The sequence below is a fragment of the Pseudaeromonas paramecii genome (assembly GCF_039540575.1).
Taxonomy (GTDB): domain Bacteria; phylum Pseudomonadota; class Gammaproteobacteria; order Enterobacterales; family Aeromonadaceae; genus Pseudaeromonas; species Pseudaeromonas paramecii.
The window spans coordinates 1-112,042 of the sequence record NZ_BAABFC010000013.1 but is presented as its reverse complement, the minus strand read 5'-3'; the positions used below and the strand labels follow the sequence as shown (position 1 = coordinate 112,042).

The 112,042-nt window shown below is 61.7% G+C and carries 112 protein-coding genes, 1 tRNA gene and 1 riboswitch (1 of these 114 cut by a window edge); of the genes, 66 read left to right on the top strand and 47 right to left on the bottom strand.

All coding sequences use genetic code 11. The annotated features are described in order from the left end of the window. The 5 genes from pdhR to ABD847_RS10935 form a co-directional block, all read left to right on the top strand. On the top strand, positions 1-477 hold the 3' portion of the coding sequence (gene pdhR, locus ABD847_RS10955; protein WP_345012911.1) for a pyruvate dehydrogenase complex transcriptional repressor PdhR. 279 nt of this gene lie to the left of the window's left edge; 477 of the gene's 756 nt are visible here — the last part of the coding sequence; its start codon lies off the left edge, out of view; the stop codon is at positions 475-477. Positions 478-531: 54 nt separating this feature from the next. Continuing rightward, complete coding sequence (gene aceE / locus ABD847_RS10950) at positions 532-3,201, top strand: pyruvate dehydrogenase (acetyl-transferring), homodimeric type (RefSeq protein ID WP_345012909.1); 2,670 nt, start codon at positions 532-534, stop codon at positions 3,199-3,201. 12 nt (positions 3,202-3,213) lie between these two features. Next, positions 3,214-5,091, top strand: a complete 1,878-nt coding sequence (gene aceF / locus ABD847_RS10945; RefSeq protein WP_345012907.1) for a pyruvate dehydrogenase complex dihydrolipoyllysine-residue acetyltransferase — start codon at positions 3,214-3,216, stop codon at positions 5,089-5,091. Positions 5,092-5,210: 119 nt separating this feature from the next. After that, complete coding sequence (lpdA, locus tag ABD847_RS10940) at positions 5,211-6,638, top strand: dihydrolipoyl dehydrogenase (protein WP_345012905.1); 1,428 nt, start codon at positions 5,211-5,213, stop codon at positions 6,636-6,638. Positions 6,639-6,735: 97 nt separating this feature from the next. After that, positions 6,736-6,924 (top strand): hypothetical protein, encoded by a 189-nt coding sequence (locus ABD847_RS10935; RefSeq protein WP_345012903.1) that lies wholly within the window; start codon positions 6,736-6,738, stop codon positions 6,922-6,924. A gap of 73 nt (positions 6,925-6,997) precedes the next feature. On the opposite strand, the gene ABD847_RS10930 is transcribed toward ABD847_RS10935, so the two are convergent. After that, complete coding sequence (locus ABD847_RS10930; protein WP_345012901.1) at positions 6,998-8,908, bottom strand: methyl-accepting chemotaxis protein; 1,911 nt, start codon at positions 8,906-8,908, stop codon at positions 6,998-7,000. A gap of 53 nt (positions 8,909-8,961) precedes the next feature. Between ABD847_RS10930 and ABD847_RS10925 the strand changes: the two genes are divergently transcribed. The 7 genes from ABD847_RS10925 to ABD847_RS10895 all read left to right on the top strand — a co-directional run bounded on the left by ABD847_RS10925 (position 8,962) and on the right by ABD847_RS10895 (position 17,901). Beyond that, on the top strand, positions 8,962-11,241 hold the full coding sequence (locus ABD847_RS10925; protein ID WP_345012899.1) for a patatin-like phospholipase family protein: 2,280 nt from the start codon (positions 8,962-8,964) through the stop codon (positions 11,239-11,241). 118 nt (positions 11,242-11,359) lie between these two features. Then, complete coding sequence (gene acnB, locus ABD847_RS10920) at positions 11,360-13,957, top strand: bifunctional aconitate hydratase 2/2-methylisocitrate dehydratase (protein ID WP_345012897.1); 2,598 nt, start codon at positions 11,360-11,362, stop codon at positions 13,955-13,957. A 300-nt stretch (positions 13,958-14,257) separates the two neighbouring features. Further along, positions 14,258-14,596 (top strand): P-II family nitrogen regulator, encoded by a 339-nt coding sequence (glnK, locus tag ABD847_RS10915; RefSeq protein ID WP_345012895.1) that lies wholly within the window; start codon positions 14,258-14,260, stop codon positions 14,594-14,596. A 21-nt stretch (positions 14,597-14,617) separates the two neighbouring features. Continuing rightward, the gene (locus tag ABD847_RS10910) at positions 14,618-15,859 is read left to right on the top strand and encodes an ammonium transporter (protein ID WP_345012893.1); all 1,242 of its coding nucleotides are present in this window, start codon (positions 14,618-14,620) and stop codon (positions 15,857-15,859) included. Between the two features lie 103 nt (positions 15,860-15,962). After that, positions 15,963-16,331: a YacL family protein gene (locus ABD847_RS10905; RefSeq protein WP_345012891.1), complete on the top strand. Its 369-nt coding sequence runs from the start codon at positions 15,963-15,965 to the stop codon at positions 16,329-16,331. Between the two features lie 177 nt (positions 16,332-16,508). Continuing rightward, complete coding sequence (gene glnK / locus ABD847_RS10900; protein WP_345012889.1) at positions 16,509-16,847, top strand: P-II family nitrogen regulator; 339 nt, start codon at positions 16,509-16,511, stop codon at positions 16,845-16,847. Between the two features lie 142 nt (positions 16,848-16,989). After that, positions 16,990-17,901 carry a Dyp-type peroxidase gene (locus ABD847_RS10895; RefSeq protein ID WP_345012887.1) on the top strand — a complete coding sequence of 304 codons (912 nt, stop codon included), beginning with the start codon at positions 16,990-16,992 and terminating at the stop codon, positions 17,899-17,901. A 58-nt stretch (positions 17,902-17,959) separates the two neighbouring features. Here ABD847_RS10895 and argR read toward each other — a convergent pair whose 3' ends face one another. After that, complete coding sequence (gene argR, locus ABD847_RS10890; protein WP_345012885.1) at positions 17,960-18,430, bottom strand: transcriptional regulator ArgR; 471 nt, start codon at positions 18,428-18,430, stop codon at positions 17,960-17,962. Positions 18,431-18,593: 163 nt separating this feature from the next. Between argR and ABD847_RS10885 the strand changes: the two genes are divergently transcribed. The 6 genes from ABD847_RS10885 (at position 18,594) to ABD847_RS10860 (ending at position 23,467) form a co-directional block, all read left to right on the top strand. Next, positions 18,594-19,334, top strand: coding sequence for an ATP-binding cassette domain-containing protein (locus ABD847_RS10885; RefSeq protein WP_345012883.1), 741 nt, complete (start codon positions 18,594-18,596; stop codon positions 19,332-19,334). An 18-nt stretch (positions 19,335-19,352) separates the two neighbouring features. Beyond that, positions 19,353-20,090 carry a lysine/arginine/ornithine ABC transporter substrate-binding protein gene (locus tag ABD847_RS10880; protein ID WP_345012881.1) on the top strand — a complete coding sequence of 246 codons (738 nt, stop codon included), beginning with the start codon at positions 19,353-19,355 and terminating at the stop codon, positions 20,088-20,090. Positions 20,091-20,093: 3 nt separating this feature from the next. Beyond that, entirely contained in the window at positions 20,094-20,744 is a 651-nt protein-coding gene (gene artQ, locus ABD847_RS10875) for an arginine ABC transporter permease ArtQ (RefSeq protein WP_345012879.1), read from the top strand. Between the two features lie 3 nt (positions 20,745-20,747). Beyond that, positions 20,748-21,413 carry an arginine ABC transporter permease ArtM gene (gene artM, locus ABD847_RS10870; protein WP_345012877.1) on the top strand — a complete coding sequence of 222 codons (666 nt, stop codon included), beginning with the start codon at positions 20,748-20,750 and terminating at the stop codon, positions 21,411-21,413. 181 nt (positions 21,414-21,594) lie between these two features. After that, the gene (gene mdh / locus ABD847_RS10865) at positions 21,595-22,536 is read left to right on the top strand and encodes a malate dehydrogenase (RefSeq protein WP_345012875.1); all 942 of its coding nucleotides are present in this window, start codon (positions 21,595-21,597) and stop codon (positions 22,534-22,536) included. A gap of 382 nt (positions 22,537-22,918) precedes the next feature. Further along, on the top strand, positions 22,919-23,467 hold the full coding sequence (locus ABD847_RS10860; RefSeq protein WP_345013024.1) for a tetratricopeptide repeat protein: 549 nt from the start codon (positions 22,919-22,921) through the stop codon (positions 23,465-23,467). Here the strand turns inward: ABD847_RS10860 and ABD847_RS10855 are convergent. Together ABD847_RS10855 and ABD847_RS10850 are read right to left on the bottom strand one after the other, a co-directional pair. Then, positions 23,464-24,738, bottom strand: a complete 1,275-nt coding sequence (locus ABD847_RS10855; protein WP_345012874.1) for an HlyC/CorC family transporter — start codon at positions 24,736-24,738, stop codon at positions 23,464-23,466. The genes ABD847_RS10860 and ABD847_RS10855 overlap by 4 nt on opposite strands. A gap of 52 nt (positions 24,739-24,790) precedes the next feature. Beyond that, positions 24,791-25,582 (bottom strand): cytochrome C assembly family protein, encoded by a 792-nt coding sequence (locus ABD847_RS10850; protein ID WP_345012872.1) that lies wholly within the window; start codon positions 25,580-25,582, stop codon positions 24,791-24,793. A 145-nt stretch (positions 25,583-25,727) separates the two neighbouring features. Here ABD847_RS10850 and ffh point away from each other — a divergent pair, with 145 nt between their 5' ends. The 5 genes from ffh (at position 25,728) to rplS (ending at position 29,189) form a co-directional block, all read left to right on the top strand. Further along, on the top strand, positions 25,728-27,101 hold the full coding sequence (gene ffh, locus ABD847_RS10845) for a signal recognition particle protein (RefSeq protein WP_345012870.1): 1,374 nt from the start codon (positions 25,728-25,730) through the stop codon (positions 27,099-27,101). A 129-nt stretch (positions 27,102-27,230) separates the two neighbouring features. Next, entirely contained in the window at positions 27,231-27,479 is a 249-nt protein-coding gene (gene rpsP / locus ABD847_RS10840; protein WP_345012868.1) for a 30S ribosomal protein S16, read from the top strand. Positions 27,480-27,505: 26 nt separating this feature from the next. Next, entirely contained in the window at positions 27,506-28,027 is a 522-nt protein-coding gene (rimM, locus tag ABD847_RS10835; RefSeq protein WP_345012866.1) for a ribosome maturation factor RimM, read from the top strand. A 31-nt stretch (positions 28,028-28,058) separates the two neighbouring features. Continuing rightward, entirely contained in the window at positions 28,059-28,796 is a 738-nt protein-coding gene (trmD, locus tag ABD847_RS10830) for a tRNA (guanosine(37)-N1)-methyltransferase TrmD (RefSeq protein WP_345012864.1), read from the top strand. 45 nt (positions 28,797-28,841) lie between these two features. Further along, positions 28,842-29,189 carry a 50S ribosomal protein L19 gene (gene rplS / locus ABD847_RS10825; protein WP_345012862.1) on the top strand — a complete coding sequence of 116 codons (348 nt, stop codon included), beginning with the start codon at positions 28,842-28,844 and terminating at the stop codon, positions 29,187-29,189. A 63-nt stretch (positions 29,190-29,252) separates the two neighbouring features. On the opposite strand, the gene ABD847_RS10820 is transcribed toward rplS, so the two are convergent. Together ABD847_RS10820 and mutH are read right to left on the bottom strand one after the other, a co-directional pair. Next, positions 29,253-29,576 (bottom strand): isoamylase early set domain-containing protein, encoded by a 324-nt coding sequence (locus ABD847_RS10820; RefSeq protein WP_345012860.1) that lies wholly within the window; start codon positions 29,574-29,576, stop codon positions 29,253-29,255. 136 nt (positions 29,577-29,712) lie between these two features. After that, positions 29,713-30,387, bottom strand: a complete 675-nt coding sequence (gene mutH, locus ABD847_RS10815) for a DNA mismatch repair endonuclease MutH (protein WP_345013023.1) — start codon at positions 30,385-30,387, stop codon at positions 29,713-29,715. 669 nt (positions 30,388-31,056) lie between these two features. Between mutH and rppH the strand changes: the two genes are divergently transcribed. The 7 genes from rppH (at position 31,057) to ABD847_RS10780 (ending at position 38,249) form a co-directional block, all read left to right on the top strand. Further along, positions 31,057-31,572, top strand: a complete 516-nt coding sequence (gene rppH, locus ABD847_RS10810; protein ID WP_345012858.1) for an RNA pyrophosphohydrolase — start codon at positions 31,057-31,059, stop codon at positions 31,570-31,572. Positions 31,573-31,598: 26 nt separating this feature from the next. Then, the gene (ptsP, locus tag ABD847_RS10805; protein WP_345012856.1) at positions 31,599-33,863 is read left to right on the top strand and encodes a phosphoenolpyruvate--protein phosphotransferase; all 2,265 of its coding nucleotides are present in this window, start codon (positions 31,599-31,601) and stop codon (positions 33,861-33,863) included. Between the two features lie 70 nt (positions 33,864-33,933). Continuing rightward, positions 33,934-34,758 (top strand): prolipoprotein diacylglyceryl transferase, encoded by an 825-nt coding sequence (gene lgt / locus ABD847_RS10800; protein WP_345012854.1) that lies wholly within the window; start codon positions 33,934-33,936, stop codon positions 34,756-34,758. Beyond that, positions 34,755-35,549: a thymidylate synthase gene (gene thyA / locus ABD847_RS10795; protein WP_345012852.1), complete on the top strand. Its 795-nt coding sequence runs from the start codon at positions 34,755-34,757 to the stop codon at positions 35,547-35,549. Before lgt ends, thyA begins: the two co-directional genes overlap by 4 nt. A 153-nt stretch (positions 35,550-35,702) precedes the next feature. Continuing rightward, on the top strand, positions 35,703-36,896 hold the full coding sequence (nhaA, locus tag ABD847_RS10790) for a Na+/H+ antiporter NhaA (RefSeq protein ID WP_345012851.1): 1,194 nt from the start codon (positions 35,703-35,705) through the stop codon (positions 36,894-36,896). 71 nt (positions 36,897-36,967) lie between these two features. Then, positions 36,968-37,870: a transcriptional activator NhaR gene (gene nhaR / locus ABD847_RS10785; protein ID WP_345012849.1), complete on the top strand. Its 903-nt coding sequence runs from the start codon at positions 36,968-36,970 to the stop codon at positions 37,868-37,870. 82 nt (positions 37,871-37,952) lie between these two features. Next, positions 37,953-38,249, top strand: coding sequence for an ArsR/SmtB family transcription factor (locus ABD847_RS10780; protein WP_345012848.1), 297 nt, complete (start codon positions 37,953-37,955; stop codon positions 38,247-38,249). A gap of 75 nt (positions 38,250-38,324) precedes the next feature. Here ABD847_RS10780 and rpsT read toward each other — a convergent pair whose 3' ends face one another. After that, positions 38,325-38,585, bottom strand: a complete 261-nt coding sequence (rpsT, locus tag ABD847_RS10775; protein WP_345012846.1) for a 30S ribosomal protein S20 — start codon at positions 38,583-38,585, stop codon at positions 38,325-38,327. A gap of 190 nt (positions 38,586-38,775) precedes the next feature. On the opposite strand from rpsT, the gene murJ reads away from it, so the two are divergent. The 5 genes from murJ (at position 38,776) to ispH (ending at position 45,638) form a co-directional block, all read left to right on the top strand. Continuing rightward, positions 38,776-40,344 (top strand): murein biosynthesis integral membrane protein MurJ, encoded by a 1,569-nt coding sequence (gene murJ, locus ABD847_RS10770; protein ID WP_345012844.1) that lies wholly within the window; start codon positions 38,776-38,778, stop codon positions 40,342-40,344. A 64-nt stretch (positions 40,345-40,408) separates the two neighbouring features. Further along, positions 40,409-41,350, top strand: coding sequence for a bifunctional riboflavin kinase/FAD synthetase (ribF, locus tag ABD847_RS10765; RefSeq protein WP_345012842.1), 942 nt, complete (start codon positions 40,409-40,411; stop codon positions 41,348-41,350). A 15-nt stretch (positions 41,351-41,365) separates the two neighbouring features. Further along, on the top strand, positions 41,366-44,191 hold the full coding sequence (gene ileS / locus ABD847_RS10760) for an isoleucine--tRNA ligase (protein ID WP_345012840.1): 2,826 nt from the start codon (positions 41,366-41,368) through the stop codon (positions 44,189-44,191). After that, positions 44,191-44,703, top strand: a complete 513-nt coding sequence (lspA, locus tag ABD847_RS10755; RefSeq protein ID WP_345012838.1) for a signal peptidase II — start codon at positions 44,191-44,193, stop codon at positions 44,701-44,703. Before ileS ends, lspA begins: the two co-directional genes overlap by 1 nt. Beyond that, the gene (gene ispH, locus ABD847_RS10750) at positions 44,700-45,638 is read left to right on the top strand and encodes a 4-hydroxy-3-methylbut-2-enyl diphosphate reductase (protein ID WP_345012836.1); all 939 of its coding nucleotides are present in this window, start codon (positions 44,700-44,702) and stop codon (positions 45,636-45,638) included. Before lspA ends, ispH begins: the two co-directional genes overlap by 4 nt. A gap of 69 nt (positions 45,639-45,707) precedes the next feature. On the opposite strand, the gene ABD847_RS10745 is transcribed toward ispH, so the two are convergent. Beyond that, positions 45,708-46,088, bottom strand: coding sequence for a type IV pilin protein (locus ABD847_RS10745; RefSeq protein WP_345012834.1), 381 nt, complete (start codon positions 46,086-46,088; stop codon positions 45,708-45,710). 91 nt (positions 46,089-46,179) lie between these two features. Between ABD847_RS10745 and ABD847_RS10740 the strand changes: the two genes are divergently transcribed. The 8 genes from ABD847_RS10740 (at position 46,180) to rraB (ending at position 52,728) form a co-directional block, all read left to right on the top strand. Further along, entirely contained in the window at positions 46,180-46,713 is a 534-nt protein-coding gene (locus ABD847_RS10740) for a GspH/FimT family pseudopilin (protein ID WP_345012832.1), read from the top strand. Beyond that, complete coding sequence (locus ABD847_RS10735) at positions 46,704-47,429, top strand: prepilin-type N-terminal cleavage/methylation domain-containing protein (RefSeq protein WP_345012830.1); 726 nt, start codon at positions 46,704-46,706, stop codon at positions 47,427-47,429. Before ABD847_RS10740 ends, ABD847_RS10735 begins: the two co-directional genes overlap by 10 nt. Then, positions 47,416-48,540, top strand: a complete 1,125-nt coding sequence (locus ABD847_RS10730) for a pilus assembly PilX N-terminal domain-containing protein (protein ID WP_345012828.1) — start codon at positions 47,416-47,418, stop codon at positions 48,538-48,540. Before ABD847_RS10735 ends, ABD847_RS10730 begins: the two co-directional genes overlap by 14 nt. Positions 48,541-48,552: 12 nt before the next feature. After that, positions 48,553-50,652, top strand: a complete 2,100-nt coding sequence (locus ABD847_RS10725) for a type IV pilus modification PilV family protein (protein ID WP_345012826.1) — start codon at positions 48,553-48,555, stop codon at positions 50,650-50,652. Between the two features lie 182 nt (positions 50,653-50,834). After that, positions 50,835-51,173: a P-II family nitrogen regulator gene (locus tag ABD847_RS10720; RefSeq protein ID WP_345012824.1), complete on the top strand. Its 339-nt coding sequence runs from the start codon at positions 50,835-50,837 to the stop codon at positions 51,171-51,173. Positions 51,174-51,237: 64 nt separating this feature from the next. After that, positions 51,238-51,813 (top strand): transglycosylase SLT domain-containing protein, encoded by a 576-nt coding sequence (locus ABD847_RS10715; protein ID WP_345012822.1) that lies wholly within the window; start codon positions 51,238-51,240, stop codon positions 51,811-51,813. A 42-nt stretch (positions 51,814-51,855) separates the two neighbouring features. Beyond that, a complete protein-coding gene (gene luxS / locus ABD847_RS10710) occupies positions 51,856-52,365 on the top strand; it encodes an S-ribosylhomocysteine lyase (protein WP_345012820.1) in 510 nt (169 codons plus the stop codon). A gap of 15 nt (positions 52,366-52,380) precedes the next feature. Next, positions 52,381-52,728 (top strand): ribonuclease E inhibitor RraB, encoded by a 348-nt coding sequence (gene rraB / locus ABD847_RS10705; RefSeq protein WP_345012818.1) that lies wholly within the window; start codon positions 52,381-52,383, stop codon positions 52,726-52,728. Between the two features lie 79 nt (positions 52,729-52,807). Here the strand turns inward: rraB and ABD847_RS10700 are convergent, their stop codons facing one another. Beyond that, positions 52,808-53,008: a hypothetical protein gene (locus ABD847_RS10700; RefSeq protein WP_345012816.1), complete on the bottom strand. Its 201-nt coding sequence runs from the start codon at positions 53,006-53,008 to the stop codon at positions 52,808-52,810. 124 nt (positions 53,009-53,132) lie between these two features. Beyond that, complete coding sequence (locus tag ABD847_RS10695; RefSeq protein WP_345012814.1) at positions 53,133-55,262, bottom strand: alpha-amylase; 2,130 nt, start codon at positions 55,260-55,262, stop codon at positions 53,133-53,135. Positions 55,263-55,685: 423 nt separating this feature from the next. Here ABD847_RS10695 and ABD847_RS10690 point away from each other — a divergent pair, with 423 nt between their 5' ends. Continuing rightward, positions 55,686-55,895, top strand: coding sequence for a hypothetical protein (locus tag ABD847_RS10690; protein WP_345012812.1), 210 nt, complete (start codon positions 55,686-55,688; stop codon positions 55,893-55,895). 161 nt (positions 55,896-56,056) lie between these two features. Here the strand turns inward: ABD847_RS10690 and ABD847_RS10685 are convergent, their stop codons facing one another. Next, positions 56,057-56,629 carry a TMEM165/GDT1 family protein gene (locus ABD847_RS10685; RefSeq protein ID WP_345012810.1) on the bottom strand — a complete coding sequence of 191 codons (573 nt, stop codon included), beginning with the start codon at positions 56,627-56,629 and terminating at the stop codon, positions 56,057-56,059. An 8-nt stretch (positions 56,630-56,637) separates the two neighbouring features. Further along, a riboswitch (yybP-ykoY riboswitch) is annotated at positions 56,638-56,815 on the bottom strand. A gap of 41 nt (positions 56,816-56,856) precedes the next feature. Next, the gene (locus ABD847_RS10680) at positions 56,857-57,147 is read right to left on the bottom strand and encodes a hypothetical protein (protein ID WP_345012808.1); all 291 of its coding nucleotides are present in this window, start codon (positions 57,145-57,147) and stop codon (positions 56,857-56,859) included. Positions 57,148-57,334: 187 nt separating this feature from the next. On the opposite strand from ABD847_RS10680, the gene ABD847_RS10675 reads away from it, so the two are divergent. Continuing rightward, the gene (locus tag ABD847_RS10675) at positions 57,335-58,522 is read left to right on the top strand and encodes a serine hydrolase domain-containing protein (protein ID WP_345012806.1); all 1,188 of its coding nucleotides are present in this window, start codon (positions 57,335-57,337) and stop codon (positions 58,520-58,522) included. On the opposite strand, the gene ABD847_RS10670 is transcribed toward ABD847_RS10675, so the two are convergent. The 7 genes from ABD847_RS10670 to pepA all read right to left on the bottom strand — a co-directional run bounded on the left by ABD847_RS10670 (position 58,516) and on the right by pepA (position 67,766). After that, positions 58,516-58,707 carry a hypothetical protein gene (locus tag ABD847_RS10670; protein WP_345012804.1) on the bottom strand — a complete coding sequence of 64 codons (192 nt, stop codon included), beginning with the start codon at positions 58,705-58,707 and terminating at the stop codon, positions 58,516-58,518. The genes ABD847_RS10675 and ABD847_RS10670 overlap by 7 nt on opposite strands. A 31-nt stretch (positions 58,708-58,738) precedes the next feature. Continuing rightward, positions 58,739-59,635, bottom strand: a complete 897-nt coding sequence (locus ABD847_RS10665; RefSeq protein ID WP_345012803.1) for a DUF2167 domain-containing protein — start codon at positions 59,633-59,635, stop codon at positions 58,739-58,741. Between the two features lie 109 nt (positions 59,636-59,744). Then, positions 59,745-61,058, bottom strand: coding sequence for an SLC13 family permease (locus ABD847_RS10660; protein WP_345013021.1), 1,314 nt, complete (start codon positions 61,056-61,058; stop codon positions 59,745-59,747). Positions 61,059-61,160: 102 nt separating this feature from the next. Further along, entirely contained in the window at positions 61,161-62,792 is a 1,632-nt protein-coding gene (locus ABD847_RS10655; RefSeq protein WP_345012801.1) for a methyl-accepting chemotaxis protein, read from the bottom strand. Between the two features lie 124 nt (positions 62,793-62,916). Beyond that, positions 62,917-65,775, bottom strand: coding sequence for a valine--tRNA ligase (locus tag ABD847_RS10650; protein ID WP_345012799.1), 2,859 nt, complete (start codon positions 65,773-65,775; stop codon positions 62,917-62,919). Positions 65,776-65,802: 27 nt separating this feature from the next. Further along, complete coding sequence (locus ABD847_RS10645; protein ID WP_345012797.1) at positions 65,803-66,228, bottom strand: DNA polymerase III subunit chi; 426 nt, start codon at positions 66,226-66,228, stop codon at positions 65,803-65,805. Positions 66,229-66,263: 35 nt separating this feature from the next. Continuing rightward, positions 66,264-67,766 carry a leucyl aminopeptidase gene (gene pepA, locus ABD847_RS10640; protein ID WP_345012795.1) on the bottom strand — a complete coding sequence of 501 codons (1,503 nt, stop codon included), beginning with the start codon at positions 67,764-67,766 and terminating at the stop codon, positions 66,264-66,266. A gap of 176 nt (positions 67,767-67,942) precedes the next feature. Between pepA and lptF the strand changes: the two genes are divergently transcribed. Next, positions 67,943-69,052 carry an LPS export ABC transporter permease LptF gene (lptF, locus tag ABD847_RS10635; RefSeq protein WP_345012793.1) on the top strand — a complete coding sequence of 370 codons (1,110 nt, stop codon included), beginning with the start codon at positions 67,943-67,945 and terminating at the stop codon, positions 69,050-69,052. Further along, the gene (gene lptG, locus ABD847_RS10630) at positions 69,052-70,122 is read left to right on the top strand and encodes an LPS export ABC transporter permease LptG (protein ID WP_345013019.1); all 1,071 of its coding nucleotides are present in this window, start codon (positions 69,052-69,054) and stop codon (positions 70,120-70,122) included. The genes lptF and lptG overlap by 1 nt, the downstream gene beginning before the upstream one ends. On the opposite strand, the gene ABD847_RS10625 is transcribed toward lptG, so the two are convergent. Continuing rightward, on the bottom strand, positions 70,106-70,621 hold the full coding sequence (locus tag ABD847_RS10625) for an RDD family protein (RefSeq protein WP_345012791.1): 516 nt from the start codon (positions 70,619-70,621) through the stop codon (positions 70,106-70,108). The two genes, lptG and ABD847_RS10625, sit on opposite strands and share 17 nt — an antisense overlap. Before the next feature lie 178 nt (positions 70,622-70,799). On the opposite strand from ABD847_RS10625, the gene ABD847_RS10620 reads away from it, so the two are divergent. The 4 genes from ABD847_RS10620 (at position 70,800) to ABD847_RS10605 (ending at position 73,944) form a co-directional block, all read left to right on the top strand. Beyond that, a tRNA-Leu gene (locus ABD847_RS10620) sits at positions 70,800-70,884 on the top strand. 494 nt (positions 70,885-71,378) lie between these two features. Continuing rightward, on the top strand, positions 71,379-71,837 hold the full coding sequence (locus ABD847_RS10615; protein ID WP_345012790.1) for a hypothetical protein: 459 nt from the start codon (positions 71,379-71,381) through the stop codon (positions 71,835-71,837). A gap of 472 nt (positions 71,838-72,309) precedes the next feature. Then, positions 72,310-72,543, top strand: a complete 234-nt coding sequence (locus ABD847_RS10610; protein ID WP_345012788.1) for a DUF2789 domain-containing protein — start codon at positions 72,310-72,312, stop codon at positions 72,541-72,543. Positions 72,544-72,546: 3 nt separating this feature from the next. Continuing rightward, positions 72,547-73,944: a class II fumarate hydratase gene (locus ABD847_RS10605; RefSeq protein ID WP_345012786.1), complete on the top strand. Its 1,398-nt coding sequence runs from the start codon at positions 72,547-72,549 to the stop codon at positions 73,942-73,944. Here ABD847_RS10605 and ABD847_RS10600 read toward each other — a convergent pair. Further along, complete coding sequence (locus ABD847_RS10600) at positions 73,930-76,620, bottom strand: DUF2339 domain-containing protein (protein WP_345012784.1); 2,691 nt, start codon at positions 76,618-76,620, stop codon at positions 73,930-73,932. The two genes, ABD847_RS10605 and ABD847_RS10600, sit on opposite strands and share 15 nt — an antisense overlap. 104 nt (positions 76,621-76,724) lie before the next feature. Here ABD847_RS10600 and ABD847_RS10595 point away from each other — a divergent pair, with 104 nt between their 5' ends. Next, positions 76,725-77,549 carry an HD-GYP domain-containing protein gene (locus ABD847_RS10595; RefSeq protein ID WP_345012782.1) on the top strand — a complete coding sequence of 275 codons (825 nt, stop codon included), beginning with the start codon at positions 76,725-76,727 and terminating at the stop codon, positions 77,547-77,549. On the opposite strand, the gene ABD847_RS10590 is transcribed toward ABD847_RS10595, so the two are convergent. Next, on the bottom strand, positions 77,550-78,485 hold the full coding sequence (locus ABD847_RS10590; protein WP_345012780.1) for a LysR family transcriptional regulator: 936 nt from the start codon (positions 78,483-78,485) through the stop codon (positions 77,550-77,552). It lies immediately after the preceding gene. A gap of 156 nt (positions 78,486-78,641) precedes the next feature. Here ABD847_RS10590 and ABD847_RS10585 point away from each other — a divergent pair, with 156 nt between their 5' ends. Continuing rightward, a complete protein-coding gene (locus ABD847_RS10585) occupies positions 78,642-78,839 on the top strand; it encodes a hypothetical protein (RefSeq protein WP_345012778.1) in 198 nt (65 codons plus the stop codon). A gap of 159 nt (positions 78,840-78,998) precedes the next feature. Here ABD847_RS10585 and hfq read toward each other — a convergent pair whose 3' ends face one another. Then, positions 78,999-79,352, bottom strand: coding sequence for an RNA chaperone Hfq (gene hfq / locus ABD847_RS10580; RefSeq protein WP_345012776.1), 354 nt, complete (start codon positions 79,350-79,352; stop codon positions 78,999-79,001). A gap of 222 nt (positions 79,353-79,574) precedes the next feature. Between hfq and ABD847_RS10575 the strand changes: the two genes are divergently transcribed. Both ABD847_RS10575 and ABD847_RS10570 read left to right on the top strand, forming a co-directional pair. Further along, positions 79,575-79,946 (top strand): DUF3302 domain-containing protein, encoded by a 372-nt coding sequence (locus tag ABD847_RS10575; protein WP_345012774.1) that lies wholly within the window; start codon positions 79,575-79,577, stop codon positions 79,944-79,946. Between the two features lie 3 nt (positions 79,947-79,949). Continuing rightward, entirely contained in the window at positions 79,950-81,083 is a 1,134-nt protein-coding gene (locus ABD847_RS10570) for an HlyD family secretion protein (protein ID WP_345012772.1), read from the top strand. A gap of 53 nt (positions 81,084-81,136) precedes the next feature. Here ABD847_RS10570 and ABD847_RS10565 read toward each other — a convergent pair whose 3' ends face one another. From ABD847_RS10565 to ABD847_RS10535, 7 genes are all read right to left on the bottom strand, one after another. Continuing rightward, positions 81,137-82,012, bottom strand: coding sequence for an MBL fold metallo-hydrolase (locus tag ABD847_RS10565; protein ID WP_345012771.1), 876 nt, complete (start codon positions 82,010-82,012; stop codon positions 81,137-81,139). Then, positions 82,002-82,433 (bottom strand): PaaI family thioesterase, encoded by a 432-nt coding sequence (locus ABD847_RS10560; protein WP_345012770.1) that lies wholly within the window; start codon positions 82,431-82,433, stop codon positions 82,002-82,004. The genes ABD847_RS10565 and ABD847_RS10560 overlap by 11 nt, the downstream gene beginning before the upstream one ends. After that, the gene (locus ABD847_RS10555; RefSeq protein WP_345012768.1) at positions 82,430-82,774 is read right to left on the bottom strand and encodes a carboxymuconolactone decarboxylase family protein; all 345 of its coding nucleotides are present in this window, start codon (positions 82,772-82,774) and stop codon (positions 82,430-82,432) included. The genes ABD847_RS10560 and ABD847_RS10555 overlap by 4 nt, the downstream gene beginning before the upstream one ends. Then, the gene (locus tag ABD847_RS10550) at positions 82,771-83,001 is read right to left on the bottom strand and encodes a hypothetical protein (protein WP_345012766.1); all 231 of its coding nucleotides are present in this window, start codon (positions 82,999-83,001) and stop codon (positions 82,771-82,773) included. Before ABD847_RS10550 ends, ABD847_RS10555 begins: the two co-directional genes overlap by 4 nt. Then, entirely contained in the window at positions 82,986-83,450 is a 465-nt protein-coding gene (locus ABD847_RS10545; RefSeq protein WP_345012764.1) for a NifB/NifX family molybdenum-iron cluster-binding protein, read from the bottom strand. The genes ABD847_RS10550 and ABD847_RS10545 overlap by 16 nt, the downstream gene beginning before the upstream one ends. A 79-nt stretch (positions 83,451-83,529) precedes the next feature. Continuing rightward, complete coding sequence (locus ABD847_RS10540; protein WP_345012762.1) at positions 83,530-84,831, bottom strand: MFS transporter; 1,302 nt, start codon at positions 84,829-84,831, stop codon at positions 83,530-83,532. A 96-nt stretch (positions 84,832-84,927) separates the two neighbouring features. After that, a complete protein-coding gene (locus ABD847_RS10535; protein ID WP_345012760.1) occupies positions 84,928-85,584 on the bottom strand; it encodes a sugar phosphatase in 657 nt (218 codons plus the stop codon). Between the two features lie 232 nt (positions 85,585-85,816). Here ABD847_RS10535 and ABD847_RS10530 point away from each other — a divergent pair, with 232 nt between their 5' ends. Together ABD847_RS10530 and ABD847_RS10525 are read left to right on the top strand one after the other, a co-directional pair. Further along, the gene (locus tag ABD847_RS10530; protein WP_345012758.1) at positions 85,817-86,299 is read left to right on the top strand and encodes a GNAT family N-acetyltransferase; all 483 of its coding nucleotides are present in this window, start codon (positions 85,817-85,819) and stop codon (positions 86,297-86,299) included. Positions 86,300-86,337: 38 nt separating this feature from the next. Continuing rightward, entirely contained in the window at positions 86,338-86,898 is a 561-nt protein-coding gene (locus ABD847_RS10525) for an NUDIX domain-containing protein (protein WP_345012756.1), read from the top strand. Between the two features lie 111 nt (positions 86,899-87,009). On the opposite strand, the gene ABD847_RS10520 is transcribed toward ABD847_RS10525, so the two are convergent. The 3 genes from ABD847_RS10520 to ABD847_RS10510 are packed head-to-tail and all read right to left on the bottom strand — an operon-like array spanning position 87,010 to position 91,223. Continuing rightward, the gene (locus ABD847_RS10520) at positions 87,010-88,542 is read right to left on the bottom strand and encodes a DHA2 family efflux MFS transporter permease subunit (RefSeq protein ID WP_345012754.1); all 1,533 of its coding nucleotides are present in this window, start codon (positions 88,540-88,542) and stop codon (positions 87,010-87,012) included. Between the two features lie 11 nt (positions 88,543-88,553). After that, complete coding sequence (locus ABD847_RS10515; protein ID WP_345012752.1) at positions 88,554-89,762, bottom strand: HlyD family secretion protein; 1,209 nt, start codon at positions 89,760-89,762, stop codon at positions 88,554-88,556. Positions 89,763-89,780: 18 nt separating this feature from the next. Beyond that, positions 89,781-91,223, bottom strand: a complete 1,443-nt coding sequence (locus ABD847_RS10510; RefSeq protein ID WP_345012750.1) for an efflux transporter outer membrane subunit — start codon at positions 91,221-91,223, stop codon at positions 89,781-89,783. A gap of 120 nt (positions 91,224-91,343) precedes the next feature. Here ABD847_RS10510 and ABD847_RS10505 point away from each other — a divergent pair, with 120 nt between their 5' ends. After that, entirely contained in the window at positions 91,344-91,946 is a 603-nt protein-coding gene (locus ABD847_RS10505) for a TetR/AcrR family transcriptional regulator (RefSeq protein WP_345012748.1), read from the top strand. 83 nt (positions 91,947-92,029) lie between these two features. On the opposite strand, the gene ABD847_RS10500 is transcribed toward ABD847_RS10505, so the two are convergent. The 4 genes from ABD847_RS10500 to ABD847_RS10485 form a co-directional block, all read right to left on the bottom strand. Next, entirely contained in the window at positions 92,030-92,344 is a 315-nt protein-coding gene (locus ABD847_RS10500) for a phage protein NinX family protein (RefSeq protein WP_345012746.1), read from the bottom strand. 170 nt (positions 92,345-92,514) lie between these two features. Further along, the gene (locus ABD847_RS10495; RefSeq protein WP_345012744.1) at positions 92,515-93,324 is read right to left on the bottom strand and encodes a MipA/OmpV family protein; all 810 of its coding nucleotides are present in this window, start codon (positions 93,322-93,324) and stop codon (positions 92,515-92,517) included. A 24-nt stretch (positions 93,325-93,348) separates the two neighbouring features. After that, the gene (locus tag ABD847_RS10490) at positions 93,349-94,278 is read right to left on the bottom strand and encodes an autotransporter domain-containing protein (protein ID WP_345012743.1); all 930 of its coding nucleotides are present in this window, start codon (positions 94,276-94,278) and stop codon (positions 93,349-93,351) included. A gap of 15 nt (positions 94,279-94,293) precedes the next feature. Further along, complete coding sequence (locus tag ABD847_RS10485; RefSeq protein ID WP_425568456.1) at positions 94,294-94,887, bottom strand: outer membrane beta-barrel protein; 594 nt, start codon at positions 94,885-94,887, stop codon at positions 94,294-94,296. Positions 94,888-95,102: 215 nt separating this feature from the next. On the opposite strand from ABD847_RS10485, the gene ABD847_RS10480 reads away from it, so the two are divergent. The 3 genes from ABD847_RS10480 to ABD847_RS10470 all read left to right on the top strand — a co-directional run bounded on the left by ABD847_RS10480 (position 95,103) and on the right by ABD847_RS10470 (position 97,811). Next, positions 95,103-96,116, top strand: coding sequence for a helix-turn-helix transcriptional regulator (locus ABD847_RS10480; RefSeq protein WP_345012739.1), 1,014 nt, complete (start codon positions 95,103-95,105; stop codon positions 96,114-96,116). A gap of 92 nt (positions 96,117-96,208) precedes the next feature. Next, positions 96,209-97,606, top strand: a complete 1,398-nt coding sequence (locus tag ABD847_RS10475) for a metallophosphoesterase family protein (protein WP_345012737.1) — start codon at positions 96,209-96,211, stop codon at positions 97,604-97,606. Between the two features lie 28 nt (positions 97,607-97,634). Then, the gene (locus ABD847_RS10470) at positions 97,635-97,811 is read left to right on the top strand and encodes a twin-arginine translocase TatA/TatE family subunit (protein ID WP_345012735.1); all 177 of its coding nucleotides are present in this window, start codon (positions 97,635-97,637) and stop codon (positions 97,809-97,811) included. A 9-nt stretch (positions 97,812-97,820) separates the two neighbouring features. On the opposite strand, the gene ABD847_RS10465 is transcribed toward ABD847_RS10470, so the two are convergent. The 3 genes from ABD847_RS10465 to cadR form a co-directional block, all read right to left on the bottom strand. Beyond that, on the bottom strand, positions 97,821-98,414 hold the full coding sequence (locus ABD847_RS10465; protein ID WP_345012733.1) for a sugar O-acetyltransferase: 594 nt from the start codon (positions 98,412-98,414) through the stop codon (positions 97,821-97,823). After that, positions 98,411-99,358, bottom strand: coding sequence for a DMT family transporter (locus tag ABD847_RS10460; RefSeq protein WP_345012731.1), 948 nt, complete (start codon positions 99,356-99,358; stop codon positions 98,411-98,413). Before ABD847_RS10460 ends, ABD847_RS10465 begins: the two co-directional genes overlap by 4 nt. 73 nt (positions 99,359-99,431) lie before the next feature. After that, entirely contained in the window at positions 99,432-99,836 is a 405-nt protein-coding gene (gene cadR / locus ABD847_RS10455) for a Cd(II)/Pb(II)-responsive transcriptional regulator (RefSeq protein ID WP_345012729.1), read from the bottom strand. 76 nt (positions 99,837-99,912) lie between these two features. Between cadR and ABD847_RS10450 the strand changes: the two genes are divergently transcribed. After that, positions 99,913-102,252, top strand: coding sequence for a heavy metal translocating P-type ATPase (locus tag ABD847_RS10450; RefSeq protein WP_345012727.1), 2,340 nt, complete (start codon positions 99,913-99,915; stop codon positions 102,250-102,252). 99 nt (positions 102,253-102,351) lie between these two features. After that, complete coding sequence (locus tag ABD847_RS10445; RefSeq protein ID WP_345012725.1) at positions 102,352-102,810, top strand: universal stress protein; 459 nt, start codon at positions 102,352-102,354, stop codon at positions 102,808-102,810. Positions 102,811-102,861: 51 nt separating this feature from the next. Here ABD847_RS10445 and ABD847_RS10440 read toward each other — a convergent pair whose 3' ends face one another. Together ABD847_RS10440 and chrA are read right to left on the bottom strand one after the other, a co-directional pair. After that, entirely contained in the window at positions 102,862-103,920 is a 1,059-nt protein-coding gene (locus ABD847_RS10440; RefSeq protein WP_345012723.1) for a threonine aldolase family protein, read from the bottom strand. A 313-nt stretch (positions 103,921-104,233) separates the two neighbouring features. Beyond that, positions 104,234-105,427, bottom strand: a complete 1,194-nt coding sequence (gene chrA / locus ABD847_RS10435) for a chromate efflux transporter (protein WP_345012721.1) — start codon at positions 105,425-105,427, stop codon at positions 104,234-104,236. 363 nt (positions 105,428-105,790) lie between these two features. On the opposite strand from chrA, the gene cspE reads away from it, so the two are divergent. Continuing rightward, positions 105,791-106,000, top strand: coding sequence for a transcription antiterminator/RNA stability regulator CspE (cspE, locus tag ABD847_RS10430; protein WP_345012720.1), 210 nt, complete (start codon positions 105,791-105,793; stop codon positions 105,998-106,000). 434 nt (positions 106,001-106,434) lie between these two features. Here the strand turns inward: cspE and ABD847_RS10425 are convergent, their stop codons facing one another. Then, entirely contained in the window at positions 106,435-106,836 is a 402-nt protein-coding gene (locus tag ABD847_RS10425) for a winged helix-turn-helix transcriptional regulator (protein ID WP_345012719.1), read from the bottom strand. Positions 106,837-106,923: 87 nt separating this feature from the next. Between ABD847_RS10425 and ABD847_RS10420 the strand changes: the two genes are divergently transcribed. After that, positions 106,924-107,778 (top strand): SDR family oxidoreductase, encoded by an 855-nt coding sequence (locus tag ABD847_RS10420; protein WP_345012717.1) that lies wholly within the window; start codon positions 106,924-106,926, stop codon positions 107,776-107,778. 148 nt (positions 107,779-107,926) lie between these two features. Here the strand turns inward: ABD847_RS10420 and ABD847_RS10415 are convergent, their stop codons facing one another. The 4 genes from ABD847_RS10415 to ABD847_RS10400 form a co-directional block, all read right to left on the bottom strand. Next, positions 107,927-108,376, bottom strand: a complete 450-nt coding sequence (locus tag ABD847_RS10415; protein WP_345012715.1) for a hypothetical protein — start codon at positions 108,374-108,376, stop codon at positions 107,927-107,929. A gap of 478 nt (positions 108,377-108,854) precedes the next feature. Next, positions 108,855-109,076 (bottom strand): YgdI/YgdR family lipoprotein, encoded by a 222-nt coding sequence (locus ABD847_RS10410; RefSeq protein WP_345012714.1) that lies wholly within the window; start codon positions 109,074-109,076, stop codon positions 108,855-108,857. A 702-nt stretch (positions 109,077-109,778) separates the two neighbouring features. Beyond that, complete coding sequence (locus tag ABD847_RS10405; RefSeq protein ID WP_345012713.1) at positions 109,779-110,474, bottom strand: metallophosphoesterase family protein; 696 nt, start codon at positions 110,472-110,474, stop codon at positions 109,779-109,781. A gap of 144 nt (positions 110,475-110,618) precedes the next feature. Then, complete coding sequence (locus tag ABD847_RS10400; protein ID WP_345012712.1) at positions 110,619-111,071, bottom strand: hypothetical protein; 453 nt, start codon at positions 111,069-111,071, stop codon at positions 110,619-110,621. A 356-nt stretch (positions 111,072-111,427) separates the two neighbouring features. On the opposite strand from ABD847_RS10400, the gene ABD847_RS10395 reads away from it, so the two are divergent. After that, positions 111,428-112,042 (top strand): amidohydrolase family protein (locus ABD847_RS10395; protein WP_345013017.1); only part of this gene is annotated, 615 nt, incomplete at its 3' end.

Genomic DNA, 112,042 nt, shown 5'->3' with positions numbered 1-112,042 from the left:
CCCGACTCGCAACTGGATCTGCTGGAATTCCGCCATGCCCTCGAAGGCGTGGCTGCGTACTACGCCAGCCTGCGGGCCAACGAGGCGGATCTGCTGGCCATGCGTCAGGCCGTCACCGGCGTTGAACTGGCGCAGGAGGCCGGGGACTCTGCCAGCGAGGCCGTGGCGGTGGCCGACTTTTATCTCGCCATGACCGCCGCCTCACACAATGCGGTCTTGCTACATTTGGTACGGGCGATACGCCCACTGTTGGAGCGCAACATCCAACGCAATATCGACGCCGTGGCTTCCCGCCCCGGTGCAGTGATTCGGATCCGTCGCCATCGCGCCGAGCTGATGGCGGCGATCCTGGCCGGGCAACCGGAAAGGGCCAGAGATGCCTGCCATGAGCACCTGGCTTTTATCGAGGACACCTTGCTGGATATTCAGCGGGAAGAGCAGCGCCTGTCTCGTCCCCCGCGGCGGATCCATCAATAGTGCCCATGTGATCAAGCAAGCGAACTTTTGCTGTCAACGAGATAGGAAACAGCCATGTCAGAACGCCTGATAAACGATGTGGATCCCGTGGAAACCCGTGAGTGGATCGATGCCCTGGAATCTTTGCTGCGTGAGGAAGGGCCGGAACGTGCCGGTTACATCCTGGAGCAGTTGGCCGCCGAGGCCCGCAAGGCCGGTCTGGCCGTGGCCGCCGGTGGTGAGGGGGTTCTGACCGACTACCTGAACACCATTGCGGTAGACGACCAGCCGGCTTACCCGGGCAACCTGGAGCTGGAGCGCCGCATTCGCGCCATCATCCGCTGGAACGCCATCATGATAGTGCTGCGCGCGTCCAAGAAGGGGCTGGATCTGGGGGGCCACATGTCTTCCTTCTCCTCCTCCGCCACCCTGTATGAAGTCTGCTTCAACCACTTCTTCCGGGCTCGCAACGACAAGGACGGTGGCGATCTCGTTTACTTCCAGGGTCACATCTCCCCCGGCGTCTATGCCCGCGCCTTCGTGGAAGGACGTCTGACTGCCGACCAGCTGGACAACTTCCGTCAGGAAGTGGATGGTCAGGGTCTGCCCTCCTATCCGCACCCCAAGCTGCTGCCCGAGTTCTGGCAGTTCCCCACCGTCTCCATGGGTCTGGGCCCCATCGGTGCCATCTATCAGGCCCGCTTCCTCAAGTACCTCACCGATCGCGGTCTGAAGGACTGCTCCGAGCAGAAGGTCTACGCCTTCCTGGGTGACGGTGAGATGGACGAGCCTGAGTCCAAGGGTGCCATCACCATCGCCGTGCGCGAGAAGCTGGACAACCTGGTGTTCGTCATCAACTGCAACCTGCAGCGTCTGGACGGCCCTGTGGTGGGTAACGGCAAGGTGGTCAACGAGCTGGAAGGCCTGTTCAAGGGCGCCGGCTGGGATGTGGTCAAGGTACTGTGGGGCAGCAAGTGGGACGAGCTGCTGGCCAAGGACAGCTCCGGCAAGCTGATCCAGCTGATGAACGAAACCCTGGACGGCGACTACCAGACCTTCAAGTCCAAGGATGGCGCCTACGTGCGCAAGCACTTCTTCGGCAAGTATCCGGAGACCGCTGCCCTGGTGGCCGATTGGACTGACGAGCAGATCTGGGCCCTGAACCGCGGTGGTCACGATCCGCGCAAGGTGTTCGCCGCCTTCGATCGTGCCCGTCACGCCAAGGGCAAGCCCACCGTGATCCTGGCCAAGACCATCAAGGGTTATGGCATGGGCGATGCCGCCGAAGGCAAGAACATCGCTCACCAGGTCAAGAAGATGGAGCTGGACTCAGTGCGCCACTTCCGTGACCGTTTCAAGGTGCCGGTGACCGACGAACAACTCGAGAACTTGCCTTACCTGAGCCTGGAGCCCGGCAGCCCGGAACACAGCTACCTGCACGAGCGCCGCGCGGCCCTCAAGGGTTACCTGCCGAGCCGCCTGCCGCAAACCAGCGTCAAGCTGGAGATCCCGGCCCTGGGCGACTTCTCTGCCCTGCTGGAAGAGCAGAAGCGGGAAATCTCCACCACCATGGCCTTCGTCCGCGCCCTGAACGTGCTGATCAAGGACAAGTCCGTGGGTCAACGGATCGTGCCCATCATCGCCGACGAGGCCCGTACCTTCGGCATGGAAGGCATGTTCCGTCAGATCGGTATCTACAGCCCCCACGGTCAGCAGTACACCCCGCAAGACCGTGACATCGTCTCCTACTACAAGGAAGACAAGCAGGGTCAGGTGCTGCAGGAAGGGATCAACGAGCTGGGCGCCATGTCCTCTTGGCTGGCGGCGGCGACCTCTTACAGCACCAACGACTGCCCCATGATCCCCTTCTATATCTACTACTCCATGTTTGGTTTCCAACGGGTAGGGGACATGTGCTGGGCGGCCGGCGACCAACAGGCCCGCGGCTTCCTGGTGGGCGGTACCTCAGGGCGTACCACCCTGAACGGCGAAGGTCTGCAGCACGAAGATGGTCACAGCCACATCCTGGCCGGCACCATCCCCAACTGCATCAGCTACGATCCCACCTATGCCTATGAAGTGGCGGTGATAGTGCAGGACGGTATCAACCGCATGTACGGCGACAAGCCGGAAAACGTCTACTACTACCTGACCACCCTGAACGAAAACTATGCCCACCCGGCCATGCCGGAAGGCGCCGAAGAAGGTATTCGCAAGGGGATCTACAAGCTGGAAACCGTCAGCGGCGACAAGGCTCGGGTACAGCTGATGGGCTCTGGTTCCATCCTGAACTACGTGCGTCGCGCCGCCGTCATCCTGTCCGAGGAGTACGGCATCGGCTCCGACGTGTTCAGCGTCACCAGCTTCAACGAACTGGCCCGTGACGGTCAGGACGCCGACCGCTGGAACCTGCTGCATCCTACCGCCGAGCCCCGTGTGCCTTACATCGCTCAGGTGATGGGCACGGCGCCGGCCATCGCCGCCACCGACTACATGAAGTCCTACGCCGACCAGGTGCGTGCCTTCATGCCGTCCAGCAGCTACCGCGTGCTGGGTACCGATGGTTTCGGCCGCTCCGACAGCCGTGAGAACCTGCGTCGTCACTTCGAAGTGAACGAAGGTTACATCGTACTGGCTGCCCTGACCGAACTGGCTCAGGCCGGTCAGGTGGACAAACAACTGGTGGTGGATGCCATCGCCAAGTTCGGCATCGCTGCCGACAAGATCAACCCGCTGTACGCATAAGAGGATCTGAGGATGTCTATTGAGATTCATGTACCGGATATCGGTGGCGATGAGGTGGAAGTCACCGAAATCCTGGTGAAGGTCGGTGACAAGGTTGAGCTGGACCAGTCCCTGCTGACCGTGGAAGGCGACAAGGCCTCCATGGAAGTGCCAGCCCCTCAGGCCGGCGTGGTCAAGGCCATCAAGGTGGCCCTGGGTGACAAGGTATCTACCGGCTCCCTGATCATGGAATTTGAAGCAGAAGGTGCGGCGGCGGCCGCACCGGCTCCTGCTGCGGCCGCGCCTGCCCCGGTGGCGGCGCCGGTTGCCGCTGCCGCCATTCAGGCGGTGCAGGTGCCGGATATCGGCGGTGACGAGGTGGAAGTCACCGAGCTGCTGGTGAAGGTGGGCGATACCGTGTCCGCTGACGACTCCCTGCTGACCGTGGAAGGCGACAAGGCCTCCATGGAAGTGCCGGCGCCGTTTGGTGGCGTGGTGAAGTCCATCAAGGTGGCGGTGGGTGACAAGGTCTCTACCGGCTCCCTGATCATGGAGTTCGAAGTGGCGGGGGCCGCCCCTGCTGCCGCCTCGCCTGTGGCCGCACCGGCACCGGTGGCGGCTGCCCCGGCCGTGGCGGCCGCCAAGGACATCGCCGTACCGGATATCGGTGGCGATGAGGTGACCGTCACCGAGATACTGGTGAAGGTGGGGGATACCGTCAGCGAAGATCAGTCCCTGGTCACCGTGGAAGGCGACAAGGCCTCCATGGAAGTCCCCTCACCGGTTGCCGGTGTGGTGAAGTCCATCAAGGTGGCGGTGGGTGACAAGGTGGTGACGGGTTCCCCCCTGATGCAATTCGAAGTGGCCGGTGCCGCACCGGTGGCGGTTACTGCTGCCGCTCCTGCGCCGGCTGCCCCCGCACCGGCTGCCGCGCCGGCGCCTGCGGCTGCCAAGGCAGAGGACAAGGGCGAGTTCGTCGCCAACGACGCCTACGTGCATGCCTCGCCGGCGGTGCGTCGGCTGGCGCGGGAATTTGGCGTCAACCTGGCCAAGGTCAAGGGTTCCGGTCGTAAGGGGCGGATCCAGAAGGAAGACGTACAGGCTTACGTCAAGGCTGCCATTAAGCGTGCCGAGTCTGCTCCAGCAGGTGCCGCCGGTGGTGCCGGGCTGGGTGTGCTGCCCTGGCCCAAGGTGGACTATGCCAAGTTCGGTCCGGTGGAAGAGGTGGAACTCACCCGCATCCAGAAGATCTCCGGTCCCAACCTGCACCGCAACTGGGTGATGATCCCCCATGTGACCCAGTTCGACGAGGCCGATACCACAGAGCTGGAAGCCTTCCGCAAGGAGCAGAACCTGCTGGCCGAGAAGCAGAAGCTGGATGTGAAGATCACCCCGCTGGTGTTCATCCTGAAGGCCGCCGCCAAGGCGCTGGAAGCCCATCCGCGCTTCTGCAGCTCCCTGTCCGAAGACGGCAGCAAGCTCATCATGAAGCAGTACATCCACATCGGTGTGGCGGTGGATACCCCCAACGGTCTGGTGGTGCCTGTGGTGCGCGATGTGAACAAGAAGGGCATCTACGAGCTGTCCCGGGATCTGGCCGAGATCTCCAAGAAGGCCCGTGCCGGCAAGCTGACCGGTGCCGACATGCAGGGTGGCTGCTTCACCATCTCCAGCCTGGGCGGTATCGGTGGCACCAGCTTCACCCCCATCGTCAACGCACCGGAAGTGGCCATCCTGGGCGTCTCCAAGTCCGAGATGAAGCCCAAGTGGAATGGCAAGGAGTTCGAACCGCGCCTCATGTTGCCGCTGGCCCTGTCCTATGACCACCGCGTCATCGATGGCGCCGACGGGGCACGCTTCATCACCACCCTGAGTGGCGTGCTGTCCGACATCCGTCGCTTGGTACTGTAATTGTGACCGGGCAGGCATAAGCCTGCCCGAGTCCCTTACCAACAGTGTTAACGAATTGTATGCTGACCGGCATGGAAACTGGACGCCTAGGCCAGCAACAACAGGTTCAAGAGGTCATGATGAGCAATCAAATTAAGACTCAGGTGGTGGTGATTGGGGCCGGTCCGGCCGGTTACTCCGCAGCCTTCCGGGCTGCCGACCTGGGCCTCGATACCGTATTGATCGAGCGTTACTCCACCCTGGGGGGGGTCTGCCTGAACGTGGGTTGTATCCCGTCCAAGGCCCTGCTGCACGTCGCCAAGGTCATCGAAGAGGCCAAGGCCCTGGCCGAGCACGGTATCGTGTTTGGTGAACCCAAGACCGACATCGACAAGATCCGGCTGTGGAAGGAAAAGGTGGTGGGCAAGCTGACCGGCGGTCTGGCCGGCATGGCCAAGCAGCGCAAGGTCCAGGTGGTGGAAGGCGTCGCCGCCTTCACCGGCAGCCACAGCATAGAGGTGACCGGTGTGGATGGCAGCAAGACCCAGCTGACCTTCGACAACGCCATCATCGCCGCCGGTTCCCGTCCGGTGAAGCTGCCCTTCATCCCCCATGACGACCCGCGGGTTTGGGACTCTACCGATGCCCTTGAGCTGAAGACAGTGCCCGGCAAGCTGCTGGTGCTGGGCGGCGGCATCATAGGTTTGGAGATGGGCACAGTCTATTCTGCCCTGGGCGCCGAGATCGACGTGGTGGAATTTGCCGATCAACTGGTACCGGCCGCCGACAAGGACGTGGTCAAGGTTTACACCAAGCGGGTGGAGAAGCAGTTCAACCTGATGCTGGAAACCAAGGTCACCGCGGTGGAAGCCCGGGACGACGGTCTGTACGTCTCCTTTGAAGGCAAGCATGCGCCGGCTGAGCCGGTGCGCTACGACGCCGTGCTGGTGGCGGTGGGCCGGGTGCCCAACGGCAAGCTGCTGGCGGCCGAAGCCGCCGGTGTGGCGGTGAGCGAGCGCGGCTTCATCGAGGTGGATAAGCAGATGCGCACCAACGTGCCCCACATCTTCGCCATCGGCGATATCGTCGGTCAGCCCATGCTGGCTCACAAGGGGGTGCATGAAGGCCACGTGGCGGCGGAAGTCATCGCTGGCAAGAAGCACTACTTCGATCCCAAGGTGATCCCGTCCATCGCCTATACCGAGCCGGAAATCGCCTGGGTGGGTCTGACCGAGAAGGAAGCCAAGCAGAAGGGCATCGTCTTCGAGACCGCGGTGTTCCCCTGGGCCGCCTCCGGCCGCGCCATTGCCTCTGACTGTGCCGACGGTATGACCAAGCTGATCTTCGAGAAGGAGAGTGGCCGGGTCATCGGCGGTGCCATCGTCGGCACCAACGGCGGCGAGTTGCTGGGTGAAATCGGCCTGGCCATCGAGATGGGCGCGGATGCCGAAGACATCGCTCTGACCATCCACGCCCACCCGACCCTGCACGAGTCCGTGGGTCTGGCGGCCGAGGTGTTCGAAGGCTCCATCACGGATCTGCCCAACGCCAAGGCGAAGAAGCGCTGAGGGTCACCTGGCGCCAGGTTCAGCCTGGGGCCGGGTTTGTGAGATATACTTGCAAGGTCACCGTCAGGGTGACCTTGTGTTTTTGGGGAGTACAGCAATGAGACGAGGCCTCTGTTTGTGCCTGTGTTGGCTGGGCCTGGTGGCCTGTGCTTCGAACGATCCGGTGCGGATCCATCGCGCCGATGTGAAGGTGGGCGACACCCGCATATCGGTCAGCGACGGTGGCAGTGGTGGTCATCCCGGCAGCTTCTGCCCGCCAGGCCAGGCCAAGAAGGGCAATTGCTAAGGCTCGGCGCCGACCGGCAGGAATAAAAAACGCCATCCTTTGGATGGCGTTTTTGTTGCGCGCGCCGATGGCGTTAGAGACGGAATTCGCCCAGCAGGGCATCCAGCTGGCGGGCCAGCTGACGCAGATCCTGACTGGTGCGGGTCTGCTCCTCGGCGATGCCGGCACTGGCCAGGGTCAGGTTGTTGATCTCATCCACGTTACGGTTGATCTCCGCCACCACGCTGGATTGCTCCTCGGTGGCGGTGGCGACCTGGATGTTCATGTCGTTGATCTGGCTGATGTGGCCGGCGATGCGCCCCAGGGCCTGTTCCGCCCGCTGGGCCTCGCCTACCACCTGCTGGGCGCGGGCCTGGCCGCTTTGCATCACACTCACCGCCTTGCCGGACTCGCCCTGCAGGCGGTTGATCATGCCCTGTATCTCCTCGGTGGCCTCGGCGGAGCGACGGGCCAGATGCCGCACCTCGTCGGCCACCACGGCAAAGCCGCGGCCCTGCTCACCGGCCCGGGCGGCTTCGATGGCCGCGTTGAGCGCCAGCAGGTTGGTCTGCTCCGAGATGCTGCGGATCACCTCCAGTATGCTGCCGATATTCTGGGTCTGCTCCGCCAGGGTGCCGATGACCTGGGCCGCCTCGGCGATTTCGTCGGCCAGGTTGGCCATGGCCTCCCGGGTCTGCACTACCACCTGCTGCCCCTGATTGGACTCCCGGTTGGCCTCGTTGGCGGTGTCGGCCGCCAGGGCCGCATTGTTGGCGATCTCCGCGACCGTGGCGCCCATCTCGTTGATGGCGGTGGCCACCTGCAGTGTGCTGTCCTTCTGGGTCTGGCTGTTGTGATGGCTCTGCTCGGCGCGGCCGGCCACCTGCTCGGCGGCCCCGGCCAGCTCGGCAGAGGTGCCCGCCACCTGAGTCAGGGAGCCATGGATCTTGGCGATGAAGTTATTGAACCCCAGGGTGAGGCGACCCAGCTCATCCTGCCGGCTCACCGGCAGCCGCTGAGTGAGATCACCGTGGCCGGAACCCAGCTCCTCGAAGGTGCTCGCCAGGCGGGCGATGGGGCGACTGATCCCGGCCGCCAGCCAGAGGGCGAACAGGCCCATCACCACCAGGGTGACGGCCACCAGCAACAGGGTGTAGAGCTTGGCCTGGTTGAGACCGGCTAAGATCTCCGCCTCCGGTACCTGCAGCACCAGATACCAGTCCAACGCCGGCAGATAGTGGCTGGCCACCAGCATGGGCTGGCCGTCCAGCACCACCCGTTGCAAGGCAAACGGCTGACGGGCCAGCAGGGCTTGCGCCGCCTCACCATACAGGCCGCTCAGGGTGTCATGATCGATGCGGGCGGTGTCCGGGTGTAATTTCAGCAGCCCCTGGCCGTCGGTCATGAAGACGAAGCCGCTTTGCTCCAGGCGGAACTGGCTCAGGGTCTGGATCATGCTGTCCAGCGACTTGGACAGGCCGGAGGCGACCCGGCCATCCAGCTGCTTGTAGTTGACGAACAGCTTGACCTCACCCGTGCTCTCGCGAAATACGCTGAGCATCAGCGGCTCCGGACTCTGGTTGTAGGCGTAGAACCAGCCGTCCTGTTCCGGGGTCAGCAGGCGCAGGAAGCCGTTCTGGTTGTAGTAGGCGGCGGACTGCCGATCCACCACGGAGGCATCCATCAGGCCGTACTGGCTGCGCACCGCCTTGAGCTTGTCGATGATCAGGGGTTCCAGGGCCGGATCCCGCCCCTCGGCAAACCAGCGACTGATCTGGGGATCGCCGGCCAACTGCTGGGCCGCCTGGGCCAGGGTGTCGAGTTCTTTTTCCACCGCCTTGCCGATGCTTTGCAACTGGGTGGGCAGCTCCTGCTGGATCAGGCGTTGCTCCATGGCGCCGCCGATCAGGCCGATGTTCAGGCTGCCTACCGCCAGGGCTGTGATCAACACTGCCAGGCCAATGCCGGCAAGGATCTTCTGTTTGATGGTTAATCTGGTTAGCATGGCTACCTCAATGATCAGCTTACGCAGGCCCGAGTGTAGCCACTGGGGAATTCATGAAGCAAAGACTCTTTCGGTTACCTAGATACGCATACGTTTTCCTGCTGTTTTTTTTCGCGCTTTCCCTGAGCAGTCAGGCCGCCGACCTCCAGCCCCACAGGCCGAAGATCGCCCTGGTACTCAGTGGTGGCGGGGCCAAGGGGGCGGCCCACATCGGCGTGCTCAAGGTGCTGGAGAAGGAACACATTCCGGTGGACATCATCATAGGTACCAGCATGGGCTCCTATGTGGCGGGCATGTACGCCCTGGGTCTGTCGGCGGACGAGGTACAGCGGCTGACCCTGAGCCTGAACTGGAACCAGGGCTACAACGACGGGGTCGAGCGGGATCAGCTGCCCCTGCGGCGCAAGCAGCAGCAGGACAACTTCCAGCTGCAGACCGATCTGGGGGTGAGTGATGGCCAGGTGAAGCTGCCGGAAGGGCTGTTTCAGGGGCAGGGGATGGCTGTGCTGTTGCGGGAAGCCACCGGCAACCTGCCCTCCCTCAAGAGCTTTGATGAGCTGCCCATTCCCTATCGTGCCATGGCCACGGATCTGGAGACCATCACCCCTGTGGTGCTGGATCACGGCAACCTGGCGGCGGCCATGCAGGCGTCCATGTCCATTCCGGCGGCGCTCAAACCGGTGGAGATAGACGGTCGCCTGCTGGGGGATGGCGGTATCGTCAACAACATGCCGGTGGACCTGGCATTGGCCATGGGCGCGGATCACATCATAGCGGTGGATATCTCGGATCCCTTACGCAAGCGGGATCAACTGAATAGTGCGCTGGACATGGTCAGTCAGCTGGTCTCCCACCTCACCGGGCTGGGTACCCAGCAGCAGATTGCCTTGCTGCGCCCTCAGGATCTGCTGATCCGCCCCAAGGTGCTGGCCTTCAATGTGGCGGACTTCGACAAGATGGCGGACATAGTACCCCTGGGGGAGATAGCGGCCTTGTCCCAGTTGAACAAACTCAATGAGCTACGACTGTCGGATGCCGACTGGCGCGCCTATCAGCAGGAGAAGCTCAGCCGCCGTGCTCAGTACAGCCGCCAGCCCGGGGTCTATGTGGACCGGATCCAGCTCATCAATCACTCCCGGCTCAGTGACGTCGTACTCACCAACCTGTTGCAGGTGACCCCGGGCCAACTGCAGACCAATGCCGCCCTGGAGGCCGGGGTGGATCGCATCAATGCCCTGGGTACCTTCGAGCGGGTGACCTATCGCTTGGAGCAGCAGCAGGACGAGAATGTGCTGGTGGTGGAGGCCCAGGAGAAACGCTGGGGCCCCGGTTACATCGACTTCTCCTTGGGTGTGGAGGAGGACTACAGCTCCCGCTCCCAGTACAGCCTGGGGCTCTCCTACACCCTCACCAACCTTAATGATCTGGGAGCCGAGTGGCGTAACGAGCTGCAGGGGGGCAACGACAAGCGGGTGCAGACCGAGTTGTATGCGCCGCTGGATACCCATCAGCGTTTCTTTACCCGGCTGGTGGGCAGCTACCAGAACGAGACCCGGGCCTACTACCTGAGCAACCTGCCGGATTATCAGATGCTGGGGTTGAACTACATGAACCTGGAAGACACCAGCTGGCAAAGCCAACTGGAGTTGGGCTGGAATCCCGCGCCCTGGGCGCAGCTGGCCTTCGGCGGCCGGGCGACCCGTTCCCATCTGGCGTTTGAGGGCACGGATGATACCGGCCGGGTCACCAGCTGGGGTTACTATGGCCGTTGGGATCACGACACCCTGGACAATGCGTACTTTCCGCGACGTGGCTGGCAGTGGCAGGGGGAGGTCGCCTACTACCGACCCGATGGCGATGCCCCCCTGGTGGGGGATGCTGACTGGGGGCTTAGTTCCAAGCTGGACCTGACTCACCCCTGGGCCTGGGGCCGTCACAGCCTGATTGGCCGCTTTGCCTGGGGCGGCACCACGGTAGACAGCCTGAACCCCTACTTCATGCAGGATCTGGGGGGCCTGTTCAACCTCTCCGGTCTGCAGCGTTATGAACTCAATGGCCGCTACAAGTTGTTTGGCGGGCTCATCTATCATTACCGTCTGCTGGACAATGATCTGGGGGCCATGAAGCTGCCCATCTACCTGGGGGGCTCGCTGGAGCGGGGGGGCATTTGGCGGGATCGGCACGATGTGAGCTGGGGCAGTGGCCTGCTGGGTGGCAGCCTGTTTATGGCCGCCGATACCTTCCTGGGGCCCGTCTACCTGGCCTATGGCCGGGCCGAAGGGGGCGAGGACAGTGTCTATCTGTTCATCGGCAATGCCTTGAGCCACAACTGAGGCGCAATTTTAAATTTAGGGGTAAACCCGATATAGTGACGCCAGCCTGACGGGCTTTGGCCCCTATCATGGATGACGGTCTTGCGTGACCCAAGAACAAGAAGATGAGGAATCGAACGTGCTAGAGAACTACCGTAAACATGTGGCCGAACGGGCTGCCGAAGGCGTGGTCCCCTTGCCCCTGAATGCCGAACAGATGGCGGGTCTGGTTGAGCTGCTCAAGGCGCCGCCAGCCGGTGAAGAGGCCGTCTTGCTGGAGCTGCTCAGCGAACGGGTTCCCCCTGGCGTGGACGAAGCCGCCTACGTCAAGGCGGGCTTTTTGGCCGCGGTGGCCAAGGGCGAAACCCAGTCACCCATCTTGGGGGCGGAGCGCGCCACCGAGCTGCTGGGCACCATGCAGGGTGGCTACAACATCACCCCCCTCATCGATCTGCTGGATGACGCCAGCCTGGCGCCCCTGGCGGCCAAGGCCTTGTCCCATACCCTGCTGCTGTTTGATGCCTTCCACGACGTGGAGGCCAAGATGCAGGCCGGCAATGCCTATGCCCGTCAGGTGATGACCTCCTGGGCCGAGGCCGAATGGTTCCTCTCCCGTCCCAAGCTGGCGGACAAGCTGACCCTCACCGTCTTCAAGGTGCCTGGTGAAACCAACACCGACGATCTGTCGCCGGCCCAGGATGCCTGGTCTCGCCCGGACATCCCCCTGCATGCCAAGGCCATGTTGAAGAACGCCCGTCCCGGTATCGAGCCGGACCAAGAGGGCGCCGTCGGTCCCATCAAGACCATAGACGCCCTGAAGGCCAAGGGCTTCCCCCTGGTGTACGTGGGGGACGTGGTGGGCACCGGCTCCTCCCGTAAGTCCGCCACCAACTCGGTACTCTGGTTCATGGGCGACGACATTCCCCACGTGCCCAACAAGCGGGCCGGCGGTGTCTGCCTGGGCGGCAAGATAGCCCCCATCTTCTTCAACACCATGGAAGATGCCGGCGCCCTGCCCATCGAGCTGGATGTCTCCGCCCTCAACATGGGGGATGTCATCGACCTCTATCCCTATGCCGGCAAGGTGACCCGTCACGATAGCGATGAGGTGATTTCCACCTTCGCCCTGAAGACCGATGTGCTGCTGGACGAGGTGCGGGCCGGTGGCCGTATCCCCCTCATCATCGGCCGTGGTCTGACCGACAAGGCCCGGGAGGCCCTGGGCCTGGGTCACTCCGAGGTGTTTGTGCGGCCCAAGCCGGTGGCCGACAGCGGCAAGGGCTTCAGCCTGGCCCAGAAGCTGGTGGGCAAGGCCTGCGGCGTGGCGGGCGTGCGGCCCGGTACCTACTGCGAGCCCAAGATGACCACCGTCGGCTCCCAGGACACCACGGGCCCCATGACCCGGGACGAGCTCAAGGATCTGGCCTGTCTGGGCTTCTCCGCCGATCTGGTGATGCAGTCATTCTGCCACACCGCCGCCTATCCCAAGCCGGTGGATGTGACCACCCACCATACCCTGCCGGACTTCATCATGAACCGCGGCGGTGTCTCACTGCGTCCGGGTGACGGCGTGATCCACAGCTGGCTGAACCGCATGCTGCTGCCGGATACCGTCGGCACCGGCGGTGACTCCCACACCCGTTTCCCCATCGGTATCTCCTTCCCGGCCGGTTCCGGTCTGGTGGCCTTCGCTGCCGCCACCGGCGTCATGCCGCTGGACATGCCCGAATCCGTGCTGGTGCGTTTCAAGGGCCAGCTGCAACCGGGGATCACCCTGCGGGATCTGGTGCACGCCATTCCCTATCAGGCCATTCAGATGGGCCTGCTGACCGTGGAGAAGGCCGGCAAGAAGAACATCTTCTCCGGTCGTATCCTGGAGATTGAAGGCTTGCCGCAGCTGAAGGTGGAACAGGCGTTCGAGCTGGCCGATGCCAGCGCCGAACGTTCCGCCGCCGGTTGCACCATCAAGCTGGATAAGGAACCCATCATCGAATACCTCCACTCCAACATCGTCATGTTGAAGTGGATGCTGGCCGAAGGCTACGGGGATGTGCGCACCATAGAGCGCCGGATCCGCGGCATGGAGGCCTGGCTGGCCAAGCCGGAGCTGATGGAAGCCGATGCCGACGCCGAATACGCCGCCGTCATCGAGATCGATCTGGACAGCATCAAGGAGCCCATCCTGTGTGCGCCGAACGATCCCGACGATGCCCGCCTGCTGTCCAGCGTGGCCGGCGATACCATCGACGAGGTGTTCATCGGTTCCTGTATGACCAACATTGGCCACTTCCGGGCCGCCGGTAAGCTGCTCAACCAGTTCAGCGGCCAGCTGGAGACCCGGCTGTGGATCGCCCCGCCCACCAAGATGGACCGGGATCAGCTGACCGAAGAGGGCTACTACGGCATCTTCGGCCGGGTAGGGGCCCGCATCGAGATCCCCGGCTGCTCCCTGTGCATGGGCAACCAGGCGCGGGTGGCCGACGGGGCCAACGTGGTCTCCACCTCCACCCGTAACTTCCCCAACCGCTTGGGCAAGGGGGCTAACGTCTACCTGGCGTCGGCGGAGCTGGCGGCGGTGGCGGCCATCCTGGGCAAGATCCCCAGCGTGCCCGAGTACCTGCAGTATGCGGCCAAGCTGGATGCCACGGCGGCAGATACCTATCGCTATCTCAACTTCAACGAAATCGCCAGCTATGTGCAGAAGGCCGATCAGGTGATCTTCAGCCAGCCGGCCTGATCAATACGGGGCTCGACATTGAGCCTTTTCCGCCAATGAAAAAGCCTCTTCATGAGGCTTTTTTTTTTGCCTGCCGGCCAGCCCCAGCATCATTTGCACCGAGATGAGCAGCAACTGTGCGACACGCCTCAACTTGGTGCCTGTTTTTGGTGTGTTTGGACTGTGATGGCGCAGGACAAGGCGCGCCTTGTTCCTGATCAGGCGGCGATGGGGTGATCGGCATGGTACTGACGGATTGGCATGACTCTTGATTAAAACCAAACGGTGTAACTATATGACCGTCTAGCAGGAGAGTTCAGGATGAAATTGATCACCGCCATTATCAAACCGTTCAAGTTGGACGATGTGCGTCAAGCCATCTCCAGCCTGGGGGTCGAAGGATTGACCGTCTCAGAAGTGAAGGGTTTTGGCCGCCAGAAGGGTCACACCGAGCTGTATCGGGGTGCCGAATACCAGGTGGATTTTCTGCCCAAGGTGAAGCTGGAAATCGCCACCGCCGCCGAGAACGTCGAGAACGTCATCGAGGCCATCTGCAAGGCTGCCTATACCGGTAAGATCGGTGACGGCAAGATCTTCGTTTATGACCTGTCCCATGCCGTGCGGATCCGCACCGGTGAGCTGGATGCGGAAGCGCTGTAAGTTAATCAGGGAGATAGCAACATGGAAGAATTGACCACCACAGTTGGCGAGCTGCGTTTCGCCCTCGATACCTTCTACTTCCTCATCACGGGTGCGCTGGTGATGTGGATGGCTGCCGGTTTCGCCATGCTGGAAGCCGGTCTGGTGCGTGCCAAGAACACCACCGAAATTTTGACCAAGAACATTCTGCTGTATGCCATCGCTTGTACTCTGTATCTGTTCATCGGCTACAACATCATGTACGTAGACAACCCCGAAGGGGGCTGGTTGCCGACCCTGGGCACCCTGATCGGTACCCAGGCCGCCGATGCCAGCCACTCTTTGGAATCTGACTTCTTCTTCCAGGTGGTGTTTGTCGCCACTGCCATGTCCATCGTGTCCGGTGCCGTGGCCGAACGGATGAAGCTGTGGGTCTTCCTGCTGTTCTCCGTGGTGATGACAGGTGTCATCTACCCGGTGGAAGGCTTCTGGACCTGGGGTGGCGGTTTCCTGAGTGCTGCTGGCTTCTCTGACTTCGCCGGCTCCGGCATCGTCCACATGGCCGGCGCTGCTGCGGCCCTGGCCGGTGTCCTGCTGCTGGGGGCTCGTCGTGGCAAGTACGGTAAGAACGGCGAGATCTACCCGATCCCCGGTTCCAACATGCCGCTGGCAACCCTGGGGACCTTCATCCTGTGGATGGGCTGGTTCGGTTTCAACGGTGGCTCCCAGCTGATGGTATCCGATGCCGAGAACGCCATCGCCGTGGGTCAGGTGTTCCTGAACACCAACGCCGCCGCCTGTGCCGGCTGTCTGGCCGCGCTGATCGTCACCAAGCTGACCTGGGGCAAGGCCGATCTGACCATGGTACTGAACGGCGCCCTGGCCGGTCTGGTGGCCATCACCGCCGACCCGCTGCACCCGAGCCCCATGCTGTCTGTGCTGATCGGCGCCCTGGCCGGCGTGCTGGTGGTCTATGCCATCGTCGCCATCGACAAGCTGAAGGTGGATGATCCTGTGGGTGCCATCTCGGTGCACGGTGTCTGCGGCTTCTTCGGTGTCATGGCGGTGCCGTTCAGCAATGGTGATGCCTCCTTCGGCAGCCAGCTGCTGGGGGCGGCCGTGATCTTCGGCTGGGTGTTTGCTGCTTCCTTGCTGGTATGGGGTGTACTCAAAGTTACCCTGGGTCTGCGCGTATCCGAGGAAGAGGAAATCACCGGTATGGATATTCACGACTGCGGTGTGGATGCCTACCCCGAGTTCGTCAGCGTCAAGTCCTCTATCTAAGACCCAGCCTTCCGGCTGAACCAGGCCCCGCCTCTTGGCGGGGCTTTTTTGTTGGGGCGCCGGCTGGCTCGGGGTAGACTCGAGGTTTGTCAGGAGGTGTGCCATGGAATACGAATTTATCCGGGATACCCAGGGACGGCTGAAGGCCAAGGTGGCCATGGGGCAGGAGGTGTTTGGCCGCTGGTTAAGCGAGGAGCTGGGAACCGATCTGACGCGTTTGGAGGCCCTGCTGGCCGATATTGCGGCCCTGGAGTCGGGCGATAAGGAACAGGTGAGCCACTACGGCCCGGGCTTCAGCCTGCACCTGGAGAGCGAGGAGGTGGAGCTGGTGGATAACGCTCTGCGCTTCGAGTTCGACGAGGGGCTGGAGCCGGATCTGAGTTACTACGATGACGAGTCCTTAGGGGGCTGTGGTCTGGTGGACTTTGCCCAGCTGTTGCGGGCTTGGCAACAATTCGTCTTGCAGGCCTGAGCCACCGCTTTGGTGCGTCAGTTAATGCCGCTTGCTCATTATTGGTGCGATGTGACTTGGCCTGATGACGGAATGGCGGCAAACGACGCCGTTTGCCGGCCTCTGCATAGCTGGCACAGACATTGAATCTGCCAGGGGAAACACCACTCCATCTTCAAGACTTCAAGAGGCACGCCCATGAAACTGATCAGCGCTATCATCAAACCCTTCAAGCTGGACGACGTTCGTGAGGCCGTGTCGGCCCTGGGCATCGACGGCATGACTGTCTCCGAGGTCAAGGGCTTTGGCCGGCAAAAGGGGCACACCGAGCTCTACCGTGGTGCCGAATATCAGGTGGACTTCCTGCCCAAGGTGAAGCTGGAGATCGCCACTCAGGATGACAACGTGGAACCGGTTATCGAAGCCATCAGCAAGGCGGCCTACACCGGCAAGATTGGTGACGGCAAAATTTTCGTGTTCGATCTGGCCCATGTCATCCGCATCCGTACCGGTGAGGTGGACGACGAGGCGCTCTAAGCCGCCGCTATGGCATTCGCATCCTGTTATCCCGGCTTAGGCCGGGATTTTTTATCTGGGGTCAAGGCAAGCCCGCTTTGGGCTTGCATGCCCGCTGTCCCCATGGAATAACCTAGGACAACTCATTGAAAGGAGAGCCTCTATGACACCGCAAGCCGGTATTTGTGCCGAACCCAACCTGCATGGTTACTATCTGATGTTCAATGTGGCCGCCGGTCACGAGGATGAGGTGCGCCATCAGCTGGCTGGCTTCCCGGCCCTGTGTCATCAGGTGACCGCAGAGTTTACCGAGGCAGACTTCAGTGGCCTGGTGGCCATTGGCGAGGGGGCCTGGGATCGCCTGTATCCCGGCGCGCGACCGGCCGAGCTGGCGCCTTTCCCCACCCCGGGGGGCGGGGAGCGTCAGGCGGTGGCCACCCCCTTCGATCTGTTTGTCCAGCTCAGAGGCAATCGGCTGGATGTGTTGCATCTGGCGGCGCAGCGGCTGATGGCCCGGCTGGGCGGACATGTGATGCTGGCCGAGGAGGTGATGGGCTTTCGTAACCAGGATTGTCGCGATCTCACCGGCTTTGTGGACGGCACCGAGAACCCCCAGGGGGAGCACAGGGCCGAGGTGGCGCTGGTGGCGGAGGGCTCCTTCGCCGGCGGCAGCTACCTGCATGTGCAACGCTTCGTGCATAACCTGGCGGTCTGGGAGCGTGTCTCCCTCAAGGAGCAGGAAGACACCATAGGCCGTACCAAGCGGGACAACATTGAATACGCCTCGGCGGATAAGCCCCTCACTGCGCATGTCAAACGCACCAACCTCAAGGATCCTCAGGGCAAGACCAAGGAGATACTGCGGCAGTCCATGCCCTGGGCCACCCTGGAGCGCCAGGGGCTCTACTTCATCGCCTGCTGTGCGACCCCCAGCCACTTCACCGACATGTTGTGCAGCATGTACGAGGGAGACGGCCAAGGGCATTTCGACCACCTGCTGCGCTTCACCCGTGCCGAAACCGGTGCGGCCTTCTTCGCGCCGTCGGAAACCTTCCTCAGCCGTGAAGGGCTGTGAGTTCGCCAAAAGCAAAAGCCCCCGCAAGACGGGGGCTTTTTGTTGGCTGGTTGACGGACTAACCCGTCTGCTCGAACAGCTCCAGCACCGAGTCGTACAACTCGTCGATGTCGGTCTCGGCGGTGGGGGTGATGAAGATGGTGTCATCCCCGGCGATGGTGCCCAGGATCCCCTCGGCCTTGCCAAGTGAGTCCAGCATGCGGGCAATCAGCTGGGCGGCTCCCGGGCTGGTGTGGATCACCAGCAGGATACCGTTGTGATCCACATCCAGTACCAGATTCTTCAGCGGTGTGGCTATGGTGGGCACACCCAGCTCCACCGGCAGACAGTAGACCATCTCCATCTTGGCATTGCGGGTACGCACGGCGCCGAACCGGCTGAGCATGCGGGAGACCTTGGACTGGTTGATGTTCTCGTAGCCCATGTCGTGCAGGGCCGAGACGATTTCGGCCTGGGAGCCGAATCGTTCCTCGCGGAGCAGTGCCTTGAAGGCTTTGATGAGTTGTTCTTGTCGTTCGCCTGGCTTCATAACCAATTAATCTGTTGTTTTTCCAGGATCTAATTTTGCAACTCTATGCTGTTTTTTGCAAGGAGTAGCGGAATCTTCTGCATATCCATGCAAAAAAACTTGCATTGACTCAGGCCGTCACTAGAATCGGCGCAAATAACGCCAGCGGAGTGAAAAAGGGCAGATGAGCATAGAGTTGAAAGGGGTCTCCAAGTCTTGGCTCAAGCAGACCATTCTCAGTGAGATCAGCTTTCGCTGTGAGGCGGGGGAGACTCTGGTGCTGTTGGGCCCCAGCGGTGCCGGCAAGAGCTCCTTGCTGCGTCTGATGAATCTGCTGGATGTACCGGATAGCGGCGCGCTGACCATCGCGGACCAGTCGTTCCAGTTTCCCTGTGATACCCAATCCCGTGAATTCGAGCGGCGCACCCGCGCCCTGCGCACTCAGGTGGGCATGGTGTTCCAGCAATATCACCTCTGGCCACACCTGAGCGTGCTGCAAAACCTGCTGGAGGCCCCCCTGAAGGTGCTGGGCCAGAACCGTACCGAAGCCAGTGACAAGGCGCTCTATCTGTTGACTCAGCTCAAGCTGGCGGACAAGGCGCACGCCTGGCCGGCCAGCCTCTCCGGTGGTCAGCAACAGCGGGTGGCCATCGCCCGTGCCCTCATGATGGATCCGAGCGTCTTGCTGTTTGATGAGCCCACGGCGGCGCTGGATCCCGAGATCACCAAGGAAGTGGCGGATATCATCTGCAAGCTGGCCGCCACCGGTATCACTCAGGTGGTGGTGACCCACGAAGTGGAGTTTGCCCGCCGCATCGCCAGCCAGCTCATCTATCTGGAACGTGGCCAGATAGTGGAGCAGGGGCCGGCCAGTCACTTTGCCCAGCCGCAAACCCAGCGGTTTGCCGATTACCTCAACCATTGATAACCAGGAAGGTGTGACATGAAAAAATCCATTCTTGCCCTTGCAGCCCTGACCCTGCTGGCCGGCCAGGCCATGGCTCAGGAGGTGAAGTTTGCCACCGAGGCGACCTACCCCCCGTTCGAGTACATGGACAGCAACAACGAGTTCCAGGGCTTTGACATGGATCTGGCTCGTGCCGTCTGTGCCGAAGCCAAGCTGACCTGCAGCTTCCACAATCAGGCCTTCGACAGTCTGATCCCCAGTCTGAAGTTCCGTCGTTTCGATGCTGCCATCGCCGCCATGGATGTGACGCCGGAACGGGCCAAGCAGGTGGATTTCTCTGACATCTACTACGAAAACTCCGCCGTATTCGTGGTGGCCGACGGCAAGTTTGCCAAGGCAGAAGAGCTGGCCGGCAAGAATGTCGGTGTGCAAAACGGCACTTCTCACCAGACCTACCTGCAGGAGCAGCTCAAGGATCAAGGCGTGGTGGCCGTGCCCTATGCCAGCTATCAGAACGCCTTGCTGGATCTGACCAGCGGCCGGGTGGAGGCCGTGTTTGCCGACACCGCCGTGGCGGCCGAGTGGCTCAAGGAGCACCCGGGCTACCAGATGCTGGGTAAGCCGGTGACCGATGCCAAATACTTTGGTGCCGGCTTTGCCATCGCGGTGAACAAGGGCAATCAGGCGCTGCTGGACAGCCTGAACAAGGGGCTGGCTGCCATCAAGGCTAACGGCACCTATCAGCAGATCTTCGATCGTTACTTCGCCAAGTAAGCCATGATGGGACTGTTACTCGATGCGGCCCTGATGACCCTGGGGCTAGCGCTGGTCTCCCTGGTGGTGGGGCTGTTGCTGGCCCTGTTGCTGAGCGCCGCAGAACTTAGCCGTTATCGGCTGCTGCGCTGGCCCGTGGTGGGCCTGACCACCCTGATCCGGGGATTGCCGGAGATACTGGTGGTGCTGTTTGTCTATTTCGGCTCCAGCCAGCTGTTGTTCTACCTGACCGGCGACTATGTCGAGTTCAGTCCTTTTTGGTGTGGTGTGGTGGCCCTGGCCCTGCTGTTTGCCTCCTACGGTACCCAGACCCTGCGGGCCGCCCTCAATGCCGTGCCCCTGGGGCAGTGGCAGGCGGCCCGGGCCCTGGGGCTGCCGGTGCGCCATACCTTCCTGCGCATCGTGCTGCCCCAGGCTTGGCGTCATGCCATCCCGGGCCTGGGCAACCAGTGGCTGGTGCTGCTCAAAGACACCGCCCTGGTCTCCCTCATCGGGGTCAATGATTTGATGCGTCAGGCACAGATGAATTCGGCCTCCAGCTATGCCCCCTTCACTTGGTATGCCCTGGCGGCCGCCATCTATCTGTTGATCACCCTGGTGAGCGGCTGGTGGCTCAAGCGAGCTCGGCTGCATGCTCATCGCTACGGAGGTTGAGCCATGCCCTATCTGGCTGAATTATTGACCGGGCTGGCCACCACCCTGGAGCTGACGGTGGTGAGCCTGTTGCTGGGCGGTGTGCTGGCCCTGCTGCTGACCTGGGTGCTGGAGCAGAAGATCCCGGTGCTGCGCCAGCTGACGGAATGCTATCTGCTGTTGTTTACCGGCACGCCGCTGCTGGTGCAGATCTTTCTCATCTACTACGGACCGGCCCAGTTTGACTGGCTCAAGCACAGCTGGGCCTGGGAATGGCTCAAACAGCCCTGGTTCTGTGCCGTGCTGGCCCTGGGCTTCAACACCGCCGCCTACTCCACCCGCCTGTTCAAGGGCGCACTGGATGCGGTGCCCAGTGGCGAGGTGCTGGCCTGCAAGGCCCTGGGCATGACGGCCTGGCAGACGCTGTCGGTGAAGCTGCGTCAGGCCCTGCGCCGGGCCGTGCCGGGCTATTCCAACGAGGTGATCCTGGTGCTCAAGGGCAGCTCCTTGGCCAGCACCATCACCATCATGGATGTCATGGGCATCGCCCAGCGGTTGCAGGGCCAGACCTACGACACCCTGGGGGTGTTCGGCACGGCCGGCCTCATCTACCTGGTGTTCAATGGCGCCTTGACCCTGTTATTCCGCCTGCTGGAGCGGCGGGTGTTGGCCTTCCAACTGAGTAGATAGTTTTCATGCGGCACCCATTTCAAGGGGGGGGCCGCCCTGCCATTCTGTTAATAAGCCGTTAATGAAATCAGTGTCTTGTTGCTCACAAAAACGGCCCCCCTTCCTGTCTGACCCCGGCAATTTCATCTAAGGTGGACTCAGGACAACGACCCTACCAGCTAGAAAAGATATGGAGTCCACTATGAAAGTTGCCGTTCTCGGTGCTGCCGGTGGTATAGGCCAGTCACTCTCCTTGTTGTTCAAAGCCCAGTTACCCGCCCACTTCGAGATATCGTTGTACGATCTATCACCGGTCACCCCGGGGATCGCGGTGGATCTGAGCCATATCCCGACCCAGCCGAAGATCGCCGGTTTTTGTGGTGACGACCCTTCCGCCGCGCTGGAGGGGGCGGACATCGTCATGATCCCCGCCGGGGTGGCGCGCAAACCCGGCATGGATCGTTCCGATCTGTTCAACTTCAACGCCACCGTGATCCACAAGCTCATCGGCTACTGCGCCCGGGTCTGCCCGAACGCCTGCATTGGCATCATCACCAACCCGGTGAACACCACTGTGCCCATCGCCGCCGAGGTGCTGGCCAAGGCCGGGGTGTATGACAAGCGCAAGCTGTTTGGCATCACCACCCTGGATGTGATCCGCGCTGAAACCTTCGTGGCCCAGGCCCGGGGGCTGGATCCTTCCCGAGTACGGGTGCCGGTCATCGGTGGCCACAGTGGCACCACCATACTGCCCCTGCTCTCCCAGGTGGCGGGTTGCCAGTTCGACGATGAGGAGGCCAGCGTCATCACGGATCACGTGCAAAACGCCGGTACCGAGGTGGTGCATGCCAAGGCCGGGGGAGGCTCTGCCACCCTGTCCATGGCCATGGCGGGATTTCGCTTCACCCAGGCGCTGGCCCGCGCCCTGTCCGGCGAGCCGGGGGTGGTGGAGTATGCCTATGTGGAGGGCAACACCGACTATGCCCGTTTCTTCGCCCAGGGGGTTCGCTTGGGGCGTCATGGTATCGAGGAGTGGCTCGACATCGGCCCGTTGAGCCCCCTGGAGCGCCAGGAGCTGGACAGCATGCTGGCCTCGTTGCGGGGCGACATTGCCCTGGGCGAGCAGTTCGCCCGCGAGCATTGAATGGTCGCGACGGTCAGTGCTAGGAGCTGGGGGGCGTGAGCCCCCTTTCTTTATCCTGTGTCAGGGCTCAAGATAGCGGCCGGGACGCCGATAGACAGGCATACAGGAGGAGTCCATGAAGCGAACTAGCCTATGGCTGAGTGGCCTGTTGGCGTGTGGCGCCATACAGGCGGACGAGCTGGCGCCCACCCAGGATATCTTTGCCGGCCTGGATGTGCCGACCCAGGAAGCGGTGCAGCCGGTGGCGGCCAGTGGTGCCATTCCGGCCGTCAAGCCCATCCAGCCAATTGAACCAGGTGAGTCTGACGGTGCCTTGCCACTCCCTCCTGCGCCGCCGGCCTCTGCGGCGCCGGCGACCGGTGAGGATGACAGCGATGGCAATATGCAAGCGGTGCAGCTGTATGATCCCGAGCAGTTGATCGACTGGATCAACCACAATACCCATTTGCAACGGGTCAAGGCCGATGATTGCCAGCTGGTGCAGGATATCGAGGCCCGCGCCAAGGTGATGATGCTGCCGGCCTACCAGTACCTGTGGGGGGACATGTTGGCCTGGGGGGTCTGTGTGCCCAAAAACGCCGAGCAGGGGGTGGATTATATGTGGCAGGCGGCCCGTCAGGGCCTGCCGGCTGCCCTGGAGCAGCTGGGGCGTTACTATGCCCAGGGCACCTTTGTGCAGAAGGATCCGCGTCAGGCGGCACTTCTGATGCGGGAAGCGGCCAGCTTGGGCTTGGTCAAGGCGCAGATCGCCTGGGTGCGGATGCTGGTGAATGGCCTGGGTAGCCCGCTGGATTACGAGGAGGCCTACCGCTGGTTGCATCATGCGGTGATCGGCGATGCCAAACAGCATGCCGAAGCCTCACGTCTGCTGGCACAACTGGCCAAGCGGATGCCCGCCAACGTGGTGCGGCGGGCCAAGGAATATCGCTAGGCGTCGTTCTCCTGGGTGGGCAGGTCGCTGATGCGGGCCTGCTTCACCATGTTGTTCTCCACCGCCAAGATCTCGATCAGCCGTTGATCCAGCTCTATCTTGTCACCGGGCTTGGGTAGTTCTTGCAGATACTCCAAGATCAGGCCGTTGAGGGTGACAGCCCCTTCCATGTTCAGCTCCCAGCCGAGCTCCTTGGCCAACTCCCGCAGATGGATGCCGCCTTCCACCAGATAACCGCCTTCGGGGAGGGGTTGGATCTCCTCGCTGGGGCTGGGGGCCAGACTGGTGGTGAAGTCCCCCACTATCTCCTCCAGAATATCGTCCAGCGTGGTCAGGCCACGGATATCACCATACTCGTCCACCACCAGGCCGATGCGCTCCTTGTTGCGCTGGAACTTGACCAGCTGCACGCTCAGCGCCGTGCCCTCGGGGATGTAGTACACCTCCCGCACGGTGCGCAGCAGGGCGGCCTTGTTGAACTGATCCTTGGCCAGCAGACGCAAGGCCTCCCGGGCATGGACGAACCCCACGGCATCGTCCAGGCTGTCGCGGTAGAGCAGCACCTTGGTATGGGGCGTGTTGGTGAGCTGGCGCAATATGGTCTTCCACTCATCATTGATGTTGATGGCGTAGATCTCGTTGCGCGGTACCATGATCTCTTCCACCGTCACCTTGCTCAGATCCAGAATGCCCAGCAGCATCTCCTGATTGCGACGGGGGATCAGGGCGCCAGCCTCGTTCACCACGGTGCGCAGCTCCTCGGTGCTCAGGGTATCGTCCTTGTTCTTCACCTGGATGCCCAGCATGGCCAGCACCGCATTGGTCAGCCCGTTCAGCGACCAGACCAGGGGATAGAGCAGGAACATGAGTCCCTTGAGGATGATGGAGGCGGGATAAGCCACCTTCTCAGGGTACATGGCCGCCAGGGTCTTGGGGGTGACCTCGGAGAAGATCAGGATGACGATGGTGAGGCCGGCGGTAGCCAGGGCGATACCCAGGTCGCCAAACAGCCGGATGGCCAGCACGGTGGCGATGGAGGAGGCGAGGATGTTCACCAGGTTGTTGCCGATGAGGATCAGGCCGATGAGACGATCCGGCCGGGACAATAACGCCTCCACCCGCATGGCGCCCTTGTGCTTGCTCTTGACCAAGTGCCGCAGCTTGTAACGGTTGAGGGACATCATGCCGGTTTCGGAACCGGAGAAGAAGGCGGAAATTACCAGCAACACCACCAGGCTGATCAGCAGGGCATTGGTCGATATCGAGTCCACTTAGGGATCCTTTCATGGCTAACAACGAGGGAATGGCACCGTCGCGGGGTCATCAGGCTAACAGCACCTCAATGATGACGCGACTGCCGAAATAGGCCAGGGTCAGCAGGGCGCTGCCCAGCAGGCTAAACAGGATCAGGGTCTTGCCCCGCCAGCCCTGGTAGTGATGGCCCCACAACAGGGTCACGTACAGGCACCAGGCCACCAGGCTCAGGCCGGCTTTCATGCTGGACAGGGGCGAGAAGGGGTCGGTGAGGAACAGCCAGCCACTGCCGATGGACAGGGTCAGCAGCGCTATCCCCAAGCCGATGAGCTGCATCACCCTGTGCTCCAGGGTCAGCAGTGGCGGCAGCCCTGGGATGGCCACCCGCTTGCGCTGCTTGAGGTGATGATCCAGGTAGGCCAACAGCAGGGTAAACAGGCTGGCGATGAGTAGCACCGCATAGCTGGAGAGGGCCAGGGCGATGTGCAGCAGCACCAGCGGGTGGTGCTCCAGATGGATGACATATTGTCCCGGGATCAGGTAATTCACCAGCAGCAGCAAGATGGCGAAGCCATAGGCCACCGGCAGCAGGATCCCGCCGTTGAGGCGGCGGCACAAGAGGGTCAGCAACAGGCTCACCAGCCAGGAGACGGCCGAGGCCACCTTGATGAGGCTCAGATCCTGGCCCGTCTCCAGGGCCGTGATTTCGTTGAATAACAGCAACAAATGCAACCCCAGGGCACTGCCGACCAGGGTCCATAGTGGCCAGCGGCCGCCTGTTCGCTCGGTCAGCAGCTGCTGCAAGGCCGCCAGGCTGGCCAGCAGATAGAGGGCGATGACGAGTATCGACAGGGTAGTCATTGTAATTACTTGAATTTTAGGAGTTTAAATTCAACGAGGGACTAGTATATCCGGCTCGGCAGCCCCTCGCCAGCGACGCCTTAAGATCTTGGGATGGTTTGCGTTATAATCACCGGCCATTACGCCATCAGTTTAGGAATGCGGCATGTTTGAGAATCTCACCGAGCGTCTTTCCCAGACGCTACGCAACGTGACCGGTCGGGGCCGCCTGACCGAGGAGAATATCAAGGATACCCTGCGGGAAGTGCGCATGGCCCTGCTGGAGGCGGACGTGGCCCTGCCGGTGGTCAAGGAGTTCGTCGCTCGGGTCAAGGAGCGGGCGGTGGGCCAGGAGGTCAGCAAGAGCCTGAGCCCGGGCCAGGCCTTCATCAAGATAGTGCAGTCCGAGCTGGTAAGCGTGATGGGCGAGGCCAACGAGAGCCTCAACCTAGCCACCCAGCCGCCGGCCATCATCCTGATGGCGGGCCTGCAGGGGGCGGGTAAGACCACCTCGGTGGGCAAGCTGGCCCGTTTCCTCAAGGAGCGGCACAAGAAGAAGGTGCTGGTGGTCAGTGCCGACGTCTACCGGCCGGCGGCCATCAAGCAGCTGGAACGGCTGGCCGAGGAGATTGGTGTCAGCTTCTTCCCCAGTCAGAGTGACCAGGCTCCCATCGCCATCGCCCAGGGCGCCATCGAGCATGCCCGCAAGCAGTTCTATGATGTGCTGCTCATCGATACCGCCGGCCGTCTGCACGTGGACGGCGAGATGATGGATGAGATCAAGGCACTGCATCAGGCGGTCAAGCCCATCGAAACCCTGTTCGTGGTGGATGCCATGACAGGGCAGGATGCCGCCAACACCGCCCGCGCCTTCAACGAGGCCTTGCCGCTGACCGGGGTGATCCTCACCAAGACCGACGGTGATGCCCGGGGTGGTGCCGCCCTGTCGGTGCGTCATCTCACCGGCAAGCCCATCAAGTTCCTGGGGATGGGGGAGAAGACCGAGGCCCTGGAGCCCTTCCATCCGGATCGGGTGGCGTCCCGCATCCTGGGCATGGGGGATGTGCTGTCCCTCATCGAGGAGATGGAGCGCAAGGTCGATAAGGAGAAGGCCACCGCTCTGGCGCAGAAGGTGCAAAAGGGCAAGGGCTTCGACCTGGAGGACTTCCGGGATCAGCTGGCCCAGATGCGCAACATGGGCGGCATGATGGGGCTGCTGGATAAGCTGCCGGGGGTCTCCGGCCTGCCGGACAACGTCAAGGATCAGATCGATGACAAGCTCACGGTGCGCATGGAAGCCATCATCAGCTCCATGACCCCGGCCGAACGCCGTCACCCGGACATCATCAAGGGTTCCCGCAAGCGCCGCATCGCCCTGGGTTCCGGCGTGCAGGTGCAGGATGTGAATCGCCTGCTCAAGCAGTTCGATCAGATGCAGAAGATGATGAAGAAGATGTCCGGCAAGGGCGGCGTGCGCAAGATGATGAGTAACATGAAGAACATGCTGCCGCCGGGCGGCTTCGGCCGTGGTCCCTTCTGAGCTTTGCCGCGGAAAGGCAGCCAGTTTGGTTGCATTCCGCGCGGTTCTGAGTAAAATGTCGCGGCTTATTTTAAGCTAGGGTTTGTGTTTTCTGCAGACCCGATTTCATTCAAGTTAAAGAGGACGGTTATGGTAACCATTCGTTTGCAACGTGGTGGCGCAAAGAAGCGTCCCTTCTACCAAGTCGTTGTGGCTGATGGCCGTTTCGCTCGTGATGGTCGTTTCATCGAGCGTGTTGGCTTCTTCAACCCCATGGCTTCTGGTCAAGCCGAGAAGATGAACCTGGATATGGCTCGTATCGAGCACTGGGTTGGTCAAGGCGCCAGCGTGTCTGATCGCGTTGCCAAGCTGATCAAGGACGCCAAGAAGGCTGCCTAATTTCGAATTTTGTTTGAGGCGTTAAGGTGAGTAACCCGATAGTTGTTGGTCGTCTCGGTGCCGTGTACGGCATCAAAGGTTGGCTGAAAGTCAATTCCTTTACCGACAATGCCGAGAGCATTTTCGAGTACGCCCCCTGGCTGTTGCAGCAAGGTGGGCAGTGGCGTGAAGTCCGGTTAGCCGGCTGGAAGCGTCACAACAATGGGCTGCTCTGCAAGCTGGACGGTATCGACCTGCGAGAAGAGGCCCAGGCCCTGGTGGGCGCCGATATCGGCGTGTCGCCGGAACAGCTGCCGTCCCTGCCGGAGGGTGAATACTACTGGCGCGACCTGATTGGTTGCCGAGTGGTCACCACCAAGGGGTACGAGCTGGGCGAAGTGAGCGAGCTCATGGAGACCGGCTCCAACGATGTTCTGGTGGTCCAGGCCAAAGCAAATGATGCGTTTGGTATGAAGGAACGTTTGATCCCGTTCCTGGAAGAGCAGGTCATCAAACAGATTGACCTGGCTGGCCATACCATTGAAGTAGATTGGGATCCGGGCTTTTAAGCCCCGCAAGTAGCAGTTGGCTGGAGGTTCTATGTGGATTGGGGTGGTTAGCCTCTTCCCGGAAATGTTCCGAGCCATCACCGACTTCGGGGTAACCGGGCGCGCCGTCAAACGGGGTCTGTTGCAGATCCACAGCTGGAATCCGCGGGATTTCGCTCAGGACAAACACCGCACGGTCGATGATAGACCCTACGGTGGTGGCCCAGGCATGCTGATGATGGTGCAGCCATTGCAGGAAGCCATTCGGGCGGCCAAGGCCGCCGCAGGTGGCGAGGCAAGGGTCATCTATCTCTCCCCGCAGGGGCGGCCTCTAACCCAGGCCGGTGTGCGGGAACTGGTGCAGCACCCCAAGCTGATTCTGGTGGCGGGGCGCTACGAAGGTATCGACGAGCGGATCATCCAGACCGAGATCGATGAAGAATGGTCTGTTGGTGATTACGTGTTGAGTGGCGGCGAGTTGCCTGCCATGACCCTGATTGACGCGGTATCGCGTCTGGTACCCGGGGTCTTGGGCGATCAGGCCAGTGCCGAGCAGGACTCCTTTACCGAAGGCCTGCTGGATCATCCTCACTATACCCGACCGGAAGAGATGGCTGGGCTGGCGGTGCCGGAGGTGTTGCTGAGTGGGAACCATGAAGGGATCCGACAGTGGCGTCTGAAACAGGCATTGGGGCGTACCTGGTTGAGAAGGCCGGAACTACTAAACAACCTAGCTCTGACTGACGAGCAAGAGAAGCTTCTTGCCCAGTTTGTTCGCGAGCATAAGTGACGAACAGCAGTAGAGTTTTCAGTTAATCCTAGGTAGGAAGAGACTATGAGCAAAATCATCAAGCAACTCGAGCAAGAACAAATGCGTTCCGACATCCCGGCTTTCGGCCCGGGTGACACCGTACGTGTACAAGTACGCGTAAAGGAAGGTAACAAGGAGCGTCTGCAGGCGTTCGAAGGCGTGGTTATCGCCAAGCGCAACCGCGGCCTGCACTCTGCATTCACCGTGCGTAAGATCTCCAACGGTGAAGGTGTTGAGCGTGTATTCCAGACCCACAGCCCGCTGATCGCCAGCGTTGAGCTGAAGCGTCGCGGTGATGTGCGTCGTGCCAAGCTGTACTACCTGCGCAACCTGTCTGGTAAGAAGGCACGTATCAAAGAGAAGCTCAACTAATCGACTGCTCTTTGCCAAACAAAAGGCTCGCCACTGGCGAGCCTTTTTTGTTACCGGAGCGGCTTATTCGCTGACGCAGAGCACCGAGTTTTCGCCGCCAAAGGGATTGGCGCAGTAGGCCTCGGCCTCCCAGTCATTGTCGAACCATTCTTGGCCGGCGGCATCCACCAGGCGGAAACGGTACTGGTATTGGGGCTGTTGATCGACCGGCAACTTGAGGCTGGCCTTGAACACCCCGCTCTTGAGCGGCTTGAGCTCAATGGGTTCCCAGCCGGCAAATTCGCCCAGCAAAAACACCGACACAGCCTCTTTGGCCGCCGCTTTGCTGACTTCGAACGTCACCTGGACTTCCGGCTTGCTCTTAAGAAACTTCTTCGTGACAGCCATATCATCTCCTTGATATTCAAACCCTAGTCTGGGATGGAATGCGTTGCTTCCGCCAAGGATGATAAAACAAAACGGCCACCTATGGTCATATTTTGGCCGTCAATTGGCAAAGATCCGTCCAGTGGCTGAGTTGTGATCATGGCAGCTGAAAATGGTGGCGCAGCAGGGCGTGGGTGAAAGTGGCTTTCAGGTAGAAACCGCGGGGACGGGTCTGGATGCGCTGGCCTTGCAGGCCGATGGCGCTGGTAAGGGCCCGGCCATTGGCCGCCTTGGGGCGAAGTTGCAGCACTTGGCCCTGACGGGCACTGATCTGCTCGATGCGCCCCAGGGCTATCTGCTCCATCAGTTCCTCCCAGTCCTGCCGCAACAAGGCTTCCTCCTCCGGGCTGGGGCTCCACAGAAACGGACTGGCCACCCGACGTTCACCCAACGGCAAGCTGCGGCTGGCTTCTACCGGGATCCACAGCACCCGACTGAGTTTGTTGCGGACGCTGCTCTCCTCCCAGCGTTGGCCGGCGATGCCCAGCAGGGGCGCCACGCAGACGAAGGTGGTTTCCAGCGGGCGACCGGACTCATCGATCGGCAAGGTCTTGAGCTCTATCCCTAAGTCGGGAAAATCCTGTTCCGGCTTGCTGCCCGCCGTGGCGCCCAAGTGCCACTCCAGCAGCTGACCGACCCAGCCTTTTTCTCGCTTAAGGTTATCGGGCAGGCTGACGCCGGCCTGAGCGGCCAGCTCAGCCAGGCTATGGCCGGCCAGGTTAAGACTGCGTTGGAACAGTTCCTGTTCACTGCGCGGTGATGTTGGGGTCATGGTGGCCATGAGTGATGAATTAATCGTCAGATCATACAGGCTGCCACTGAGGGTGCCCAGCGGTGAATTTTATAATAAAAAAGTTTATTTTTCATGATGTTAAATATCATGGTGCCGCGACTTGGTCGGCATGGCTGCTTATTTGCGTCTTATCCCGCCACTACTCGCCTAAGATGCACAGAGTTATCCACAAAATAACTGGATAACTATCAGATCCTGCAATCCCTTGCCCTGATCGGCCGTATGCCATCCAGGCTTGCAGCGATATTTGTTGAATAATTAGTCTGGATTGGGCTTTTGCTCGAAATTCAATCAGTGCAAGATACTCACAAAGCGCAAGCCAGGGAGGCTCGCCACAAAATCAAAAACAAGGGTAACAAGGCTGTAACTTATTAATTATTAATGATTAAATGTTTAAATCATTGCTTGACAGTCCGGAGTGGCCTTGTAGTCCATTGAATAAGCCAAGCTCTATACCGACTTTTTCAGATCCTTATCCACAGATGTGGTGGCTAAATGGATTGGATCCTGGATCCTTCCGCAGGATCTGTGAGCAGGATGGTCTAAACAGCCATCTTGCTCACAGGCTGAACTTGTCCGTTTGCTGCTGGGGGCTGAATGTGAAAAAATCGTCACCAAGAAACAGAGTCTTATCGACAAGGTGATTGCGTGATTGATGGCGATGGTTTTCGCCCCAACGTTGGTGTCGTGATCTGCAATCGCAATGGACAGGTGTTATGGGCTCGGCGATTCGGTCAGCATTCTTGGCAGTTCCCCCAAGGGGGAGTCGATGAGGGGGAAACCCCCGAAGAAGCCATGTATCGCGAGCTGTATGAAGAGATCGGCCTCAGACCCGGAGACGTTACGATTTTGGCGACCAGCCGCAACTGGCTGAAGTACCGTCTGCCAAAGCGATTGATACGTTGGGATAGCTCCCCGGTGTGCATCGGCCAGAAACAGAAATGGTTTCTGCTGCGCCTGGAGGAGAGCAAAGAATCTTGCATCCAGTTTGGCTGTCATGGCCAACCGGAGTTTGATGACTGGCGCTGGGTCAGCTACTGGTATCCTGTGCGCCAGGTGGTCTCCTTCAAACGCGAGGTGTACCGGCGGGTGATGAAGGAATTCGCGCCCATCGCCATGCCTGTAATCAACAAGAAAGAGCCGCGGCGTCCACGGGGACGCTAGCGCCAGCCGGTACGGGAGGAGACAGGGTGTTAACGGCATTGCGACAAATCGTCGAAGGGGTGACCTTGGCCCCATCGCTGCAAGAAGCCATGCACACCCTGGCGGCCCAGACCCGCAAGGCGATGGAGGTGGACTGCTGTTCCATCTATCTCTCAGAGGCCCAGCGGCGCCGCTATCGCCTGGCGGCCACCGATGGTCTCACCCCCGAGGCGGCCGGTAAGACGGTACTGCCGTTTGACGAGGGGCTGGTGGGGCTGGTGGGGCGCCGAGAGGAGCTGATCAACCTGGCCGATGCGCCGGCGCATCCCAGCTTCAAATACCTGCCGGAAGTCGGTGAGGAGGAGTTTCACTCCTTTCTGGGTGTGCCCATCATGCACCAGCGCCGGGTCCTGGGGGTGCTGGTGGTGCAGCAGCGGGAGTCCCGGCAGTTCGACGAGACCGATGAGTCCTTCCTGGTGACCCTGGCGGCGCAGCTGGCCGGCCGCATCGCCCACGCCGAGGTGAAGGGCATACTGCTCAATCAGCATCATTGGCGGCGCACCCTCAAGGGGGTGGCGGCCTCGCCCGGCTTGGCCATCGCCAAGGCCTGGATCTGGCAACCCAAGCTGGAACTGGCCCAGATCAACCTCAAGCACAGTGACGACCCCGAGCTGCAGTGTGAACTGTTGCAGCAGGCGGTGCTGCAGGTGCAGATGGATCTGGATGGTCTGGCATTGCGCTTTCGTGAGTCGGTTGCCAAGGACTCCGGCGCCATCTTCGAGATCTACCAGCATCTGCTCACGGATCCGGCCTACATGCGCCAGATCGAACAAGCCATTCGTCAGGAGAGTTGGAGCGCCGCCTCGGCGGTCCGGCAGGTGACCGAGCGGTTCATCGCCCAGTTCGAGGCCATGAGTGATCCCTACCTACGGGAGCGGGCGCTGGATCTGCGGGACGTGGCCCAACGGCTGCTGAGCCGCCTGGCTCACAGCCATCATGAAGAGTACGAGTTTGACGAGCCGGTGGTGCTGATGGCCGAAGAGGTTACCGCCACCCTGCTGGCCGAAATACCGCGGGATCGTCTGGTGGGCATGGTCTCCATGCGCGGGGCGGTGAATTCCCACGCTGCCATCCTGGCCCGGGCCTTGGGGATACCGGCGGTGATGGGACTGGATCTGCCGCTGGCCGAACTGGATCAGCGCCTGCTGGTGGTGGATGGCAACATAGGCGAGCTCATCATAGAGCCCAACCCCTCGGTGCTGGAGGAGTATCAGCAGCTCATTCGCCAGGCCAAGGCCTTTGATGCCCTGGTGGGCGGCGAGAGTCATCTGCCCTCGGTGACCCGGGACGGGGTGCGCATCTCAGTGCTGCTCAATGCCGGTTTGTCGGTGGACAGCGAAAACGCCATGCTGGATGTGGCGGACGGCATCGGTCTGTACCGCACCGAGATCCCCTTCATGCTGCACGACAGTTTTCCATCGGAGCAGGAACAGACTACGCGCTACCGCGCCATCCTGGCCAACTATCCTAATAGACCCGTCTGCATGCGGACGCTGGATGTGGGGGGCGATAAGCCGCTGCCCTACCTGCCCATCGTGGAGGATAACCCCTTCCTCGGCTGGCGTGGCATTCGCCTGACCCTGGATCACCCCGAGCTGTTCCTCTCTCAACTCAAGGCCATGTTGCGGGCCAGTGAGCAGCAGGACAACCTGTCCATCATGCTGCCCATGGTGACCTCGCTCTCCGAGGTGCAGGCCGGTCGACGTTTGCTGGATCAGGCCTGGCTGGAGGTGTCCGAAGAGCTGGGACGGCGGGGCAGCAGCATTCGCTACCCCAGTCTGGGGGCCATGATAGAGGTGCCGGCGGCGCTGTACATACTGCCGGAGATGGCCGCCTACGTGGATTTCTGGTCGGTGGGCAGCAATGACCTCACCCAGTACCTGTTGGCGGTGGATCGCAACAACAGCCGGGTGGCCGATATCTATGACGCCTTTCATCCGGCCGTCATCCGCGCCCTGTATCAGGTGGCCAACGAGGCGCATCAGCACGCCAAGCCGGTGTCGGTGTGCGGTGAGCTGGCGGGGGATCCCCTGGGGGTGCTGGTGCTGATGGCCATGGGCTATCGGCGTTTCAGCATGAACCTCAGCAGCATCCCCAAGATCAAGTACGTGATCCGGCGGGCCAGCCTGGAAGAGCTGCAGCCCTTGCTGGAGCTGGGGCTCAAGCAGGATAATTCTGCCGCCCTAAAGAGTCTGTTCAGCGGTTATCTGGAGCAAATCGGTCTGGCCAGCTTGCTTCCCAGCAAACATTGATTTCACCGCCCGCCGGGTCGCCAGGGGCGACCCGGTTTTTTATCGCTAATCCACGAGGGTTTTTGCCGTCATGAGTGCCTCGCACCTGAATTTTCCCAAGATAGATCCTGTCCTCCTGAGCGTCGGCCCCCTGCAGATCCATTGGTATGGGGTCATGTATCTGGTGGGCTTCCTGTTCGCCATGTGGCTGGCCAATCGGCGGGCCGACCGCTCTGCCGGCGCCTGGCGTCGTCAGGAGGTCTCGGATCTGATGTTTTACGGCTTCCTGGGGGTAATCCTCGGCGGCCGTCTTGGTTATGTGCTGTTCTACAACCTGCCGCTGTTTTTGGCCGATCCCCTCTATCTGCTGCGCATCTGGCAGGGGGGCATGTCCTTCCACGGCGGTCTGGTGGGGGTGATACTGGCCATGGTCTGGTTTGCTCATCGTACTCACAGGCACTTCTTCACGGTGGCGGACTTTGTTGCGCCCCTGGTGCCCTTTGGCCTGGGGGCGGGACGGCTGGGCAACTTTATCAACGGCGAGCTGTGGGGGCGGGTGACGGATCTGCCCTGGGCCATGGTGTTCCCCACCGGCGGGCCTGAGCCACGCCATCCCTCCCAGCTGTACCAGTTTGCTCTGGAAGGGGTCTTGCTGTTTATCATTCTGAACCTGGCCTGGCGCCGGCAGCCGCCGCGGGGGGTGATCTCCGGCCTGTTCCTGGTCTGCTATGGTCTGTTCCGCATTCTGGTGGAGTTTGTCCGTCAGCCAGACGCCCAGCTGGGCCTCTATTTCAATCTGATCAGCATGGGGCAGATCCTTTCCCTGCCCATGGTGTTGGCTGGCCTGCTGATGATCTGGATTGGCTATCGCAAGCCCGCCTGGTTTGGCGTCCGGCAACAAGGAGACAAGGCATGAAGAATTACCTGGAACTGATGGCCACCCTGCTGGCCCAGGGTACGCCCAAGGAAGACAGAACCGGTACCGGTACTCTGTCGCAATTTGGTTATCAGATGCGCTTTGACCTGAGCCAGGGCTTCCCCTTGGTCACCACCAAGAAGTGCCACCTGAAGTCCATCATTCATGAGCTGTTGTGGTTCCTGCAGGGGGACACCAACATTGCTTATCTCAAGGAGCATGGCGTCAGCATCTGGGACGAGTGGGCAGATGAGCAGGGCAACCTAGGGCCTGTGTACGGCCATCAATGGCGTGCCTGGCCGGCGCCAGACGGTCGGCACATCGATCAGATGCAACGGGTGTTGGATGACATTCGCAACAACCCCGATTCCCGCCGCATCATTGTTTCGGCTTGGAACGTGGCGGATCTGGACAAGATGGCCCTGGCGCCCTGCCATGCCTTCTTCCAGTTCTATGTGGCGGACGGCAAGCTCTCCTGTCAGCTGTATCAGCGCAGTTGCGATGTGTTCCTGGGCTTGCCGTTCAACATCGCCAGTTATGCCCTGCTCACCCACATGGTGGCCCAGCAGTGCGACCTGGCCGTGGGAGACTTTGTCTGGACCGGCGGGGATGTGCACCTCTACCGCAATCACCTGGAGCAGGCCAAGCTGCAGCTGAGCCGGGAGCCTCGCCCGCTGCCGACCCTGAAGATTGTGCGTCGCCCTGCCTCCTTGTTTGATTACCGCTTCGAGGACTTTGTCATCGAAGGGTACGATCCTCACCCCGCCATCAAGGCGCCCGTTGCCGTATGAAACCGGTTGTCGGCCATTTCTTTCGGGATGTGGCCGATAATTCCTGCCAATTCTTCTGAATAATCGAGCTATAGTGCTTTCATAAACGATTAATGGCGTGCTTGCCGTCCGTTTATACTTGTCCACCGCTCAATATTTGTGAGGCCTGTCACCATGCGTCAGACCATTCAGAAGTTTTTGCAGCTGGAGTCCGCCAGCGGCATCATTCTTATTTTCTCGGCTCTGTTGGCCATTGTGCTGGCCAATTCACCGTTGGCCGGTGTGTATACAGGGTTTCTCGACACCGAGGTCCAGATCCGTATCGCCTCCCTGGATCTGCACAAGCCCCTGCTGCTGTGGATCAACGATGGCTTGATGGCCATCTTCTTCCTGCTGGTGGGCCTGGAGGTGAAACGGGAGATGCTGGAGGGAGCCCTCTCCAGCCGTGAGCAGGCCATCTTCCCGGCGGTAGCGGCCATCGGCGGCATGCTGATGCCCGCCATCATCTATCTGTTGTTCAATCTGGACGACCCCATTACCCGCAATGGCTGGGCCATTCCGGCGGCCACCGACATCGCCTTTGCCCTGGGGGTGATGGCGCTGCTGGGCAATCGCGTGCCCACCAGTTTGAAGGTGTTCCTGCTGGCCCTGGCCATCATCGATGATCTGGGGGTGATCCTCATCATCGCCCTCTTCTATACCCAGCAGCTGACGCTGTCCGCGCTCCTGATTGCCGCCGTGGCTGTGGCCGTATTGATCTGGATGAACCGGCGCGGCGAGGACAGGATCAGCCTGTACCTGCTGGTGGGACTGGTACTCTGGGTGGCGGTGCTCAAATCGGGAGTGCATGCCACCCTGGCGGGCGTGGTGGTGGGCTTCCTCATCCCCAACAAGGGAAGCCGGCATGAGTCGCCGCTGCAGCATCTGGAACATCAGCTGCACCCCTGGAGTGCCTACCTGATACTGCCCTTGTTCGCCTTTGCCAATGCCGGTGTTTCCTTATCTGGAGTCGGCCTGGCCGATCTGGCTTCCCCTCTGCCACTGGGCATCATGTTGGGGCTGTTTGTGGGTAAACCCCTGGGGATCTTCCTCATCAGCCTGTTGGCGGTACGCATCGGTCTGGCCAAGCTGCCGCCGGGGGTCAACTTCAAACAGATCTTCGCGGTGAGCGTGCTGTGTGGTATCGGTTTTACCATGTCGATGTTTATCGCCTCCCTGGCCTTCGAGTTGGCCGGGATGGAGTACGGTGTCTTCTCGCGCCTGGGGATCCTGGGCGGCTCTACCCTGGCGGCTGTGGTGGGCTATGCGCTGTTGCGAAGCGTCCTGCCAGACAGTCAGGGTTCAGGTGGGCGTGTTAGCCTGAATTAAGTCACCAGCCCGGTCACCGAGATCGGGCTTTTTATTGAATACCAGGATTGGTGTAACGAGGAAGAGATCCCATGTCCCACCTTAATTACAACCATCTCTACTATTTCTGGATGACCCAGAAACGCGGCTCGGTGACCCGAGCGGCGGAGGCGTTGTTTCTGACCCCCCAGACGGTCACCGGCCAGATCCGCCTGCTGGAGCAGCGGCTGGGGGGGCGTCTGTTCAAACGTAAGGGGCGTCAACTCGAGGCGACCGAACTGGGCCAGCTGATTTTTCAGTATGCCGACAAGATGTTCAGCCTCTCCTACGAGATGCTCGATATCATCAACTACCGCAAGGACAACCACATCATGTTCGATGTGGGGATCGCCGATGCCCTGTCCAAACGGCTGGCCAGTCGGGTGTTGCTGTCCGTGCTGCCGGCGGATGGCAATATTCATCTGCGCTGTTTCGAGTCCACCCATGAGATGCTGTTGGGTCAGCTGAGCGAGCACAAGTTGGACATGATACTGTCCGACTGCCCGGTGGACTCCAGCCAGCATGCCGGCCTGCTCTCCAAGAAGCTGGGGGAGTGTGGCGTGAGCTTCTTCTGCAAGAGTCCCCTGCCCAAGGCACCGTTTCCCGCCTGTCTGGAGGAGCGCAAGCTGCTGATCCCAGGCCGCCGCACCGCCATGGGCCGTCAACTGACCCGCTGGTTCGAAGAGAAAGGCCTGCACCCCAAGGTGCTGGGAGAATTTGACGACGCCGCCTTGATGAAGGCCTTCGGCTTCTTCAATCAGGGTATCTTCGTGGCACCCTCCCTCTATCAGGAGGAGCTGCTGGAAGGGGAGGCGGTGGAGCTGCTCGGCGAAACCCATGAGCTGAAGGAAGAGTACTACGTGATCTTTGCCGAACGGATGATCCAGCACCCGGCGGTGAAGAAGATCTGCGAGAGTGATTTTTCCGAGCTATTTGGCGGTAAGCAGCCGTTTTAGGCGGCAAAAATGTAATCGCTTCCTTCCTAATCGAGGCGTTGCTGGTATCATGCCAGCATTTCCTTGATACGAGATGCGACCCATGCAGATTGAAGACATGCAGACTCAGGCCGGTAAGGCCGTCTCGCTGCTCAAGGCGTTGGCCAATGAGCATCGGCTGCTGATCCTGTGCCACTTGCAGGCCCAGGAGTTGTCGGTGGGGGAGCTTAACGAGCGGCTGGGTCTCAGCCAGTCGGCCCTGTCACAACATTTGGCGGTGCTGCGGCGGGATGAGCTGGTGGCTACCCGCAAATGTGCCCAGACCGTCTATTACTCCCTCAAGAGTGACGAGGTGCGCAGCATCATAGGGGTGTTGCACCAGCTCTACTGCCAGGCCTAGTGCCTGGTTTTTTTGCGGTCGCGCAGACAAAAAAAAACCGGCGAATGCCGGTTTTTTTGTGCCATCAAAGCCGGATTACAGGGCCTTGATTTGGGCAGCCAGGCGAGCCTTGTGACGGGCGGCCTTGTTCTTGTGGATCAGGCCCTTGGTGGCCATGCGATCCAGGATCGGCTGAGCGGCGGTGAAGGCGGCTTGGGCGGCAGCCTTATCGCCAGAGGCGATGGCGGCAACAACCTTCTTCACATAGGTACGGGTCATGGAACGGCGGCTGGCGTTGTGCTGGCGAGCCTTCTCTGCCTGAATCGCGCGCTTCTTAGCAGATTTGATGTTAGCCAAGGTATAACTCCTAAAACTGTCTTAGCGAGTGTGCTGAAAAGGCCGAGAATATGCCTTCTCAGCCCGTTAAAGTCAAATGATTTGAGCAAATAACCACCGCGAGCCAGTAGCCTGAGCCTTGGCGGATAGTTACACTGTCGGCCGATTTTAGCAGTCTTTGTACGGTTGTCACCGTTTTTAAGGATCCAACGTGAGCAAGAAACTCCTCAAATCCGGCATGCTGGTGTCCGGCATGACCCTGGCCTCCCGGGTGTTGGGTCTGGTGCGAGACGTGGTGATCGCCCATCTGCTGGGGGCGGGGTTGGCCGCCGACGTCTTCTTCTTTGCCAATCGCATCCCCAATTTTCTACGGCGGCTGTTTGCCGAGGGAGCCTTCAACCAGGCTTTCATCCCCGTGATGACCGAATACAAAAAGGCGGATGAAGACAAGACGGCAGTGCGGGAGCTGCTGGCGGTGGTGGCGGGCACCCTGGGCGGCATCATCACGCTGGTGACCCTGCTGGGTATGCTGGGGTCGGCCGTGATCACGGCGCTATTTGGCTGGGGCTGGTTCATGGACTGGTTGCAGGACGGGCCGGGGGCGGCCAAGTTTGAGATGGCCAGCCTGCTGCTGAAGATCACCTTCCCCTACCTGTGGTTCATTACCTTTACCGCCATGTCCGGGGCCGTGCTCAACACCTATGGCCGCTTCGGGGTCTCTTCCTTCACCCCGGTGTTTCTCAACGTGGCCATGATAGGGGCGGCCTGGTGGATTTCACCCAAGCTGGTGCACCCTGAAATCGGGTTGGCCATCGGCGTCTTTCTCGGCGGCCTGCTGCAGTTTGTCTTTCAGTATCCCTTCCTCAAGCGGATGGGGCTGCTGGTGTGGCCGCGCTGGGGCTGGCATCACCCCGGGGTGGTGAAGATCCGCACCCTGATGCTACCGGCCCTGTTCGGCGTGTCGGTCAGCCAGATCAATCTGTTGCTCAACACCATGCTGGCCTCCTTCCTGGCCACCGGGGCTATCAGTTACCTCTATTACTCGGATCGCCTGCTGGAGTTTCCCTTGGGCTTGTTCGCCGTGGCCATCAGTACCGTGATACTGCCGGCCCTGTCTCGTCGCCATGTGGATGCAGACCCCAAGCTGTTTGCCCAGACCATGGACTGGGGGGTGCGGATGGTGATGCTGTTGGGCCTGCCGGCCATGTTCGGCATCATGTTGCTGCGAGAGCCGATCCTGCGGGTGCTGTTCATGCGGGGGGAGTTTGGTCCTCACGAGGTACAGATGGCCGCGGCCAGTCTGCTGGCCTCCACCACAGGGCTGCTCTCCTTGATGCTGATCAAGGTGCTGGCGCCGGGCTTCTATGCCCGTCAGGATACCCGCACCCCGGTGCGCATCGGCATTCTGGCCATGGTGGCCAACATGGTCTGCAACCTGATCTTCATCTATCCCCTGGGCTATGTGGGACTGGCATTGGCCACCGCCTGCTCCGGCACCCTCAACGCCGTCTTGCTGTTCTCTGGCCTTTATCGGGCCGGCGTCTACCGCCCAGGCCGGGAGACGAGCCGCTTCGTGCTGCAGCTGCTGCTGGCCACCGCTGCCATGGGGGCCCTGCTGTGGCGGCTCTCGCCGGCGCTGGAGGTGTGGAGTCACTGGTCCATGGCGCGCGCCAGCCTGGAGCTGATAAAGCTGATCCTGCTGGGGGGCGGCGTCTATGGCTTGGTGCTGCTGGTGGCCGGGGTGCGGCCACGGCACCTCAAAACTGCCGCCGAGGGCTGAACCCGTGGGGGCTTTACGCTATAATCCGCCGATTTCGCCAGCCAGTTAAGGAATTGCCAGCGTCATGGAGTTGATCCGCGGTCTGCATAATCTGCGTCCTGAACATGCCGGTTGTGTACTGACCATTGGGAATTTTGACGGTGTGCACCTGGGTCACCAGGCGGTGCTACAGCAGCTTAAGCAGCAGGCCCATGCCCTCGGGGTGCCGGCCTGCGTCATGTTGTTTGAGCCCCAGCCGCTGGAGCTGTTTATCCAGCACCAGGCGCCGGCACGACTGACCCGGCTGCGGGAGAAATACCTGGCGCTGGCGCGTCTGGGCATCGACCGCCTGCTGTGCGTCCGCTTTCATCACGCCTTTGCCCAATTGCAGCCCGAGCTGTTTATCGAACAGATACTGGTGCAGCAGCTGGGGGTGCGCTTCTTGATCGTCGGTGATGATTTTCGCTTCGGGCGGGAGCGGCGCGGGGATTTTGCCCTGCTGCAGCAAGCCGGGCGCCGGCACGGTTTTGCCGTGGTCAGCACCCAGAGCTTCTGTGTCGATACCCAGCGGGTCAGCAGCACGCTGGTGCGCGAGGCCTTGGGGGAGGGGAACCTGACTCAGGTGCAGCGCATGCTGGGTGAGCCTTATACCCTGTCGGGGCGGGTGGCCCACGGTGACAAGCTGGGGCGCACCATCGGCTTCCCCACCGCCAACGTCCACCTCAAGCGCCGTCGGGTGCCGGTCAGTGGCGTGTATGCGGTAGAAGTGTTATTTTCTGGCCAACTCCACCATGGGGTGGCCAATGTGGGCGTGCGCCCGACTGTGCATGGCACCCGCCCCCAACTGGAGGTGCACCTGTTTGACTTTGCCGGCGACTTGTACGGTCGGCAGATCCAGGTTCGCCTCTGTCACAAGCTAAGAGACGAGCAGAAATTTGAGTCATTTGCTGCGCTCCAGCAGCAGATAGAACGGGATGCCCAGGCGGCACGTGCCTTTTTTGGCCTGGGCTCATCCACGCAACAGTAACGGAACCAAGGACCGATGAGCGACTACAAACACACCCTGAACCTGCCGGAAACCTCCTTTCCGATGCGCGGCGACCTGGCCAAACGTGAGCCGGGCATGCTGAAGGCCTGGTACGACCAAGATCTGTACGGTGCCATTCGCCAGGCCAAGCGGGGCAAGAAGTCTTTTATCCTGCATGATGGCCCCCCCTACGCCAACGGCAGCATTCACATCGGTCACGCGGTCAACAAGATCCTCAAGGACATCATCGTCAAGTCCAAGGGCATGGCGGGTTACGATGCCCCCTATGTACCCGGTTGGGATTGCCATGGTCTGCCCATCGAGCTGAAGGTGGAAGGCATGGTGGGCAAGCCGGGGGAGAAGGTCTCCGCGGCCCAGTTCCGCGAGGAGTGTCGCAAGTACGCCAAGACCCAGATTGAATCCCAGAAGGCCGACTTCGTGCGCCTGGGGGTACTGGGTGACTGCGAACGGCCCTACCTGACCATGGATTTTAATACCGAGGCCAACATCATCCGGGCCCTGGGCAAGATCATCGACAAGGGGCACCTGCATAAGGGCTCCAAGCCGGTTCATTGGTGTACCGACTGTGGTTCCGCCCTGGCGGAGGCTGAAGTTGAATATCAGGACAAGACCTCGCCGGCCATCGACGTGCGCTTCAAGGCGGTGGATGAGGAGACGGTCGTCGGTCGTTTCGACTGTGCCGACGGACATCTGGGTCATGGCCCTGTCTCCGTGGTGATCTGGACTACCACCCCCTGGACCCTGCCGGCCAACCGCGCCGTGGCCCTGCATGCCGAGCTGGATTATGCCCTGGTGCAGGTGGACGGCGACCAGCCCGAGCGGCTGATCCTGGCCGAGGCCCTGGTGAAGGATGTGATGGACCGAGCCGGCATCAACCAGTATCACAACCTGGGCTACTGCAAGGGTGTCGATCTGGAGCTGCTGCGCTTCGCTCATCCCTTCTATGATTTCGATGTGCCCGTGGTGCTGGGGGAGCATGTCACCACGGATTCCGGTACCGGCGCCGTGCATACCGCCCCAGGCCACGGTCAGGAAGACTTTGTGGTAGGCCAAAAATACGGCCTGGAAGTGGCCAATCCGGTGGGCGGCAATGGTGTCTATCTGTCAGATACCCCGCGATTTGCCGGCCAGCACGTGTTCAAGGCCAACGCCGCCGTGGTGGAGGTGCTGCAAGAGACCGGCGCCCTGCTGCATCACGAGGCCATCCGTCACTCCTACCCGCACTGCTGGCGTCACAAGACACCGATCATCTTCCGTGCCACGCCGCAGTGGTTCATCAGCATGGAGCAGGCCGGTCTGCGCCAGAAGGCGCTGGGCGAGATCAAGGGCGTGCAGTGGATCCCGGACTGGGGCCAGAACCGCATCGAGGCCATGGTGGCGAACCGGCCCGACTGGTGTATCTCCCGGCAACGCACCTGGGGCGTGCCCATCGCCCTGTTCGTGCACAAGGAGACCCAGCAGCTGCACCCGCGCTCGGCCGAGCTGATGGAAGCCGTGGCCCAGCGGGTGGAAGCCAAGGGCATCCAGGCCTGGTGGGATCTGGATCCGGCGGAGCTGCTGGGTGAGGACGCGGCTCAGTACGACAAGGTGCCGGACACCCTGGATGTCTGGTTCGACTCCGGCTCCACCCACGCCTCCGTGGTGGATGTGCGTCCCGAGTTCAACGGTCAACCGGCGGACATGTATCTGGAAGGTTCCGACCAGCACCGCGGCTGGTTCATGTCCTCCCTGATGATCGGCGTTGCCATGAAGGATCACGCCCCCTACCGCCAGGTGTTGACCCACGGCTTCACCGTGGATGGCCAGGGCCGCAAGATGTCCAAGTCCATCGGCAACGTGGTGAGCCCGCAAGAGGTGATGAACAAGCTGGGCGCCGACATTCTGCGCCTGTGGGTGGCCTCCACCGACTACAGCGGCGAGATGACGGTTTCCGACGAGATCCTGAAGCGCGCCGCCGATGCCTACCGTCGCATCCGTAACACCGCCCGCTTCCTGCTGGCCAACCTCAACGGCTTCAATCCGGCCACCGACATGGTGCAGCCGGAGCAGATGGTGGTGCTGGATCGCTGGGCCGTGGGCCGCGCCAAGGCGGTACAGGACGAGATCGCCCAGGCCTATGATGAGTACAACTTTCACCAGGTGACCCAGAAGCTGATGCAGTTCTGCTCGGTGGAGATGGGCTCCTTCTACCTGGATATCATCAAGGATCGTCAGTACACCGCCAAGGCGGACAGCCTGGCCCGTCGTTCCTGCCAGACCGCCCTGTTCCACATAGTCGAGGCCATGGTGCGCTGGATGGCGCCCATCATGAGCTTCACCGCCGATGAGATCTGGGCCCTGCTGCCTGGCGAGCGGGACAAGTTCGTCTTCACCCAGGAGTGGTATGACGGCCTGTTCGGCCTGGCTGCCGGCGAGTCCATGGATGATGCCTTCTGGGCCCAGCTGCTGGAGGTACGAGCCGAGGTGAACAAAGCCCTGGAGGCCGCGCGCAACGACAAGCGCATCGGTGGTTCGCTGCAGGCGGAAGTCACCCTGTTTGCCTCTGCCGAGCTGGCCGACAAGCTGGCCGCCCTGGACGAGGAGCTGCGCTTCGTGCTCTTGACCTCCCAGGCACAGGTCAGTCGCGAGGCCGCGCCGGCCGAGGCCATGGCCACCGAGCTGGCCGGCTTGTCCGTGCTGGTGGAGGCCTCCTCTGCCGCCAAATGCGAGCGCTGCTGGCAGCATGTGGCCGATGTGGGCAGCCATGCTGGCCATGAGGGGATCTGCGGCCGTTGCGTCAGCAACGTGGCCGGTGAGGGTGAGGTGCGCAAGTACGCCTGATGATGAGCCTATTCAAACAAACCGGGCTGCGCTGGCTGTGGCTGGCCGCCCTGGTCATACTGCTGGATCAGTTGAGCAAGCTGGCGGTGCTGCAGTGGTTGCCCTTTGGCTATCCAGGGCAGCCGCTGGTGCCCTACATCAACCTGGTGCACGTCTACAACAAGGGCGCCGCCTTTAGCTTCCTGGCGGATCAGGCGGGCTGGCAGCGTTGGTTCTTCACCCTGTTTGCCCTGGGGGTGAGTGGTGCCCTGCTGGTCTGGTTGCGCAAACTGCCGGCGGCCGCCCGCTGGTCGCCCATCGCCTATTGCCTCATCATCGGCGGGGCCCTGGGCAACCTGATCGACCGGCTGGCCTATGGCCACGTGGTGGACTTCATCGACTTTCATGTGGGGCAGTGGCACTACCCGGCCTTCAATCTGGCGGACAGTGCCATCTGTGTCGGTGCCGTCATGATAGTGCTGGAGGGGCTGCTGTTTCGTCGCCCGCAACAGGCGGGAGACAAGCCATCATGAGAGTGATACTGGCCAACCCCAGAGGCTTCTGTGCCGGCGTGGATCGCGCTATCAGCATAGTGGAAAACGCCCTGGCCAAGTTTGGAGCCCCCATCTACGTGCGCCATGAGGTGGTGCACAACAAGTACGTGGTTGAGACCCTGAAGCAAGCAGGCGCCGTGTTTGTCGAAGAGTTGGACGAGGTGCCGGACGACCAGATCGTCATCTTCTCAGCCCATGGTGTGTCCAAGGCGGTGCGGGATGAAGCCAAGCGACGCGGTCTCAAGGTATTTGATGCCACCTGTCCCTTGGTGACCAAGGTGCACATGGAGGTGCACCGTGCCAGCCGTAAGGGCGATGAGGTGATCATGATTGGCCACCAGGGACACCCGGAAGTTGAGGGCACCCTGGGCCAGTATGAGAATACCGCGGCCGGCATGTACCTGGTGGAGGATGCTCAGCAGGTGGGCGATCTGGCGATCCAGGATCCTGCGCGGGTGCAGTTTGTCACCCAGACCACCCTGAGCGTGGATGAAACCCGAGAGGTGATCGACGCCCTGCAGCAGAAGTTCCCCAAGATCCAGGGGCCGCGCAAGGACGACATCTGCTATGCCACCCAGAACCGTCAGGATGCGGTGCGGGCCCTGGCCACCGAGGCTGAGCTGGTGCTGGTGGTGGGGTCACGCAACTCCTCCAACTCCAACCGCCTGCGGGAGCTGGCCGAGCGGATGGGGGCCAAGGCCTACCTGATCGATGATGCGGCCCAGGTTGAGGCAAATTGGCTGGCGGGGGTAAAGATTGTGGGGGTTACCGCCGGGGCGTCGGCGCCCGAGGTGCTGGTGCAGGCCGTGGTGTCCCGCTTGCAGGAATTGGGTGCCGAGACGGTGAGTGAATACCAGGGGCCGGCAGAGGACATGGTCTTCGAGGTACCGCTGGAGCTGCGTCTCGAAGCCTAAGTTCGAGCAAACGCCATAAACAATCAGGCCCCGCATCGCGGGGCCTGATTGTTTGGTGAGGATGCCGAGTCATTCCCAGCAAGTGGCTGGTAGCCGCTGATCCTGTTGATTGAGGGTGATGGAGCTACATGTAGAATCGTTGGCCTGGGGGGTGCCGCTCTTGGGCACGGCCTTGAGCAGATAGGTGCTGCCGGAAGCCGACACACTGAAGGTGTAGTAGTCACTGGTCGGATTGCCCAAATCGGTGATGCTGTTACTGTAGCTGGCGTGACTGACCCGCCACTCCTCCTGCTTGAGTTGGGCACTCAGCAGACCGCGAACCGCCTCGGCGCGACGAGACTTGGTCAGGTAGTTGATGTAACTGGGATAGGCAATGGCTGCCAGGATGGCGACGACGACGATGACGATCATCACTTCTAACAACGTGACGCCTTTCGAGTAAATCTGCATAACCGAATCCTAATTTACTGGTGCTCATGTTATAAGGCTAAACTAAACAGAATGGATCTGTTTTGTAATATTTTTTTGCCAAGGAGCGTTCATGTTTTACATGCGGTGGCGGGGGTTTAGCTTGCTGGAGTTGATGGTGGCCATCATGGTGTTGGCCATTTTGCTGACCGTCGGCATCCCCAGCTATATCCAGTTCCGTGAGGACAATACCCTCTCATCCGCTGGTCGCGCCCTCTATGGCGACATTCTGCTCGCCCGCTCCGAATCCACCAAGCGCAACAATGAAAACGTCAAGTTGCTGTTCTTTGGTGGCAGCAACTGGTGTTATCGCATCACAGATCTGGATGCCAGTACCTGTGATAGTTGCACGGCCACCTGCGACATCGATGGCGATGGCCAGACCCGAGGGGGCGATGCGGCCAGCTATCCCAAGGTGCAGATAAAAAACATTGGCTACCCCAGTGATGAGCTGCGCATGGGCTCGCTGCGCGGTTCCATGCTGGATGGGTCTATTCTCCTATCGCTGGGCAGTAAGGAGATCAAGGTCACCACAAACAAACTGGGGCGGGCCTATCTCTGCGCCCCGACAGGTACCCATTTGACGGGGGTGGATACATGTTCGTAAGCAACAAGGGCTTCTCCTTGGTGGAGATGCTGGTGGCTCTGGTGGCCGGGCTCTTGGTGGCGGCGGCCGTCACCGCCCTGTATGCCGCCGTGATCCGGGCCAACTCCACCTCGGTACAGCTCTCCATGCTCAACCAGGATCTGCAGGCCACTCTCAACATAGTGGCGCGGGATATCCAGCGGGCCGGCTTTAAGGCGGATGCGGCTCAAATCTTGGCCCGTAACACCAGTGGCCAGCCCATTGATGCCAGTGGCAATGTGGTGACCAGCCTGGATCGCAGTGCCATGTTTAGCGCCTTTACCTTGGATGCCAGCGCGGCCATGACCACCACGCCGCGGGATCTGCAGCGCTTGTCGGTCGCCGCTCCCCTGTTCGATTGTGTGCTGCTCTCCTACGATGCCAATGAGAATGGTGCCATTGCCGGTACCGACGAGATCATGGGTTACCGTTTTAACCAGAGCCAGCAGGAGGTGGAGTTCCATAACTGGGATAATGCGGCGCAGCAGAGCTGTACCGCGACCGGTTGGAGTGCCCTGGCCGGCGGTGAGAGTTCCACCCAGATCACCGGCCTGACGTTCTTGCTGGATCCGGCCAGTGGTGCCACCGATACCGGGCAGCGCACGTTAGTGCTGACCATCACGGGGCAACATAAGCAGAACAGTCAGTTACAGCTGGAACTTCAGCGTCGAGTGAGGTTGCGCAATGATCAGTTCTAAACCGGCCGCTGGCTTTACCACCCTGACCATTACCCTGATCGTGGTGATACTTGTCACCTCATTGAGTCTGATGACTGGCAAGATCCTGATGGGTGAGCAGCGAGTGGCCGCCAACGAGATGCGCTATCGTGCCGCCATGGCCTCCGCCCAGGCCGGCCTGGATGAGGCCATGGCGCGAGTCGGGGCGGATCTGACCTTTCGCGGCCCGCTAACCCGCAACAGTGGCACCTTCTATTCCGTTACCTTTGGCGCCGATCAGCAGATCCCGGTGGGCACAGGTCAGCTGCCCTTGTTGAGCCTCCGCTCTGTGGGCACCAGTGAGGATGGGGAAGGCCAGGTCATCCTGCATCAGCAGGTGGTGATCAGCGATGTGGTGGCTGGCACCCCAGATGCGCCATTGACGGTGGCGGCGGGCATGGCGGTGGGGGGCAACTTCAACGTGGGCGCCAACCCCAATGGCGGTGGCAGCGGGGTACCGCTGTCCATCTGGACCAATGGCAATGTGGATCTCACCACCGGCTCAGGCAATACCTGTGGACTGCAGGAGTACTATGATGGCAACTGCAGCAGCGCCTCCTATAGCTCAGCTGGTAACAAGCAAGCAGACATTCTGGATAACGATACGGTGAATTTCCCCTCTGACCTGCTCAAATACGTGTTTGGCGTGCCTGACACGGATGAGGGCATGGCGCAGTTGGAGGAGCGGCTGGCCAAGTTGGGTCGCGTGCCATTGACCGGTTGTTCCTCTCTCAACACCAGCTCATCCGGTTTTTACATAGTGGATGGCAATTGCTCCGGCGGCAGCATGGGCAGCCGGGAAAATCCTGTGGTGGTCCTGGTGCGTAACGGCGATCTGACCATCAATGCCAACAGTGAAATCTACGGCATGGTCTTCACCTACGACAAGGTACCCGGAGATGTCACCACCTACGACGTTAAGCTCAATGGTGGCGCCACTGTGTACGGTGCCCTCATCTCCAACCATAAACTGGGTACGGCCAACGGGACCTACAATGCGGTCTATGACGCAGAAACGCTGCAAAACATCCAAGATGGCAAAGAGTTTTCCTACGTGGCCAGGGTGCCCGGCAGCTGGCGTGACTGGGATTAAGAGGAAGCAATGATGAACAGGGCGAACCGGCAAACAGGATTTGGCCTCATTGAGGTCATGGTGGCCTTTGTGGTCATCGCGGTCAGTGCGGCGGCGTTGATCAAGCTGCAGAGCCTGTATCTGAAAACGGAAGGGGAGGCTGGCAGTCGCGAGAGTGCCATCCTGCTAGCCCAGAGCAAGCTGGAGGACCTGCGGGTCTTCGATACCCTATCCACCACGACTGGGCAGCTGGCCTATCAGGATATCGGCGACAATACCGGAGGCCAGTTAAGTGCAGGTAGCCATACCTTGGGCTTGACCACCTTCACCCTGTCGTGGGATGTGACAGACAGGTTTTTGACGACGCCAGCCAGTGCCTTGCCGGAGTTCAAAGATGTGATTGTCTCGGTGGCCTGGACGGATCGAGAGGGACAAAGCCGCAGCCTGGCCCTGGCAGGGGTGATTTCTCCCCAGCAAACCACCGACAAGGAGCTGATGACGGGTTCTGGCGGCTCGGGCGAATCCCCACAGGTCACCTACACCCCAGGGGTGGCGCCGGACGTGGTGGCCATCACCATAGACGTGGCCCAAGGGGTCAAGCAGGAAACCACCAAGCCGTTGCCGAAGGTATCCAACAGCGGCGGCAGCATCCAGGTGCAGTTCGAGACGGTGACTTACGACCAACAGAGCAGCAAGCAGGTGCTGGCGGACTCCTTGACCCTGTCTTGTGAATGCTCCATCGACGGTACTGCCAAACGGCAGCTGCCGGCCAAGCCGGTGGCGGTGAGCAATGGCCTGCTCTACTGGCAGGAGGGCGACTACAAGGACAAAACCACCGGCACCTCCAACAGCAATCAACAGTCTGATCTGTGTGACATCTGTTGTGAGGATCACTTCGATGGCGGCACCAGCTCCGGCACCGACTTCGCCGACTACTTTAATCCCATCAACCGTTCGCCAGCCAAGTACAAGTATGCTGGGAGTAGCTTGACGGCGGTGACCAGTGGACCCTACCTGGATGCCTGTCGCTTGCTGCGCATCAATGGCTACTATAAGCCGATGCCAGATTGGAATCTGCTGCAGCTGGTGGTGGTGAGCTCTGAGTTTCTGAGCGACAGCAACAACCAGCAGAGCTATCAGAACTACGTCAAGTACGTGGTGAAGAGCTATGTGGACTGGCAGAAGGACACCCTGAACTGGCCGTCTGGCATAGGTTCGACCTTCAGCGTGTCGAACTTCCCCACCTGGCTGGCCACCAATGCCGTCAGTGGCGGGGATACCAGCACCGCCTTGGTGCGATCCGCCGGTAGTACGCCCTTACAGCTGATTGCCCGGGGTATCTTTGTGGATTTTATGTCGGCGGACTGGCTGGCGACCGTGGATACCTCGGCAGAGAACTTTCTCACCAAGGTGCCATTTTACGACATCAACATGACCATGCTGGCGCGTTGGAGTGTTAGCAGCACTGTGACCATGCCCAAGTCGTTGGACAGTTATCTCACCGTCTCCAGCGAGCTGATCAAGACACTGGACAGTGACGTGGCCGACTATTATGGCGTCTATCGCCGCGGCTATACCACGCCCCTGCTGGAAACCAAGAACACCAGTGGCAATGAGCAGGCGTTGCAGGTGAATGCGGTGGCCTACCAGGCCAACTCCGGCATCTCGCCCTTCCAGGACAATAAGGCCGAGTGGCCGGTGGCAGTGTACGACAGCGCCCACCAGGTGACCGGCTCGCTGAACTTCACCATCAAGGACAAGACCATAGAAGATGATGAGGTGTCGGTGTCCGCCAAGCTGTTCTGCTACAAACGCAAGAACGGTGCCGTGGATGTGTGTGACAGTAATGGTAACAACAAGGCGTTCGATCTTATCACGGCGAGTTTTACCAATGGCTCCAACTGTAGCCTGGGTGGCGCCATCGCCAGCTCCTATCGACCGATCACCTGTAACGTCACCAAGGGTAAGACCTTGAGTGTGACCACCAGTAATACTCCCACTGGCTATACAGTCTCACCGAATCCTCTGACTAAGGCCGTGCCTGCAGATCAGAGTGGTCCGCTGTTCGCCGGTTGCATCTATGTTTATGACCCTGGTATCACATCAACCCAGCTGCCGGCCTGTACGCAATAGCAGCGGTAGTGGATCTGCCTCGCAATCGGGCCCGCATCTCTGGTGCGGGCCCTTGTCTTTCATTATGATAACCCCCTGATCCATTCGCCGTGGCCCCAACTATGAGGGCTGGGCAAGCGGCACCCGGGCAGCATGGATGGCCTGGCAACCGCCTGAGACAAATCGCTGGCAAGGAGAAAATCATGAAGAAAATTGAAGCCATCATTAAGCCCTTCAAGCTGGATGATGTTCGTGAAGCGTTGGGTGAGATTGGCATCAGCGGCATGACGGTGTCCGAGGTCAAGGGCTTTGGTCGCCAAAAGGGGCATACCGAACTGTACCGTGGTGCCGAATATGTGGTCGACTTCCTGCCCAAGGTGAAGCTGGAGCTGGTGGTGAACGACGATGATGTGGAGCGCAGCATTGAGGCCATCACCAAGAGTGCCCATACCGGCAAGATTGGTGACGGCAAGATTTTCGTTACCGCCGTGGAGCGCATAGTGCGCATCCGTACCGGCGAAGAGAATGAAGAAGCCATCTAGGCCTTTATGATGGTTAGCAAGGGGCCGATTGTCGGCCCCTTGCTGTTTTGTGCAGGAGAGCAAGGTGAGACAGCTGTTGTTGGTGGTCGGTTCTTTGTGGCTGGTGGCTTGTAGCAATACCTCGCCGCCCAGCAACCAGGAGGATCTGTGTGCCATCTTCCGGCAGAAGAGTGGTTGGCTGGAGGCGGCACAAGACATGACTGATCGCTGGGGCACACCTTTGCAGGTGCCCATGGCCATGATGTACCAGGAGTCCAGTTTCCGGCATGATGCCAAGCCGCCCATGCGCTATTTTCTGTTTATCCCTATCGGTCGGCCCAGTACCGCCTTTGGTTATGCTCAGGTCAAAGACGAAACCTGGGATGACTACACCAAGGAGGCGGGACGTTGGTTTGCCTCCCGGGATAATTTTGCCGATGCCATCGACTTCATGGGCTGGTATACCGCCAAAACCCAGAAGGTCAATGGTATCTCCAAGTGGGATGCCTATAACCAGTATCTCAACTACCACGAAGGCTGGGGCGGTTTTCAACGCGGGACTTACAGGAGTAAGGCCTGGCTGATGAAGACGGCTCGTAAGGTGGATGAGCGGGCGCGACGTTATGGTGCCCAGTATCGCCAATGCAAGGATGACCTGTAAAATGGCGCCGTCCCCCCGACTGTCACTCCAAGGAGACATCCAATGCCGTTGCTAGATAGTTTTACCGTTGACCACACTCGCATGCAGGCGCCGGCGGTGCGGGTCGCCAAGACCATGACCACCCCACACGGGGATCCCATCACCGTTTTTGATCTGCGTTTTTGTCGACCGAACCAGGAGCTGCTCAGCGAAAAGGGCATCCATACCCTGGAGCATCTGTTTGCTGGCTTCATGCGGGACCACCTGAATGGGGATGGGGTGGAGATCATCGACATCTCTCCCATGGGATGTCGCACCGGCTTTTACATGAGCCTCATCGGTCAGCCGGAAGAGGGCCGAGTGGCTGCCGCCTGGACTCAGGCCATGGAAGATGTCCTTCAGGTCACCGATCAGGCGGCGATCCCGGAGCTGAACGAATATCAGTGTGGCACCTTCGTCATGCACTCACTGACTGAGGCTCAGGATATCGCTCGCCTGGTGTTGAGTCGGGGGATTGCGGTCAATCGCAATGCCGAATTGGCGCTGCCGGCCGAGAAGCTGGCCACCCTTTAAGACAAGGAACAGGCAATGAGTGAGAATTTGCAGGATTGGCGCGAAGAGACGGATGCCATCATTGATGAGCTGTTATCCGACGGCAGCAACCCCGAGGCGGTTTACACCATAGAGCACCATTTTGCCTGTCGGGATTTTAACCGACTGGAGAAGTTGGCGGTGGAGCTGTTCAAGCTGGGGTTTGAGCTGACCGATGCCGAGGAGATGGAACTGGACGACGGGTCGCCCATCTTTTGTTGTGATGCCGTGTCGGAAGGGGCGCTGGAGGCGGAGCGGATCATGGATGAGATCGGTCAACTGCTGCCGGTATGCACCCGCTTTGGTGTGGATTACGACGGCTGGGGTACCTTCTTCGAAGAGTAAACCGCTCGTTTTTTTTCGCAGATTGGCAAGGTGCAAATGGTAACATTTGCACCTTGCTTCGTTTGGGCCCAGCCTGTTGTCAACTTGTTCGGTGCCGCAACAGGCCCAGTTGTTGTTGCCAGCTCGCTTCGTCCGCATGTTGCGGCATGATCAGGTTCCACCAACGGGAGCCGCAGACCACGGTGGCACGGTATTCTCCTTCTGCCTCATCCAGCACGAAGCTGGCGCCTAGCGCGCCGCAGGTGGCCTGCAGCTGGCGGTTAGCCAGTTCGAAGTCCATCATTGCCTCCTCGCCTTGTGGCTGACAGTTGCTTGGCGTTCCCATTTCAATAAGCATAACCCTTGCCAATTTGAATAAAAAAAGACCGCTGCCAGGCAGCGGTCTTGTCAGCAGGCTGATGGACTTAACCTTGACGGCCAGCAAACACCACCAGTACCTTGTCCTTGCCCTTCTGGCGGACGAAGGCATAAGGCTTGTCACTCACCTTCTTATGGCTGCCGGCGGCCACGGCGGGGTGCGCTTGGCGGAACTGCCCCAGCTTCTGCCAGTGGGCAACCAGTTCGGCCTTTTCACCGCTGGCCAGCTCGCTCCAGTTCATATCTGAACGGATCGCCTGGTCAAACACGCCGCCATCCTTCATCAAGCCACGGCCGGATTCGTCACCGTAGTAGATCTGAACACCACCTGGCAGCAGCATGAAGCTGTTGGCGGCCCGTCGCTGCAGCGCCACATCCTGATAGTCGCCGAAGAACAGCTTGGTATCGTGGGAGGAGATGTAGCTCAGCACGTTGAAGTTCGGATCCTTGTTGATGGTGCCAGCGTACTTCACGTAGGTCGGCTCAACGTTGCTCATGCATTGGGCAAATTCCAGCGCATCCCGCTGGTAGTCGAAGTTGATGATGGAGTCCATGCCATTATCGAACCAGAAGTCCTTGGCCATGCCGTGATCCCATACTTCTCCGACCATGAAGAACGGCAGATCGTCAATTTTCTTGCCTGGATTCGCAGCTTTCCACTCTTTGAGGGCCGTTGTGCCGGCAGCCTTCAACTTGGCCCACGCCTTGGGTTCCACGTGTTTGACGGTGTCGCCACGGAAGCCGTCAATGCCGAACTTGCGCACCCAGTCGGTATGCCACTTCACCAGATAGTCCACCACGGTAGCATTAGGCAGAGACTTGGCATTGGTATCGGCCTTGTGCTTGAGGAAATAGGGGAGATCCACATATTGGGTGGATTCGGTCTTGAAGTCAGGCAGGCCGCCGACAGAGCCAGTGATGTCACCGGTGCCCGGTGCTGGATAACCAGGCAGCTCAGCGCGAACCCAATCAGGCCCCCACCATTTTACCCAGTCAGGGGACTGATAGTTGTAGAACTGGGATACGCTGCCCCAACCTTCATACTTGCCTTTGGGGCGCCAGTCTGCCCAGCGCGCCGGCAGACTTTGTGTGTTTTGTGCCAGCGATTCCAGTCCCAGATCCTGAAGATCCGGTAGGGTGGCATAACCGGTATGGTTCATGACCACATCCAGCAGGACACGGATACCTCGCTTGTGGGCTTCATCCACCATGGTTTTGAGGGCCGCTTCGTCGCCATAGTTGGGATCTATCTTGGTGAAGTCCAGCGCCCAGTAGCCGTGATAGGCATAGAAGGGGAAGCTGCTGTCCGCGCCGCCGCCGATATAGCCATGCGTTTGTTCCACCATGGGGGTGATCCAGATGGCATTGATTCCCAGATCCTTCAGATAGTCCAGCTTCTGGGTGATCCCCTTGAAGTCGCCGCCATGCCAGGTGCCGATCTCGTCTTTGCCATCTTTTTGCCGGCCGAATGAGTTGTCGTTGCTGGGGTCGCCGTTGTTGAATCGGTCGGTCAGCATGAAGTAGACGATGGCGTTGTCCCAGGTGAAGGCCGCCTTGGCGGTCGGCTTGGCCTCTTCCAGCAACAGCACACCTTCACTATGAGGGGCTGGGGTCATGGTGATCTTGCCACCAACGACTTTGGCGGTCTGACCTGAGTAGGCGTCACGCAGCAGAGTGCCGTTCGGCCAAGTCTTGGCGACGCTGACGGTGACGGGTTTGCCATCCCAACTAGCACAGTCCACTGCCGGAGGTTGACGCTTGAATGCGCCCTTCTTGGTGGCGCGCAGCACCTTGAGGGTAGGGGCCTGCGGATTACCATTGTCCAGGGTGAAGTCATAATCCCCTGCCAGCAGTACACGCAGTTTGAAATGACCGTCTTTGGCGCAGGCACTCATGGTGTTAGGCGTGCCAAAAGGCAGCGGCTTGCTGGCCTCAGGACCGAAGGTCGTGCCACAGCTACGGGCCTTATCGGCAATTTGGATCTGATAGGTACCCTTTTCCAGGCGGGTGGTAACCTTGAACTGGGCCGAGCCAGAGGGTTGCAAACGCAAGGCATCGTTGACCGCTTGTTGATCAATATTCAAGTACAACGGGGTATCGGCCACGGAGGCTGCCTGGGCTGGCAACGTCAACATGGCGCCAAGAGTCATAGCTGACAAGGTCTTAAGCTTAAACATGAGGAGATCCTGGTTGCGGCGAAAGACCCATTCTAGAAGGCTCTTGGACTCCCTTCATGGTAAATCCATCAAAATGTGACATTCATTCAGATGGTTACGTTTTCAGAAGGGCTCTCCGTGGGCGGCAACTCTCACGATTAAAATGCGGGATTAAGCGCGCAATTTGGCGGGAACCTGCTAGACCCAAGATAGGGATGAAAAACGGGAGTGGGCATCATGGTATGGGGCCGGATTGGCAGCCTCCTCTGCCTGTTTTGCTTGGTGTCAAATGGCTGCTTGGCTCAGCAGCAGGGACAGCCTGTACCCCCCTGGACCGAATTACCTCTCGGCCCGGTTCCCTTAACCTCGCAAGTCTGGTTGACCTTACCCACCCGGGTATCTGTGGTGCCGGCGAGTGGCGGATTATCTTCTCCGGTCGGGAGCGTGACGTGGCAGCCCGCTGCTGCGCCAGAGGGCTGGTCCTGGCGGCGGGCCAGACCGGAACTCAACATCCGTAGTGGCTTTGGGTTCACCTCATTACGGCTACAGGGAAACAAGATAAGGCTGCGCTTCGAGAGTCTGGATAATAGCCAGCAATGGCAGTTGCAGTTGTCGACAGAGCAGATCCGCATGGAATACCGCTGGCGGTTCTAAAAAAAGGCGACCATGAGGTCGCCTAAATTGGGGTCTTTACGGTGTTGTCATGACAAGCCGGCACATTGCCGAGGCTACGTCACGGTTCATCATACGCTTTTTATTGCCGCTGAAACCATTTTCATATGGTGAAATACGAAATACTCGGGCCGAGTCACGGGTTAAAGCAGGCGGTCGACTCGGAACAGGATCATCAGACCCAATAGGGCAAACAGCAGTGCCGCCAGACCGTGTACCAGTTTGAGGGGAATGGCCTTGGCGGCTTTTTCCCCCAGATACACCACAGGGACATTCGCCAACAGCATGCCGACCGTGGTGCCGGCCACCACCGCCAAGAAGTTGGCATATTGGGCGGCCAGGGCCACGGTGGCGAGCTGGGTCTTGTCACCCATTTCGGCGATAAAGAAGGCAATTAGGGTGGCGGTGAAAACGCCCCAGCGTCCCTTGAGCTGAGTCTCTTCCTCATCCAGCTTGTCCGGGATCAGGGTCCAGCCAGCCATCAACAAAAAGGAGATACCCAAGCACCAGCGTAATGCTTCCGGTCCTATCAAGGTGGTCAGGGCCTGCCCTACGGCACCGGCCAGGGCATGATTGAGTAAGGTGGCAACGAGAATGCCCATGACGATGGGCAGAGGTCGACGAAAGCGGGCCGCCAGCACGAGGGCGAGCAACTGGGTCTTGTCGCCCACCTCGGCCAAGGCAACGATCCCGGTGGGAACGAGAAAAGCATCCATAGTGTTTTATCCTGGCCGGAAAAACCAAAGACCAAGCCACCACCCCGGCCTTAATCGGTGGTGTCATGGTCAAAGGTCTTGCCAAACCAGTGTCGCGCATACCATGGCCTGTGGGCCAAGTCTGTTGATATGCGCCCCGCGGGGGCCTTAGCCCTGCGCGGGAGGCTACTCCCCAGTGACGGGCGCTAATCTACCCACAGCTTGGCTTGCTGTCCAGTGCTACTGCTTCAGTGCTTCTTATTGCCTTTGTCGTGGCCCTTGCCAGGATTGTTGCCACTGTTCACGCTGCGGTTGTAATGATCACGGTACTTCTTATCGTAGGCGTCGCAGTTGTTGAGGCTGATGCGGGCATCGCCAATGCTCAGATCCAGACAGTTATGTTGCCACCAGTCGTATTCCCTATCATCCCAGTTAGCAGAAGGCTTGCCATCCGGTTTCCAAGTGTCTTTTTGCGGGGCAGCGGACAAGGACAGCGATCCGAGCAGCAGCACGCTAGTCATGAGGGCGATGATTTTCATGGGCGGACTCCTAATGTAAAGCCTAGAGATTCAAACCAAGAATAAAGGAGATTAGCCACTCTGAGTTGGCTTGTCGCCCCTGGGTTAACTATTTTTATCACTGCCGCGGTGGCGTGGCTTGGCGATGTCAATGCCCTCTGCCACAATGCGCCCCGTGCTCGCCGTGACATGGTGTTGGGGTTATTCCATGCAGTTACTTTGGTTGCGTTTGCGTCTTATCGTCTTGCTGTTTTTGACTACAAGTTGCGTCTTGGTTCAGGCTCAACCGGTGCAGGCTTACCTGCCCTGGTTTGACCGAGAGGTGGTGCGGATATTCGATCAGTTCGACATCCCGGGGGCGGCCTTGGCCGTGGTGGCGGATGGCAAGGTAGTCTATGTCAAGACCCTGGGCGTCGGCCGGGTGGATAAACGCAATCCGGTGGATCGCCATACCCTGTTTCGCGTTGCCTCCGTGTCTAAAACCTTTACCGCCGTGCTGGCTGGGTTGGCTGCCCAACAGGGGCAGATCCGGTGGCAGGACCCGTTGAATCGTTATCTGACCGGCTTTCGGCTACGCTATGACGGCAACAATCGCCTGACCCTGCGTAACGTGCTTTCCCATACCAGCGGGCTGCCGCATAACGCCAATGACAGCCTGTTAGAAGCGGGGCAACCCTACACCACCGTGTTTAACAAGCTGCAACAGCTCAAACCCAGCTGCGCCATCGGCAGTTGTTTTGGTTATCAGAACATCCTTTATTCTTCCATGGGGGATGTGTTGAGCAAGGCCACCGGCCGGCCCTATACCAGTTTGCTGATCCATCAGATTTTCCGTCCGCTGGGGATGCAGGATGCGGGCAGTAGCCGCTGGCATCTGCTGAACAATCCGAACCATGCCATGGCCCATGTGCTGGGGAAGGGGGGCTGGCGGGTGCGCCCGGTTACCCAGCCCTACTACGAGGTGATGCCTGCGGCCGGGATCAACGCGTCCATTGATGACATGAGCAAGTACCTGCTGGCGGTGATGGGGCATAGGCCGGATGTGATTCCGCCTCAGGTCATGGCTCAGCTGACCCGGCCCATAGTGGCCTCGCCCAAGGAGGGGTGGACCTCCAAGTGGCGGCAGACCCGGGTCAAGCGGCCCATGTATGGCCTGGGGTGGCGTATCTTCCAGTATGACGGCAAGTATCCCATGATTTTTCACGCCGGCGGTCTGTCGGGGGTGCGGGCTCGCTTGGGCTTTCTACCCCAACAGGATGTGGGTCTGGTGATGCTGTGGAACGCTAATGACTCCCGTCCTGAGGTGTTGATGCCCATGTTGTTTGACAAGGTGCTGGGGCTGCCCACGGTGCAGTACCTAGACAAGAACAGCCGCTCTTTGGTGGCACGTCACTGAGACGGTGGCATCTGGGGCGCTGATTCGCGGCAATGTTGCAGTAAAAACTCCTCATCACAGGGAGAGAGGTCAAAGCGCAGTGCGGCCTCCTCAATGGCCAACAGGTCATGGCGATGCTGATCACTTAGCCAACGAATGGCATTGATCAGGTCTTGTCCTCGGGGTTGGAGCCAGCAGCCGCTCATACGCCGCCTCCACGTTGTCTGTCTTCTTTGGTTATAGCGGGTCTGGCGGCAGGTTGCCTGAGCTTAATGAGCCGGATAGGCGGAAGCGGCTGCGTCTGTGGGTCAGCAAGGCGATGGGAATGACTGCCAGCAGCAGCAGGAGTAGCAAGCGCCAAACACCAAGCTGGCTGATCTGCTTGATGATGTCGCCCTGGGGCTGAGCCGGGCCGGCGACCAGGGTGGCCAGATCGGTGTTACTACGAGGATCCGTCGGCGAGGCATCCTCATACCGCTTTCCTTCGTTAAACTGCAGCTGGTTGAGTAGCTCCTGCAGCAGGGGAAGACGTTCATCTAGCCGGTTGTGGTCTGTAATCAGGCGAAAATGCAGGCGTCCCTCCCGTCCCAGCAGCAGGGCAGACACATGGGCCGCCAAGGCCACCTTATCCTCTTCCCGTTGTTGAAACATGTCGGCGGCCCAGATCAGCTGATGGCGCTCGGTATTGTAGCGAGGGGGGGTGAGCCAGCCCGCTATCTCAAGACGGGTGTCGCCCTCGCCGAGTTTGGCATTACGTTGTTGCGTGTTGTGCTGCAGTCGTATCAAGAGGCCATCAGCATTCAGTTTGGCGTCATCACCGGAAATATACCCATCGCGATACAAGCGGACCCGGATCATCCAGTCCTGCTCTTGCTTATCGGACAGTATCAGCCCGAGCAAGCGGCTGTCTCCTTGCTGGCCGATGGCCTGAAGCCAGCGGGTGGCTTCCGGTTGGGGTATGTATTCGTAGCCGGACGGCAGACGCAAGGTGGCCTGATCTTCGAGTTTGAGGATGACAGGGCCATGGAGGGCGGCCTCTTGGGTCTGTTGCCACAGATTGTCCAGCGAGGGAAATTCGGCAGCTGACAAGGCACCGACGGTCAGCAGCATCAGGGCAATCACTCGGGCAAACATGGGCTCTCCGGGCAAAATAAAACGGAGCATACCCAAAGCCTTAGGGGCGCTACGACCCTGGCGGCGCTTTTTTGCCCAGAAGCATGATCCGGTTCACCCTGAGCCGGTGTCAGGCCAGTACATCGCCGACAAAATAGGCCAGACAGGCCAGCAGCACGGAGAACACCAGATTTAACCTCAGTCCCACCTGCATCATCTCTCGTTGACGGATGAAGCCACTGGCAAACACGATGGCGTTGGGGGGCGTGGCCACCGGCAGCATGAAGGCACAACTGGCGCCGACGGCGATCAGGACAGCCATCACCACGGGGGAGACCTGCAGGGGGACGGCGACCGAGATGAACAGCGGGATCAGCAGGGCGGCGGTGGCGGTATTGGAGGTCAGCTCGGTGAGGAACACCACGAAGCCTGCCAGCAGCAGCAAGATGGCGAAGGGATGGGCGCCCTGCAGCGCCAGGGCAATCTGATCGGCCAGGAAGGCACTGGTACCGGTTTGGCTCAGCACGGCCGACAGGGTCAGGCCACCGCCGAACAGCAACAGCACCCCCCAGTCGGTGGCCTGGTTGATGTCCTGCCAACGGGCCACGCCACTGACGGCGATGGCGACCACCGCCAGCAGGGCAATGAGTGAGTCAAACTGGGCGATGCCGCCAAACCAGGCGGCCAGCGGGGCGGAAAAGATCCAGCCCAGCACCGTCAAGGCGAAGATAAGCAGGGTGAGGCGACGTCCCAGGGTCCAGACCATGGGCATGGGTTCCAGCTCAAAACGAACCCTGAGTCTAGGCTTGAGCCCCCACCAAAGCAGCGCTATGGCCACCGGCCACAGCAGCAGCACCACCGGCAGACCGAACAGCAGCCAATCGGTGAAGCTCATCCCGAGCTGAGCGGCCGCGATGGCATTGGGCGGGCTGCCCACCAGGGTGCCTATGCCGCCTATGCTGGCGCTGTAGGCCACCCCCAGCAATAAAAACACCAGCGTGGGTCTGTCCTGCTCGGGGTCCAGTCGATGGCCTAAGCCTAGGGCCAGTGGCATCATCATGGCGGTGGTGGCTGTGTTGCTGATCCACATGGACAAACCTGCCGTAATGAGAAACAGCAGCAGGGCGCCCGCATCCAGGCGTCCGCCAGCGAGTTGGAGTACCCGCTGGGCCAGCAGGGTATCCAGTCCCTGGTGGGCGAGGGCGGCTGCCAGGGTGAAGCCTCCTAGGAACAAATACAGTATGGGATTGGCAAACTCACTCAAGGCTTCCTTGAGGGGGAATACCCCCAGCAGCACCGCCAGCACTGGCACCAACAGGGCGGTAATGGTGAGGGGGATGGCCTCGGTCAGCCAAAGCAGGCCTATGGTCACCAAGATGGCCAGGCCGCTGTTGATGTCCTTATCGAAAGGGAGTGCCAACTTAAGCCCTATCAACAGCAACATGGCCAAGCCAAACAGCGGCAGATGCAAGGGGCTGCTCGGCGAGGCCGAGCCGGTGGGACTCTGTTCCTCCTTGACAGGCGGTAGGGCCATGCTGGGGTGTCCTTATTGTCTGAAGCGCTCTACGACTGTAGTTAACCGTTGAGAGTTTTGGTGCAGCTGGCCGCTGGCCTGCTGGGTGCGCAGAGCTTGTTGCTGGATCTCGGTGGCTACCGTCTTGATGTCCACCAGGTTATGGCTGATGTCTTCCACCGCCGCCGTCTGTTGTTCGGCCGCCGTGGCGATCTGCTGGTTCATGCCGTGAATGTCGCTGATGGCCTCGCCGATGCGGCGCAACATCTGACCGGCCTGCGTGACCCGCTCCACCCCTTGGCTGCCCAGCTGTTGGCTGCTGCTGATGGCCTGTACCGCATCCTGGGTGCTGCCGAGGATCTGCTCGATGATCTTGTTGATCTCGGCGGTGGAGTCGGCGGTGCGGCGGGCCAGGGTGCGCACCTCATCTGCCACCACGGCAAAACCGCGGCCCTGCTCGCCGGCCCGGGCGGCTTCGATGGCGGCATTGAGCGCCAACAGGTTGGTCTGCTCGGCGATGGTCTGGATCACCTCCAGCACGGTAATGATGCGGCGACTCTCCTCACTCAGCCGCCGGATGACGTCGGCGCTTTGATCGATCTCCTGGCTCATCTGGCTGATGGTGGCGATAGTCTGCTGCATCATGCCGTCGCCCTCGCGGGAGGCTTGATCGGCGCGATCCGCGGCATCGGCGGCTTGCGCCGCATTGTCCGCCACGTTCTGGGCGGTCGCCGTCATCTCGTGCATGGCGGTGGCCACCATGTCGGTGCGGCTCAGCTGATCCTGAGTCCCTCCGGTCAGCTGACTGGAGATGCTGCCCAGGGTCAGGCTGCTTTGCTCCAGCTCGTCGTGGCTCTGCTGCAAGTGATCCAGCGTCTCCTGCAAGAAGCCTCGCAGGCGATTGGCGGCACTGGTCAGTTGTCCCAACTCATCCTGACGGTGCAGTTGTAAGGGCGAGAGTATCTCCCCTTGGCTTAACCGGGTCAGGTAGTGGGTCAACCGTTGCAAGGGGGCCACCACCTGGCGGCTGAGCAGCCAGAGGCTGACGAGGACGATGGCGACGGCCGCCAGCAGCAGCAGGCTTAGCCCTACGCGCACCATGGTATCGGCACTTTGCTGGCTTTGCTGACTAAGGTGCATCGCTTGCTGGTGCAACTTGTCCACCAACTGGCTCATCTGCTCGCTGGCCGCCCTGTCTATGCCCTTGACCGCCTTGTCGCCGGCATAAGGATCGGCACCAGCGGCTTCAAATGCGGCCTTGCCATGGCGGTAGGCCTGGCCCAGGGTCTGGTGCTCCTGGCGCAAGCTGGCGATGGCTTGACTTAAGGCCGTATCCTGCAGCTCAGCGGCCAGTGTTGCCAAGGCTTGCAGCTTGTCGTCCACCTTGGCCTCCTGCTCCTCAAACTGTGACCAGTACTTCTGCAGGTTGGCGGGATCCTTGCCCCGCAGCAGGACGTTCTTCCATTCCTGCACCTGGATCTTGAACTGCAGGTTGGCCTCATCCACCAGGGCTGCGGCCGCCATGGGGCCCTGCAGCAGGCGCTGATAGGCGGTCAACTCCCGGCTGAGGAAGTGTTGCCCAAGCAGGGCCACCAACAGCAGCAGCAACAGGCTCACGCCTAGCAGGGTCAGCAGTTGGGTGCGCAGGGAACGAAAGGTGGGCATGGGGTATCTCCTTGCAACTTGGGCCGGCTGCACCGATCTTCTGCCAGTGTAGTGCATGGGGCGTGGTGGGGGGCAATAAGCGACACCCCCGCATGGGCGGGGGTGTCGTGGTTCACAGATAGCGTTACAGGCTGGCGATGGTGGCCTGTTGCTCCTTGAGTTTGTCCAGCTGCAGGCGATAGTCCGCCAGCTTCTCGCGCTCCTTGGCGATCACCGCCTCGGGGGCCTTGGCCACGAAGGCCTCGTTGCCCAGCTTGCCTTCGATGCGACCGCACTCCAGGGTCAGCTTGGCCAGCTCCTTGTCCAGCCGTGCCAGCTCGGCATCCTTGTCGATGAGGCCAGCCATGGGAATGAGCAGCTCGGTGGCACCGATGAGCTTGGTGACCGACACGGGAGCGGCATCCCCTTCGCCCAGCACAGTGATGGACTCCAGCTTGGCCAGGGCCTTGAGGCTGGCTTCGTTGGTGGCGGCGCGCTGGGCGTCCTGGGCATCAGCCTTGAGCAGCACGGTGAGGGGCACGCTGGGGGCCACGTTCATCTCGGCGCGGATGTTGCGGATGCTGATGATGAACTGCTTGACCCACTCCTGATCCGCCAGGGCAACCTCGTCGAGCTTGCTGTCATCCACCTGGGGATAGGCTTGCAGCATCAGGCTGTCGCCTTCCTTGAAGCCGACACCGGCCAGGGGCGCGACGTTTTGCCAGATCTCCTCGGTGATGAAGGGCATCAGCGGGTGGGCCAGGCGCAGCAGGGTTTCCAGTACCGTCACCAGGGTATGGCGGGTGGCCTGCTGCTGGGCTGGGGTGCCGTGCCACAGCACCGGCTTGGTCAGCTCCAGGTACCAGTCGCAGAACTGGTTCCAGATAAATTCGTACAGGCTGGCGGCCACCTGGTCGAAGCGGTAGCTCTCCATGGCCTGGGTCAGCTCGCGGATGGTCAGCTGCAGCTGGGCCTGGATCCAGCGATCCGCCAGGCTGTAGTCGGCGGCCGCTGCCGGGCTGCAGTCGTGCTCCTGGGTGTTCATCAGCACGTAGCGGCTGGCGTTCCACAGCTTGTTGCAGAAGTTGCGGTAGCCATCCAGGCGCTTCATGTCCCAGTTGATGTCCCGGCCTGTGCTGGCCAGGGCCGCCAGGGTGAAGCGCAGGGCGTCGGTGCCGTGGGCCTCGATCCCCTCGGGGAACTGCTTTTCGGTGCGCTTGGCAATCTTCTCTGCCAGCTGCGGCTGCATCATGTTGCCGGTGCGCTTGTCCAGCAGGCTGTCCAGGCTGATGCCGTCGATCATGTCCAGCGGATCCAAGACGTTGCCCTTGGACTTGGACATCTTCTGCCCTTCTTCATCCCGGATCAGGCCGGTGACGTAGACGGTCTTGAAGGGCACCTGAGGCGAGCCATCTTCGTGCTTCATGAAGTGCATGGTCATCATGATCATGCGCGCCACCCAGAAGAAGATGATGTCAAAGCCGGTGACCAGCACATCGGTGGGGTGGAAGGTGGTCAGATCCGGGGTCTGTTCCGGCCAGCCCAGGGTGGAGAAGGTCCACAGGGCGGAGCTGAACCAGGTATCCAGCACGTCGTCGTCCTGACGCAGGGGCAGATCGGCGGGCAGCTGATACTTGGCGCGCACCTCGGCCTCGTTGCGGGCCACGTAGACCTTGCCGGTCTCGTCATACCAGGCGGGGATGCGGTGACCCCACCACAGCTGACGGGAGACACACCAGTCCTGAATGTCGCGCATCCAGGAGAAGTACATGTTCTCGTACTGCTTGGGCACGAACTGGATGCGACCGTCTTCCACCGCCTCGATGGCGGGCTTGGCCAGCACGCCGGCCCGCACGTACCACTGGTCGGTGAGCATGGGTTCGATGGGCACGCCGCCGCGATCGCCGTAAGGCTGCTGCAGCACGTGATCCTTGGTCTCCTCCAGCAGACCCAGCTGTTCCAGATCCGCCAGCACGGCCTTGCGGGCGGCATAGCGCTCCAGACCGGCATACTGGGCCGGCAGGGCGGCGTCGTAGGCGGTGCTGGGGTGGCCGCTGGAGTCAAACACCTCGGCCTGGGCGCGGATGTGGGCGTCCAGGGTGAAGATGTTGATCATGGGCAGGGCGTGGCGCTTGCCCACCTCATGGTCGTTGAAGTCGTGGGCCGGGGTGATCTTCACGCAGCCGGTGCCCTTCTCCATGTCGGCGTGTTCGTCACCGACGATGGGGATGCGGCGGCCCGTGAGGGGCAGCTCGATAAATTGGCCGATCAGCGCCTTGTAGCGGGGATCTTCCGGGTTCACCGCCACCGCGGTGTCGCCCAGCATGGTTTCCGGACGGGTGGTGGCCACCACCAGGTAATGCTTGCCTTCATTGGTCTGGGCGCCGTCGGCCAGGGGATAGCGCAGGTGCCACATGTGCCCCTTCACTTCCTTGTTCTCCACTTCCAGATCGGAGATGGCGGTGTGCAGCTTGGGATCCCAGTTCACCAGGCGCTTGCCGCGGTACATCAGATCCTCGTCATACAGGCGGACAAACACCTCCTGCACGGCGCGGGAGAGGCCCGGATCCATGGTGAAGCGCTCGCGATCCCAGTCCACCGAGGTGCCCAGGCGACGCATCTGCCGGGTGATGGTGCCGCCAGACTCTTCCTTCCATTGCCAGATCTTGTCGATGAAGGCATCCCGGCCGTAGTCGTGGCGGGTCTTGCCTTCTTCGGCGGCAATCTTGCGCTCTACCACCATCTGGGTGGCGATACCGGCGTGGTCGGTGCCAGCTTGCCACAGGGTGTTCTTGCCCAGCATGCGCTGATAGCGGATCAGGGCGTCCATGATGGTCTGCTGGAAGGCGTGGCCCATGTGCAGGCTGCCGGTGACGTTGGGCGGCGGAATCATGATGCAGTAGTTGCCCTGACGGCTGTCGCCACTGGGCTTGAAGTAGCCCTGGGACTCCCAATGTTGATAGAGCGCCTGTTCGACGGCGCTGGGGTTGAAGGTCTTTTCCATTCTAATCCTGTCTCTTGGGGCGGGAGGTCAGCCGGGCTGAACCATCTCCAGCGTAAAGCCGGCGGCGCGATACTGCTTGTAGCGCTCTCGGGCCAGCTGTTTAAGGGATTCTTCTGCGGGAACGAAATCTATCACCTGAGGGAAGCGTCCTGCAAATGCCGGTGCCTCCGGCTGCAGGTTGATGAGCAGGTTGCGCGGGCGGCGGGGCGGCTGATGGCCTATCTCCACCGGTGCCTGCTGGGCGCCGGCTTCCTCCTGCAGGGCATGGGGCACGAAGCTGTCCGGGTCCTGCTGCCAGAGGGTTTCATCCAGCCAGTGGGCCTGGGATTCGTCCCGGGCGAGGATGAACACCGTCTGGCCGGCCCGATACGCCTGGGTAGCCAGCAGACAAGCCAGCCTGGCATCGGCCAGGCTGGTGGTATCGGCAAGAATGTGGAACTGTGCCTGTTGCATGAGACTCCTTGGGCTTAGGCGGCCGGTTGCCGCCGTTACTCCTCGGTACCGTCCTCTGCCCGGCCCAGCAGGAACTGGGTCAGCAGGGGCACGGGGCGGCCGGTGGCGCCCTTGTCCTTGCCGGACTTCCAGGCGGTGCCGGCGATATCCAGGTGGGCCCAGTTGTACTTCTTGGCAAAGCGTGACAAGAAGGCGGCGGCTGTGATGGCGCCACCGGGGCGACCACCCACGTTGGTCATGTCGGCAAACGGGCTTTCCAGTTGCTCCTGGTATTCGTCCCACAGGGGCAGGCGCCAGGCCTTGTCACCGGCCAGATCCCCGGCCCCCAGCAGCTCGTGAGCCAGGGGGTTGTGGTTGGCCAAGAGCCCGGTGGTGTGATGACCCAGGGCGATGACGCAGGCGCCCGTGAGGGTGGCGATATCCACCACGCACTCGGGCTCGAAGCGATCGGCATAGGTCAGCACATCGCACAGCACCAGCCGGCCTTCGGCATCGGTATTGAGCACTTCGATGGTCTGGCCGGACATGGAGGTGAGGATGTCACCCGGGCGATAGGCCTTGCCATCGGGCATGTTTTCGGCCCCGGCCAGGATCCCCACCACGTTGATGGGCAGCTTGAGGGCGGAGAGGGCATGGAAGGTGCCCAGCACGGAGGCGGCGCCGCCCATGTCGTACTTCATCTCGTCCATGCCATCGGCAGGCTTCAAGGAGATGCCGCCGGCATCGAAGGTCAAGCCCTTGCCGATCAGCACGATCGGCTTGGCGGTGGGATGGCCCTTGTATTCCATCACCGACATCATGGCCTCGTTGTCCGAGCCGCGGGCCACCGCCAGGTAGGAGTGCATGCCCAGCTCGGCCATCTGCTGCTCGCCGATCACCTTGGTGGTGATGTTGGGGCAGGCGTCCGCCAGGCGACGGGCCTGGGAAGCCAGGTAGGCCGGGGTGCAGATGTTGGGCGGCATGTTGCCCACGTCACGGCAGACCTTGACCCCCTGGGCCACGGCCAAACCGTGCTGGATGGCCTTCTCACCCAACGGCAGCTCGCGGCGGGACGGCACGTTGAATACCAGCTTGCGCAGGGGGCGACGCAGCTCGGCCTTGTTGGTCTTAAACTGATCGAAGCTGTACAGGCCGGCCTGGGTGGTCTCGATGGCTTGCCGCACCTTCCAGTAGGTGTCGCGGCCCTTGACGTGCAGTTCGGTGAGGAAACAGACCGCTTCCATGGAGCCGGTTTCGTTCAGGGTGCTGATGGTCTTCTGGACGATCTGCTTGAACTGGCGCTCATCCAGTTCCCGCTCCTTGCCACAGCCCACCAGCAGCACCCGTTCGGACAGCACACCCGGTACCTGATGCAGCAGCAGCATCTGGCCCGGTTTGCCCTCCAGATCGCCGCGGCGCAGCAGGGAGCTGAGGTAACCGTCGCTGATCCTATCCAGCTGTTCCGCCACCGGCGAGAGGCGACGGGGCTCAAAAACGCCCACCACGATACAGGCGCTGCGCTGTTTCTCCGGGCTGCCGCTCTTTACGCTGAACTCCATGAATACTCCTCGGTCTTGCAGACAACGGAGGCGCTTTGGCTGATAATGTGGCCACCGCCAGATGCGCATCCCTTGATGCAGTGGATGGGTAAAATTTGCTAAATAGGCAAAAATCTATTTTTCGCCCGTATTTTTTAGCGTTTTCACTAAAGTTACAAGTTTTCCCAGAGGCCAGCGTGATCGTCTTCCGGTATCTGTTCAAAGAAACCTTCAAAACCCAGCTGTCGGTGTTGTTTATTCTGCTCATGATCTTCATGAGTCAGAATTTCATCCGGGTACTCTCCAAGGCCGTCAAGGGCTCCATTCCCACCCAGCTGGTGACGGAACTGATGATGCTGAACGTGCCGAACATGGCGCTGCTTATGCTGCCCATCAGCCTGTTTGTCGGGATCTTGTTCGCCCATGGCCGCCTGTACGCCGAAAGCGAGATGACGGTGCTCAAGGCTCTGGGGCTGGGGCCGCGTTACATCATGAGCACGGCACTGCTGCTGGCCCTGCTGACCGGCGTGCTGGCTATCGGCAACACCTTCTGGCTGGCGCCCTGGGCGCAACGGCAGCAGATCGACCTGCTGGAGCGGGCCAAGCGCGATCCCAGCTTCACCGCCATTGAGGAGGGGCGCTTCTTGTCCCTCAACAGCGGCAAGCTGGTGGTGTACGTCGACGAGCTCAAGGACAAGGGCAAGGATCTGGAGCGGATCTTCGTGCTGCAGCAGGCCACCGACAAACAGGGGCCGGCCATCATAGTGGCGAATAACGGTCGCCTGAGCAGTGACGACAATGGCCTGCGCTGGGTCACCCTGCAAGATGGCCATCGCTATGCCGCGCCGCTCAAGGGGGATGGCTTTAACATTTCCTCGTTCGAGCAGTATCGCGCCTGGATCCCGCTGGGCCAGGAAGAGCAGGATGCCCGTCAGGAGGTTTCGAGCCTGGATTGGCAAAAACTCGCCGAAAGTGAGGATCCCAAGGCCAAGAGCGAGATGCAGTGGCGTATCTCTCTGCCTATCTCCATCCTGGTGCTGACCCTTATCGTGGTGCCGTTGGCCCAGGTGAATCCACGGCAAGGGCGCTATGCCAAGCTGCTGCCGGCCATTTTGCTCTACCTGAGTTATTACCTGCTGCTTTCCGCCGGCCGTTCCGCCATGGAGCGCGGCACCCTGCCGGCCATGCCGGGGCTGTTCATCGTGCCGCTGGTCTATCTGCTGTTGTTTGCCATTCCACTTAATCTGGGGGGCACTCGCTGGTGGCAGGCACTGCGTCTGCGGGTCAAGGGAGGGGTCGGCGCATGATCTACGGCATTCTGGATCGCTATGTGGGGCGCAGTGTGGTGCTGGCCATACTGCTGTGTACCCTGACCCTCTCCGGTCTTTCGGTATTGATCAAATTCGTCGAGCAGCTGCGCCAGGTGGGGGAGGGTAACTTTGATGCCCTGCATGCGCTGCTCTATGTGCTGATGGGCCTGCCCCAGCACCTGGTGACGTTTTTCCCCATGGGTGCCTTGCTGGGGGGCGTCATCGGCCTGGGCCAGCTGGCCCAGAGCAGTGAGCTGGTGGTGCTGCAGGCAGCGGGACGCTCGCGGCTGAATATCGTCACCGCCGTGCTCAAGACGGTGCTGCCGGTGATGGTGCTGTTCATCCTGCTGGGGGAGTACGGTGTGCCCTACTCCGAGCTCAAGGCCAAGGACTTCAAGGCCAATGCGGTCTCCGGCGGCCAGATCACCGCCTCGTCCTACGGCGTCTGGGCCCGGGAAGGCAATGACTTTGTGCATGTGGGGGTAGTGTATCGGGATGGCAGCCTGGCCAAGGTGACACGATACCAGTTCGATGACGGGCAGGAGCTCAAGACGGTCACCCGGGCGGCCTCGGCACATTATGAACAGGGGCATTGGCGGCTGGATCAGGTGGAGGAGACCCGCTTCTCATTGCCGGAGGCCATTCATACGGTGCATCTGGATACGGCCCGCTGGGACAGTCAGCTGACGCCGAAGAAGCTGGGGGTGGTGGCCATCTCGCCGGATGAACTGTCTGCCAAGGGGCTGCTGGACTATGTGCGCTATCTCAAGAGCAATGGCCAGAACGCCGATCGCTATGAGCTGGCGCTGTGGCGCAAGGCGGCCGCTCCACTGGCCGTCATCGCCATGATGTTGCTGGCCGCCAGTACCGTGTTCGGTCCGCTGCGCTCCGTCTCCATGGGGGCCCGCATCATGATGGGGGTGATACTGGGCTTTCTGTTCTATGTGGTGAACGAGGTGCTGGGGCCCTTCAGCCTGGTCTACGATGTGCCCCCGGTGGCCGGGGCCTTCGTCCCCAGCCTATTGTTCCTGGCCATCGCGGTGAAGATGCTCAGGCGGCGGGCTTAGCCTCGCTGCCATCATCCACCACCATCTCGCTCTCCGCCCAGATGTCCTGAAAGGCGCGGCTCTGATGATCGAAGGGCGCCAGCAGATTGCCCAGGCCGAAGGCGGCGGTGAACAGCCGGATCAGCCCCTGGGACAGGCCAAGGGGTCGGCCATCCGGCCGCTGCAGCCGCAGGTGCCAGGCCTTCATGCCGGGGGTCTGGCCGGTGCGACACCAAAACCACAGGTAATAGCCGCACAGCGCCAGCCCAAGGTAAACACTGTAGAGCGTCTGGTGTGACAGCCAGTCACCCAGGCTGCTGTCGCCTGTCTTCACCACACCGAGTAGCTGCAGCAGCCAGGCCAGGCCATAGCCCAGCAAGCCGGCCAGCAGCAGGACGGCACCGGCCAGCAGGGCGTCATACAGCCAGGCCCCCAGGCGACGAAACAGACCAGTGACGGGATAGCGACGGGGTTGGACGGGGGCGGTTGGGGTCGGGCGGGTGGCAGTACGTCTGGCCATGGAAACTCTCCTGCTAAATCGGGAGCGCCATTCTACCCAAGCCGGTGGCATCGCCCAGCCCAGTTTCGCTGAATAATTCAGCAGTTGCGACATGGAACATGAAAAAACCGTTGCGACCGCAAGGGGGCTTTGTATAATCGCCACCCATCAAGCCAGAGGGAATCTACCGCTGTGCTTGGCCCGGGTGGCGAAATCGGTAGACGCAGCGGATTCAAAATCCGCCGGGTAAAACCGTGTCGGTTCGAGTCCGACCCCGGGCACCACTTCAAATTCAATGACATAAGGCCACTCAGCGAGTGGCCTTATGTTTTTCTAAGCCGCCAAGTGGCGGCATAAAAAACCAGTCTTTCATCCAAACGCTTCCTCAACCCTGCCAGCCTGAAGCTTGGTTCTGGCTACCCACTTGACCCTGAACTTGCTATCTCTGGTTTATGACTGCGATTTATCGTGACAGCCGGCGTTGTCTGGCGGTCGATGATGGGTCCTTGAGCCTTGCCAGAACACTTACCCAGAAAAACCTACATATACAAAAACATACCTGTAATCCACCGCATTTTTACTTGAAATCAGCCGGGGCGCTTGCTCCGAGTATAAGCATGGTGTCTCCGCGCAGGAGGGGAGCTGTTGAAAACATGAGCCGTTTGTTTTCTGAGCTAACGCACACAACTCAGCGATGTTTATCTCTAATCTGATCCATATGGATCCCTTGTCGCTGTTGATCTGGAGGGACTCATAAAACCCAATAAAGGAGATAACCATGAGCACGACAGCTAATCCATTGAGTGACAACATGGCGCTGCATGCAGGCGCAGCCCAGACGAAACTCCAGCACCTCCAGGAAATTGTCAACGCGAACCAAAATATCCAAGCGATAGGGCCCACGTCGCCAAGCCAGGTCGCATTTGCAGAAGCCTTTATCTACGTCAAGGTGTACAGCAATGATCAGGGTTTCAAACTGCCATCAGGTGCTTTTGCCAAATTTGAAGGCACGGCATGGGGGGCCGCATTAGGCGGTGGGGTGACCTGGATGACCGCCGTGTTTGCCGTGGATGAATCGAGCATCTTTGGTGATGTCTCGTTTAACTTCAACTCTGCTGGGGGGCAGACCAACCTCAATTTTTGGCGGGGAAGTACCTTCATTGGCAGTGCCGTGGGGGCTGGGCTGGGGGTCAGCCTGGGTGCATCTGGCGGCAGTGGAACTTTTACCCGGGGTTGATGTACAAAGATGGGCTCTGGTGGCTAGCAATGAACATCAGCTGGGTTGCTGGCCGTCAATGAGAGTCGCAGCGAGGGACGCCAATTGGCGTCCCTTTGACATTGCCGTTCGCGATCGATTTTCCGGTTTGGTTGAGGCGGCCGGCTCCCGTGGCTGTTAGTGCGGATCCAGCCCTACCAGGCTCAACTCAGCCTATCCATGCCCCCTCTCTTGCATGCCAAGCATAATCAGCAAGGAGTCCTTCCTCTTGCCGTTATGATTGTGCTTGCCAGTTGGACTGATATGCCGGCCATCGCCAACTTGTATCTGCCTCTGCGCTGCTTCCTCGTTCAGCTCTGCGAACTGCCCGATTTATGTCTACCCGTTTCTTACACGGGCATGACAGGGCGGATGGGGGTCACCATACTTGGGCTGTGGTGTCAGTTGTCCGAGTGGGTAGGCAGGCTCGGGCATTCCTATGTGAGGTGAGGCGATGGAGAGTCAACTGCATGGTTTGCCGGCCCTGTTTCGTCAGCTGGGCCTGGCGGATGATCCCGAGGCCATTCGCGGCTTCGTCGCCGCGCATGCTCCCCTGGAGGACGGGCTGGCGCTGCACGATGCCGGTTTCTGGAGCCCGGCCCAGGCCCAGTTCCTCCGTCAGTCCAAGGCGGATGATGCCGACTGGGCCGAGGTGGTGGATCAGCTGGATGTGATGCTCAGGCGGTGAGGCATGACCCAGCCCAAGATGCGTCTCGAGCATGATGCCCTGGGAACCATAGAGGTTCCGGCCGACCGTTGCTGGGGAGCTCAGACCCAGCGGGCCCTGCTGCACTTTGCCATCGGCCAGGAGCGGTTTCCGCGCGCCCTGCTGCGCGCCTTGGGGCTGGCCAAGCGTGCGGCGGCCCTGAGCAACGTGGCGCTGGGTCGCCTGGACGCGCCGCGGGGGGAGGCCATAGCGGCGGCGGCCATGCGTCTGCAGGCGGGGGAGCTGGACGATCAGTTTCCCCTCACCATCTGGCAAAGCGGCTCCGGTACCCAGACCAACATGAATGCCAATGAGGTGCTGGCATACCTGGCCAACCGGCAACTGGGCTGCTCGGCGGACAGCCCGGCAGCGGTTCATCCCAACGACCACTGCAACCTGGGCCAGTCCACCAACGATCTGTTTCCCACCCTGATGCACATTGCCACCGTGGAGCAGCTGCATCACCAGCTGCTACCGGCGCTGACCACGCTGCACGCCTGCCTGGCCCACCAGGCCCAGGCCTGGGCGGACATGATCAAGCTGGGCCGAACCCATCTGCAGGATGCGGTGCCCCTGACCCTGGGGCAGGCCTTCTCGGCCTACGTCAGTCAAATTGCTGGGGGACGGCGACATATCGAGTCTGTGTTGCCCCAGCTCTATCCGCTGGCCCAGGGGGGCACGGCGGTGGGCACAGGGCTCAATACCGCGCCTGGGTTTGCCGAGCGGTTTGCCGACTACATAGCCCAGTGGACCGGCTTGCCCTTTTGCTCGGCGGACAACAAGTTTGCCGCCCTCGCGGGCCATGAGCCCCTGGTGGCCTTATCCGGCATGCTCAGCGTGCTGGCGGTGAGTCTGAACAAGCTGGCCAACGACATCCGCCTGCTGGGCTCGGGTCCCCGTGGCGGCCTGGGCGAGCTGCATTTGCCGGCCAACGAACCGGGCTCCTCCATCATGCCGGGCAAGGTCAATCCCACCCAGTGCGAGGTGCTGACCATGGTCTGTGCCCAGGTGATGGGCAACCACAACACCATCACCTTCGCCGCGGCGCAGGGCCAGCTGGAGCTTAATGTGTTCAAGCCCGTGATCCTCTACAACCTGTTGCAGAGCCTGCAGCTGCTGGCCGAGGCCATGGTCAGCTTCACCGCCTATTGCCTGACCGACCTGCAGCCCCAGCCGGCGCAGATGCGCCACTGGCTGGATCGCTCCTTGATGCTGGTGACGGCGCTGAGCCCGCGGATTGGCTATGAACAGGCCGCCCGGCTGGCCCAGGCGGCCCTGGCCAAGGGAACCACCTTGGCCGAGGAGGTCGTCGCCAGCGGTTGCCTGCCGGCGGACGAGGTGGAACGCCTGTTGCGGCCCGACAGCATGCTAGGGCCGCGCTGAGCCGCCCGACGTGTTGCGGCCCAGCACCTTGTGCTGATAGAACCAGCCCAGCCCCACCAGGCTCAGACCTAGCCCCAGGAAGGAGGCGGCGCGGTAGAGCCCCTGCAGGCTGCTCATGTCCCACAGGAAGATCTTGCACACCGTCAGCAGCAACATCAGCAGGGCGGCCCGGCGGATCTGTGGCCATTGGCGCCAGCCCCCCAGCAGCATCAGGGCGATGGCACTGAGCAGCCAGGCGGCGGAATGGCTGTACAGTTCGCCCTGGCTCATGGTCAGCCCAGATATGTCGCCTCCACGCCAGATCTGCCGCACCGCCAGGGTGAGAAACAGCAAGCTACTGACAAAGCCAAAGCCTGCCACCAAGCGGGCCGGCCAGCGGTGTTTGCCTTCCAGATTACGCCAGGCCAGCAAGGCCAGCGCGGCCGGTATCCCCCAGGCCAGCAGGCTGAGGTTGAGCAGGGGCCATTCGCCCAGCCAGCTGCGGTGCCACAAGGGGTTCAGCCACAGGCTGCTGCCCAGGCTTGTCATCAGCAGCATCATGCCCAGCAACAGGGGGGCCGCCAGGGCATAGACGTGGGCCAGCTGGCCGCCCAGCCGGGCCTTGCGCCAGTAGATCAGCGCCAGGGCGCCCCACAGGCAGCTGTGCACGGCGGCATCCTTGAGCTCATAGGCGGCCTGCCAGGGCTGACCGTCACTGAGCCAATAGCGGGCCTCCAGGCTGAGCCAGAGAGTCAGCAGCTGCAGGGCGCCGGCTTCCAGCCAGGCCTGGGTCTGTTGGCCGGGGCGACTGGGCAGCCAGCGGGCGGCCAGGAAGAAGCAGGCGACGGGGATGCCGTAGCCGTACAGGCTCCAGTGGATGCCAAAGACACCGCTCACCGGGTAGCTCAGCAGCCAGGGATTAAGGGAGAGGCGGGTCACCACGGCGGCGGCCAGCAGCTTGATGAGCCAATGGGGGATGAGATCCCCCTCCTTGCGCGCCAGGGCACAGAGGCCCGTCAGCTGCACCGCCAAGGCCAGGGTCAGGCTCTGTTCGTTGAAATAGAGGATGAGGGCCAGGGTCAGGCCAGCCTGGGAGCCGGCCATCAGCGCCAAACGGCTGGCCGTGGGCCAGTTCTGACGTCGGCTCAGCAAGCCAAACAGCAGACACAGTCCCAGGGCCTGCAGGGGCCAGATGATGCTGGCATCATCCCACAGGCTGGCAGTCTGGGGGGCGGCCCTGTGATAGAGCAGGGCCAGCATTAACAGGGGCAGACTGACCAGTAGGCTGCCCCAGACCCCAGGTCGCCAGCGGCTGCGGAGCCGCGGCAGCAGCGTCAGGCTGGTGAGCAGGGCCAGGCCCATCCCCCAACGCCAGAGTGGCCAGAGTTGCTCCGGCGCCAGGTTGACCTGGCGAGGCCAGTGGGGGTGGGCGGCCACCGCCAGCAGCAGTCCCAGACTCGCCAGCCAGGGCAACAGATCCAGCGCCGGTGTCCGCCGGCTGCAGTAGAGGCTCAGGGCCAGCCAGCCCAGCAGGCTGAGCCACAGGGCGGTGGGGTAATGGAACCAGATCAGCTGAGCGCAGCTCAGCAGGCTGAGGATGACCGCCAGCCAGTGCAGGTGATTGATCAGCGGGCGGGCGCCGTGGCGGTGCAACGGCCAGCGGACCGCCCGGTAGTCCAGGCGCCAGCCCAGGCCCGGCAGGGCCAGGAAGGCGTAGGCCGACAGCAGCAGGTACGTCGCCAGCAGGGCCGGTTGCCCCGGCTGTATGTTCCAGCTCAGCAGATACCAGGCAAAGTGCGCCAGCAGGGTGCCCCACCACAGCCAGGTACGGCGTACCCGGCATTGCAGCGCCAGGGCAGCCAGGCTGATGAGCCCCACGTAGCCCAGCAGGCCAGCCTGGCTGCTGTGGCCGGTATCCACCAGCACAGGCACCAGATAGCCCCCCAGCATGCCCAGCACCGCCAGCAGCGGCCCCTGCAGCAGGGCCAGGGCCAGCCCCAGCAAGGCGGTGAGGGCCAGCAAGCCGAAGGTCAGGCCTGTGCCCAGCAGGCCGTAGAGTTCGTGAGCGGTCAGCAGGCTGGCATAACAGGCGATGAGGCCGCCACTGGCCAGGGCCGCCGGCACATAGTCGGCTTTTTGTCCCAGCCGTTGGCCCAGCACGGGCGCACTGTGCCGGCGCAGCCACTCGCTGCCCATCAGCAGGGTCAGCCCCAGGGCGCCGCTCGCCAGCACCCGACCCGTGGGGCCCAGCACACTGTGTTCCACGCCAAATTTCACCAGAAAGATGCCGCCTAAGGCCAGGGCGATGCCGCCCACCCAGACCAGCCACCGGGAGGCCAGATCCCGCTCCAGGCGGTTGCTGTCGCGGCCGTCTATCGCAATAGGCTCGGCCGGCATAGGGCCCGATTCGGCAACAATTTGTTGTCGCGGCGGCGAAGGGGGTGCGGCTCGCGGTGCCGGCGGCAAAGGATCTGCCGCCCTCGATACCGCCACCCTAGGCGCTTCGGGCTTGGGCGCCAGAGCCACAGCGACTGGCGTGGCCGTCTGGGCTGAGGCCGGCGATGGATCCGATACCTGGGAACGCAGCTCGGCCAGCTCGCGTTCCAGGCGGGTGAGGCGTACCAGAGCAATCAGGCCGCAGATGGCACCGACCACCACCAGGAGGCCGAACAGCAGGAGCAGGATAATAAAGTCCATGTCATTGATCCGATTGAGGCGGGTGCTTGCATTGGCCCCGACGACGCCACTACCCTAACAGAGTCGTCCCTTTCCCAGCCAGCGCAAGGAGGTGCCGTTTGCGTATGTTGCGACCCCAATGGCGAATTGTGCTGCTCTATCTGGTGGCGGGATCTCTGTGGATCTTTTTCTCCGATCTGCTGGTGGCACAACTGGTGCGGGATCCGGTCTGGATCTTGCGGGTGCAAAGCATCAAGGGCTGGTTGTTCATCCTGATCACCGCAGCGCTGCTGTTTGTGCTGATACGGCGGGATCTTAACCGCATGCGGGCGGCCAATCAGGCATTGGTGGAGAGCTACGATCAGACCATTCGCGGTTGGGTGCGGGTGATGGATCTGCGGCACAAGGAGACCCGGGATCATACCCGGCGGGTCACCCTGATGACGCTGGCCCTGGCCCGGCGGGCCGGCATAGACGATGCCGGGCAGCTCAAGCAGATAGAGCGGGGGGCCCTGTTGCATGACATCGGCAAGATTGGCATTCCGGATGCCATCCTGATTAAGCCAGGTAAGCTGGATGCTCAGGAGTGGCAGCAGATGCAGCAGCACGTCACCATAGGGCACCGGCTGGTGAGCGATATCGCCTTTTTGCGGCCCTGTGCCGACATCCCCCATTATCACCATGAGAAGTGGGATGGTTCTGGCTATCCGGAGGGCCTGCAGGGCGAGGCGATCCCCTTGGCGGCTCGGTTGTTCGCCCTGGTGGATGTCTGGGATGCCCTGAGTCATCCCAGGGTCTACAAGGCCGCCTGGCCTGAGCCCGAGGTGCTCAGCTATCTGGCCGAGCACTCAGGCCGTCATTTTGACCCTCAGTTGGTCAAGTTGTTTATCAATCATTATCCCGATCTCAAGGCGGAACTGGCCACGGCCCTGGCTCAGCAAGCCGACTGATCAAGGCCCGTCCGGCGGCTGTAGCCAACAGGCTTCCCAGGGCGGCACCTCGCCACCCCATTCTTCTAGCAAAAAATCGATCATCCGTCGCACCTTGGCCGGCAGGTATTGCCGGCTGGGATAGAGGACACTCAGGGTCAGTTGGGGCATGTGATAACCGCTGAGCAAAGGTACCAGCCGCCCTTCGGCGAGGGCTTCGCCAATCATGAAACTGGGGCTGCGGGTGATGCCCATGCCCGCCAGGGCGGCCCCCACCAGGATGTCGCCGTTGTCCGCCTCCAGGGGGCCTGTCACCGCCACCTTGTACACCTCGCCGCCTTCACAGACGAAACTCCACTGGTTCGGCTCCGGTATACCGTTGTAGATGAGACAGTCATGCTGGCGCAGATCGTCCGGGGTGAGCGGAGTGCCGCGGCGGGCCAGGTAGTCGGGAGAAGCACAAATCAGCGTCCGGATGGGACTGATGGGCCGGGCAATCATGTTGCCATCCAGGGTGTTGGTGATCCGCAAGGCCAGATCCAGCCCCTCTTCGATAAGATCCAGCTTGCGGTCACTGGCCACTACCTCGACCCGAATATGGGGGTAGCGCTGGCGAAAACGGGCCAGGGCCGGGGCCAGCTGGCGGGCGCCGAAAGGAATGGAGACGCTGAGCCGCAGCCGCCCGGCGGGCTGCTGGGTTTCTTGTAATAGCTCCGACTCCAGCTCGTTCATTTCGTCCAGCAGGTGTAGGGTGCGGTGGTAATAGAGCTGACCCAGATCCGTGAGGTGCAGGCGCCGGGTGGTGCGTTGCAGCAGTCGCACCCCTAACTGCCCCTCCAGCTCCGCCACATAGCGGGACACTGCCGTGGTGGAGAGATTCAAGCGTTCGGCGGCGCCAACGAAACTGCCGGCTTCCACCACCTTACTAAACACCAACATGGCTTGCAGTTTATCCATGGCGACCTCTTTATCCCGAAATATGGGATTTATTCTAATAAAATGGCCAGTTTATTGCCATTTAAGAAAGGGTGATACTTCTCTCAACGGCCGGACATGCCGCGCCAAACCCCATTCGGCGTCCGTGAGACGCAACCCCATACCGAGGAGCTTACTATGAATATCATCCGCACTCTGACTGCTGCATCTGTCCTGCTGTTGGCGGCTACCGGCGCCCAGGCTCAACAGGGCGATGGCCCCCTGACACTGCGCCAAGCGTCTCAGGCTTCAGCCATCCCGACCCAGGTGGCTCAGGCGCAGCAAACGGGCTCCGCCAGCCTGGAATGGCCCCGCCGCGACTCAGATAACCGCTAAGTCTTAGATTCCGTAGCCTTCTGATTGGTCACCCGAGCGGTGGCCTTTTTTTTTGGCTTCGACAATCTGGCGGATGCTGCATAGCAAAACGGCTGGCGGTACCCGTGTCGTGACACGGTGACCGCCAGCCGTTGGCATGGCCAGGGCGCTCAGGGGCGCTTAGCTGCGCTCATCATCCTGTTGAGGCGTGTAGGAGGGGCGACGATCATCGCTACCATAACGTTCTGACGGCGGGCGGGGCCGGCGCGGACGCTGGAAGCCACCACGCTGTCCCAGCATGGCGATGGTGGAGATCTTGGCCTTGTAGATCATCTGCTGGTTGCCATTGGCATCGGTGAGCAAGACGCTGTACTGGTCGAAACCGCTGATGCTGCCTTCGAGTTTGATACCGCTGACCAGGAAGATGGCCACATGACTGCGGTTCTTTCTCAGCCAGTTCAGGGCAGAGTCCTGACCATTGCCCAGGGAGAACGCCTGCTCTAAAGAGGTGTAGTTTTGATTTTCCGCCGTCATCGTTCGATTCCCACGTATCCAAAGTCACCCGATTGTCCTTTATGGTCAAGCGGTTGTCAAAGCAATCCAAATCCGAATGGCTAAGCAGGGGAGTATGGGTTCATCTTTGATTATCCATCGCATCTTGAGTGTGCGGTGGATATCATATGAAGCTGTTATTTAGGTTCGGGCCGCCCATCTCTGATAGGCTGAAACGCGTCATAAGGACAAGGAGCGAGTGTCATGTTTCTGGATTACTTTGCTTTGGTGGTGTTGGTGTTTGTCTTGCTGGTCTGCTTCTACGGCGTGATCGCCATTCACGACATCCCCTACGAGATCTCAGTCAAACGTAATCATCCCCATCAGGATGCCATTCACATCGCCGGCTGGGTCAGTCTGTTCACCCTGCATGTGCTGTGGCCCTTCCTGTGGATCTGGGCCACCCTCTATCGCGAGGATCGGGGCTGGGGCATGGTCGGCAAGGACCACGACAGGATCAGCCAGCTGGAACAGCAGCTAGCCAGGATGGAGTTGCTGATGCAACAACGGCCCTCGGCGTCGTCCTCGGCCACGGCGGCGGCCGCTGAACAGCCGACCGCGGACAAGGAGGTTTAAGCCATGGATTTGCTGATTATTCTGACCTACGCGGCGTTCGCCTACGGCTGTTTTAAGGTGTTCAAGATCCCGGTCAACAAGTGGACCGTTCCCACCGCCGTGCTGGGCGGGGTGTTTGTGGTGGCCGGTCTGGTGCTGACCATGAACTACAACCATCCCTATACCTATGTGGCCCAGAAGGCGGTGGTGGCCGTGCCCATCATCTCCCAGGTGGTTGGGGTGGTGGATGAGGTGCCGGTGCGGCGCAATGAGCATCTCAAGGCCGGGGATGAGCTGTTCCGCATCGACCCTACCGTCTATCAGGCGCGGGTGGATCGGCTCAAGGCGGATCTGGTGACCGCCGAGCAGTCCGTCGCGGCGCAGCGGGACCAGTTGAGCGTCACCCAGGCCCAGGTGGCCCAGGTGCGGGCAGATAGAGACAAGGCGCGCAAGGATCTGACGCGCTATGAGCAAGCGGCCAGGAAGGCGGTCAACCCCTTCACCGAGCAGGAGGCCACCAACGCCCGCCAGGCCTTCCTGGCGCAAGAGGCCCGGCTGAGTGCCGCCGAGGCGCAGCAACAACAGATCCAGAGTCAGTTGGATGCCATCGTCAACGGTGAGAACGCCGGCATCGTCAGCCTGCGGGCCCAGCTCAAGGAGGCAGAATACAACCTGGCGCAAACCGTGGTGCGCGCCCCCAGCGACGGCTATGTCACTCAGGTACTGCTGGACAAGGGCAGCTATGTCAACAGCATGCCCTTCCGCCCGGCCATGTTCTTCATTCCTGATCAGGGCCGGCGTGTGGTTGCCTCCTTCCGCCAAAACTCCCTGTTGCGGGTCAAGGCCGGCGATGAGGCGGAGGTGGTGTTCACCGGCGTGCCGGGCACCGTCTTCAAGGGCAAGGTCAGGCAGGTGATGCCGGTGGTGCCGGAAGGGGTCTATCACACCCAGTTTGCCCTGCAGACCATCAGCTTTGATGGGCGCAACGGCATTCTGGCGGAGATAGAGCTGGATCCTGCCGTGGATGCCTATCATCTGCCGGATGGGGTGGCGGCCCAGGTGGCCATCTACACGGAGCACTTCCACCATGTGGCCGTGATGCGCAAGGTGCTGCTGCGCATGACCGGCTGGATGCACTACCTGTATCTGGATCACTAGTCAGGCGCAACGCCAACCCATTAAACGAAACCCTGTCTAGTGCAGGGTTTTTGTTATGGGCGATGCGGTTCGTTAGACGGCGGCGGCAAAGGGCAAGGGCGCAGCGCAAAGCGGTACCGATCCCCGGCCTGGATGGGGCGCACCTGGGTAGTGGGCAGGGCCGCCGCCAGATAGGGGATCACCGGATCGCCGCTGCAGTGCCCCAGACAGAGAAAATCCGGTGCCCAGTGGCCTAGCCAGCGGCGGGTGAAGGCGAGCCGTTCCTGGCTGGCGTGCAGCAGGTGCAGACCACCGATCACTCCCGCCAGCCTCGGCAGTCCGGTGAGGCTCAGCAGGTGCTGCACCGTGTTCACCAGGCCCGCATGACAACAACCCAGCACCACCACCAGGCCCGCCGGGGTGGCGAGCCAGAGGGCCTGATCATCCGGGATGGGATCGGGTGCTTCCCCGGCCTCATCCCAGAAGAAGGGGCCGCCGCTGTCCTCGATGGTATGCGGGCGCGCAATGACACCGCTGGAGCCCATGCTGTCGGAGAAACGAAGAGGCTCAGCGCCCCAATGAGCCAGCGGGCCCAGCCGGCTGGCCAGATCCGCCGGCATACCAATCTGCCTCACCGGTTTGCCGACATGGCGGCTGACCCGCGGGCGCAGGCAGTCGGGATGACCCTGCACCCGGGACAGCAGGGCATCCGGCAGGGACGCCAGGCCGCCGCTGTGATCCCAGTGGCCGTGGCTCAGCAGCAGGTGCTGGCAGCGCTGCAAGTCGACGCCCAGGCGGGCGGCATTGCTCTGCAAGCCGATACCTGCGCCGGCATCAAACAGCAGTGGTGACTGCCCGTCATCCAGCCAGCAGCTCCAGCCGTGTTCGGCCTGCAGACCAGGGTGTGCCTGGTTGTTGCACAGTACCTGCAAGGTCAGCTCAGTGGCCATGGACGGCGTGCCATGCTTGTGCGGGCAGCAGGAACTTGGCGCTGGCCCGGGCCAGGGGCCTATCCCCCTCACTCAGCTCGGCCTCCAGCTGGAACAGCTGCCGGCGCTGGCTCAGCAGACGTCCCGTGAGGCGCAGCGGCGTCAGCAGGGGGGCCGGCGCCAGGAAGCGCACCTGCAGTTCGGCAGTCAGGGCCTGATGGCCCAGGCTGAACAGGCAGTGGGTCATGGCCGCATCCAGCAGGCTGCTGATGATGCCGCCGTGGATCAGTCCGGGGTAGCCCTGATGGTGGCGCCGGCCAATAAATTCGCTGCTGACCTGACCCGGCCCCAACAAGGCAAAGCGCAGGGGACCCAGGTCGCCACACAGGTGACAATCGGCGTGGATCTGCCGGGTCTGGTGATAGGTGGGCAGGGCGCTCATGCTCCCAGCAGCTCATCCACGGCGGCGCGGGCCTGCACCCCGTATATCAGACTGGGGCCACCGCCCATCAGGATGGCCACATCAATGGTCTCAATCATTTCCTCCCGGCTGGCGCCGACCTTGAGGGCGGCGGCCACATGGCTGGCGATGCAGCCGTCACAGCGGGCGGCAATGGCGATGCCGGTGGCGATCAGCTCCTTGTGCTTGGCGCTGAGGGCGCCGTCCTTCATGGTGGCCTGATGCAGACCGAGGAAGGCGTTGAAGGTGTCGGGGCTGGCCTGGCGGTAGGCGCGGCCCAGCTCCCGTTGATCCTGGTTGATCTGGCGATAGGACTTGCTCATGGCGTTTCCTTATTTTCGTAGCGAGAGGGCTGGTTTTTTGTCGCGGGGCGGGCGGGTTCCTGGATCTGGTACAGATGTTCCTGGCAGGGGGTGTGACAACCACACAGCCGGCCATCGGCCGGTGCCCGGCGCCCCTGCAGGCGCAGCCAGAAGATCAGGCTGCCGGCAAACAGGAACAAGACACCAAACAGGCCGCCCAGCAGCCACTGACTCAGTGCTGACAACATTTTTTGCCGCTGCCTTGCTCGCCATGACCCTGTTTGCAGCACGCCTGCTCACCGGCGGCGTCATGATCGTGATGGCAGCACTCACCCTTGGCCTGGTGGTTGACGGAGGGTTTGCCCTGGCTGGCGTCGGTGAGGGTCAGCAGACCCGGCGCCTGGGGGTTGGCCAGCTGCTCCGGCCGTGCCTGCCGCAGCTTGACCTCCTGCACCAGCAGCTTGCGCTCCAGCAGCTTGCCCAGCATCTGCTGACCGATGCCGCGCACCAGCACTCGCTCCACCCGGGCTGTGGCCATCAGATCCAGCAGGGCCTGCTTGCCGGCACAGTTGCTCTCGACGGCCGGGTTGGCCACCCGTCCCAGGGACTTGCCCTGTTCATCGATAAACAGCAGTTCGGGGGCCTTGGTGAAGTGCTTGGCCAGCTGATCTTGCTCCATGGGCAGTAAGGTAATCATGGGAGGGGCTCCTTATTTATTGGCATATGCCACTTTATATGCCTGAAGGGCCCATCCTGCAATCACTTTTTGCCTTGGATTAGCCTTTGACCTCCGCCGTCGGGGGTGGGGCTATGTCGGTCTGATCCTCCTGGGGATTGAACCTGGATTCGGTGGGGATGCGGGGATCCAGATCCGCCGCCAGCGGGGTGTTGGGCGGCACCGGCATATAGCTCTGATGTTCGGCCATGGGCACCGCCGAGCGTACCTTCTGCCGCCAGACAAGGTAGAGAGCCAGGCCGCCGGCGCAGAGGGCAAAGTAGCCAAACAGGCCGCTGGAACCCAGCTTGGTCATGGCCTGGGAGGCCAGCAGGGGGCCGGCGGTGGACCCCAGGCTGTAGGCCAGCAGCATGCCCTGGTTAGCGCTGATCATCTGCTCCGGGGTCAATTCGTCACAGGCGTGACTGAGGCTGATGGGGTAGATGGAAAACACCAGGCCACCGAACAGGAAGATGAGCATCGCCTGCACGCCAGGCAGCGCCAGTTGGCTGAGCAGCAGTATGGCCAGGCTCAGCACGGCCAGCCCCGCGCCCAACAGGGCCAGGATGCGCCGCCGATCGAAGCGATCCGATAGGCGACCCAGGGGATACTGCAGGCTGACGCCCCCCAGGATCACCAGGGCCATCTGGTTGGCGACCTGCTCCAGCGCCAGACCCTGGCGGGTGAAGAACAGGGGCAACAGGCCGTAGAGGGCCCCCAGCAGCAGACCCGAGGCCAGGCTGCTGCCCATGCCTGCCGGCGTCAGGCGCAGTAGGGTGAAGAAGCCCAGCTGGCGCGGGGTTTCGGTCTGGGGCATGCCTACCCGTGTCAGGGCCAGGGGGATCACCGACAAGGAGGCGCTCATGGCCACCAGGGCGAAGGGGCTCAGCTGTAAGGGATCGATATAGCGCAGCAGCCACTGGCCACCGGCCAGGCCGCCATAGAGCAAGATCATGTACAGGGCCATCAGCCGGCCCCGGGTGGCAGGGGAGCTGGACACCAGCATCCAGGACTCAATGACCACAAACAGGCCGCCGGTGGCAAAGCCACCCAGCAGGCGCAACAGACTCCAGGCCAAGGGATCCACCAGCAGGCCATGCCACAGGGCCAGGGCGGCCAGCAAGGAGGCATAGGCGGCATAGGCGCGGATGTGACCCACCCGGCTGATGATGCGGGCGTTGACGAATGAGCCCAGCACCAGGCCGGCGAAGTAGGAAGTGGAGACCAGGCCAATCCAGCCGGCACTGACCCCCTCTGCGCTCAGGCGCAGGGTCAGCAGGGTGGAGAGCAGGCCGTGGCCTATGATGAACACCACCAGGCTTAGCAGGGGTGAGATGACGGTGGGGGGAACGAAGGCCAGCATGGACAATCACCTGTGGCAAAGGAGATAGACCGACCATATTACATTTGGCTGGTCGGTACAAAATGAGCAGACCTGTCTAGGTCTGCTCGCTGTCAATCAGACGTGACGCAGGCTGAACCAGCCGTCCGCCTCGGCCTGGATCTGCAGGCCGGTGAGGCCCGGCAGCACCCAATCCACCTGAGCCAGCTCCGGCAGATCCGCCGGGGCATGCACCGCCAACACCCGGCAACCGGCGGCCAGACCGGAGCGCAGGCCAGCCCCCGCATCCTCCACCACCAGGCAGCTCTCGGCCGGCAGTTGCAGGTGTTCGGCCCCCAGCAGATAGGGATCCGGCTCCGGCTTGCCCCGGCTCACCTGCTCGGCGGTGATGAATACCTGGGGGCGGGGCAGGCCGGCCTGGGCGTGGCGGGCATGGGCCACCGGTACCGAGCCTGAGGTGACGATGGCCCAGGGGGCGCCCAGATCATCCAGCCGGTTGAGCAGCGCCAGGGCACCGGGCATGGCGGTGATGCCATCCGTGTCCTCGGCCTCCACCTTCTCCAGGGCCAGAAACTCCTGGCGCAGGCTGGCCTCGTCGGCCTGGGGCAGAAAGTGGCGCAGGGAGGTGATGGCCTGCTTGCCGTGAATAAAATCCAGCACCACCTGGGGATCCAGATCATGGGCCAGGGCCCAGTTGCTCCAGGCCCGCTCTACCACCACCAGGGAGTTGACCAGGGTGCCATCCAGATCGAACAGGAAACCTTTACAGCGCATGAAACACTCCTTGAGAAACCGGTTGCGCTCCACAGTATGCGCCCTCGACGGCCAAGAAAACATGGCTAACTGTGCCAGGCTGCGGTTCCTCATTTCCATCTTCCGCAGTCGACTGCGCCATGCCGCGCCGATCTAAGCCTACCGCCCTGCTCTGCGCCTGCCGCCCCTTGGGCACTTGTTTTGCAATGGTTCCCGGTGTCTAGTGACACAGTTGTAACCCAAGGGAGTCAAGATGGACTATCGCGTGTTTTGCCCGTCGGACGGACAGGGCGTCGTGGATCTGATACTGCCGATCCAGCAGCAAGAATTTGGTGTGCAGGTGACCCTGGCGGATCAGCCGGATCTGCTGGATATCCCCCACTTCTATCAGCAGGGCAAGGGCAATTTCTGGGTGGCCCTGGATGACGAGATTCTGGTGGGCAGCCTGGGGCTCAAGGACATTGGTGAGGGGGATCTGGTGCTGCGCAAGATGTTTGTGGCGCCGGCCTACCGGGGAGCCAGCGCCGTGGCGGCACACCTGCTGACCCAGGCGCTGGACTGGGCCCGCCAGCAGGGGGCGGCACGCATCTGGCTGGGTACCACGGATCGCTACCATGCCGCCCACCGTTTCTATGCCAAGCACGGCTTTGTGCCGGTGGCGGTGGAGAGCCTGCCGGCCCATTTTCCGCGCATGGCGGTGGACAGCCTCTTCTTCAGCTTGAACCTGACGGACTAGCCGCCAATTTTATTCATCACCCTTGAGGACAGAGCCCCATGAGCCAGGACAGCACAGCGCACAGCCCGGAAATCACCACCCTGGAGAGCCGGGAGATCTACGCCAACCGCTGGATGCGGCTGCGGGAGGACAGCATCCGGCGGGCCGACGGTCAGGAGGGGATCTACAGCGTGGTGGAGAAGCCGGATTTTGCGGTGATCGCCGCAGTGCAAGACGGTCTGATCTACCTGGTGGAGCAGTACCGCTACCCGGTGGCCGGCCGTCACTGGGAGCTGCCCCAGGGCACCTGGGACAAGGACGAATCGGATCCCCTGGGGCTGGCCCGGGCCGAGTTGCAGGAGGAGACGGGGCTGCGGGCCGGCCAGATGCAGTGGGTGGGACACCTCTACCTGGCCTATGGCTTCTGCACCCAGGCCTACGATCTGTTCCTGGCCACAGATCTGAGTCAGGGGCCCCAGGCCCTGGAGCCGGAAGAGCAGGGGCTCATCTGCCGGCCCTTTGCCATCGAGACGGTGCTGGAGCAGGTGCGGACGGGCCAGCTGCAGGATGCCACCACTGTGGCCGCCCTGGGGTTGCTGCGTCTCAAGGGGTTGATTTAGGCATAAAAAACCCCGCCGAAGCGGGGGAAATCGAGAGACACGTAGGCATTCAGTTAGGGGCAACAGTGCACTGCACTGTTGCTTTGTCAGTGCACCGCACTGTTGCTTCTGTCAGTGCACGGCACTGGTATCCACCGCATGGGTTGGTTTGGGTGCCAGCCAGATGAAGCCGGCGGCGATGGCAAACAGCAGGGCGATCAGCATGAACAGGTGGTTGGTGGCCACCATGACGCTCTGGCCTTGCAGCAGCCAGTCCAGGGTGCCGCGTATCTGGCCGTCACTGGCGCCAGACAGGGACATGGCCCGGCCGGCCATGCCCGACTGATCCGTCAGCCCCGCCAGCTCCGCATGGACGTAGCGGGTCTGCCGCTCCCAGCCGGTATTGACCATGGAGGTGGCAATGGCGCCGGACAGGGTGCGGATGAAGTTCATCAGCCCCGCCGCCGAGTCCATCTCGCGGGGCAGCACCGAGCCCAGCGCCAGGGCCGTCAGGGGCACGAAGAACAGCGGCATGCCGATCCCCTGGAACAGCATCGGCAGGCTGATCTGCCAGAAGGTCATGTCCATGTTGGCGTGGCTGCGAAACAGGGTCCAGATCCCCAGCCACAGCACCCCGGCAAACACCAAGGGCCTGGGGTCCATCTTGCTGGCCAGATTGGCGATGATGGGCGCCAAAAACACCGCCAGCACCCCCATCATGGCGGTGGAGTAACCCGCTATGGTGGCCGTGTAGCCCATGTAGATCTGCAGCCACAGGGGCGTCAGCACCGTGATGGCGAAGAAGGCGCCAAACGCCAGGGCCAGGGTCATCATGCTGCTGCGGTAGCCCCGATGGCGGAACACCCGCAGATCCACCACAGGATTTTTCTCCGTCAGCTCCCAGATCAGGAAGGCGACAAAGCCGATGGCGGCGATGATCCCCAGGGTGACGATGCGGCTGGACTCGAACCAGTCGTGATCCTTGCCCTCATCCAGCATGATCTGCAGGGCGGCCACCCAGACGATGAGCAGGCCCAGCCCTATCTTGTCGATGGGCAGCTTGCAGGTGGGCAGCTCGAAGCGGCGCAGCAGCTGCCAGCACAGGAACCCCGCCGCCAGGGCGAAGGGCGCCTTGACGTAGAAGATGTAGGGCCAGCTGTACTGATCGCAGAGGATCCCCCCCAGGATGGGGCCCATGATGGGTGCCACCAGGGTGGTCATGCTCCACAGGCCGATGGCGGCATGACTCTTCTCCTTGGGGAAGATGCGCAGCATCAGCGTCTGGGACAGGGGCATCAGGGGGCCGCCGGAGAAGCCCAGAAACACCCGGAACAGCACCAGCATGTTCATGCTGGTGGCCATGCCGCACAGGATGGAGAACAGGCCGAACAGGATGAAGCAGGTGACGAACACCCGCACCGCCCCGAAGCGACTCGCCAGCCAGCCGGTGAGGGGCACGGAAATGGCCTCCGCCACCGCATAGGAGGTGATCACGTAGGTGCCTTGGCTCGTTGAGGTGCCCAGGCTGCCGGCGATGTTGGACACCGACACGTTGGCGATGGTGGTGTCCAGGATGGCCAGGAAGTTGGCCATGGCCAGCATCAGGGCGCCCAGGGCCAGTTGCCCCCCTTGCAGGGGGGCGGGTTCGCGGTGAGCAAGTTCCATGGACTACCTCGTTACTCCTGGCGCTGGGCCGGAGGGGCGTTTTTGGCCAGGGCCGGGCCGGTTACTTCGACCGAGGTGTCGACGGTGGCTTCCATGGAGAGCCCCACCTGCAGCGGCCGCGCGGCCAGCTCCTGGGCGTCCAGCTCGATGCGCACCGGCAGCCGTTGGACCACCTTGATCCAGTTACCGGTGGCGTTTTGCGCCGGGATCATGGAGAAGGCGGAGCCGGTGCCGCCGGAGAAGCCGGTCACCACGCCGTGGTAGATCTGGCTGTCACCGTACAGATCCGCCACCACTTCCACCGGTTGGCCCACCTTGACCTTGCTCAGCTCCACCTCCTTGAAGTTGGCATCCACGTGCACTGTCTGCAGCGGCACCACGCTCATCAGGGGTTCCCCCACCTGCACCCGCTGGCCGACCTGCACCTGACGCTTGGCCACCACGCCGTCCACCGGAGCGCGGATCTGGGTACGGGCCAGGTCCACCTGGGCTTGTTCGAAGCGGGCGCGGGCCAGCTGCACCTCTGGGTTGGTCTCCACCGTGCTGTCCATGATCAGGCTGGCGTTGGCCTTCTTGGAGCCGATGGAGGAGAGGCGGTTGGCCTGGCTCTGGGCGCTGGCGGCCTTGGCGGCATCCAGGTTTGCTTCGGCCTGGGCCAGGGCATTCTTGGCGTTGGTCAGCTCCTCGCCGGAGACGGAGCCGGAGGCCACCAGGGCCTCACGACGGGTCAGATCCACCTTGGCCCGGGCCAGATCCGCCTGGGCGGCCAGCAGCTGGGCGGCGGCGCGCTTCTCGTCCGCTTCCCGCGCCTTGATCTGGGCGGCCAGCATCTCGTCGTTGGCCAGGTAGCTGCGCACATGGCGGCGGGCCAGGGCCAGGTTGGCCTCGGCCTGGGCCAGGGCCAGACGGGCGTCCGTGTCATCCAGGGTCACCAGGACGTCGCCCTGCTTCACCGCCTGGGTATCCACCACGGCCACCGCTTGCACTATGCCTCCCACAGCCGGGGTGACGGCGGCCAGTTCGGCGGCGGTATAGGCGTTGTCGGTGCTGACGTAGCGGCTGCCCACCAGCCACCACCAGCTGCAGTAACCGACGGCGGCCAGGGCCACCACCAGTGCCAGACCGGCAAAGCCGCGCTTGCGCTTGGCGGCCAACTGGCGTTGCTCAAGTTGTTCATCCACCGGATCTTGGGTGGGGGAGACTACGTGTATCTGGGTCATGAGCGGGATCGTCCGTTATCAAGAAGAGGTTGCCTGGCTGCCGCCGCCCAGGGCGTGCACCAGATTGATGTCGAGGGCCAGGGCCCGGGCCTGCAGGTTCACCAGCTGCTCCTGGCTCGCCAGCAGGGATTGTTCGGCGCTGAGCACATCCAGGTAATTGGCCAGCCCCCCCTGGTAGCGGTGGTTGGCGATGTCGTAGGCCTGCTGGGCCGCGTCTACCGCCGCCTGGGTGCGCTGCAGACGGGCCCCCAGGGCCTGGCTGCTGCTGACCGCATCCGCCACCTGCTGCAGGGCGGTGAGCAGGCTGGCGTTGTACTCCGCCACCGCCTGTTCATAGGCCGCCTTGGCGCTATCCAGTTGCCCCTCCAGCCGGCCTGAGCTGAACAGTGGCAGGTAGAGGGCCGGGCCTATGCCGCCGGCACTGGAGCCGGCGGCGCTCAGGTTCTCCAGCCCGAGGGCCTGGGTACCGATGAAGCCGCTCAGGCTGATGTTGGGGTAGAACTGGGTCTCGGCCACACCGACCCGGCTGGCGGCGGCTTCCACCTGCCAACGGGCGGCTGTGATGTCGGGTCTGTGGCCCAGTAGATCCACCCCCGCCTCGGCGGGCAGGCCGAAGCGGCTGCTCAGCGCCAGGCGGGGACGCTGCAGGCTCAGGCCCCAGTCAGGGCCCTTGCCCACCAGGGCGGCCAGGGCATGGCGCTGCAGGCCGATGGCTTCGTCGATGGCCAGCAGGTTGGCCTCGGCACTGGCGGCCAGCGACTCCACCTGGCGCACCGAGCCCAGGGTCTCCAGGCCGTTGCGCTGACGATCCTGGAACAGGGTCACGGTTTCCTGCCGGATCTTCAGGGCGGTGGCGGCGGTGTCCCGGGTGGCGTACAGACGAGCCAGCTCGGCATAGGCCTGGGCCAGCCCGCTGGTGAGCAGGCGACGAACATCCGCCTGCTGGGCCTGGGCGGCGGCCAGTTCGGAACGGGCGGCGGCCACCTGGGCATGGTGTTTGCCCCAGAAGTCCAGCTCGTAGTTGAAGCTCAGCAGGCCGGAGCCGTAGGTGTTCCAGTCCCGGGGCACGTAGTCGTTGCCGTTGTTGTAGCTGATCTTCTGCTGGGTGATGGCGCCGCTGGCGCTGATGTCCGGTCCCAGCTCGGCACCGGCCTGGCGGGCGGCCCCCTGGGCTTGCGCCAGGCGGGCCCGGGCGATGGCCAGGGTGGGGGAATCGGCCAGGGCCTGGGTCATCAGGCTATCCAGCTGAGGATCCTGATAGCGGGTCCACCACTGTTGCACGGGCCAGCTGTCCTGCCGGGCGCCGGCCAGACTCTGGCGGCTGGCGAGCTGGTCGGCCTGCAGCAGGGGGGCGTCGGGCAAATCCGGCTGGTGGGCGCAGGCGGCCAGCAGCAGGCTGCTCAATAACGGGGTGAGCCGGTAGCGCAACAGGCGACCGGCTCGCGGTTGTGGCTTAGGCATGGGTGAGGGGCTTCCTTTGTCGCTTGTGTGTTATAACTGTACCGTACGGTACGGTTATAATTTGACAAGCACCCTGCCGTCAAGGAAAACTAGCGCGTCCTTATCAGCCGGAGAGGCAGCATGCGCGTCAAGAGTGAGGCCAAGCGACAGGCCATCCTGGAGGTGGCCCGGGAGGCCTTCACCCGTCAGGGGTTTGAAACCACCTCCATGTCGGCCATCGCCAGTGCGGTGGGGGGATCCAAGGCCACACTGTATAACCACTTCAGCTCCAAGGAGGCGCTGTTCGAGGCGGTGATGCTGGAGTTCGGCCGCCGGATGCGCATCGCCGAGGCGTTCGAGGAACTGGATGCGACAGCAGCTCTGCCGACCCAACTGCAACGGCTGGGGAAATATTACCTGTGCTTCATGCTGCACCCCGAGGTGATGGCGCTGCGCACCGTGGTGCTGCACGAGGCGGCGCGTTCCCAGGTGGGGCGCCGCTTCTATGCCCTGGGGCCGGAGAAGGGCTGGAAACTGTTCAGCCAGTTTCTGTCGAGTCACCAGGCCCGCTTGGCATTTGACGACCCCTGGATCTGTGCCATGCACTTCAAGGGGCTGCTGGAGGCGGAGCTTATCGAGCCCTGCAGTCTGGGTGCGCGACCTATGCCGGCCGATGACGAGCTGGATCGGGTGGTGTCCCGGGCGGTGCGGGTGTTTCTGGCGGCTTATGGCCGAGGTGGATGAGAGGGTGATGCTAAACAGGCGGTGGGACGACGAACTCCACCTGCTGAATTAGACGGCCCGGCCGGACCTGAGGTTGCGGGCCCTTAGTGGGCCAGATCCAGCCGCAGGGTGCGGTGAACGTTGAGGAAGGCCATCATGGCCGCGCGCAACGGGTTGGTATGTTTCATCTGGCGACCCACCATCTCCACCACCATATCCGTGTGATCCAAAAATCCCGGGTAAGCCATGGCAATCCAGTCCTGGCGATAATGATCCGGGATCAGGGCGATGTTGTGGCGCTGGATGAGGGGCCAGGCATCCTGCCAATTGTCGCAAGGGGCGAAGTTGGCATGCTTGATTCCCAGTGTCTTGGCTACCAGGGCATTGAGCTGCTGATCGGTCAAGTGGTCCAGATCCACGTTTTCTCCTGTCTCATTTGGATAAAAAGTGGGCGTATTATCGTCATTCTGTGATCAATGTCACTATCTCCCGAGAAAAATATTAGTCATTTGACCCTCATTTTTGCCGACATGGCGTCGATGCTGTGGTTGCGCCGATCGAGACCCTGTCTTGGCGGCCCTCGGAACGACTACCAGAGGTAGCCCAGTCCCAGGCCGAAGGTCCATTGCCAGCGATCCCCCCGCTCGCGAATGATGGGGCTGTCGGCCGCATCCCCCACCAGATACTGGCCGTAGGCCCCGGCACCCAGCATCCAGCGCGGATGGATGCGCCACAGCACCCCGGGCCACCAGTAGATCTGGCGGAAGCCGGCGTCGGCCTGGAAGCTGGGCAGACCGCTGGCCTCGGCGGCCGCCGGACTGACCCCAAAATACTGTTGCATGAAGGACTGGCTGGCCCAGGTGGCGCCCAGGCCGCTGCCGATAAACAGCTGCTCCGACAGGGGTACCCAGAGGCTGGCGTAGGGAGTGAGCTGGGTGCCTTCGGTCTGGCCCAGCACGGCGTGGCTGGCCATCAGCCCCAGACGCAGCCGGTAGGGGATGCCGGTGAGCCGGGCATGGTGCCAGGCCACGAAGCCACCGGCCTCCAGCCCCAGCCCTATCTCCGGCAGTTGGGCCACCACGGGGTCGTCCACGCCCTCTCTCCCCAAGCGCACATTGAGCAAGGGGCCGGCTTCCCAGCCGTTATCATCCTCCAGCAGGTTGAGTCCCACATAGGGGCCGTACCACTCCACAAACCGACTGCCCTGGAGTTTGATGCGGGCACCCGGCATGGCCCCCACCATGCGATCCTGGCTGCCATGCCACTGGGTGGTGCTGCCGACCCCCAGGCCGATGAAGTTGGGCACCACATCGTCTACCGACAGTCCCGCCGCGCCCACTCGGCCGGTCAGCACCAGCAGCCCACCCAGCAGCAGACTGGTCAATCGTACTCTTGTCATCCATTGTTCTCCTTGTGAGGGGGTCTAGAAGCTGGCGGCCAGGCCGATGGAATAACCGTCCGTGTTGCGACCAAACATGTAGCGGCCCACCAGTCGCAGCCGGCTGACCAGCAGATCGAAGCGGCTCAAGTCCAGCTCCAGACCCGTGCCCAGGGAAGTCAGGGCATCGAAGCCCAGCAGGCCGCGCTGTGCCCCCAGGTACTGGGTGTGAGCCCCCTCCAACACGTAACGCAGGGGGCGCTCGAACAGCAACAGGCCGGTAGGGGCGCGACGGCGCAGGTAGAGGCTGAGGTTCTCGGCATTGGCCTGACCCCGGATCAGGGCTCCTGTGCCCCCCATGCTCTGCAGGTGGATGTAGGAGAAGCGCAGCTCCGCATCCAGATCCTGCGCCGGACTCAGGTGCTCGTAATCCAGCATCAGGGAGGTGCCGTAGCCGATGGCGTTGAGCCGGCCCACATCCAGCAAGCTGGTGGACTGGCGCAGATCGTCTCGGTCGAGGATCCAGTCCGCCACCCGCAGGTCACTGGCCATGGTGCCCAGAGTGAGGTTGGCGATGGGGCGCAGCACCAGTTCCGGCTGCAGGGGAAAGTCCCAGCCGATGCCGCCGGTGGCACTGAGGGTATTCCAGCGGGCAGGGATGGTGAAGGTCTCATCGCCCTCTTCCAGTAAGAAGCGCGGATCGTAGCGGCTGAAGCCCAGATTGCCCTCCAGATAGAGGGGAAAGTCCGCGCTCCAGGTGGCGCCACCGCCCCATTGTGTCATCAGCAGGCTGACGGTGCCGGCTCTCTGATCCTGGATGTTGAGGTTGCTGGCGGTGATATCGGGGGTGACGGTAAAGGTCATCAGGGCCAGGGCGGCATTGGCCTGGCGCTGCAGGGGGTTCTCGGCGGCCAGGGGGCCGGCGATCCACAGCAGCGACGCCAGCAGGAGCAGGCGAGACAATCGGTGGGGCATGGCGGCTCCGCGGGGCTAGAAGAAGAGGGTCAGACCCAGGTTGGCCTGCAGCTGGGTCAACAGCTCGCCCTGGATCCGCAGGCCACACTGCTGGGGATCGCACAGAAACTGGCTGTCATCGTCGATCAGGGTGCCGTAGCCCCGCAGCTCGGCCCGCAGTGCCAGTTGGCGGGCCAGATGCGGTTGAATGCCCACCGCCAGGGCCAGGGAGGGGCGCAGTTTGCTCTGGTACGCCTGGAATTGGGTCAGTCCCGCCCCGGCACTGACATAGGGCTTGAGCCAGGTGTCGGCATTCAGGGCGCCGGCGAAGTGCAGGTAGCGCAGGGTGAGCCGGTCAGGCTGCGCCGGGGAGAGGCGGGAGACTTGCTGGGAGAACAGCAGCTCCATGCTGCCGGGATCGTCCGTCTGCCGCCCCAGGGCCAGTCCCCACAGGCCGGTGGCTTTGGCGTGCAGGCCCGGCGTATCGTCTTGCCCATCAAAGTCCAGTCCGCTGGCATAGCCGGCGAAGGGGGTGAGGTACCAGGCCGGGGTTTGTGCCTGGGCCAGGCCCGCGAGCAGGCACAGCAGGGGGATGAGACAGCCGCGCATGGTGGCTCCTTGCATAGAGATTCCTTTGAGATCCATTTGAGCGGGTTCCTCGCCGTATCGCCAGGCGTTTTTTTCATTTTGTTGCAATGTAATCAAATTGTGAATTAGCCAGCAGGGTTACATGCGGTAACAAGGGCGGACGACCGGACGAGAGTTGCCTCACAGTCTGATGGCGCAGAAATGCCAATCATGCGCAGCCTAACGCCACCGCCAGATGCCATAGGGAGAAATGCGCCATGAAGAGTGTGTCCAATCGGATCGCCCAGCTGGTGTTGTCTCGCCTGGATCCTGCCGAGCGCCAGCCCCGCCAGCTGTTGCGCCAGACCGGCATCCACCCCCATGAGCTGGAAACACCGGGTGGGCGCCTGTCCTCTCAGAGTCACTTTCGTCTGCTCGCCTGGGTGGAATCCAGGCAGTTGCCGCTGGACTTGCCCGCCCCGGATCTGGGCCACCTGTTTGAACATTTCGGCCCATTGGCGGCGGTGTGCAGCAATGCCCCCAGCCTGCGGACGGCCATCGGTCAGCTGGCGCGGTTTCGCGATCTGATCGGTCAGAGCGATCAGCTCCGCGTGCAGGAGCAGCCGGACGGCCTCTTGTTCGAATATCTCTCCGACTGCCCCGACCCCAGGGTGGGCACCTTCTCCAGCCTGCACAACTTCAACCTGCTGCAGACCCTGGTGCGGCATTATGCGCCGGGGCGCTCTCAGGCCCTCAGGCTGACGCACCAGAGTCTGCTGGGCCGCGCCGATCTGCGTCTGTTGCGGGAGCGTTTCGACTGCCCCGTGCTGCCGGGGGCCAGCAACAGCCTGCTGCTCAGCCACGCCGAGCTGGATACCCCCTACGCCGGTTACAATGCCACCCTGCGGCCCTATCAGGAGCAGCAGGCCCAGTTGCAGCTGGACGGGCTGGGCAAGGTGATGGGCTTTGGCGAGCGTATCGGCCACCTGATCCGCGAGCGGCTGCGCGCCGGGGAGGGGGAGCCGGCCCAGGAGGCCCTGCAGGGCTGGTTGTGCGACAGCCTCAACATCAGCCGCTGGACCCTGCTGCGGCGCTTGCAGGAGGAGGGGGCCGGCTTCATGCCCCTGTACAACCGACTGCGACTGGAAGAGGCCTGCCGCTGGCTGCGGCGCAGCGATCACTCCATGCTGGAGATCAGTCAGCAACTGGGCTTCACCAGTCAGAGCAGCTTCAGCCGCTTCTTCCGCGAGCAGATGCACTGCTCCCCCAGCGGCTACCGGCGCGGTGACTAGGGGCTAGAGTTGTCACACTAAAATCATGGTTTTGTCATGGCCGCCCGCTAGGGTGCTAGGCACTTTCTTGTGCCTTTGTCCGGGATGACACCATGACGCCACTGACGCGACGCACCTTTCTCAAGACCCTTGCCCTCACCGGCACCAGCCTGACCCTGGGGTTGGGGCTGACCGCCTGTGGCAGCGATGATGACGATAACAACCCGCCGGTCGCCAGCTCGCTGCGCTTTGCCGTGCTGTCGGATCTGCACGTCTACGACACCAGCCTGGGCAGTTCGGGCAGCGCCTTCGACAGCTATCTGGCCGCGGATCGCAAGATGCTGCTGCAAAGCCGCGAGATCCTCGAGAGCATGGTGGCGAGTCTGTTGGCGGTGGAGGGGCTGCAGATGGTGATCATCCCGGGGGATCTGACCAAGGACGGCGAGCGGGTCTGTCACGAGCTGGCCATCCGCCTGCTGCAACCCTTGCGGGATGCGGGTATCGCCGTCTACGTGGTGCCGGGCAACCATGACATCAACAACCCCCATGCGGTGGCCTTCGACGGCGACAGCACCACGGCGGTGGAGAACATCAGCCCCGATGACTTCGCCAGCCTGTACGGCGACTTCGGCTACGCCGGCGCCCTGTACCGGCATGACAACTCCTTGAGCTACATTGTCGAGCCGGTCACCGGCGTCTGGCTGGTAGCGCTCGACTCCTGCAAATACGACGACAACGCCAGCCTGGGTTCTCCTGAGACTTCCGGCGCCCTCTCCGACGATCTGCTGGGCTGGTTGCAGCCGCTGCTGGCCGAGGCCCAGAGTCAGGGCAAGCGGGTGTTCGGCATGCTGCACCACGGGGTGGTGGCCCACTTTGCCAGCCAGCCTAATTTCTTCGCCGAGTACCTGCTGGATGACTACGAGACGGTGGGCCAGCTGCTGTCGGAATACGGCCTCAATCTGGTGTTCACCGGCCACTTCCACGCCCAGGATGCGGCGCTGGCGGACTACAACGGCGACGGCAGCCTGCTGATGTACGATGTGGAGACCGGCTCCTGTGTCACCGACCCTTGCCCCTGGCGGCTGGTGGATCTGTCGGTGGCCGCCGGCACCTACGAGATCCAAAGCCATTTCGTCGACAGTCTTCCTTCCGACAGCGACTTCGCCAGCTATAAAACGCGCTTCGCCCTGGAGGGCATGTACAGCCTCTACACCAGCTACCTGGGCAACATGGGGGTGAGCGGCGATACGCTAGTGCAGCTGGCGGGTCTGGCGGCCAGCCTGCATGTGGCTCACTACCAGGGGGACGAGGCTCCCGACGCTACCACACTGGCGCAGCTGGCGGCCCTGGCGGGCAGCAGCGATGCCCAGACCGCCATGCTGGGTCAGGCACTCTATGCCCTGGCGGTGGACCCTGGGCTGGCGGACAACGATCTCTCCGTCAGCCAGGAAAGCTCGCTGGCGGCCATGAGCGGCCTGTGGCGTCGTCTGTTGGGTCGGGCCACGGCCTGACGGGTTTTTAGATCAGTAGAGGTAACGTATGGGATTAGGTGGTATTTCGATTTGGCAGTTGTTGATCCTGGCCTTCATCGTCGTGATGTTGTTTGGCTCCCGTCGGCTCGGCTCCCTGGGGGCAGATCTGGGGGGCGCCATCCGTGGCTTTCGTCAGGCCATCCAGGGGGAGTCTCCGCCCGCCGAGCGGCCTGAGGACCAGTAAGCCGCCGGCCTAGGCGCCGCTGGGCGTCTGGGCCAGCTCTGCTGCCGTCAGGGGCCGCAGCACCCGGCAGGGATTGCCCACTGCCACCACGTTGGCCGGAATGTCGCGGGTCACCACGCTGCCGGCGCCGATCACGCTGTTATCTCCGATGCTCACTCCGGGGCAGAGAATGCTGCCGCCCCCCACCCAGACGTTATGGCCTATGGTCACCGGCTTACCGAACTCCACTCCCTGCACGCGGGGCGCCACGGCGACGGGATGGGCGGCGGTGAGGATCTGCACGTTGGGGGCCAGCAGCACGTTGTCGCCGATGCGGATCTCGCACACGTCCAGCAGGGTGCAGTTGACGTTGGCGTAGAAGTTTTCCCCCACATGGATGTTGCGGCCGTAATCGCAGTAGACGGGCGGGTTGATGTGGCAGCGCTGGCCGTGGCTGCCCAGCAGCTCGTCCAGCAGGGCCAGGCTGGCGGCCTTATCCAGCTCCTCCCGGTTGAAGCGGCGGTACAGGGCCCGGGCCCGGTGGCGCAGGGCGGTGAGCTCGGCATCGGCGGCATCATAGGGCTCGCCGGCCAGCATGCGTTGCCATTGACTGGGTTGGCTCATGGGTTCTCCTTGGTGGGGTGGGGCGCCGGCATGGGGCGGCTCAGGTTGGCACAGGCCACGCCGGCGAAGATGGCGGTCATGCCCGCCAGCTGGTAGAGATGCAGGGATTCGTCCAGCAAGAGGACGGAGAGCAGGGCGCCGAACACCGGGATCAAGTGGATAAACAGGCTGGCGCGGGCCGCCCCCACCCGCGCCACACCGCCGCTGTAGAGCAGGAAGGCCAGCACAGACGGGAAGATGCCGATGTAGCCGATGGCCAGCAGGGCCTCCCGGTTCCAGTGGGGGACGGCACCGGTATGGCGTTCCCACAGCAGCAGGGGCAACAGCAGGATCAGGGCCAGCACTATCTGCACCAGCATCAGGCCCAGCCGATCCAGCTGGGGCGGGATCAACCGCAGCCAGAGGGTGTAGAGGGCCCAGCAGACGGTGGCCAGAAACACCAGCAGATCGCCATGGGCCACCTGGAGCCCTGCCAGCACGGCCCACTGGCCGCGGGAGACTATGGTGAGCACCCCGGCAAAGGAGATGAGGATGCCCAGCCCCTGGGCCCAGCCCAGACGCTGGCGATAGAGCAGGGCACCCAGCCCCGCCACCAGCAGCGGGATGAAGGAGTTGAGCAGCATGCCGTTGGCGGCGCTGGTGGAGTGCAGCCCCAGATAGACCAGCACGTTGAAGGCGCACACCCCGGTGACCGACACCCCCAGGATGGGCCAGCGGTACGGCCAGTAGTGTCGCCACTCCCGCCGCAGCGCCTGCCAGGCAAAGGGCAGCAGGCAGATGAGGGCGATGACCCAGCGGTCGAAGGAGAGGGCGATGGGCGGCACGGCGTCGCGCATGGCGCGGCCGACGATAAAGTTGCCGGCCCAGAACAGGGGCGGCAGCAGCAACATCAAGAGGGTGAGGCCATCCAGACGGGTGTGCGGGCGGGGTACACCAGAAGCCATGAGTCCATTCCTAGGGGATGCCGAACAGGAGCCCCAGCATACCCCCATTGGTCATATGGCAACAGGTGGCGGATTAGGGGGCGGCGCCCTGTTCCAGCTCCTTCAGGATGCCACACTCGCGGGTGGTGAGGCTGGCGTGGCACTGGCCGCGCAGTGCCAGCAGTTGTTGCTCCAGGGCCTGCAGCTCGGCCAGCCGGGCCCGCACCTGGGCCAGGTGGGCGTCCACCAGCTGGTTGATGGTCTCGCAGCCGGCATCGGGCTGTTGGCGGGCCGCCAGCAGCTGACGAATCTCCTCCTGGGTCAGATCCAGGGTGCGGCAGCGGCGGATAAACAGCAGCTGCTGCAGGTGGTGGGCCTGATAGTGGCGATAGTTGTTCTGCGCCGTCCGCGCCGGCGGCGGCAGCAGGCCCACCCGTTCGTAGTAGCGCACCGTCTCCACCCCGCAGCCGGCCTGGCTGGCCAGTTCTCCGATCTTCATGTCTGCCTCCCGCTTGACCCTGTAGTCACTACAGGGTGTGCAATAGGCGCATCAAAGGCAAGTCGGGAGTTTGCACATGGCCACCTCACCCCCATCCAAACCTAAGCCCAAGGCCGCCGGCCATCCCCTGATCCAGGCCGCGCCCCAAGCGGGCGGTGGCCCGCTGCAGTTCAAAAAGCCGGGCACTGGTCCGCTGCGCATCAACATGCCTGACGGCGGCCCACTGCGCCTCAAGACGCCCGCCATCGGCTGTGGCTGCGGCGCCGCCTGTGGCGAACCTGGGCCGACTGCACCCGAGTCGCCGCCCCTGGCGCCGGGGGCGGGGACTGTCATTCGCATCCAGCAGATGGACTGCCCCACCGAGGAGGCCATGCTGCGGCGTAAGCTGGCCGGCCTGCCGGCGGTGGCGTCGCTTAACTTCAACCTGTTGCGGCGGGAGCTGACGGTGCGTCACGGGCCGGACGCCCTGCCCGGGATCCTGGCGGCCATCCGCGACCTGGGCTTCACCCCTGAGCCGTTGCCGGCGGCCGACGAGGCCGGCGCGCCGCAGGCCCCCGCCGAGCCGCGCCGGCCCTGGGGGCGTCTGCTGCTGGCGGCGTTGGCCGCCCTGGGGGCCGAGGCGCTGGACTGGTTCGCCAGCCCGCCCTGGCTGGCCGCCGCGCTGGCGTTGCTGGCGGTGGCCCTGAGTGGCCTGCAGACCTACCGCAAGGGCTGGCTGGCATTGCGCGGCGGAAACCTCAACATCCATGTGCTGATGAGCCTGGCGGTGACCGGCGCCTGTCTGTTGGGGCAGTGGCCGGAGGCGGCCATGGTGATGGTGCTGTTCAGCCTGGCGGAGTGGCTGGAGGCCCGGGCCCTGTCCCGGGCGCGTCACGCCATCGCCGGCCTGCTGCAGCTGGCACCGGAGCAGGCCTGGGTGCGCCAGGCGGACGGCAGCTGGCAGCGCCAGCCGGTGAGCCAGGTGGCGGTGGGCAGCCGGATGCAGGTGCGGCCCGGCGAGCGCATCGGCCTGGATGGGGTGATCCAGGCCGGCCTCAGCCACATCAACCAGGCCGCCATCACAGGGGAGAGCCTGCCGGTGGCCAAGGGACCCGGCGAGAGCGTCTATGCCGGCAGCCTCAACGGCGAAGGGCGGCTGGAGGTGGCGGTGACGGCGCCGGCCTCCCGCAGCCTGTTGGCGCGCATCATCCATCAGGTGGAGCAGGCCCAGGCGGCCAAGGCGCCGACCCAGCGCTTCGTGGATCGCTTCGCCCGGGTTTACACCCCGCTGGTGTGCCTGCTGGCGCTGCTGCTGGCCCTGCTGCCGCCCTGGCTGGGGCTGGGCAGCTGGAGCCATTGGGCCTATCAGGCCCTGGTGCTGCTGGTGATCGCCTGCCCCTGCGCCCTGGTGATCGCCACCCCTGTGACCCTGGTGAGCGGCCTCACCGCCGCGGCGCGTCACGGCATCCTGATCAAGGGCGGCGCCTATCTGGAGCTGGGCTACAGGTTGCGCTGGCTGGCCTTCGACAAGACGGGCACCCTGACCTGCGGCACCCCGAGCCAGCAGCAGATGGGTACGCTTGCGAGCCTGTCGGCCGACCAGTGCCAGGCCTTGGCCGGCGCCCTGGCGGCGGACTCGGATCACCCTCTCTCCCGGGCTCTGTGGCAACAGGCCCAGGCCCAGGGGCTGAGCCTGCCCGCGGCCCGGGCCCATCAGACCCTGCCGGGGCTGGGGATCCGCGGCGAGATCGATGGCCAGGATTACTGGCTGGGCAGTGCCGCGCTGGCCCGTCAGCTGGGATTGCTGGGGGATGGCCTGCCGGCCGAGGCGGCCCACTGGGCGGCCCAGGGCCACAGCCTGGTGCTGCTGCTGGATGACCGCCAACTGCTGGCCTGGTTCAGCGTGGCGGACCGCCTGCGGCCGGACAGCGCGGCGGCGGTGGCCGAGCTGCACAGGCTGGGGCTGCGCACCCTGATACTGACGGGGGATCATGCCGGCAGCGCCCGGGCCATGGCCGAGGCCGCCGGCATCGACGAGGTGCAGGCCGAACTGCTGCCTGAGCAGAAGCTGGATCTCATCCGCGCCCGGCAGGCCCAGGGCGGGGTGGCCATGGTGGGGGACGGCATCAACGACGCGCCGGCCCTGGCCCAGGCGGACATCGGCATTGCCATGGGCGGTCTGGGCACGGATACCGCCATCGAGACCGCCGATGTGGCGCTGATGGACGACGAGCTGGGCAAGCTGCCCCGCTTCATCCGCCTGTGCCGCACCACCCGGGCCGTGCTGATCCAGAACCTGGTGCTGGCCCTGGGGCTCAAGGGCGCCTTCCTGCTGCTGACCCTCACCGGGCACGGCAGCCTCTGGCTGGCGGTGGTGGCGGACGTGGGGGCCAGCCTGCTGGTGGTGGCCAACGGCCTGCGCCTGTTGCGACACTGATTTTTTGCCGCTGGCGGCAAAAGTGTGAGCAGCGTGGATCCCGGCGCGGCGGCCAGGGTGCAAGCTGGGAGCCAGCACAACACATAAGGGAGGTGGCGTATGTACCGGAATATCCTGCTGGCCTATGACGGCAGTACCGATGGTCGCGAGGCCCTGTGCCAGGGGGCCAAGCTGGCCAAGCTGTGTCAGGCCGAGGTGCAGCTGGTGGCGGTGGTGACCACCACTCAGGGGGTGGCCATGGCGGAGGCGGTCTACCCGTCCGCCGAGTGCATCGAACGGGATCTGGCAGAGGCCCGCCGGGTGCTGGAGGAGGGGGCGGCCCACCTCCAGGCACACGGCCTGACGGTCACCAGCTACCTGCGGCACGGCGAGCCGGTGGATCAGATCGCCAGTATCGCCCGCCAGGTGGGGGCGGATCTCATCGTGGTGGGGCACAGGGAGCAGGGCACCCTGGCCCGCTGGTGGCGCGGCTCCGTCGGCGCCTCCTTGCTGGCCAACGCCCCCTGCAACGTGCTGGTGTGCGTCATGCCCTGCCAGAGTGAGTCAGACGAGCAATAACGAGGCGTCAGCCTAGGCTGACACCTCGTTCCCCTTCCGGATTAGCCGCCGTTATGCCAGGGCCCGTACCCGGGCCAGCAGATGATCCACATCCTGCGCTTGGGTGGCGAAGGAGGTGACCAGCCGCACCACCCCTGGCGCCCAGCGGTCATGGTAGAAGTCGAAGCCTTCGGCCAGCAGCGCCTTGATGAGGGGCAAGGGCAGCTGGCAGAACAGCATATTGGCCTCGACGGGGGCCACCAGCGACAGTCCCGGCACCTGCGCCAGGCCGTCCGCCAGCCGGCGGGCCATGGCATTGGCCTGACGGGCGTTACTCCGCCACAGATCGTCGGCCAGATAGGCCTCCATCTGGGCCGCCAGGAAGCGCATCTTGGAGAAGAGGTGGCCACCGCGCTTGCGCCGCAGGGCAAACTGCTCCGCCAAGCAGGGGTCGAACAGCACCACCGCCTCCACCCCCAGGGCGCCGTTCTTGGTGGCGCCGAAACTCAGCACCTCCACCCCCGCCTGCCAGGTCATCTGGGCTGGCGTGCAGCCCAGGGCCTCCAGGGCGTTGGCGAAGCGGGCGCCGTCCATGTGCAGGCGCAGCCCGGCTTCACGGCACAGGGCGCCGATGGCGCGGATCTCCTCCAGCTGATACAGGGTGCCCAGCTCGGTGGCCTGGGTCAGGCTGACGGCGGCGGGCTGGGTCATGTGCACGTCCCCTTGCCCCGTGGTGAGCACCGCCTGCAGTTGGGCCGGATCCAGTTTGGCGTTGTCACCGGGTACTGTGACCAGCTTGGCGCCGTGGCTGAAGAAGCCGGGGGCGTTGCACTCATCCTGATTGATGTGGCTCTCCGGGTGGCAGAAGACGTGGCCCCAGGGCGGGGTGAGCAGGCTCAGTCCCAGGGCGTTGGCGGCGGTGCCGGTGGCCACCAGAAACACCTTGAGGCTGTCGTGCTCGAACAGCTGACGGAATGTCTGTTCCAGGCGCTGGCTGTAGTCATCGTCGCCGTAGGAGTGGTACTGGCCGGCGTTGCAGGCCAGCAGAGCCTCCAGGATGGGGGTGGCGGCACCGGTGACGTTGTCGCTGGCAAAGCTCAAGGCGGGGGTCATGTTCGAGGTCTGAGACACAGGCTTCTCCTGGATGAACGGCTAGACGAGGCCATCGGGTGATGGCAGCAGGCCCACAGCCTACCCCTGGGCGACAGAGGGGGGAAGGGGCCGAACACGGCGAGGCGATCAACACCAGCAGATAAAAAAAGGCCCCGAAGGGAAGAGTTCGGGGCGGACATGCAACGATGGAACATCAGTAAGGACTGATGAATGTCACTCTGCCGGCTAAGAATAACGCAGGGCTAAATTAGCGTCTGTGAAAGCAACCACGTTTATGGGCTCGCTTGAGGCTTCTTTGGCGATCCGGCCCACAGTTTGTGCATGCCATCGGTCAGACCAGCTTGGCCATCAGGGCGCCCAGCACGGCGCAGCCCACCACCACCCGCCAGGGGGGCTGACGACCGACGGTAAGGGCCAGCAGCGCCAGCAGGGCCAGGGCCAGATCCGCTGGCGCCAGGATGGCGCTGCGCCAGACGGGATCATAGAGGGCCGCCAGCAGCAGGCCCACCACGGCCGCATTGACGCCCGCCAGCAGGCCCCGGGCCCAGGGTAACTGGCGCAGGTGCACCCAGAAGGGCAGGCTGCCGGCCAGCAGCAACCAGGCGGGGGCAAAGATGGCCAGCAGGCAGAGCAGACCGCCAACTAGGCCGTTGGGGGCGCCTGTCATGGCCGCGCCCAGAAACGCCGCAAAGGTGAACAGGGGGCCCGGCACCGCCTGGGCGGCGCCGTAGCCGGCCAGAAACAGCGGCTCCGCCACCCAGCCGGGGTCCACCACGGCGCCTTGCAGCAGGGGCAGCACCACATGGCCACCACCAAACACCAGGGCCCCGGTGCGATAGAAGGCCCAGAGCCGCGCCAGGCCCGGCTCCGGCCACAGGCTGGCCAGCAGGGGCAGCGTCACCAGCAGCAGGGCAAACAGGCTGAGCCAGAGCAGGCCCGCCCGCCGGCTGGGGGCGCCGGGCAGCGGGTGAACCGGACTGGCTGTCATCGGCGGGAGCCACCGCCAGCCCAGCAGGCCACCCAGCAGCAGCACCAGCCATGGGGTCCAGGGCCCGGGTAGCAGGAGCAGCAGACCGGCGGCCCCGCCCATCAGCCCTTGTCGCAAGCGATCCGGACAGTGCTGGCGGGCCATGCCCCAGACCGCCTGGGCCACCACGGCCACCGCCACCACCTTGAGACCATGAAGGGCGCCTGCCGGTAGCCAATCTCCACCCAGCCCCAGGGCCAGCAACATCAGCCCCAGGGCCGAGGGCAGGGTGAAGCCGAGCCAGGCCGCCAGGGCGCCGGCATACCCGCCCCGCAAGAGCCCCAGCGCCATGCCCACCTGGCTGCTGGCCGGCCCCGGCAGAAATTGGCACAGGGCCACCAGATCGCCGTAGGCCGCCTCGCTCAGCCAGCGGCGCTTGAGGACAAACTCCTGGCGAAAGTAACTCAGGTGGGCGACCGGGCCGCCGAAGGCGGTCAAGCCCAGGTGCAGGAAGATGAGAAGCAGGCGCAGGGGATGAGGGTCGCAGCGTGGGGACATCTCGGGCTCGGGGGATGGCGATGACAGGCTGCCGGCCAGTCTAGCGGACCAAGCATGACAAAACGACGTCAAGCCGCGTCCTGGTTGGAGCGAGAATCTCTTAACGATCTCATTTCGTTGAATAATCTGGCTTGGCCGAATGACGGTATGACCTGGGTGTAAAAATATAAATAAAAAAAACCTTGTACCTGGGAGACATTCCACGTACCTTGGCACTACTTCGCAAGAAGATGTTGTAACAAGTAGTAGCCCCTCCCTATACAGTTGTGTTGCCCCGCGGCACATTGTTTCGAGTTTCTCCCACCTGTTATCGTTAACTCGTCACCTTAGGTGACATTCAAATTTATTTCGTAGGTTTTATATATGTCTAAAACAACTGGCGTTGTTAAATGGTTTAATGCCGAAAAAGGCTTCGGTTTTATTGCTCAACAAGATGGCGGCGCCGATGTGTTTGTTCACTTCCGCGCAATTGCCGGTGGTGGCTTCCGCTCGCTGAATGAAGGCGATCGCGTGTCTTTCACCATCGAGAATGGTGCCAAGGGTCCGCAGGCTGCCGAAGTCTCCGTGCTCTAATGGTTGGCCGGGAAGCGGTGAAGACTCCCCTTTCCGGCACCTATTTTAAGGAATTATTATGCTTTTAAATCTGACACAGGATCTCTGTGTATCCCGACATAGCAGCGCGAGCATAGATCGCTGGATCTGTTATTCACCTTCTACCTCTTCTGGTAATAAGAAACGCATTACTTGGCAAAACCGCAGTGGCCTGTTGACCACAGAAGGTATGCAGACCTGGCTGCACGCTCAATTTCCCAATGATGCTCCGCTGCGTCGTTTTTCTGAGTTAGCCAATCAATAAAGCGTTATCCCTCTCTCGCCTTATCTGCTGTTATTTTCCCTGCTTCTTTTTTCGTCGCCTAATTAACGCCCCTCTCTGACATAGCCGCGCTATAGCGGGACACTTGGCCATATCGGATCCCTGTTTTGTCGGTGGAGATCTGGCGGGTGCCTCAGGCGGATGGCTTGGCACCTAGGATGGTCGCCAGGTTTTCCTCTATCCAGTCCACCAGCTGTTCGACATGCCGCGCCACCTCGATCCCCAGAGGGGTCAGATCGTAGTCGACATGGGGCGGCACCACGGGATAGGCGGTGCGGCGGACAAAGCCGTCTTGTTCCAGCCACTGCAGCGTTTGCGCCAGCATCTTCTCACTGATCCCGCCTATCTTGCGCCGCAGATCGCTGAAGCGGTGGGTGCCGGCCAGCAGGGCCACCAGCACCAGCACACCCCAGCGGCTGGTGACATGCTTGAGCACCTCCCGTGACGGGCACTTCTCGGAAAACACATAACCGCGGCTGAGCAACTCGGCAAACCCGACGGGCGCTCCGCGGGACACATATTGGTTATCGCTCATTTAACACTTACCTTTTGGTGTGTACTTACAAAAAGTTTGTTAGGCGGCTAGTGTAGCCTCGTCAACCGATTCAACCAAGGAGTTCACATGATTGTCGTTACGGGTGCCTCCGGCCAGCTGGGCCGGCTAGTTGTCGAGTTCCTGCTGCAACGCCTGCCGGCGGAGCAGATAGTGGCGGCGGTGCGCAGCCCGCAGAAGGTGGCCGATCTGGCCGCCCGCGGCGTGCAGGTGCGGCAGGCCGATTACACAGACCCGGCATCCTTGCGCCGCGCCTTTGCCGGCGCCAGCAAGGTACTGTTGATCTCCGGCAACGAAGTCGGGCAGCGGGTTTCCCAGCATGCCGCCGTCATCGACGCCGCCAAGGCGGTAGGAGTGCCCTGGCTCTTCTATACCAGCCTGCTGCATGCCGATACGTCGCCACTGGCCCTGGCCGAGGAGCATCGCCAGACCGAGCGGCTCATCCGCGACTCTGGGCTGGAGTATGTGCTGCTGCGCAATGGCTGGTACACGGAAAACTACCTGGCCTCGGTGCCGGCGGCACTCACGCATCAGGCGCTGCTGGGCAGTGCCGGCGACGGGCGCATCGCCTCGGCGGCGCGGGCCGACTATGCCGAAGCCGCCGCCATCGCCCTCACGCAGCCTCATGCCTCCGGCACCGTCTTCGAGCTTGCCGGGGATGAGGCCTATACGCTGGCCGAATTTGCCGCCGTCATCGGCGAGGCGGCGGGCCAGCCCGTGGTCTATCGGGATCTGCCGCCTGCGGAGTTTGCCGCCGTGCTGGAGCAGGCCGGGCTGCCGGCGGGCTTTGCCCAGCTGCTGGCCGACTCCGATGTGGGGGCCAGCCAGGACGCGCTGTTTGATGAGACCGGTGACCTGCGGCGTCTGTTGGGCCATGCCACCACCCCCTGGCGGGACATGGTGCGTGCCACAGTATCAGGATAAGCCTGACATCCGTCTCGCGGTCATGGATCGATTGCGGGATTGAGGCAAATAGAGTCGGTGTAGGCCGGGGGGCGGCGGGTGATTACGCCTGTCAGGTTGAGCGGATCCGGCCATATTCCGACCAGGCCCATTATTGCGGTCAGGAGCGCTACTCTACTCGGCGCTTAATCCAAGCTAGCGCTTTATCAAAATCCTCAAAGACTGCGACATCCAAACCTGCATCTTCATAACACTGCAGGTAATGCTGAGTCATAATTTTTGAACCTTCTACCTCTGACGAAATGACCAATGCTGTCGCTGCAGGCATTCTCATCGAAGTAGAAAGCGACCGCATATATGCCGTGAGTGAGGAAAGCATGTCTAAGCTTGCCATGGCGCTTTTTTTGAATACGACAACGTCTCCCCACTTTCCTTGTTTGACGAGATCGTCTATCAGCGGGCTTTCAACTGTAACCGCTGCACTGATCAACTCCAAATTAAACGGACCAATCGCTTCACACACCAGAATATTGCCAAAAACCGAATACTCCACCCGACCATGGGGAAGAAAGCGTTTAGGTGAGTCGTCATCGGTAGAGACTTTATCGTAGGTGGTCATGAGAGTCCCCTTTCTGTTGATTTGATTGATGAAAGAAGGTTAGCACGTCTATCGTTACCATGATTTTATCTGAGGTTTGGGGATTGTCAGGCCGGGCTGGATCGGTCCAATTGGAACTTTTCAGATGGTGTCCGGAGTCGGAATCGAACCCAGGACACGCTGATTTTAAATCCTTTGAACAGGTGATAAGTTCATGTGAAAGAGCAGTTTAATTATCCTTTGCATCGCTATAAACCACATATACTTGATGCTTTCAATTAAAATGTTTTTCTGATTTGTCTAGTGATGTTTTTATCGACCTTGCATGGTCTCAATGCGCTGCTGAGCCCCGTAGAGTAAGATTTACCCTGCCGGGATGGCTGGCACATAAATATATTAATGGTGGTGATTCGTTAGCTGATTTTAATTGTTGTGCTAAAGACGTCAAATAATATGAAGTCTTTAGCACAGACAACGAACATTGTTGATAGGGTCGTGGCTAACGTTCCATGATCTGAACAACATCATCTTTTTGGATCATCATTTCACGCCCTTCTTCATCATCATATATATACATGCCAGTTTCTTCGTCTAACTTAGGCTTGCTATCGGTTGTGAGCATCTTGCCGTCTTTCGTGCTAATCACATATTGTGAACTGCAAGCAGCCAAACCTACAAGACAGAAGATGGTTACCGCAATAATTGTGAATATATTTTTCATGATGTAATCCATCTGGTAATTAAAAAGATAGATACTACATTTTAAACTCCTGGAATAGCTGGTTTCTCTCTCCAGAAGACAGCAGTTAAACAGTAGCCCAATTTTTATTATCTTCAACTCGCTATGGGGGAAGAGTTGAGTTAGCTGTTGGGTAACCGATTGATATAACAGTTTTTTTATTTTAGATAATCTTCTGTACCATTGGGTTGCCGGGGTTACCCATCGATAGGATGAGGAGTAATATGCTGTCGTACGGCGATAGACTGCGATATTCGCTATCTCACTCAGCCGTGAGATATCGACGCTGTCCAGTTCTTATGGACCTCTTTACTTGGTGGCAGTTGCGGAAGGGGATGGTGATCAGCACATCCTGGATGCAGTTGACCAGCCGCTGTCGGGGCCGTTGCCTTGGGGCCGGCGTGATGCAGGGCCGTTTGACTGCTTGTGCTTCAGCGACTGAGTATCAAACCCGGCATCGTGGTTGGGATATCCAAGGTGGCGAGGCAGAGGTGGCAGGCAGGAACATAAAAAGATCGACGGTGCGAGCGAGAACCTTCGGTTCAGTGAGCGGAGCTGGCTAGGCCTACTGGAAAGCGCCAGATTCGACCAGAAGCCCATAGCAAACAGGCCCTGCATTGCTGCAAGGCCTTGTGCTGTACGCTGCCGGATTATCAATCCAAATATTATTGTAATTGATTGATTTTAAGGTTTATTGTGGTGGTGTGGTTTGATTTTTTCCCTCAAAAGTGCCTCCGCCATCGCTTGCTGACCGACTTCAATACACTCTCTCAACCCAACATTGATGCGATGCGGTGAACCATAGCTGAAGGGGTCATGATGGTGACCATGGATGATAGCCGTGGCTTCCAGCGATTGAGCCAGCTCATCGATGACCTGAAAGCCATAAGGATGCTCGCCCGGTGCCTCGTGGGTCACCAGGATATCGGCCTTGAGTCCTTGGAGGGCTTCAATATCCTCGGGGAAGATGGAGCTACGGTGTTTGCGCGGCAGGCCACCTCGCCAGAGGTTCCCTTTTCCACAATGGGTCTGGAAGTCTTGTCGGGTGCTGTGCTTGGGGGGCTCGGGAGGATACCAGACCTGACTGCGAAAGATACCACCAAGACCCGCAACCCTGTGGCCATCAATTTCAACAACGCGACCATGCAGGTTACGTTCCGAGGATGCAAAGAGATGGTCGTGATAGCGCACTTCGTCCGTATCGTGGTTGCCATGAATAAACCAGATATCAGTCAGCCCCAGGATGGAAGCAAAAGTCAGTTCAAACGGCTGAGACAGGCACAGATCTCCCAGCATGATCACTGCGGCAGGTTTAGCCTGCTGAACGCGCTGGATAATATGCTCAAACTCCCCGTGGGGGTCACCGCAAACCAAGATCATGCGTTTGTGCCGCTTAAGGAGGATGCCGTTCGCCGATGATAGCTGGGCCTGCCCAGATTAGGTATGAACTTGTGAAACTGGCTCCGGCCTTGGTCGTAAGGGGCATGGGCTCGTCGGCGCTTCATGGTGTTGCGGTCAGGAACGCTACTCAACTTTGGTATCGATCCAAGCCAGAGCTTGATCAAAATCCCCAAAGACAGCGGCATTCAAACCCGCCTCCTCATAACACTTCAGGTAATGCTGAGTCATAATTTTTGAACCTTCTACTTCAGACGAAATGACCAAGGCCGTCGCCGTAGGCATTCGCATCGAAGCAGAGAGTGAGCGCAGATATTCCGTGAATGAGGCAAGGACTTCGGGACTTGTCATCGCACTTTCTTTGAATATTACGATGTCCCCCCACTTTGCCTGTTTGACTAGTGCATCTATTAGGGGGCCTTCAACCGCAACGACTGCATTAATGAGCTCCAAATTAAACGGCCCAATAGCCTCACAAACCAGGACATTTTCTCTAAGGACCGAAAATTCTACCCGACCGTGAGGACGAAAGTGTATGGGGGAGTAGCTATCTGTTGTGAGCTTATTTTTGGTTGCCATTAGAGCCCCTCTTTCTGGCTGAGTCGAGCAATGAGACAAGATTAGTACATCGGCCTGACTCAAGAATTGGGCGGTGGAACGAGGATTCACAGTCCGGTGCGCTAGCACGACCGGCAGGTGCCAGATTTCGCCCAGACGCCCATAGCAAAAAGGCCCTGCATTGCTGCAGGGCCTTGTGCTGTATGGTGCCGGACTCGCTATCGAAATTGCAATTTAACAATTTGATATATATGAACTAAAAGCAGTGTGATTGTAATTCATACCCCCAAATTGAATGCGCTGGGGTGGTATGTAGTAACACAAACAGCAACTCAATCGGATGATGGCTTCATGGAAACTGATGGCGATTCAGAGCCATTGATGAAGGCCAGTATATCGGCCCCCGGATTTACCCATCAGGCCCCATGACCAGCCAGACATCCGGCCATTCGGATAACCGGCCCAGTAATGAACCGGAACATGCCACCTACCTGGAAAAGAACTATTTGCTGACGGTTGCCGATGGCGTGCCGGATGTGATGGTTGCGGCGCGAAGAAACCTGCGTATAGGCGCCACCCAGATCAAGATTGCGGCCGGTGGCGGAGTATCGAGCAACTACGATCCGCTGGATGTGACCGAATATACCTTCGAGGAGATGAAGGCCGCGGTGGATGTGGCGAAGACATGGAATACCTATGTGGCGATTCATGCCAACACGGATGAGGCCATTCAGATGGCCATCAAGGCGGGCATTCGTTCGGTAGAGCATGGCTTCTTGATGAGCGAAGAAACGCTCAAGATGATGGCGAAAAATGACGTGTGGTTCAGCATGGAGCCGCTGCTCAATGATGAGGATGCCATTCCCTTCCCGCCAGGTTCGGAAAATGAGAGAAAGTGGATCCAGGTCACCGACGGCACCGACAAGGTCATCAAGCTGGCCAAAAAATACAAGGTCAAGACCGCGTTCGGTACCGATATCCTGTTCGATGCC

Bases quoted from the DNA above. Each gene is read 5' to 3' on its own strand.
- aceE (WP_345012909.1), top strand. From the start codon at position 532: ATGTCAGAACGCCTGATAAACGATGTGGATCCCGTGGAAACCCGTGAG.
- aceF (WP_345012907.1), top strand. From the start codon at position 3,214: ATGTCTATTGAGATTCATGTACCGGATATCGGTGGCGATGAGGTGGAA.
- lpdA (WP_345012905.1), top strand. From the start codon at position 5,211: ATGAGCAATCAAATTAAGACTCAGGTGGTGGTGATTGGGGCCGGTCCG.
- ABD847_RS10935 (WP_345012903.1), top strand. From the start codon at position 6,736: ATGAGACGAGGCCTCTGTTTGTGCCTGTGTTGGCTGGGCCTGGTGGCC.
- ABD847_RS10930 (WP_345012901.1), bottom strand. From the start codon at position 8,908: ATGCTAACCAGATTAACCATCAAACAGAAGATCCTTGCCGGCATTGGC.
- ABD847_RS10925 (WP_345012899.1), top strand. From the start codon at position 8,962: ATGAAGCAAAGACTCTTTCGGTTACCTAGATACGCATACGTTTTCCTG.
- glnK (WP_345012895.1), top strand. From the start codon at position 14,258: ATGAAATTGATCACCGCCATTATCAAACCGTTCAAGTTGGACGATGTG.
- ABD847_RS10910 (WP_345012893.1), top strand. From the start codon at position 14,618: ATGGAAGAATTGACCACCACAGTTGGCGAGCTGCGTTTCGCCCTCGAT.
- ABD847_RS10905 (WP_345012891.1), top strand. From the start codon at position 15,963: ATGGAATACGAATTTATCCGGGATACCCAGGGACGGCTGAAGGCCAAG.
- glnK (WP_345012889.1), top strand. From the start codon at position 16,509: ATGAAACTGATCAGCGCTATCATCAAACCCTTCAAGCTGGACGACGTT.
- ABD847_RS10895 (WP_345012887.1), top strand. From the start codon at position 16,990: ATGACACCGCAAGCCGGTATTTGTGCCGAACCCAACCTGCATGGTTAC.
- argR (WP_345012885.1), bottom strand. From the start codon at position 18,430: ATGAAGCCAGGCGAACGACAAGAACAACTCATCAAAGCCTTCAAGGCA.
- ABD847_RS10885 (WP_345012883.1), top strand. From the start codon at position 18,594: ATGAGCATAGAGTTGAAAGGGGTCTCCAAGTCTTGGCTCAAGCAGACC.
- ABD847_RS10880 (WP_345012881.1), top strand. From the start codon at position 19,353: ATGAAAAAATCCATTCTTGCCCTTGCAGCCCTGACCCTGCTGGCCGGC.
- artQ (WP_345012879.1), top strand. From the start codon at position 20,094: ATGATGGGACTGTTACTCGATGCGGCCCTGATGACCCTGGGGCTAGCG.
- artM (WP_345012877.1), top strand. From the start codon at position 20,748: ATGCCCTATCTGGCTGAATTATTGACCGGGCTGGCCACCACCCTGGAG.
- mdh (WP_345012875.1), top strand. From the start codon at position 21,595: ATGAAAGTTGCCGTTCTCGGTGCTGCCGGTGGTATAGGCCAGTCACTC.
- ABD847_RS10860 (WP_345013024.1), top strand. From the start codon at position 22,919: ATGCAAGCGGTGCAGCTGTATGATCCCGAGCAGTTGATCGACTGGATC.
- ABD847_RS10850 (WP_345012872.1), bottom strand. From the start codon at position 25,582: ATGACTACCCTGTCGATACTCGTCATCGCCCTCTATCTGCTGGCCAGC.
- ffh (WP_345012870.1), top strand. From the start codon at position 25,728: ATGTTTGAGAATCTCACCGAGCGTCTTTCCCAGACGCTACGCAACGTG.
- rpsP (WP_345012868.1), top strand. From the start codon at position 27,231: ATGGTAACCATTCGTTTGCAACGTGGTGGCGCAAAGAAGCGTCCCTTC.
- trmD (WP_345012864.1), top strand. From the start codon at position 28,059: ATGTGGATTGGGGTGGTTAGCCTCTTCCCGGAAATGTTCCGAGCCATC.
- rplS (WP_345012862.1), top strand. From the start codon at position 28,842: ATGAGCAAAATCATCAAGCAACTCGAGCAAGAACAAATGCGTTCCGAC.
- ABD847_RS10820 (WP_345012860.1), bottom strand. From the start codon at position 29,576: ATGGCTGTCACGAAGAAGTTTCTTAAGAGCAAGCCGGAAGTCCAGGTG.
- mutH (WP_345013023.1), bottom strand. From the start codon at position 30,387: ATGACCCCAACATCACCGCGCAGTGAACAGGAACTGTTCCAACGCAGT.
- lgt (WP_345012854.1), top strand. From the start codon at position 33,934: ATGAGTGCCTCGCACCTGAATTTTCCCAAGATAGATCCTGTCCTCCTG.
- thyA (WP_345012852.1), top strand. From the start codon at position 34,755: ATGAAGAATTACCTGGAACTGATGGCCACCCTGCTGGCCCAGGGTACG.
- nhaA (WP_345012851.1), top strand. From the start codon at position 35,703: ATGCGTCAGACCATTCAGAAGTTTTTGCAGCTGGAGTCCGCCAGCGGC.
- nhaR (WP_345012849.1), top strand. From the start codon at position 36,968: ATGTCCCACCTTAATTACAACCATCTCTACTATTTCTGGATGACCCAG.
- ABD847_RS10780 (WP_345012848.1), top strand. From the start codon at position 37,953: ATGCAGATTGAAGACATGCAGACTCAGGCCGGTAAGGCCGTCTCGCTG.
- ribF (WP_345012842.1), top strand. From the start codon at position 40,409: ATGGAGTTGATCCGCGGTCTGCATAATCTGCGTCCTGAACATGCCGGT.
- ileS (WP_345012840.1), top strand. From the start codon at position 41,366: ATGAGCGACTACAAACACACCCTGAACCTGCCGGAAACCTCCTTTCCG.
- lspA (WP_345012838.1), top strand. From the start codon at position 44,191: ATGATGAGCCTATTCAAACAAACCGGGCTGCGCTGGCTGTGGCTGGCC.
- ispH (WP_345012836.1), top strand. From the start codon at position 44,700: ATGAGAGTGATACTGGCCAACCCCAGAGGCTTCTGTGCCGGCGTGGAT.
- ABD847_RS10745 (WP_345012834.1), bottom strand. From the start codon at position 46,088: ATGCAGATTTACTCGAAAGGCGTCACGTTGTTAGAAGTGATGATCGTC.
- ABD847_RS10740 (WP_345012832.1), top strand. From the start codon at position 46,180: ATGTTTTACATGCGGTGGCGGGGGTTTAGCTTGCTGGAGTTGATGGTG.
- ABD847_RS10735 (WP_345012830.1), top strand. From the start codon at position 46,704: ATGTTCGTAAGCAACAAGGGCTTCTCCTTGGTGGAGATGCTGGTGGCT.
- ABD847_RS10730 (WP_345012828.1), top strand. From the start codon at position 47,416: ATGATCAGTTCTAAACCGGCCGCTGGCTTTACCACCCTGACCATTACC.
- ABD847_RS10725 (WP_345012826.1), top strand. From the start codon at position 48,553: ATGAACAGGGCGAACCGGCAAACAGGATTTGGCCTCATTGAGGTCATG.
- ABD847_RS10720 (WP_345012824.1), top strand. From the start codon at position 50,835: ATGAAGAAAATTGAAGCCATCATTAAGCCCTTCAAGCTGGATGATGTT.
- luxS (WP_345012820.1), top strand. From the start codon at position 51,856: ATGCCGTTGCTAGATAGTTTTACCGTTGACCACACTCGCATGCAGGCG.
- rraB (WP_345012818.1), top strand. From the start codon at position 52,381: ATGAGTGAGAATTTGCAGGATTGGCGCGAAGAGACGGATGCCATCATT.
- ABD847_RS10700 (WP_345012816.1), bottom strand. From the start codon at position 53,008: ATGGACTTCGAACTGGCTAACCGCCAGCTGCAGGCCACCTGCGGCGCG.
- ABD847_RS10695 (WP_345012814.1), bottom strand. From the start codon at position 55,262: ATGTTTAAGCTTAAGACCTTGTCAGCTATGACTCTTGGCGCCATGTTG.
- ABD847_RS10685 (WP_345012810.1), bottom strand. From the start codon at position 56,629: ATGGATGCTTTTCTCGTTCCCACCGGGATCGTTGCCTTGGCCGAGGTG.
- ABD847_RS10680 (WP_345012808.1), bottom strand. From the start codon at position 57,147: ATGAAAATCATCGCCCTCATGACTAGCGTGCTGCTGCTCGGATCGCTG.
- ABD847_RS10675 (WP_345012806.1), top strand. From the start codon at position 57,335: ATGCAGTTACTTTGGTTGCGTTTGCGTCTTATCGTCTTGCTGTTTTTG.
- ABD847_RS10670 (WP_345012804.1), bottom strand. From the start codon at position 58,707: ATGAGCGGCTGCTGGCTCCAACCCCGAGGACAAGACCTGATCAATGCC.
- ABD847_RS10665 (WP_345012803.1), bottom strand. From the start codon at position 59,635: ATGTTTGCCCGAGTGATTGCCCTGATGCTGCTGACCGTCGGTGCCTTG.
- ABD847_RS10660 (WP_345013021.1), bottom strand. From the start codon at position 61,058: ATGTTGCTGTTGATAGGGCTTAAGTTGGCACTCCCTTTCGATAAGGAC.
- ABD847_RS10655 (WP_345012801.1), bottom strand. From the start codon at position 62,792: ATGCCCACCTTTCGTTCCCTGCGCACCCAACTGCTGACCCTGCTAGGC.
- ABD847_RS10650 (WP_345012799.1), bottom strand. From the start codon at position 65,775: ATGGAAAAGACCTTCAACCCCAGCGCCGTCGAACAGGCGCTCTATCAA.
- ABD847_RS10645 (WP_345012797.1), bottom strand. From the start codon at position 66,228: ATGCAACAGGCACAGTTCCACATTCTTGCCGATACCACCAGCCTGGCC.
- pepA (WP_345012795.1), bottom strand. From the start codon at position 67,766: ATGGAGTTCAGCGTAAAGAGCGGCAGCCCGGAGAAACAGCGCAGCGCC.
- ABD847_RS10625 (WP_345012791.1), bottom strand. From the start codon at position 70,621: ATGGCCAGACGTACTGCCACCCGCCCGACCCCAACCGCCCCCGTCCAA.
- ABD847_RS10615 (WP_345012790.1), top strand. From the start codon at position 71,379: ATGAGCACGACAGCTAATCCATTGAGTGACAACATGGCGCTGCATGCA.
- ABD847_RS10610 (WP_345012788.1), top strand. From the start codon at position 72,310: ATGGAGAGTCAACTGCATGGTTTGCCGGCCCTGTTTCGTCAGCTGGGC.
- ABD847_RS10605 (WP_345012786.1), top strand. From the start codon at position 72,547: ATGACCCAGCCCAAGATGCGTCTCGAGCATGATGCCCTGGGAACCATA.
- ABD847_RS10600 (WP_345012784.1), bottom strand. From the start codon at position 76,620: ATGGACTTTATTATCCTGCTCCTGCTGTTCGGCCTCCTGGTGGTGGTC.
- ABD847_RS10595 (WP_345012782.1), top strand. From the start codon at position 76,725: ATGTTGCGACCCCAATGGCGAATTGTGCTGCTCTATCTGGTGGCGGGA.
- ABD847_RS10590 (WP_345012780.1), bottom strand. From the start codon at position 78,485: ATGGATAAACTGCAAGCCATGTTGGTGTTTAGTAAGGTGGTGGAAGCC.
- ABD847_RS10585 (WP_345012778.1), top strand. From the start codon at position 78,642: ATGAATATCATCCGCACTCTGACTGCTGCATCTGTCCTGCTGTTGGCG.
- hfq (WP_345012776.1), bottom strand. From the start codon at position 79,352: ATGACGGCGGAAAATCAAAACTACACCTCTTTAGAGCAGGCGTTCTCC.
- ABD847_RS10575 (WP_345012774.1), top strand. From the start codon at position 79,575: ATGTTTCTGGATTACTTTGCTTTGGTGGTGTTGGTGTTTGTCTTGCTG.
- ABD847_RS10570 (WP_345012772.1), top strand. From the start codon at position 79,950: ATGGATTTGCTGATTATTCTGACCTACGCGGCGTTCGCCTACGGCTGT.
- ABD847_RS10565 (WP_345012771.1), bottom strand. From the start codon at position 82,012: ATGGCCACTGAGCTGACCTTGCAGGTACTGTGCAACAACCAGGCACAC.
- ABD847_RS10560 (WP_345012770.1), bottom strand. From the start codon at position 82,433: ATGAGCGCCCTGCCCACCTATCACCAGACCCGGCAGATCCACGCCGAT.
- ABD847_RS10555 (WP_345012768.1), bottom strand. From the start codon at position 82,774: ATGAGCAAGTCCTATCGCCAGATCAACCAGGATCAACGGGAGCTGGGC.
- ABD847_RS10550 (WP_345012766.1), bottom strand. From the start codon at position 83,001: ATGTTGTCAGCACTGAGTCAGTGGCTGCTGGGCGGCCTGTTTGGTGTC.
- ABD847_RS10545 (WP_345012764.1), bottom strand. From the start codon at position 83,450: ATGATTACCTTACTGCCCATGGAGCAAGATCAGCTGGCCAAGCACTTC.
- ABD847_RS10540 (WP_345012762.1), bottom strand. From the start codon at position 84,831: ATGCTGGCCTTCGTTCCCCCCACCGTCATCTCACCCCTGCTAAGCCTG.
- ABD847_RS10535 (WP_345012760.1), bottom strand. From the start codon at position 85,584: ATGCGCTGTAAAGGTTTCCTGTTCGATCTGGATGGCACCCTGGTCAAC.
- ABD847_RS10530 (WP_345012758.1), top strand. From the start codon at position 85,817: ATGGACTATCGCGTGTTTTGCCCGTCGGACGGACAGGGCGTCGTGGAT.
- ABD847_RS10525 (WP_345012756.1), top strand. From the start codon at position 86,338: ATGAGCCAGGACAGCACAGCGCACAGCCCGGAAATCACCACCCTGGAG.
- ABD847_RS10520 (WP_345012754.1), bottom strand. From the start codon at position 88,542: ATGGAACTTGCTCACCGCGAACCCGCCCCCCTGCAAGGGGGGCAACTG.
- ABD847_RS10515 (WP_345012752.1), bottom strand. From the start codon at position 89,762: ATGACCCAGATACACGTAGTCTCCCCCACCCAAGATCCGGTGGATGAA.
- ABD847_RS10510 (WP_345012750.1), bottom strand. From the start codon at position 91,223: ATGCCTAAGCCACAACCGCGAGCCGGTCGCCTGTTGCGCTACCGGCTC.
- ABD847_RS10505 (WP_345012748.1), top strand. From the start codon at position 91,344: ATGCGCGTCAAGAGTGAGGCCAAGCGACAGGCCATCCTGGAGGTGGCC.
- ABD847_RS10495 (WP_345012744.1), bottom strand. From the start codon at position 93,324: ATGACAAGAGTACGATTGACCAGTCTGCTGCTGGGTGGGCTGCTGGTG.
- ABD847_RS10490 (WP_345012743.1), bottom strand. From the start codon at position 94,278: ATGCCCCACCGATTGTCTCGCCTGCTCCTGCTGGCGTCGCTGCTGTGG.
- ABD847_RS10480 (WP_345012739.1), top strand. From the start codon at position 95,103: ATGAAGAGTGTGTCCAATCGGATCGCCCAGCTGGTGTTGTCTCGCCTG.
- ABD847_RS10475 (WP_345012737.1), top strand. From the start codon at position 96,209: ATGACGCCACTGACGCGACGCACCTTTCTCAAGACCCTTGCCCTCACC.
- ABD847_RS10470 (WP_345012735.1), top strand. From the start codon at position 97,635: ATGGGATTAGGTGGTATTTCGATTTGGCAGTTGTTGATCCTGGCCTTC.
- ABD847_RS10465 (WP_345012733.1), bottom strand. From the start codon at position 98,414: ATGAGCCAACCCAGTCAATGGCAACGCATGCTGGCCGGCGAGCCCTAT.
- ABD847_RS10460 (WP_345012731.1), bottom strand. From the start codon at position 99,358: ATGGCTTCTGGTGTACCCCGCCCGCACACCCGTCTGGATGGCCTCACC.
- cadR (WP_345012729.1), bottom strand. From the start codon at position 99,836: ATGAAGATCGGAGAACTGGCCAGCCAGGCCGGCTGCGGGGTGGAGACG.
- ABD847_RS10450 (WP_345012727.1), top strand. From the start codon at position 99,913: ATGGCCACCTCACCCCCATCCAAACCTAAGCCCAAGGCCGCCGGCCAT.
- ABD847_RS10445 (WP_345012725.1), top strand. From the start codon at position 102,352: ATGTACCGGAATATCCTGCTGGCCTATGACGGCAGTACCGATGGTCGC.
- chrA (WP_345012721.1), bottom strand. From the start codon at position 105,427: ATGTCCCCACGCTGCGACCCTCATCCCCTGCGCCTGCTTCTCATCTTC.
- cspE (WP_345012720.1), top strand. From the start codon at position 105,791: ATGTCTAAAACAACTGGCGTTGTTAAATGGTTTAATGCCGAAAAAGGC.
- ABD847_RS10425 (WP_345012719.1), bottom strand. From the start codon at position 106,836: ATGAGCGATAACCAATATGTGTCCCGCGGAGCGCCCGTCGGGTTTGCC.
- ABD847_RS10420 (WP_345012717.1), top strand. From the start codon at position 106,924: ATGATTGTCGTTACGGGTGCCTCCGGCCAGCTGGGCCGGCTAGTTGTC.
- ABD847_RS10415 (WP_345012715.1), bottom strand. From the start codon at position 108,376: ATGACCACCTACGATAAAGTCTCTACCGATGACGACTCACCTAAACGC.
- ABD847_RS10410 (WP_345012714.1), bottom strand. From the start codon at position 109,076: ATGAAAAATATATTCACAATTATTGCGGTAACCATCTTCTGTCTTGTA.
- ABD847_RS10405 (WP_345012713.1), bottom strand. From the start codon at position 110,474: ATGATCTTGGTTTGCGGTGACCCCCACGGGGAGTTTGAGCATATTATC.
- ABD847_RS10400 (WP_345012712.1), bottom strand. From the start codon at position 111,071: ATGGCAACCAAAAATAAGCTCACAACAGATAGCTACTCCCCCATACAC.